Annotated in this window: 97 protein-coding genes and 1 pseudogene (1 of these 98 only partly in view); 59 read left to right on the top strand and 39 right to left on the bottom strand. The window is 72.7% G+C overall.

From position 1 onward, the window contains the following. The 7 genes from ACFYOU_RS12500 to ACFYOU_RS12470 form a co-directional block, all read right to left on the bottom strand. Positions 1-91, bottom strand: partial view of an NAD-dependent epimerase/dehydratase family protein gene (locus tag ACFYOU_RS12500; RefSeq protein WP_391305198.1) — the 5' portion only. It extends 938 nt beyond the left edge of the window; the window shows 91 of its 1,029 coding nt (coding positions 1-91); the start codon lies at positions 89-91; its stop codon lies beyond the left edge, outside the window. 6 nt (positions 92-97) lie between these two features. Beyond that, positions 98-1,054: an ABC transporter permease subunit gene (locus ACFYOU_RS12495; protein WP_391305196.1), complete on the bottom strand. Its 957-nt coding sequence runs from the start codon at positions 1,052-1,054 to the stop codon at positions 98-100. A gap of 2 nt (positions 1,055-1,056) precedes the next feature. After that, on the bottom strand, positions 1,057-1,962 hold the full coding sequence (locus ACFYOU_RS12490) for a carbohydrate ABC transporter permease (RefSeq protein ID WP_389771246.1): 906 nt from the start codon (positions 1,960-1,962) through the stop codon (positions 1,057-1,059). Between the two features lie 144 nt (positions 1,963-2,106). Then, the gene (locus tag ACFYOU_RS12485) at positions 2,107-3,384 is read right to left on the bottom strand and encodes an extracellular solute-binding protein (RefSeq protein ID WP_391305193.1); all 1,278 of its coding nucleotides are present in this window, start codon (positions 3,382-3,384) and stop codon (positions 2,107-2,109) included. A 111-nt stretch (positions 3,385-3,495) separates the two neighbouring features. After that, positions 3,496-4,752, bottom strand: a complete 1,257-nt coding sequence (locus ACFYOU_RS12480; RefSeq protein ID WP_391305192.1) for a Gfo/Idh/MocA family oxidoreductase — start codon at positions 4,750-4,752, stop codon at positions 3,496-3,498. A 54-nt stretch (positions 4,753-4,806) separates the two neighbouring features. Beyond that, positions 4,807-6,951 (bottom strand): peptidase C14, encoded by a 2,145-nt coding sequence (locus ACFYOU_RS12475; RefSeq protein WP_391305189.1) that lies wholly within the window; start codon positions 6,949-6,951, stop codon positions 4,807-4,809. A gap of 477 nt (positions 6,952-7,428) precedes the next feature. Further along, a complete protein-coding gene (locus ACFYOU_RS12470) occupies positions 7,429-8,289 on the bottom strand; it encodes an IclR family transcriptional regulator C-terminal domain-containing protein (RefSeq protein WP_391305187.1) in 861 nt (286 codons plus the stop codon). 284 nt (positions 8,290-8,573) lie between these two features. Here ACFYOU_RS12470 and ACFYOU_RS12465 point away from each other — a divergent pair, with 284 nt between their 5' ends. The 6 genes from ACFYOU_RS12465 (at position 8,574) to ACFYOU_RS12440 (ending at position 14,609) form a co-directional block, all read left to right on the top strand. After that, on the top strand, positions 8,574-9,941 hold the full coding sequence (locus ACFYOU_RS12465; protein ID WP_389771261.1) for an aspartate aminotransferase family protein: 1,368 nt from the start codon (positions 8,574-8,576) through the stop codon (positions 9,939-9,941). Further along, positions 9,941-11,128, top strand: a complete 1,188-nt coding sequence (locus ACFYOU_RS12460; RefSeq protein WP_391305185.1) for an enolase C-terminal domain-like protein — start codon at positions 9,941-9,943, stop codon at positions 11,126-11,128. Before ACFYOU_RS12465 ends, ACFYOU_RS12460 begins: the two co-directional genes overlap by 1 nt. A 58-nt stretch (positions 11,129-11,186) precedes the next feature. Further along, positions 11,187-12,032: an amidohydrolase family protein gene (locus tag ACFYOU_RS12455; protein ID WP_391305183.1), complete on the top strand. Its 846-nt coding sequence runs from the start codon at positions 11,187-11,189 to the stop codon at positions 12,030-12,032. A gap of 135 nt (positions 12,033-12,167) precedes the next feature. Beyond that, positions 12,168-13,019, top strand: coding sequence for an SDR family NAD(P)-dependent oxidoreductase (locus tag ACFYOU_RS12450; RefSeq protein ID WP_389771268.1), 852 nt, complete (start codon positions 12,168-12,170; stop codon positions 13,017-13,019). After that, positions 13,016-13,978, top strand: a complete 963-nt coding sequence (locus ACFYOU_RS12445; RefSeq protein ID WP_391305181.1) for a GNAT family N-acetyltransferase — start codon at positions 13,016-13,018, stop codon at positions 13,976-13,978. The genes ACFYOU_RS12450 and ACFYOU_RS12445 overlap by 4 nt, the downstream gene beginning before the upstream one ends. Positions 13,979-14,111: 133 nt before the next feature. Beyond that, positions 14,112-14,609 (top strand): hypothetical protein, encoded by a 498-nt coding sequence (locus tag ACFYOU_RS12440; protein WP_389771273.1) that lies wholly within the window; start codon positions 14,112-14,114, stop codon positions 14,607-14,609. Between the two features lie 11 nt (positions 14,610-14,620). Here ACFYOU_RS12440 and ACFYOU_RS12435 read toward each other — a convergent pair whose 3' ends face one another. Further along, a complete protein-coding gene (locus ACFYOU_RS12435; RefSeq protein ID WP_391305179.1) occupies positions 14,621-15,340 on the bottom strand; it encodes an SDR family oxidoreductase in 720 nt (239 codons plus the stop codon). A gap of 67 nt (positions 15,341-15,407) precedes the next feature. On the opposite strand from ACFYOU_RS12435, the gene ACFYOU_RS12430 reads away from it, so the two are divergent. Further along, positions 15,408-16,034: a MarR family transcriptional regulator gene (locus ACFYOU_RS12430; protein ID WP_391305177.1), complete on the top strand. Its 627-nt coding sequence runs from the start codon at positions 15,408-15,410 to the stop codon at positions 16,032-16,034. A 41-nt stretch (positions 16,035-16,075) separates the two neighbouring features. On the opposite strand, the gene ACFYOU_RS12425 is transcribed toward ACFYOU_RS12430, so the two are convergent. After that, on the bottom strand, positions 16,076-17,647 hold the full coding sequence (locus ACFYOU_RS12425; RefSeq protein ID WP_391305175.1) for a protein kinase: 1,572 nt from the start codon (positions 17,645-17,647) through the stop codon (positions 16,076-16,078). Between the two features lie 136 nt (positions 17,648-17,783). Between ACFYOU_RS12425 and ACFYOU_RS12420 the strand changes: the two genes are divergently transcribed. Next, positions 17,784-18,329 (top strand): GNAT family N-acetyltransferase, encoded by a 546-nt coding sequence (locus tag ACFYOU_RS12420; protein WP_391305174.1) that lies wholly within the window; start codon positions 17,784-17,786, stop codon positions 18,327-18,329. A 154-nt stretch (positions 18,330-18,483) separates the two neighbouring features. Here ACFYOU_RS12420 and ACFYOU_RS12415 read toward each other — a convergent pair whose 3' ends face one another. Further along, positions 18,484-18,999: a GNAT family N-acetyltransferase gene (locus ACFYOU_RS12415; RefSeq protein ID WP_391305173.1), complete on the bottom strand. Its 516-nt coding sequence runs from the start codon at positions 18,997-18,999 to the stop codon at positions 18,484-18,486. Between the two features lie 54 nt (positions 19,000-19,053). Then, entirely contained in the window at positions 19,054-20,355 is a 1,302-nt protein-coding gene (locus ACFYOU_RS12410; RefSeq protein ID WP_391305171.1) for an MFS transporter, read from the bottom strand. A gap of 628 nt (positions 20,356-20,983) precedes the next feature. Between ACFYOU_RS12410 and ACFYOU_RS12405 the strand changes: the two genes are divergently transcribed. Continuing rightward, complete coding sequence (locus ACFYOU_RS12405) at positions 20,984-23,263, top strand: chitinase C-terminal domain-containing protein (protein ID WP_391305780.1); 2,280 nt, start codon at positions 20,984-20,986, stop codon at positions 23,261-23,263. 126 nt (positions 23,264-23,389) lie between these two features. Here the strand turns inward: ACFYOU_RS12405 and ACFYOU_RS12400 are convergent. The 7 genes and pseudogenes from ACFYOU_RS12400 to ACFYOU_RS12370 form a co-directional block, all read right to left on the bottom strand. Next, positions 23,390-24,301, bottom strand: a pseudogene (locus ACFYOU_RS12400) (GNAT family N-acetyltransferase). A gap of 166 nt (positions 24,302-24,467) precedes the next feature. Further along, a complete protein-coding gene (locus tag ACFYOU_RS12395) occupies positions 24,468-25,304 on the bottom strand; it encodes an ATP-binding cassette domain-containing protein (protein WP_391305169.1) in 837 nt (278 codons plus the stop codon). Continuing rightward, positions 25,301-26,380 (bottom strand): iron chelate uptake ABC transporter family permease subunit, encoded by a 1,080-nt coding sequence (locus ACFYOU_RS12390; RefSeq protein WP_391305167.1) that lies wholly within the window; start codon positions 26,378-26,380, stop codon positions 25,301-25,303. Before ACFYOU_RS12390 ends, ACFYOU_RS12395 begins: the two co-directional genes overlap by 4 nt. A 106-nt stretch (positions 26,381-26,486) precedes the next feature. Beyond that, complete coding sequence (locus ACFYOU_RS12385; RefSeq protein WP_385755599.1) at positions 26,487-27,521, bottom strand: FecCD family ABC transporter permease; 1,035 nt, start codon at positions 27,519-27,521, stop codon at positions 26,487-26,489. A 12-nt stretch (positions 27,522-27,533) separates the two neighbouring features. After that, positions 27,534-28,577, bottom strand: coding sequence for an ABC transporter substrate-binding protein (locus ACFYOU_RS12380; protein ID WP_391305166.1), 1,044 nt, complete (start codon positions 28,575-28,577; stop codon positions 27,534-27,536). 347 nt (positions 28,578-28,924) lie between these two features. Beyond that, positions 28,925-31,219, bottom strand: a complete 2,295-nt coding sequence (secD, locus tag ACFYOU_RS12375) for a protein translocase subunit SecD (protein ID WP_391305164.1) — start codon at positions 31,217-31,219, stop codon at positions 28,925-28,927. A 148-nt stretch (positions 31,220-31,367) separates the two neighbouring features. Beyond that, the gene (locus tag ACFYOU_RS12370) at positions 31,368-31,871 is read right to left on the bottom strand and encodes a hypothetical protein (RefSeq protein WP_391305162.1); all 504 of its coding nucleotides are present in this window, start codon (positions 31,869-31,871) and stop codon (positions 31,368-31,370) included. 214 nt (positions 31,872-32,085) lie between these two features. Here ACFYOU_RS12370 and ACFYOU_RS12365 point away from each other — a divergent pair, with 214 nt between their 5' ends. Beyond that, complete coding sequence (locus tag ACFYOU_RS12365) at positions 32,086-32,217, top strand: hypothetical protein (RefSeq protein WP_391305160.1); 132 nt, start codon at positions 32,086-32,088, stop codon at positions 32,215-32,217. Between the two features lie 81 nt (positions 32,218-32,298). Here the strand turns inward: ACFYOU_RS12365 and ACFYOU_RS12360 are convergent, their stop codons facing one another. From ACFYOU_RS12360 to ACFYOU_RS12350, 3 genes are all read right to left on the bottom strand, one after another. Beyond that, positions 32,299-32,883, bottom strand: coding sequence for a hypothetical protein (locus tag ACFYOU_RS12360; RefSeq protein WP_391305158.1), 585 nt, complete (start codon positions 32,881-32,883; stop codon positions 32,299-32,301). Between the two features lie 101 nt (positions 32,884-32,984). After that, positions 32,985-34,568 (bottom strand): FAD-dependent monooxygenase, encoded by a 1,584-nt coding sequence (locus ACFYOU_RS12355; RefSeq protein WP_391305156.1) that lies wholly within the window; start codon positions 34,566-34,568, stop codon positions 32,985-32,987. After that, complete coding sequence (locus tag ACFYOU_RS12350; RefSeq protein ID WP_391305155.1) at positions 34,565-35,449, bottom strand: NAD(P)-binding domain-containing protein; 885 nt, start codon at positions 35,447-35,449, stop codon at positions 34,565-34,567. The genes ACFYOU_RS12355 and ACFYOU_RS12350 overlap by 4 nt, the downstream gene beginning before the upstream one ends. Positions 35,450-35,881: 432 nt before the next feature. On the opposite strand from ACFYOU_RS12350, the gene ACFYOU_RS12345 reads away from it, so the two are divergent. From ACFYOU_RS12345 to ACFYOU_RS12335, 3 genes are read left to right on the top strand one after another with little or no spacing between them, the layout of a single operon-like run. After that, positions 35,882-39,160 (top strand): ferritin-like domain-containing protein, encoded by a 3,279-nt coding sequence (locus tag ACFYOU_RS12345; protein ID WP_391305153.1) that lies wholly within the window; start codon positions 35,882-35,884, stop codon positions 39,158-39,160. Between the two features lie 59 nt (positions 39,161-39,219). Beyond that, on the top strand, positions 39,220-39,471 hold the full coding sequence (locus ACFYOU_RS12340; protein ID WP_391305151.1) for a hypothetical protein: 252 nt from the start codon (positions 39,220-39,222) through the stop codon (positions 39,469-39,471). A 13-nt stretch (positions 39,472-39,484) separates the two neighbouring features. Continuing rightward, a complete protein-coding gene (locus ACFYOU_RS12335) occupies positions 39,485-39,742 on the top strand; it encodes a hypothetical protein (protein WP_391305150.1) in 258 nt (85 codons plus the stop codon). Between the two features lie 45 nt (positions 39,743-39,787). On the opposite strand, the gene ACFYOU_RS12330 is transcribed toward ACFYOU_RS12335, so the two are convergent. The 3 genes from ACFYOU_RS12330 to ACFYOU_RS12320 all read right to left on the bottom strand — a co-directional run bounded on the left by ACFYOU_RS12330 (position 39,788) and on the right by ACFYOU_RS12320 (position 42,271). After that, positions 39,788-41,008 (bottom strand): CU044_5270 family protein, encoded by a 1,221-nt coding sequence (locus ACFYOU_RS12330; protein WP_391305148.1) that lies wholly within the window; start codon positions 41,006-41,008, stop codon positions 39,788-39,790. Next, positions 41,005-41,562: an RNA polymerase sigma factor gene (locus ACFYOU_RS12325; RefSeq protein ID WP_389771325.1), complete on the bottom strand. Its 558-nt coding sequence runs from the start codon at positions 41,560-41,562 to the stop codon at positions 41,005-41,007. Before ACFYOU_RS12325 ends, ACFYOU_RS12330 begins: the two co-directional genes overlap by 4 nt. A 100-nt stretch (positions 41,563-41,662) precedes the next feature. After that, positions 41,663-42,271, bottom strand: a complete 609-nt coding sequence (locus ACFYOU_RS12320) for a hypothetical protein (protein ID WP_391305145.1) — start codon at positions 42,269-42,271, stop codon at positions 41,663-41,665. 134 nt (positions 42,272-42,405) lie between these two features. Between ACFYOU_RS12320 and ACFYOU_RS12315 the strand changes: the two genes are divergently transcribed. The 8 genes from ACFYOU_RS12315 to ACFYOU_RS12280 all read left to right on the top strand — a co-directional run bounded on the left by ACFYOU_RS12315 (position 42,406) and on the right by ACFYOU_RS12280 (position 51,628). Next, positions 42,406-44,196: a histidine kinase gene (locus tag ACFYOU_RS12315; protein WP_391305144.1), complete on the top strand. Its 1,791-nt coding sequence runs from the start codon at positions 42,406-42,408 to the stop codon at positions 44,194-44,196. A 41-nt stretch (positions 44,197-44,237) separates the two neighbouring features. Next, positions 44,238-44,903, top strand: a complete 666-nt coding sequence (locus tag ACFYOU_RS12310; protein WP_391305143.1) for a response regulator — start codon at positions 44,238-44,240, stop codon at positions 44,901-44,903. Positions 44,904-45,168: 265 nt separating this feature from the next. Beyond that, complete coding sequence (locus tag ACFYOU_RS12305; RefSeq protein WP_391305142.1) at positions 45,169-46,236, top strand: Clp protease N-terminal domain-containing protein; 1,068 nt, start codon at positions 45,169-45,171, stop codon at positions 46,234-46,236. Between the two features lie 227 nt (positions 46,237-46,463). After that, entirely contained in the window at positions 46,464-46,697 is a 234-nt protein-coding gene (locus ACFYOU_RS12300) for a hypothetical protein (RefSeq protein WP_391305140.1), read from the top strand. Positions 46,698-46,833: 136 nt separating this feature from the next. Next, the gene (locus ACFYOU_RS12295; RefSeq protein WP_391305139.1) at positions 46,834-47,937 is read left to right on the top strand and encodes a saccharopine dehydrogenase; all 1,104 of its coding nucleotides are present in this window, start codon (positions 46,834-46,836) and stop codon (positions 47,935-47,937) included. After that, entirely contained in the window at positions 47,934-48,551 is a 618-nt protein-coding gene (locus ACFYOU_RS12290; protein WP_391305137.1) for a TetR family transcriptional regulator, read from the top strand. The genes ACFYOU_RS12295 and ACFYOU_RS12290 overlap by 4 nt, the downstream gene beginning before the upstream one ends. Before the next feature lie 364 nt (positions 48,552-48,915). Continuing rightward, a complete protein-coding gene (locus ACFYOU_RS12285) occupies positions 48,916-50,862 on the top strand; it encodes a hypothetical protein (RefSeq protein ID WP_391305136.1) in 1,947 nt (648 codons plus the stop codon). A gap of 103 nt (positions 50,863-50,965) precedes the next feature. Then, a complete protein-coding gene (locus ACFYOU_RS12280) occupies positions 50,966-51,628 on the top strand; it encodes a 1-acyl-sn-glycerol-3-phosphate acyltransferase (RefSeq protein ID WP_391305134.1) in 663 nt (220 codons plus the stop codon). Positions 51,629-51,698: 70 nt separating this feature from the next. Here the strand turns inward: ACFYOU_RS12280 and ACFYOU_RS12275 are convergent, their stop codons facing one another. Beyond that, positions 51,699-52,364 (bottom strand): methyltransferase domain-containing protein, encoded by a 666-nt coding sequence (locus ACFYOU_RS12275; protein WP_391305132.1) that lies wholly within the window; start codon positions 52,362-52,364, stop codon positions 51,699-51,701. Between the two features lie 181 nt (positions 52,365-52,545). Beyond that, on the bottom strand, positions 52,546-53,304 hold the full coding sequence (locus ACFYOU_RS12270) for a cupin domain-containing protein (RefSeq protein ID WP_391305130.1): 759 nt from the start codon (positions 53,302-53,304) through the stop codon (positions 52,546-52,548). Positions 53,305-53,650: 346 nt separating this feature from the next. Here ACFYOU_RS12270 and ACFYOU_RS12265 point away from each other — a divergent pair, with 346 nt between their 5' ends. The 10 genes from ACFYOU_RS12265 to ACFYOU_RS12220 all read left to right on the top strand — a co-directional run bounded on the left by ACFYOU_RS12265 (position 53,651) and on the right by ACFYOU_RS12220 (position 67,032). Next, positions 53,651-55,156 (top strand): ABC transporter substrate-binding protein, encoded by a 1,506-nt coding sequence (locus ACFYOU_RS12265; protein ID WP_391305129.1) that lies wholly within the window; start codon positions 53,651-53,653, stop codon positions 55,154-55,156. A 319-nt stretch (positions 55,157-55,475) separates the two neighbouring features. Further along, on the top strand, positions 55,476-57,170 hold the full coding sequence (locus ACFYOU_RS12260) for an amidohydrolase (RefSeq protein WP_389771360.1): 1,695 nt from the start codon (positions 55,476-55,478) through the stop codon (positions 57,168-57,170). Further along, positions 57,163-58,569 (top strand): amidohydrolase family protein, encoded by a 1,407-nt coding sequence (locus ACFYOU_RS12255; RefSeq protein ID WP_389771362.1) that lies wholly within the window; start codon positions 57,163-57,165, stop codon positions 58,567-58,569. The genes ACFYOU_RS12260 and ACFYOU_RS12255 overlap by 8 nt, the downstream gene beginning before the upstream one ends. Then, a complete protein-coding gene (locus tag ACFYOU_RS12250; protein WP_387008535.1) occupies positions 58,566-59,510 on the top strand; it encodes an ABC transporter permease in 945 nt (314 codons plus the stop codon). Before ACFYOU_RS12255 ends, ACFYOU_RS12250 begins: the two co-directional genes overlap by 4 nt. After that, complete coding sequence (locus tag ACFYOU_RS12245; RefSeq protein WP_391305126.1) at positions 59,507-61,537, top strand: oligopeptide/dipeptide ABC transporter ATP-binding protein; 2,031 nt, start codon at positions 59,507-59,509, stop codon at positions 61,535-61,537. Before ACFYOU_RS12250 ends, ACFYOU_RS12245 begins: the two co-directional genes overlap by 4 nt. Beyond that, a complete protein-coding gene (locus ACFYOU_RS12240; RefSeq protein ID WP_389771368.1) occupies positions 61,534-62,577 on the top strand; it encodes an ABC transporter ATP-binding protein in 1,044 nt (347 codons plus the stop codon). The genes ACFYOU_RS12245 and ACFYOU_RS12240 overlap by 4 nt, the downstream gene beginning before the upstream one ends. A gap of 41 nt (positions 62,578-62,618) precedes the next feature. Then, positions 62,619-63,890: a M24 family metallopeptidase gene (locus ACFYOU_RS12235; RefSeq protein WP_387008541.1), complete on the top strand. Its 1,272-nt coding sequence runs from the start codon at positions 62,619-62,621 to the stop codon at positions 63,888-63,890. A 61-nt stretch (positions 63,891-63,951) separates the two neighbouring features. Further along, positions 63,952-65,022, top strand: coding sequence for a thiamine pyrophosphate-dependent dehydrogenase E1 component subunit alpha (locus ACFYOU_RS12230; RefSeq protein ID WP_389771371.1), 1,071 nt, complete (start codon positions 63,952-63,954; stop codon positions 65,020-65,022). Then, the gene (locus ACFYOU_RS12225; protein WP_385496384.1) at positions 65,019-66,008 is read left to right on the top strand and encodes an alpha-ketoacid dehydrogenase subunit beta; all 990 of its coding nucleotides are present in this window, start codon (positions 65,019-65,021) and stop codon (positions 66,006-66,008) included. Before ACFYOU_RS12230 ends, ACFYOU_RS12225 begins: the two co-directional genes overlap by 4 nt. Before the next feature lie 124 nt (positions 66,009-66,132). Further along, complete coding sequence (locus ACFYOU_RS12220) at positions 66,133-67,032, top strand: NAD(P)-binding domain-containing protein (RefSeq protein ID WP_391305124.1); 900 nt, start codon at positions 66,133-66,135, stop codon at positions 67,030-67,032. Positions 67,033-67,296: 264 nt separating this feature from the next. On the opposite strand, the gene ACFYOU_RS12215 is transcribed toward ACFYOU_RS12220, so the two are convergent. Next, on the bottom strand, positions 67,297-68,751 hold the full coding sequence (locus ACFYOU_RS12215; RefSeq protein WP_389766894.1) for an NAD-dependent succinate-semialdehyde dehydrogenase: 1,455 nt from the start codon (positions 68,749-68,751) through the stop codon (positions 67,297-67,299). 467 nt (positions 68,752-69,218) lie between these two features. After that, complete coding sequence (locus ACFYOU_RS12210) at positions 69,219-70,001, bottom strand: SAM-dependent methyltransferase (protein WP_391305778.1); 783 nt, start codon at positions 69,999-70,001, stop codon at positions 69,219-69,221. A 532-nt stretch (positions 70,002-70,533) separates the two neighbouring features. Here ACFYOU_RS12210 and ACFYOU_RS12205 point away from each other — a divergent pair. From ACFYOU_RS12205 to ACFYOU_RS12185, 5 genes are all read left to right on the top strand, one after another. Beyond that, the gene (locus ACFYOU_RS12205) at positions 70,534-71,103 is read left to right on the top strand and encodes an RNA polymerase sigma factor (protein WP_389766892.1); all 570 of its coding nucleotides are present in this window, start codon (positions 70,534-70,536) and stop codon (positions 71,101-71,103) included. Further along, entirely contained in the window at positions 71,100-71,888 is a 789-nt protein-coding gene (locus ACFYOU_RS12200) for a glycoprotein (protein WP_391305122.1), read from the top strand. The genes ACFYOU_RS12205 and ACFYOU_RS12200 overlap by 4 nt, the downstream gene beginning before the upstream one ends. Before the next feature lie 64 nt (positions 71,889-71,952). Then, on the top strand, positions 71,953-72,195 hold the full coding sequence (locus ACFYOU_RS12195) for a YlcI/YnfO family protein (RefSeq protein WP_385495028.1): 243 nt from the start codon (positions 71,953-71,955) through the stop codon (positions 72,193-72,195). Positions 72,196-72,197: 2 nt separating this feature from the next. Then, entirely contained in the window at positions 72,198-72,569 is a 372-nt protein-coding gene (locus tag ACFYOU_RS12190; RefSeq protein ID WP_391305120.1) for a toxin Doc, read from the top strand. A gap of 101 nt (positions 72,570-72,670) precedes the next feature. After that, positions 72,671-73,657 (top strand): aldo/keto reductase, encoded by a 987-nt coding sequence (locus ACFYOU_RS12185; RefSeq protein WP_391305119.1) that lies wholly within the window; start codon positions 72,671-72,673, stop codon positions 73,655-73,657. Positions 73,658-73,703: 46 nt separating this feature from the next. Here the strand turns inward: ACFYOU_RS12185 and ACFYOU_RS12180 are convergent, their stop codons facing one another. The 3 genes from ACFYOU_RS12180 to sigK form a co-directional block, all read right to left on the bottom strand. Next, positions 73,704-74,294: a DoxX family protein gene (locus ACFYOU_RS12180; protein WP_389766883.1), complete on the bottom strand. Its 591-nt coding sequence runs from the start codon at positions 74,292-74,294 to the stop codon at positions 73,704-73,706. A gap of 742 nt (positions 74,295-75,036) precedes the next feature. After that, positions 75,037-75,795 (bottom strand): anti-sigma factor domain-containing protein, encoded by a 759-nt coding sequence (locus ACFYOU_RS12175; RefSeq protein ID WP_391305117.1) that lies wholly within the window; start codon positions 75,793-75,795, stop codon positions 75,037-75,039. Next, positions 75,792-76,376, bottom strand: coding sequence for an ECF RNA polymerase sigma factor SigK (gene sigK / locus ACFYOU_RS12170; protein WP_391305776.1), 585 nt, complete (start codon positions 76,374-76,376; stop codon positions 75,792-75,794). Before sigK ends, ACFYOU_RS12175 begins: the two co-directional genes overlap by 4 nt. 1,105 nt (positions 76,377-77,481) lie before the next feature. On the opposite strand from sigK, the gene ACFYOU_RS12165 reads away from it, so the two are divergent. The 7 genes from ACFYOU_RS12165 to ACFYOU_RS12135 all read left to right on the top strand — a co-directional run bounded on the left by ACFYOU_RS12165 (position 77,482) and on the right by ACFYOU_RS12135 (position 87,077). Continuing rightward, the gene (locus tag ACFYOU_RS12165; protein WP_389766877.1) at positions 77,482-78,279 is read left to right on the top strand and encodes a phytanoyl-CoA dioxygenase family protein; all 798 of its coding nucleotides are present in this window, start codon (positions 77,482-77,484) and stop codon (positions 78,277-78,279) included. 10 nt (positions 78,280-78,289) lie between these two features. Continuing rightward, positions 78,290-78,874 carry a DUF6309 family protein gene (locus ACFYOU_RS12160; RefSeq protein ID WP_389766875.1) on the top strand — a complete coding sequence of 195 codons (585 nt, stop codon included), beginning with the start codon at positions 78,290-78,292 and terminating at the stop codon, positions 78,872-78,874. Continuing rightward, complete coding sequence (locus tag ACFYOU_RS12155) at positions 78,871-83,142, top strand: amino acid adenylation domain-containing protein (protein WP_391305115.1); 4,272 nt, start codon at positions 78,871-78,873, stop codon at positions 83,140-83,142. Before ACFYOU_RS12160 ends, ACFYOU_RS12155 begins: the two co-directional genes overlap by 4 nt. Before the next feature lie 63 nt (positions 83,143-83,205). Next, a complete protein-coding gene (locus tag ACFYOU_RS12150; RefSeq protein ID WP_391305114.1) occupies positions 83,206-84,477 on the top strand; it encodes an aminotransferase class III-fold pyridoxal phosphate-dependent enzyme in 1,272 nt (423 codons plus the stop codon). 39 nt (positions 84,478-84,516) lie between these two features. Next, a complete protein-coding gene (locus ACFYOU_RS12145) occupies positions 84,517-85,404 on the top strand; it encodes a TauD/TfdA family dioxygenase (RefSeq protein ID WP_391305113.1) in 888 nt (295 codons plus the stop codon). Continuing rightward, complete coding sequence (locus tag ACFYOU_RS12140) at positions 85,401-86,168, top strand: SDR family NAD(P)-dependent oxidoreductase (RefSeq protein WP_391305111.1); 768 nt, start codon at positions 85,401-85,403, stop codon at positions 86,166-86,168. The genes ACFYOU_RS12145 and ACFYOU_RS12140 overlap by 4 nt, the downstream gene beginning before the upstream one ends. Positions 86,169-86,171: 3 nt before the next feature. Further along, entirely contained in the window at positions 86,172-87,077 is a 906-nt protein-coding gene (locus ACFYOU_RS12135; protein WP_391305110.1) for a hypothetical protein, read from the top strand. Positions 87,078-87,323: 246 nt separating this feature from the next. Here the strand turns inward: ACFYOU_RS12135 and ACFYOU_RS12130 are convergent, their stop codons facing one another. Both ACFYOU_RS12130 and ACFYOU_RS12125 read right to left on the bottom strand, forming a co-directional pair. Beyond that, positions 87,324-87,746, bottom strand: a complete 423-nt coding sequence (locus tag ACFYOU_RS12130; RefSeq protein ID WP_391305109.1) for a MerR family transcriptional regulator — start codon at positions 87,744-87,746, stop codon at positions 87,324-87,326. Between the two features lie 23 nt (positions 87,747-87,769). Further along, the gene (locus ACFYOU_RS12125; RefSeq protein WP_391305107.1) at positions 87,770-88,780 is read right to left on the bottom strand and encodes a zinc-binding dehydrogenase; all 1,011 of its coding nucleotides are present in this window, start codon (positions 88,778-88,780) and stop codon (positions 87,770-87,772) included. A 266-nt stretch (positions 88,781-89,046) separates the two neighbouring features. Between ACFYOU_RS12125 and ACFYOU_RS12120 the strand changes: the two genes are divergently transcribed. After that, on the top strand, positions 89,047-89,853 hold the full coding sequence (locus ACFYOU_RS12120) for an SDR family NAD(P)-dependent oxidoreductase (protein ID WP_391305105.1): 807 nt from the start codon (positions 89,047-89,049) through the stop codon (positions 89,851-89,853). 141 nt (positions 89,854-89,994) lie between these two features. Here the strand turns inward: ACFYOU_RS12120 and ACFYOU_RS12115 are convergent, their stop codons facing one another. Continuing rightward, positions 89,995-90,756 (bottom strand): phosphotransferase, encoded by a 762-nt coding sequence (locus ACFYOU_RS12115; RefSeq protein ID WP_391305103.1) that lies wholly within the window; start codon positions 90,754-90,756, stop codon positions 89,995-89,997. Between the two features lie 106 nt (positions 90,757-90,862). On the opposite strand from ACFYOU_RS12115, the gene ACFYOU_RS12110 reads away from it, so the two are divergent. Next, positions 90,863-91,309, top strand: a complete 447-nt coding sequence (locus ACFYOU_RS12110; protein WP_391305102.1) for a hypothetical protein — start codon at positions 90,863-90,865, stop codon at positions 91,307-91,309. Between the two features lie 52 nt (positions 91,310-91,361). Here the strand turns inward: ACFYOU_RS12110 and ACFYOU_RS12105 are convergent, their stop codons facing one another. Next, positions 91,362-92,510 (bottom strand): abortive phage infection protein, encoded by a 1,149-nt coding sequence (locus tag ACFYOU_RS12105; protein WP_391305101.1) that lies wholly within the window; start codon positions 92,508-92,510, stop codon positions 91,362-91,364. 340 nt (positions 92,511-92,850) lie between these two features. On the opposite strand from ACFYOU_RS12105, the gene ACFYOU_RS12100 reads away from it, so the two are divergent. The 3 genes from ACFYOU_RS12100 (at position 92,851) to ACFYOU_RS12090 (ending at position 94,705) form a co-directional block, all read left to right on the top strand. After that, positions 92,851-93,720 carry a metalloregulator ArsR/SmtB family transcription factor gene (locus tag ACFYOU_RS12100; protein ID WP_391305100.1) on the top strand — a complete coding sequence of 290 codons (870 nt, stop codon included), beginning with the start codon at positions 92,851-92,853 and terminating at the stop codon, positions 93,718-93,720. After that, the gene (locus tag ACFYOU_RS12095; protein WP_391305098.1) at positions 93,717-94,316 is read left to right on the top strand and encodes a dihydrofolate reductase family protein; all 600 of its coding nucleotides are present in this window, start codon (positions 93,717-93,719) and stop codon (positions 94,314-94,316) included. The genes ACFYOU_RS12100 and ACFYOU_RS12095 overlap by 4 nt, the downstream gene beginning before the upstream one ends. Before the next feature lie 137 nt (positions 94,317-94,453). Next, positions 94,454-94,705 (top strand): DUF4190 domain-containing protein, encoded by a 252-nt coding sequence (locus ACFYOU_RS12090; RefSeq protein ID WP_391305096.1) that lies wholly within the window; start codon positions 94,454-94,456, stop codon positions 94,703-94,705. Here ACFYOU_RS12090 and ACFYOU_RS12085 read toward each other — a convergent pair. Continuing rightward, positions 94,675-95,445, bottom strand: a complete 771-nt coding sequence (locus ACFYOU_RS12085; RefSeq protein ID WP_391305094.1) for a DUF2071 domain-containing protein — start codon at positions 95,443-95,445, stop codon at positions 94,675-94,677. The two genes, ACFYOU_RS12090 and ACFYOU_RS12085, sit on opposite strands and share 31 nt — an antisense overlap. Positions 95,446-95,722: 277 nt before the next feature. Continuing rightward, the gene (locus ACFYOU_RS12080) at positions 95,723-96,142 is read right to left on the bottom strand and encodes a hypothetical protein (protein ID WP_391305093.1); all 420 of its coding nucleotides are present in this window, start codon (positions 96,140-96,142) and stop codon (positions 95,723-95,725) included. A gap of 283 nt (positions 96,143-96,425) precedes the next feature. Between ACFYOU_RS12080 and ACFYOU_RS12075 the strand changes: the two genes are divergently transcribed. From ACFYOU_RS12075 to ACFYOU_RS12025, 11 genes are all read left to right on the top strand, one after another. Beyond that, positions 96,426-97,361 (top strand): pentapeptide repeat-containing protein, encoded by a 936-nt coding sequence (locus ACFYOU_RS12075; protein WP_391305091.1) that lies wholly within the window; start codon positions 96,426-96,428, stop codon positions 97,359-97,361. A gap of 362 nt (positions 97,362-97,723) precedes the next feature. Then, positions 97,724-100,711 carry an aminotransferase gene (locus ACFYOU_RS12070; protein WP_391305090.1) on the top strand — a complete coding sequence of 996 codons (2,988 nt, stop codon included), beginning with the start codon at positions 97,724-97,726 and terminating at the stop codon, positions 100,709-100,711. Positions 100,712-100,713: 2 nt separating this feature from the next. Beyond that, positions 100,714-101,766 carry a substrate-binding domain-containing protein gene (locus tag ACFYOU_RS12065; RefSeq protein WP_391305088.1) on the top strand — a complete coding sequence of 351 codons (1,053 nt, stop codon included), beginning with the start codon at positions 100,714-100,716 and terminating at the stop codon, positions 101,764-101,766. 217 nt (positions 101,767-101,983) lie between these two features. Continuing rightward, positions 101,984-103,603, top strand: coding sequence for an ABC transporter substrate-binding protein (locus ACFYOU_RS12060; RefSeq protein WP_391305087.1), 1,620 nt, complete (start codon positions 101,984-101,986; stop codon positions 103,601-103,603). Between the two features lie 6 nt (positions 103,604-103,609). Continuing rightward, positions 103,610-104,572 (top strand): ABC transporter permease subunit, encoded by a 963-nt coding sequence (locus ACFYOU_RS12055; RefSeq protein ID WP_391305085.1) that lies wholly within the window; start codon positions 103,610-103,612, stop codon positions 104,570-104,572. Continuing rightward, a complete protein-coding gene (locus ACFYOU_RS12050) occupies positions 104,569-105,519 on the top strand; it encodes an ABC transporter permease subunit (RefSeq protein ID WP_391305084.1) in 951 nt (316 codons plus the stop codon). Before ACFYOU_RS12055 ends, ACFYOU_RS12050 begins: the two co-directional genes overlap by 4 nt. Beyond that, positions 105,516-106,541 (top strand): oligopeptide/dipeptide ABC transporter ATP-binding protein, encoded by a 1,026-nt coding sequence (locus ACFYOU_RS12045; RefSeq protein WP_391305083.1) that lies wholly within the window; start codon positions 105,516-105,518, stop codon positions 106,539-106,541. The genes ACFYOU_RS12050 and ACFYOU_RS12045 overlap by 4 nt, the downstream gene beginning before the upstream one ends. Next, positions 106,538-107,314, top strand: coding sequence for an ATP-binding cassette domain-containing protein (locus ACFYOU_RS12040; RefSeq protein WP_391305081.1), 777 nt, complete (start codon positions 106,538-106,540; stop codon positions 107,312-107,314). The genes ACFYOU_RS12045 and ACFYOU_RS12040 overlap by 4 nt, the downstream gene beginning before the upstream one ends. Next, positions 107,311-108,357 (top strand): P1 family peptidase, encoded by a 1,047-nt coding sequence (locus ACFYOU_RS12035; protein WP_391305079.1) that lies wholly within the window; start codon positions 107,311-107,313, stop codon positions 108,355-108,357. The genes ACFYOU_RS12040 and ACFYOU_RS12035 overlap by 4 nt, the downstream gene beginning before the upstream one ends. Continuing rightward, positions 108,354-109,496, top strand: coding sequence for a C45 family autoproteolytic acyltransferase/hydolase (locus ACFYOU_RS12030; RefSeq protein WP_391305077.1), 1,143 nt, complete (start codon positions 108,354-108,356; stop codon positions 109,494-109,496). The genes ACFYOU_RS12035 and ACFYOU_RS12030 overlap by 4 nt, the downstream gene beginning before the upstream one ends. Further along, positions 109,493-111,349 (top strand): MOSC domain-containing protein, encoded by a 1,857-nt coding sequence (locus ACFYOU_RS12025; RefSeq protein WP_391305074.1) that lies wholly within the window; start codon positions 109,493-109,495, stop codon positions 111,347-111,349. The genes ACFYOU_RS12030 and ACFYOU_RS12025 overlap by 4 nt, the downstream gene beginning before the upstream one ends. Before the next feature lie 25 nt (positions 111,350-111,374). Here ACFYOU_RS12025 and ACFYOU_RS12020 read toward each other — a convergent pair whose 3' ends face one another. Then, positions 111,375-112,220 (bottom strand): SDR family NAD(P)-dependent oxidoreductase, encoded by an 846-nt coding sequence (locus ACFYOU_RS12020; protein WP_391305072.1) that lies wholly within the window; start codon positions 112,218-112,220, stop codon positions 111,375-111,377. Positions 112,221-112,442: 222 nt separating this feature from the next. Beyond that, positions 112,443-115,283 (bottom strand): AAA family ATPase, encoded by a 2,841-nt coding sequence (locus ACFYOU_RS12015; RefSeq protein ID WP_391305070.1) that lies wholly within the window; start codon positions 115,281-115,283, stop codon positions 112,443-112,445. Between the last annotated feature and the right edge of the window lie 60 nt (positions 115,284-115,343).

Raw genomic sequence — 115,343 nt, 5'->3', positions numbered from 1 at the left:
GCAGATCGCCGTCCAGTCGGGCGAGATCCGCGACGAGGGCGGGAGAAGGGGTGGCGAGGCGCTCTTCGAGCGCCGCCTCGTCGGTGAACATGGAGTGCTATCCCTTGATTCCGGACGCCGTGACGCCCTCGGTGAAGTAGCGCTGGCCCACCAGATAGGCGGCGAAGATGGGCACGAACGCGATGACGGAGCCGGACAGGACCACGTTGAGCGGCACGTTCTGCTGCTGGAGCGAGGCGATGCCGACGGTGAGGGTCCGCATGTCGGTGGACTGGCCGATGACCAGGGGCCACAGGAAGTCGTTCCAGTGCCACAGGAAGACGAAGACGCCGAGCGTGGCGAGGATCGGTTTGAGCAGCGGCAACACGATCCGCCGGAAGATCTGCCACTCGTTGCAGCCGTCCAGGCGCGCCGCCTCGAACAGTTCGTCGGGCAGCCCCTTGATGAACTGCCGCATCAGGAAGACCGCCTGTGCGTTGGCGAGGGTCGGCACGATCAGACCCCAGTACGTGTCGACCCCGCCCAGCTTCGCGATCATCGCGAAGGTGGGGATCATCGTCACGTGGTACGGGACCATCACCATCGACAGGAACGACCAGAACATGGCCTCCCGCCCGGGGAACCGCTTCTTCGCGAAGGCGTATCCCGCGAGCGAGGCCAGCAGCAGGGTGCCGACGACCGACACCAGGGAGTAGACGAGGGTGTTGAAGACCCAACGCGGCACGTCCTGCGCACGGAACACGCTGTCGTACGCCTCGCCGGTCAACGGCCAGGGCAGCAGACTGCCGGGGAACTCGACGGCGGCGGACGGCTTCAGGGACAGCACGACCATCGCGTAGAACGGGAAGACGGTGACGAGCGCCGCGAGTCCCAGCAGGACCGCCCGCCCGATCCGCCCGCCCCGCGTTCCGCGCATCGCGTGCGGAACCGCGTCGCGCTCGGCCTCCCGGCGCAGCCGGCGTTCCCCGCGGCGGTCGGGCTTCGCCCCGCTGCTCCCGGTCGGCCCTCCGGCCCCGGTGGAGGGGGACTTGACCGGTGTGGTGGTCGTGGTCATGGTCACTGGTCCTTCCCGATCACGAGCCGCTGCACGAACGCGACCACCAGGGTCAGCACGAACAGCGCGACACCGATGGTGGCCGCGTAGCCCAGGTCGAAGTACTTGAAGCCCGCGTCGTAGAGCTGGAAGACGAGGGTGTAGCTGGCGTTCGCCGGGCCGCCGCCCGTCATGGTGTAGACGGCGTCGAACACCTGGAACGACGCGGTCGTCTCGATCACCGCGAGGAAGAACAGGGTCGGCTTCAGCTGGGGCAGCACGATGTACCGGAACCGCTGCCAGGGCCCCGCGCCGTCGGTGAGGGCGGCCTCCTCCAACTCCCGGGGGACGTCCTGCATCCGGGCCAGCAGGATGAGCATCCCGTAGCCGAAGCGGGACCAGACGCCGACGAGCGCCAGGGCCGGGATGACGAGGACGTCGTCCGACAGCCAGGAGCCCTCGGAGAGGCCCAGCCATCCCATGAGCGTCGACCACGGGCCACCGGTGGAGAAGATCCACACGAACACGGTCGCGGCGAGCACCAGGGAGGTGACCACCGGGAGGAAGAACACCGACCGGAAGACCTTGGACCCGCGGAAGGCCCGCCGGGTCAGCAGCGACAGCGCCACCGAGATCAGCAGCGTGCCGGGCACCGCGATGGCCGTGTACATGACCGTCACCTGGAGGGCCTGCCAGAACAGCGGGTCGTCCCACAGCCGGGAGAAGTTGTCGAGGCCGATGAACTGGCCGCCGCCGGTCAGGGAGTAGTCGGTGAAGCTCATCAGCACGCCGGCGACACCCGGACCGAACCGGAAGGCCAGGAAGAGCAGGAAGCAGGGGAGGACGAACAGCAGGCCGATCCGGGCCTCGCGGCGCGCCAGCGGCCCGCTGAGACGGCCCCGACGGGCGCGTTCCGCGACGACTGCCACGGTGATTCTCCTTGCGGTGCGGGGGAGGGAGGTCTGAGGACGGGGCCGGGCGGCCCGCGGGTACGGGGCCCGGCCGGTAGGGACTCAGGAGAGGCGGGGCGGGGGCGGCGGCTCGCGCCCCCGGCCGCCCCGCTCGGGCGGACGTCAGCGGGCGAGCATCGCGTCCGCCGCCTTGGCCGCCGCGTCCAGCGCGTCCCGGGGGCTCTTCTTGCCGAGCAGGGCCGCCTGGATCTCCGGCGCCAACACGCCCATCACCTCACGGGACTTGTCGTGCAGCGGTCCCGCCGTCATGGTCGGCAGGGTGTCGCCCACCGCCTTCTGGAGCGCGTCGCCCGGGTACAGGTCGCCGCCCGACTTCCGGGCCGGGAAGTACCCGGACTCCTTCTCCAGACCGGCCGCGTTCTTCGCCTCGGCCACGAAGGAGATCCAGTCGCCGGCGACCTCCTCGTTGGCGCCCTTCAGCATCGACAGGGCACCGACCGTGCCGTAACCGACGGACTCGGCGTCCTTGAGCGGCGGTCGGACGACGATGTTCTCCTTGCCCCAGAAGGGCTCCACGTCGGCCGCCACGTTCTGCCAGGTGCAGGCCACCTTGCCCTTGGCGACGGGCGTCTGCTCCAGCTTCGGCGTGGTCGTCACCAGGTCCTTGTCGGTGTGGCCGCCGTCCACCAGGCCCTTGAGGTACGTCAGCGCCTTGACCCCGGCGTCCTCGTTGAACGCGGTCTTCTTGCCGTCCTCGGTGAACACGTCGCCGCCGGCCTGCCACAGCAGCGGGTAGAACGTCATGTTGAGGGTCTGCTGGGTGTCGCCGCTGTAACTGGTGGCGTAGTAGCCCTTCTCCTTCGGCTTCGGTGCCAGGCCCTCCAGATCGGCCCAGGTCTGCGGGTACGCGCTCTCCCCGATCGCCTCGAACACCCGCTTGTCGCAGATCAGCGGGTTGGCGCTGGTCAGCACCGGGGTGCCGAGCGCCTTGCCGTCCACGGTCACGGAGGTGAGGGCGAAGTCCGTGTAGTCGGACGTGGCGTCGGCCGGCATGTACGCGTCGGCCGGGACGATGCTCTTGGCGTACTTCGGCAGCTGGTCGGGGACCAGGTACACCACGTCCGGGCCCTTGCCGGAGGCGATGGCGGTGGCGAGCGCGGTGTCCCGGTTGGCCCACGGGAAGGTCTCCACCTTCACCGAGACGCCGGAGTTCGCCTTCTCGAACTCCTTGACCAGACCGTCCCAGTACGCCTTGTTCTTGGCCTCGTCGAAGATCACCGGGTACGTCCACATCGTGACGGACTTGTCGCCGCTGCCGCCGCTCCCCCCGCCGCAGGCGGTGAGCAGGGCGGTGGCCAGGGCGGTGGACACCACCGGCACGGCGGCGGTCCGGAGTCTGCCACGACGGGCGGAGGTGCGGACGGTAGAGGAACGTGACATGAGGGTGCCTCCGAAGGCTGCTGTTCGTCGGTGTGGAGCGGGGAGGTTTCCGGGAAGGGGCGTCGGGGGGTGTCGGACGAAGCGGGGGAGCGAGGGGGCGCGGGGGTCCGGTCAGCCCGCCGGCACGGTCTGCACGGTCCGCGAGTGCCGGGCCCGTTCCGCGGCGAAGGCCGCGAGGTGACTGCCGAGCGAGGCCGTCGTCCCCGAACGGACGGCACCCGGATCGCCGGTGGCCACGGCCCGGACGAACGCCTCGACCAGCGCCGGATCACCGCCCCCGTGCCCGTCCGCCGCGTTCGAGCCGCTGCCGCCCAGCTCGTGCGTCACCGTGTCGCCGGTCCTGAAGTCCTGGACGGTCACCCGCTCGCCGTCCCCCCGCAACCAGCCGTGCGAACCGAAGATCCTGGTCTGCCGGTGCGTCTGTTCGGTGAACGCCACCATCTGGAAGGTGGCCGTCACCCCGCCCGACAGCCGCATGGCCAGCACCTGGTGGTCGACCACGTCGTTGTCCGACCGGTACGCGCACACCCCGTACGGGCCCTCGCGCAGGGCCCGGAGCAGCCCCGCCTCGTCGGTCGCCTCCGTCACATGGGTGACCGGCCACACCGCGCCCTTCTCGCGCAGCGTCGGCAGGTACAGCTTCAACGCGCTGTACGGGCAACCGGCTTCCACCGCGCAGTCGAGGCACCGCTCGGCCGATCCGGCCGGTGCGTTCTGCGGCCGGAAGTGCGCGAGCCCCCCGAAACTCGCCACCTCCTCGATCCGGCCGCCCAGGACGTAACTGATCCAGTCGAGGTCGTGGCAGGACTTGGCGAGCAGCATCGGCGAGGAGTGCTTCTCGCTGCGCCAGGGGCCACGTACGTAGCTGTGCGCGTAGTGCCACCAGCCGACCGGCTCCAGGTGGTCCAGGGACACCAACTGACCGAGCACCCCGGAGTCCACGACCCGCTTCACCAGGTCCGTGTACGGCTGGTAGCGCATCACATGACAGACGGCGAACAACACCCCCGCCTCCCGCACCCCCTCGACCAGGGTCCGGGTCTCCTCCTCGGTCGGCGCCAGGGGCTTCTCGGCGAGGACCGCGTACCCGGCCCGGGCCAACGCGAGCACCGGCTCGACGTGGGCGCGGTCCTGGGTGGCGACGATCACGGCGTCCGCGATCCGCTGTTCCGCCAGCGGGCGCCAGTCGTCGAACTCGACCGGCGCGTCGGCCGCGGCGCGTGCCGCCGGACGGGGGTCGGCGACCGCGACGAGCTGCGCCCGCTCGGGGTTCGCCTTGATCCACTCGGTGTAGGTGAGGCCGCGGTTCCCGGCGCCCACGAGGGCGACGCGCACCGGTCGGTCGGTGATCGGGGTATGCGTGGGCACAGGAGTTCCCTGGTTCGGTGGGGCGGTGGGCGGGCGCCGGGCGGGCCGCGGGGTTCAGGGGCGCAGATTGCCCGTGCCGTGGGACACCGCGGGGCCCTCGTCGGGCAGCGCGGTGCGTTCCGTGCCGTCCTCGACGCACCCGGTGTGCAGCAGGTGGCCGCCGTCGCCGAAGGCGCCCGGGCGCAGTTCGAGCCGTCCACCGGTGAAGGCGCAGCCGTGCGCGCGGTACCGGTTGACCCCGTCGGTGAGCTGGACGTGGGCGGTGCCGTCCGGGGCGGTGGACTCGACGCCGCCGAGCCGCCAGGTGACGGTGCGGTCGGCGCCCGCGCGGGACAACAACGCGCCGTCCTTGGTGGTGCCGGTCAGCCGGGCGCCGTCGATCCGTAGCGTCTGGTCCCCGGCTCCGGTCAACCGGATCCCGGTGTCGGTGAGGCGTCCGCCCTCGACGTGCACCTCGGAGTGCGCGTACGTGGCGGGTGCGGCGTCCGGTGCGCCGGTCAGCTCGCAGTGGTCCAGGGTGAGCCGTCCGGTGCCCTTGAACGCGGCGCCGCCGACCCCGGTGAGGGTCACCCGCTCCAGCGTCAGGGGCGTCGTCACCTCGGCCCGGGTGACCTCGGCGCCCGGGCCGAGGGCGAAGGACGAGTCCGCGATGACGTTCGGCCGCGCGGACCGCCGGGACGCCTGGGAGACGATCAGCGGACCGCTGGCGGTGCACCCGCGCAGTTGCACGCCGTCCGCGTTCACCCACAGCATCCCCGAACCGGCCAGGGACTTCTTGCCGATGACGGTCACGTCCTCCAGGGTCAGGTCGGTGACCTTGACCCGGGCCACGAACCAGGAGCAGGAGTGGCGCCGTACGGTGATCCGCTTGGCCGCTCCGCCCCAGGCCGCCCCGGAGTTGGCGAAGGTCATCAACCCCGAGTTGCCGGTGTAGACGAGATCGTGCTCGTACTGGCCGTGGGTGACGAACGGCCCCTGGTCGTCGCCGTCGCCGTGACAGTTGGTGACGTAGCAGTAGGCCGAGGCCGTGAAGTCGTTGAGGTGGCGCGCGTTGGACACGTGGCAGTCCGTCACGTGCCCGTACAGGCAGTAGATCTGCTGGGTCAGGTATCCGGCGCCGCCGTACGTGACCGACTTGGGATTGGTGAGCGAACAGCGCTCGGTGCGGAAGTGGGTGCACCAGCGGCGCATCACGACCGGCCAGAAGGTGCCCGTCGCCTCGATCCCGGAGACGTCGCAGCGCACCGCGTACTCGTAGGAGACGGGGTGGGTGCCGGTGTACTGGTCGTCGCCCGCGCCTTCGAAGACCAGGTTGCGGACGTGGGCGCGGTCCACCGGTTCGATGCGGGTCCAACTGAGGGTGCGCCCCGCCGCGAGGTCCCAGCCGATCTGGTAGTTCACCCGGATGCGGGAACCGTCGACGATCTGCGTCACCTGCACCAGCCGCTGGACTTCGCGCTCCCACCGTCCGGCGAGGGCGTTGACCTCGACGGCCCACCACTGTCCGACGGCGAAGCGGCCGGAGTCGCCGACCTCGAAGACGTCGGAGAGGTCGGGCATCGCGGCGGTCAGTCGGTGGCCGTGGGTGTCGTCGGTGGTCCGGCCGCGGAAGGCGAGGGTGGCGCCGAAGGGGTTGTCGTGGGTGTTCTTCTCGGTGCCCCGGGTGTGCAGGCGGTTGCCGTGGAAGTCCAGTTCGATGTGGGAGCGGGTGAAGGTGTGCCGCCGCTGGAGGAGGAGCGGGGTGTGGGCCTCGACGCGGTGGACGGTGGGGTCCTCGACCATGGCGTCGAGCGCGTCGTCGGCCGGCTCGTCGGCGTCGAAGTGGCCGAAGGTGCGGAAGTCGAGGACGCCGGTGTGGAGTTGTAGCCAGCGACCGGCGCCGGGGCGCCTGGTGGCGGGGGCGATGACGGTGCCGCCGTTGTGGGGAGCGGTCGACCCGTCGTCCCAGCGGGCCGCGAAGGTCCCTCCGTCGCCCGCCCGGTGGTACCCCGCGACGACCACCACGGCGTCGGCGCGCAGGGACCTGGGGAACAGGGCGCGGAGTTCCGCGACGGTGGCGACGTGCAGGGTGGCGTCCTTGGCGGACTTGGCGTGGGCCGGTGCGGTGGCGGCTGCCGTGCCCGCGACGGCCAGACCGGCGATGCCGGAGGCGCGCAGCAGGTTGCGGCGTGCGGTGTTCGGGTGGTGCGGAACGCTCATCGCGGACTTCGCCTTCCGGGGAATGCCGGGGAACCGGACGGAAAGGGAGCGTTCCTGCGGGTGGACTGCCGATACGGCGGATGGCTCGAAGAGAGCGCCCTCTGAAGGACGAACAGAGGGGTTCCCGGACGGAAGGGCAGGGCCCGGGAGGGGATTCGTGCGCAGATGCGGGGCCGGTGACGGGAACGTCCCGGCGGATGGCAGGAACGTACGTGCCGGTTCGACGGGAGGTCAAGGGGTCGTTCGCGACGACTTTCCGCCCGGGTGACCTCGGTGGGGGCGCAGCGGTACCGGGGCGGAACGGTCGTGCAGGGCGCGGCGCGGACGCCCCCGCGTTGGCCGGCGCGGCCGATCGCGCGGCCGGGGCAGCGTGCCGTGGGGGCCTGGGGGCCTGGGGGCCTGGGGGCGTGGGGGCGTGAGGGGGCGAGGGGGTGGAGTGTGCGCGGGTCGGCCCGGTGTGCGGCCGGTTCGGTCAGGTCAGGGGTGCACGGGCGGGTCGGCCGGCCGGTCCGCCCGGCCCGTGTCGTCGTCCTGGTCCGGCGCGGCCCAGCCCAGTGCCGTACTGATCTGCTCGGCGGCGTCCCGCACCTGCCCGCCCAGCTCCTGGTAGCGCCACGCGGGCAGTCCGAGCTTCAGCCCCGTGATGCTGATCGCCCCCACGCACGTGCCGTGGTCGTCGCGGACGGGTGCGCCGATGCAGAGGATGCCCTCGGCGTCCTCCTCGTCGTCGAGCGCGTAGCCGACCCGTGCGATGTCCCGCAGGTGCGCGAGGAACGTCGCGGGGTCCGTGATGGTGCGGGGGGTGCGGCGGGGCAGTCCGTGACGTTCGATCACGGCGGCGGCCTCGGCCGCGGGCACCGCGGACAGCAGGGCCTTGCCGAGGCCGGTGCAGTGGGGGAGCTCGCGCTGCCCCATCCGCAGGTCCAGCCGGACCCGGTGGTCCAGCTCGACCTGGTCGACCACCACCGCGTGTCCGTCCTCCGGCACGGCGAGTCGGGAGGCCATGCCGGTCAGCCGGGTCAACTCCCGCAGCACGGGGTGGGCGACCCCTCGGAGGGAGACCTGGGCGCGGGCCCGGTCGCCGAGGCGGGCGAGTCCCATGCCGAGCCGGTACCGCCGGTTCATGCCCTCGCCGTCGTCGGAGACGAGGCCGTACGCGCGCAGGGTCTGGAGGGTGCCGAAGGCCGCGCTCTTGGAGATGCCGCAGATCTGCGCCACCTCCGTGACGCTCAGCCCGTTGCCGGGTGCGGGGGTGGCGAGGACTTCCAGGAGATCGGCGGCCCTGGCGACGCTCTTCACCCAGTACTTCGGCTCGTCCGGACCAGCTCTGTTCGTCATGACCGAACAGCTTAGCCGTAGTGGAGGGGGTCATGGGGGCGAAAGGGGTTGACCGAGGGGAGTGGCGGTCGTAACCTTCAGGAACTGTTCTGCATCACAGAACGGTGTTCTGAAAATTCACCGCACCATCTCATCCGATCTGCACGGCAAGCCGTACAGATCGCACAGCTCCACCGAACGAACCGACCCACTTCCTGCGGCGACTGCCGGGCGGATGGCGCCGGGGTGCGAAGGCCGGGCAGGGCCTCCGCACCCGACGACTCTCGACGCAAGGAGCAAGCACCATGAGTTCAGGCCCGGACACCACCTCCGGAGCCCGGATCGCCGAGCGCGCCCGCAAGGTCGTGCCCGGCGGCGTGAACAGCGGCCAGCGCAGCGTTCCCGGACTCGCCGACCTCGTCGTCACCGCGACCTCGGGCGCCCGGTTCCGGGACGCCGACGGCCGCGAGTACACCGACTTCCACGCCGCCTTCGGTCCCCCGCTGCTCGGCCACAACGACCCCGACGTGGCCCGCGCCACCGCCGAGGCCGGCGCCCGCATCGGCCATCTGGGCGTCGGGGTGACGGAGGGCGAGGTCCAACTCGCCGAACAACTCACCGAGCTGATCCCCTCCGTGGAGAAGGTCCTCCTCACCAGCACCGGCAGCGAGGCCACCTTCCACGCGCTACGGGTCTCCCGCGCCGCCACCGGACGCCGCCTGATCGTCAAGTTCCAGGGCTGTTACCACGGGTGGCACGACTCGGTCAGTCTCAACGTCATCTCCGCACCCGAGAAGGTCGGCCGTCACGATCCGATCTCCACCGGCATCCTCCCCGAGGTGCTGGACGCCACCCTGGTGCTGCCGTTCAACGACAGCGAGGCCGTCCGCCGCACCTTCGCCGAACACGGCCACGACATCGCCGCGGTCATCGTCGAACCCGTTCCGCACAACGTCGGCACCCTCCTGCCGTACCCGGAGTTCCTGAGCACCCTGCGCGAGGAGACCACCAGGGCGGGCAGCGTCCTCGTCTTCGACGAGGTGATCACCGGCTTCCGCCACGCGCTCGGCGGCTGGCAGTCGATCAGCGGGGTCACCCCCGACCTCACCACCCTCGGCAAGGCCATCGCCAACGGCGCCCCGGTCGGCGCCATCGGGGGACGCGCCGACCTCATGGACCTGTTCTCCACCCGCCCCGGTGCCCCCGCCTTCTTCGCCGGCACCTACAACGGCCACCCCTCCGTGGTCGCCGCGGCCCTCGCCACCGTGCACAAGCTCCGCACGGAACCCGTCCACGACCACGTCCACCGCCTCGGCGAGCGGGTCCGCACCGGGCTGAGGGAGGTGTACCAGCGGCTCGGCGTGCCCGTCGTCGTCACCGGCCACGGCTCCGTGTTCGTCACCTACTTCATGCCGGGCGACGCCCCGCGCACCTACGACGACCTCCTCGCCAACGACGCGACCCTCTTCGTCGGCTACCGCCGCCGCCTTCTCGACCACGGACTGTTCGAACTCCCGCTCAACCTCAAGCGCAGCCACCTCAGCTACGCACACACCGATGCGGACGTCGACCGGCTGCTCGAAGGCACCGAGGCCGCCGTACGGGCCGTCCTCGCCGACGGGGGCGCCCGCGACCTGGAGAACGCCTCCACCATGGGCGGGGCGGTCCGCTGATGCTCACCGTCAACACCTCCCGCCCCGCCGGCCCCGCCGGACGGATCAGCCGCGTCGAGACCCTGATGCTCGGTACCGCCTGGCGCGACTTCGGCTACGTCCGCGTCCACACCGACGAGGGACTGTCGGGCATCGGCGAGATCACCCACCCGTACCGGGGCGCCGAGGTCTGCGCCCTCACCGAATCCCTCGCCCGCCGCCATCTGATCGGCGCCGACCCCTTCGACGTCGAGGAGGTCTGGCTCCGGCTCTACCAGGGCGACTTCCTGCGCGGCGGAGACATGGGCGGCATCGCCCTGTCCGGCCTCGACCAGGCCATGTACGACCTGATGGGCAAGGCCCTCGGGGTGCCCGCCTACCGGCTCACCGGGGGCGCCTGCCGGGACCGGGTCCGGGTCTACGCCAACGGCTGGTACAACGGCGAACGCGACCCGGACGTCTTCGCCGCCAAGGCCCGGGCCACCGTCGCCAAGGGCTTCACCGCCCTCAAGTTCGACCCCTTCGGCCCCGGCCTGCACGAACTGGAACGCGCCGAACTGCGCCGCTCCCTCGACCTCGTCGCCGCCGTGCGCGAGGCGATCGGCCCGGAGGTCGACCTCTTCGTCGAGGGCCACGCCCGCTTCGCCATGCCCACCGCGAGCCGACTGGTCCACGCCCTCGAACCCTTCGACATCGGCTGGTTCGAGGAGCCGATGCCGTGGACCCACATCGAGCGGTACGCGGAACTGCGGCAGCGGGCCGCCTTCCCGATCTCCGGCGGCGAGCACTTCCACAACCGCTACGAGTACAAACAGCTCTTCGCCACCGCGGCCGTCGACATCGTCCAGCCCGACCTGTCGATGGCGGGCGGGTTCACCGAGGTCCGCAAGATCGCCGCCATCGCCGACGCCCACGGCATGCTCGTCGCCCCGCACAACTCCAACTCGCCGCTGTGCACCACCGCGTCCGTCCATGCGGCCCTCGGCATCCCCAACCTCAAGATCCTGGAGACCTTCGACGGTCTGCTGGAGGACCACGTCTTCCACGCCCTCAAGGGCACCCTCCCCCTCGTGGACGGGCACATCGGCCTGCCGACCGCGCCCGGCCTCGGCGTCGAGCTCGTGGACGAGGTCTTCGCGGAACACCCGCCGACCCACCGGTTCTGGAACATGTTCGAAGACGGCTGGGAGAAGAGGAACCGCACATGACGGAACCCGCAGCGCACGGCCCCGTCGGGCCGCGGCCGTCGACGCGGAGGCGGCCGTCATGATCACCGACGTCCACTCCCACCTGTTCCGGCACCACCACGACATCGGCGACCCCTTCGCCTCCGACTCCGCGCGGGCGCACGCCGGCGAGGTGGACCTGACGGTCGACTGGGAGGCGTACGCCGCCACCGCCCCCGAGGGCACCCGCACCGTCGTCGTCGGCGGCAAGGCCCGCCGCAGCGGCCTGTGGGTGGACGACGCGGCCGTCGCCGCCTACACCGCCGCCCACCCCGACCGGCTCATCGGCTACCTCTCGATCGACCCCACCCAACCCGGATGGCAGGACGAACTCCGGTACGGGCACCAGGAACTCGGACTGCGCGGCATCAAACTCATGCCGATGTACGCCGGGTTCGACCCCGCCGACCCGGCCTACGACGAGCTCTACGCCTACGCGCAGCGGCACGCGCTGCCGCTGCTCGTCCACACGGGGACCACCTTCGTGTCGGCGGCGCCCCTGGAGTACGCGATGCCGCGCCACCTCGACGCGGTCGCCATCCGCCACCCCGAACTCCGCATGGTCCTCGCCCACCTCGGCCACCCCTTCGAGGGCGAGTGCATCGCGGTCATCCGCAAGCACCCGCACGTCTACGCGGACGTCAGCGCGCTGCACTACCGCCCCTTCCAGCTCTGGCACAGCCTGCGGCTCGTCCAGGACTACGGGGTCTGGGACAAGCTGCTGTTCGGCAGCGACTACCCGTTCACCACCGTGGACGACTCCGTCGCCGGGCTCCGGGCCGTGGCGGACGTCCCCGGCATCCCCGGTCTGCCGCCCCTCGACCGGGACGAGGTGGAGAAGCTGATCCACCGCGATGCGCTGCCCCTGCTCGGCCTCACCGGCTGACCGCGGCACCGGTTCCCCTCGCGCACCCGCAGGGAACCGACCGCGCGACCGCCCGGGGGCGCGCACCCCGCGCCCCCGGGCCCGCTCCGGACTCCCGCCCGCCCGGGCGTCCCCCTCCCACCGAGGAACGAACCCATGCACCGATTCAGCCTCGCGGGCCGTACCGCCCTGGTCACCGGGGCCGCCCGGGGTCTGGGCCGCGCCTTCGCCGTCGGACTCGCCGAAGCGGGCGCCGACCTCGTCCTGGTCGACCTGCCGGGCGCCCCGGGCCTCGCGGAGACCGAGGCGGCGGTCCACGCCCTCGGCCGCCGTAGCCACACCTACGCCCAGGACCTCGCCCGCACCGAAGAACTGCCCGCGCTCGCCGACCGCATCCGCTCCGACCTCGACCGCGCCCCGGACGTCCTCGTCAACAACGCGGGAACCGCCGCCCTCGAACGCTTCAACACCATCACCCCCGCGTCCTGGCAACAGATCATGCGGGTCAACGTCGACGCCGTGTTCTTCCTGTCCCAGCGGATCGCCGAGCACATGATCGCGGACGGCGTGCGGGGCCGCATCATCACCGTCACCTCCAAGAACGCGCTGGTCGCCGAGGCCGGGCTCGCCCACTACAACGCCTCCAAGGCCGCCGCCCAACTCCTCACCGAGACCCTCGCCGTGGAACTCGCCCCGCACGGCATCACCGCCAACACGCTCGCCCCCGGCATGGTCGACACCCCCATCGACGGGGAGTTCCCGTTCGACCGGGAAGCGTTCGAGTCCGCGTACCGCGAGCGCATCCCCCTCGGCCGTTACGCCGACCCCGAGGAGTGCGTCGGCGCGCTCCTCCTGCTCGCCTCCGACGCGGGCGCCTACCTCACCGGCACCCGGCTCGTCGTCGACGGCGGCGTCCTCGCCGACCAGATGCCCCGCACCCGCTTCCTGCCGCCCTACCGGACCACCCTCCCCCCGGGCGACGCCCGCTCCGAGGACGTCCGCCCGTGATCCGCACCGCCCGCCCCGGCGACGGGGCGGCCCTGCACGCCCTGTGGGCCCTCTGCTTCCCCACCGCCCGTCACCTCCCCGCGCTGCACGCCCTCGACCCGGGCCGCCACCACCGCACCTTCGTCGCCGCACGCACCGACGGCACCCTCGACGCGGTCGTCGTGTACGTCCCCCGCACCCTGCGCGACGCGACCGGCGCACCCCGACGCGTCGGCGGCATCGGCTCCGTCGCCACCCGCCCCGAGGCCCGGGGACGGGGACTGGTCGGGGAACTGCTGGCCCGGGCGGTCGACACCATGACGGCGGAGGGCTGCGCCTGGTCCCTGCTGTTCACCGGCACGCCCGGGGTCTACCGGGGCTCCGGCTGGCGGGAGTTCCACCGCCCCCGCACCGAGGGCGCGCTCCCGGCACGGAACGGGCGAACCAGCGAGGGCAGCGGGCGGTACCGGGTGCGCCCCGTGCTCCCCGCCGACGCCCCGGCGGTGGTCCGGCTCCAGTCGGCCCACAACGCGGCCCGGCCGCTGAGCACCGTCCGCGACGCCGACGACTGGCGGGTACGGGTGCCCGCCTGGTACGGGCCCCACTGCTGGTCGCTGCTCGCCGAGCCCCGTCGGGGCGGTCCACCGCGCGGTTGGCTCGTCGCCCGTCCGACGGGCCCGGACCGGGTGGACGTCCTGGAGACGGCGCACGAACCCGCAGCGCCAGGGGTGCTCGACGACCTGTACGCGCACCTCGCGGCCCGGGCCCGGGCCCGGACCGCCGGGCGCACCGGGGTCCGGCTCCTGACGCCGCCGTGCGCCGCGTCCCGGCGGGCCGCGCCGCTCCTGATCGCCGCCGGCACCGCCGTCGAGGCCGTGGACCCCACCGGCATGGCCCGCCCGCTCACCGAAGCCCCGGACCGCGTCGAGCGCACCCTCGCCGCGCCGGGCGCCGTCCACTGGTACGGCGACTCGTTCTGATCGGGCCGCTCGGCCGGACGCACCCCGCGACGCGCACCCGTGGCCACCCGTTCGGCGGCCCGGAGGTGCGGATCGCCCCGACGGCCCCTTGACTGGCCGGGGCGGGGAGCGATCACGGCACGGGAGGCAGCAGGTGAACGGGCACTTCGGACGGGGCGTGGCGGGCGTCGTTCTGGTGGCGGGGCTCGCCGCCACCGGCACCGGCTGCTCCGAGGGCGGGGGTTCGCCGTCGGGCACGGTCTCCAAGGCGGCCTCGGCCGCGGCCTCCGCGGGAGCCGGCCTCGCCTCCCAGGCCGCCGAGGCCGCTGCCTCGGCCTCCGCAGCAGCCGAACGGAAGATCGACGAGGTCACCGACGGCGTCGACGCCCGGGACGAGGTGAAGCTCTCCGGCCAGGCCACCGACGGGGACGGCCGCACCACGGTCGAGGTCACCGCCCGCAACACCGCCGACAGCACCAAGTCCTTCGTCGTCCAGGTCACGTTCAAGGACTCCGCAGGGAACCTCGTCGACACCGTCGCCGTGACCGTGTCCGACGTGCCCGCCGCAGGGACCGAGAAGGCGGTGGCGCGGAGCACCCACCAACTGTCCGGAACCATCCGCACCGAGGTCGACCGGGCCCTGCGCTACTGACCCACCGCGGCTCACAGCGGGGTGTACGCACCTCCGTTCACCTGGAGCACCTGCCCGGTGACGTGCCGCGCGGCGGTCGAGGCGAGGAAGAGCACCGCGCCGGCGATGTCCTCCGGAGTGCCCGCCCGACCGGTGGACGTCGCGGCGACCAGGGCGTCCTGACGTTCTCCGGTGAGGCGGTCGCGGAAGAACTCGGTGGTGGCGACGTAACCCGGTGCGACGACGTTGGCGGTGACGCCCCGCCGGCCCAGCCCCTTCGCCAGGTCGAGGTTCCAGGCGATGAGTCCGGCCTTGGCCGCCCCGTAGGAGCCGGCGCCCTGACCCGCTGCGATCGACCCGATCTGGATGACGCTGCCGCTTGCGACGAGCCGCTCCTCCAGGGCCTTCGTGGTCAGCGCGGCGCTGACGAGGTTGGCGTCCAGATTGGCCCGGAAGTCACGGGCGTACGCGGCGAGCCCGCCGGCCCCGTCCGCGTCGAAGTCCGTGTTGCCGCCGGCGTTGTTGACCAGTACGTCAACGGTGCCGGGGAGCAGGCCCACCAGGTGTTCGACCGCCGCGGGGTCGGTGTGGTCGCAGACCAGCGCCCGCGCCCCGGTCTCCTCGGCCAGTGCCCGGATCGGCCCCGCACGGCGACCGGTGACGACCACGTCGTCCCCCAGGGCGGCGAACTGGCGGGCGATCGCTCGTCCGATGCCCGTGCCACCGCCGGTGACCAGGACGGTGCGTGCCATATGCTGTCCCTCCACTGTTCGTTCAGGTCTAAATTCAGGTCTAAATATAAGACGGGGGAGGGGCGCTGTGGCAAGCGAGGGCACCGGAGCCGAACGGGACGCACGAGGGACCGCAGACCGTGCGGACCGGGACGCGCACCCGAACGGGGCCGCGGAGCGGGGCCGGGGCGCCGCCACCGTCGAGGAGATCTCCGCCGCCTGGGCCCGCGAACTGCCCGGCGTGCCGGTCGCGCCGATCGGGATCGTCACCCCGGTGTGGCAGCTCGCCAAGCTGTTCGGGGACGACCGCCGCCGGATCCTCGCCCGCGCCGAGGTGGACGCCGCCACGCTCGACCTGCTCAGCGTCCTGCGCCGGGGCGGCCCGCCCTACACCCTGAGCACCCGCGAACTGGCCCGCCGCTCCCTGGTCACCGCCGGAGCCGTCTCCCAGCGGGTGGCCCGCGCGGAACGCGAGGGACTGGTCACCCGGCGGTCGGGTGCCGGCCGACCCCGGACCGTCGACGTCACCCTGACCGAAGCCGGCCACCGGGTCGTCGAAGCGGCCGTCGGCCATGTGCTGCACCGCGAGGCCGAACTCGTCGGCGGCCTCACCACGGACCAGCAGGAACAACTGGCGCAGCTGCTCGGTGCCCTGCTCCGCACGGTGCAGCGGGACCTCGGCGACGACCGGATCAGCCAGGTCGGACTGGACTGACCCGCCGCCCACCCGCCCGCCGGGTGGTTGCTGCGGTCCGGTCAGTCGCGGGTGCAACGGCTGCCGGGCTGCACGCCCCGCGCCGTCGGATAACACTGGAGGACGAAGTCCGCGGCATCGTCGCTGACGTACCGTCCGACGCAGGCGTTCCGGGTCACCAGCCCCTTGCTCCGGCAGTACTCCACCGCCGCCCGCCCGGTCGCGAAGTCCGGCACGTAGAACACCCAGTACCCCGGGCGCAGGGCGGCGAACCGGTCGCTGGACAGCACCCGGACACCGGACAGCCCCCGGGCCCGCAGCGCCGCCGCCTGCCGCGCGCGGGCCGTGTGGCCGAGCGACCTCTCGACGGACGCGAGCTGCGCGATCCAGGTACCGGCCGGCCCGGCGTCCGGCGGGGCGGCCGCGCTCCGCGACGGGTCGGTCCGCCCCGGGACGCCCGACGCGGACGCCCCGGCCGAGGGCGACCCCGAAGGAGGACGGGAGGGGCGCGGGGAAGGCCCGCCGGAACCAGCGGACGGGGCAGCGGCGCCGACGGCCGGACGTGCGCGGTCCCCCGTCGCCCGCGGTCCGTCGCCGCCGCCCTCGCTGAGGGCCAGCAGCAGTGCGGTGCTCGTGATCACCGCCACGACGACGGCGACCACGGCCACCACGAGCGCCGCGCGGGACCGGCCCGCTGCTGCCGGACCCGCCCCGGCACGCGGCTCCGGAGCACCCTGAACCGGCGCTGTGGGATCGGGCGCCGTCACGGTGGCCGCCGCCCACTGCGGTGTCCGGCCGTTCTCCACCGCGGCGAGCAGGGCGTCCAACTGGTCGGGACCGGGCCGCTCCCGCGGCTCGCGCACCAACAGCGCGGACAGCACCGGGGCCAGCGGCCCGGACCGTGCTGCCGGTGGCACCGGGTCCTCCAGGACGGCGGTCAACGTCCCGAAGGTCGTGCTCCGGCGCAGCGGGCTCACCCCTTGCACGGCCACGTACAGGACCAGGCCCAGGGACCAGAGGTCGGAGGCGGGGTCGTCGTCGGAGCCCCGGACCCGCTCGGGAGCCATGTACTCGGGCGAGCCGATCAGCTGTCCGGTGACGGTCAGCGTTCCCGCGTCCCGCAGCGTGGCGATGCCGAAGTCGGTGAGGACCGCCGAACCGTCCTCGCGCAACATGATGTTGGCCGGCTTGACGTCCCGGTGGTGGACCCCGGCCGCGTGCGCGGCGCGCAGTGCGGACAGCACCTGACGGCCGAGCCGGGCGGTCGCCACCGGGTCGAGCGGCGACTCGGCCGTCAGGTCGTCCAGGGTGCGGCCGGGCAGCAGTTCCATCACCAGCCAGGGCTGCGGCACCTCGCCCGTGTCGGGGTCCGGAGGCAACTGCACGACCTGGTGGATCGTCACCACATGGGGGTGGTGGATGCGTCCCAGGGCGCGGGCCTCCCGCAGGACGCGCTCGCGCAACACTTCGCGGTCCCGGTCGGAGAGCCCCGGACGGGACGCCCTCATCTCCTTGAGCGCCACCTCACGGCCGAGCACCGCGTCCCGGGCCCGCCACACGGTGCCCATGCCCCCGCTGCCCAGCCGTTCGAGCAACTCGAACCGTCCGTCGATGATGTCGCCGGGCGCGCCCAACGTTCCCCCTCCGCGCCGCTGATGTCCCTGGGCCAGGGTAGAGGGGCCGCGGGCGCTCCGCTAACCGGCGCGGGGTCCCGTGGGCGACGGGACCCCCGGGCTCGCCCGCCCGCCCCGCACCCCGGATGATCAGGCCATGTCTCCACGCGCCGCCTTCGCCGTCCGTTCGGTCCGCACCGAGGAACTGCCCCGTCTCCAGGAGGTCGAGCGGGCCGCCGGGCGCGCCTTCGCGGACATCGGGATGCCCGAGATCGCCGAGGACGATCCGCCGCCGCTGGACGAACTCGCCCGCTTCGCCGCCCTGGACGCCTGTTGGGTCGCGGTCTCCCGCGGAACGGGGACGGTCGTGGCCTACCTCCTCGCCGAGCCGGTCGACGGCGGCCTCCACGTCGAGCAGGTGTCGGTGCACCCGGAGGCGGCACGCAGGGGCGTCGGCCGGACGCTGCTCGACCACGCGGCGGCCCGTGCGGGTGCCGTCGGCGCCGCGGCGTTGACCCTGACCACCTTCACCGAGGTCCCCTGGAACGCGCCCTACTACGTCCGGATCGGCTTCCGCGTCCTCGACGAGAACGAACTGACCCCGGGGTTGCGGGAGATCCGACAGCGGGAGGCTGCGCATGGCCTGGACCGCTGGCCGCGCGCCGTGTTGTGGCGTCCGGTCGGCGCCGGGCCGTCCGCGTGAGGCCCCGGTCCCGGTCCCGGTGCGGGTGCGGGTGCGTACGAGGACCGGCCGGCGTCCGGGACGTGGGGACGCCTCGCGTGCGCCCGGGTGCTCGTCGTCGCCGCACTCCACTTCTTCTGGGCGCTGGGACTGCTGCTCGCGGGGCCGCTCGTCCCTAGATCCCGAAGGGCGCCGCGTACCGTACCGTCCCGCCGGGCAACGGGTGCTCCGGATCGAGGGCGAGCGCCATCAGGGCGTCGTCGGGGACGTCGAGCGGAACGTCGATCCCGTGGGCCGAGGCGGGTGCGAAGCCGAACCTCGGGTAGTACGCGGGATGCCCGAGGACCACGACGGACTGCTCTCCCCGCTGCGCCGCGGCGGCCAGTGCGGCGCGGACCACCGCGGAGCCGGCCCCGGTCCGTTGGTGGGAGGGACGCACCGCCACGGGGGCCAGGCACAGGGCGGGCACCGCCCCGATGTGGCAGCGGGTCAGCAGGGCGTACCCGACCGGGTCGCCGTCGGCGTCGACCGCCACCAGCGACAGTCCGTCGATCCATGCCGGGTCGAGGCGCAGCGCGTCCACGAGGTCCGCTTCCGCCGGGGTGTCGAAGGCTGCGAGGTTGATCCCCCGAACGGCGGTGACGTCCGCGTCGGTCTCGACGCGGGTGGTCCAGGTGGAGTGTGCGTTCATGGGGGTGCGGTCCACTCTCCCTCGGGCGTACGGGTGGGCTTCGAGCGCATGGTCTCACTCCTGCGGGGTCGGTGCCTCCTTCGCCGCGGGGTGAGCCGGGGAACCGCCGGGGGCCGCCGCCGGACGGGACCGCACCCGCCGGGGTCCGCGCAGTTCCGGCGTGGTGACACCCACCGCGATGACGGCACCGAGGCAGAGCAGACCACCGCTGACCAGGGCCGTCGCTCCCGAGGTGGCATCGGCGACGAGCCCGGCGCGTAGATTGCCGAGGTCGGGTCCGGCCTGGCCGACGATCTGCTCGCCGGCGGCGACCCGGCCGAGCAACTCCGTCGGGGTGTGCAACTGGACCACCGTCCCCCGGGCCACCACGGACACCGTGTCGGCGGCTCCGGCCAGGGCGAGGAAGGCCAGCCCGACCCAGGGGTCGGACGCCGCCCCGAACAGCGAGAGCGCCACCCCCCAGACGGCGGACGAGACCAGCATGACGACACCGGGCCGGGGGAGCCGGGTGAAGGTGCCGGACAGCACGGAGGCGGCGACCCCGCCGACGGCCAGGGCGGTGAGGAACAGACCGAGGGTGCGCGGGTCGCCGCCGAAGTGTTCCGCGTTGGCCAGGGGGAAGAGGCTGACGGGCATCGCCAGCAGGGTCGCGGCGAGGTCGGTGAGCAGGGCGCCGCGGATCACGGGTGTGCGGGTGAGGAAGGCCAACCCGTCCAACACGCCGCGCACCCCGGGGCGGGCCGCCGCGCCCCCCGGCTCCATGCCCGGCAGCCGGAACACGGCGTAGAGCGCGGCGGTGAAGGTCAGTGCGTCGATCGTGTAGCAGGCGCCCACCCCGAGCGTTCCCGCGACCACTCCGCCCAGCGCGGGGCCCAGGAGGAGGGCTCCCTGGAAGGCGATGCGGCTCAGTGCGAGTCCCGCGGCCAGTTGGTGCGGGGGCAGCAGCAGGGGGAGGAAGGAACGGGTCGCCGGGCCGTTGCCGGCCACGAAGCAGGACTGGACCGCGACGAGCACGAGCAGTCCGGCGGGCGGTAGGGGGGCGAGGAACCCCTGGAGGGCGAGCAGCAGCGAGCACACCACCTGCCCCGCGGTCATGAGGAGGGAGAACTTCCGGCGGTCCACGCGGTCGACGACCGCACCGGCGAAGAGCCCGAGGACGACGAGGGGGAGCGCTTGGGCCAGCCCGACCGCTCCCGACCAGACGGGGCTCTGCGTTTCCTGCCACACCTGGAACATCACGGCGACCAGGCTCATCTGACCGCCCAGCCCGGAGAGCGTGCGCCCGATCCACAGCCGCCGGAACGGCGCGTTGCTCCGCAACGGGGTCACGTCGAGCAGTGTGGTGCTGAGCTTCACGGGTCTCCCTGCACCGACGGCGCACCGTAACGACGGGTGAACCGGAGGCTTGCCCTCACCCGGCTCGAAGAGGCAACCTAGTGCGCCTCGGCCCGAGGCGCCAATGACGTCCCGGGCTGCGGACTTGCACGTCTTCGGGTGGTCCGGGCGGACCGGCGGCCCGACCGTTCGGCCCCCGCCACCGGGCGGGCGGGCACGGCGATGAGACTTCTCTCAGGTGGGGCCCGGTTCCCACCCGGTCGGACTATCGTCACCGGGGTCAAACCGTCCCGTGTCGTGACGAGAGGGGAGTGCGGTGCCGTGGGCTGCGGGCCGGTCCCTCCGGACGTCGGGCCGGTACGTGCTCTGAGCAAAACCATCGTAAAGGTCCAGACCTATTGACCCCCCTGGTCTAGTCCTCTTAAGGTCTGGCCACTGCGTCACCCCAGCTTCCACCGACGCACTCCCTCCGTTTCTCTTCGGCTCCCTGACATCCAGTCACGGGGCCAACGCGTCAACCCCAGACGCGTCTTGCGCACGAACCGCGACTCCTGTCGTCGCGGACCCCCACCAGGAGGATCTGAACGTGCTGTCTTCCAAGCGGGCCAAACCGGCGTTGTTCGCCGCCGGTGCGGTCGCGATCGGCGCCATGCTGGCCGGAACCCTCACTTCCGGTGTCTCGCAGGCCGCCTCCCAGGAGAACTGTCGCCCCGAGGGGCTTTACTCGACGCCCGGCGTAGACGTCCCCTACTGCTCGGTGTACGACACCGAGGGCCGCGAGAAGATGGGCGCGGACCACCAGCGCCGCATCATCGGCTACTTCGCCAACTGGCGTACCGGCAAGGACGGCAGGCCCGCCTTCCTCGCCAACCAGATTCCGTGGGACAAGATCACCCACATCAACTACGCCTTCGCGAGCATCGATTCCGCCAACAAGATCAGCGTGGGCGCCGACGGGCCGGAGAACGCCAACACGGGGATGACCTGGCCGGGCGTCGCCGGTGCCGAGATGGACCCGGCGCTGCCTTACAAGGGTCACTTCAACCTGCTGAACAAGTACAAGAAGCAGCACCCCGATGTGAAGACGCTGATCTCTGTCGGTGGTTGGACCGACACGGGCGGCTTCTACAAGACGGCCACCAACGCCGACGGTTCGGTCAACGAGGCGGGCATCAACACCTTCGCCGACTCGGCCGTCGACTTCATCAAGAAGTACGGGTTCAACGGCGTCGACATCGACTACGAGTACCCGACCTCGATGAAGGACGCGGGCAACCCGAGCGACTGGCCCGAGGCCAACGCCCGGCGCGCCGGGCTCATGAAGGGCTACGCCGTCCTCATGAAGGTCCTGCGCGAGAAGCTCGACCGCGCGGGCGCGGCGGACGGCAAGCACTACCTGCTGACCGTGGCGGCCCCGTCCTCCGGTTACCTGCTGCGCGGCATGGAGACCTTCCAGGTCCAGAAGTACCTGGACTACCTGAACATCATGTCGTACGACCTGCACGGCACCTGGAACGAGCACGTCGGTCCCCAGGCCGCCCTGTACGACGACGGCAAGGACTCCGAGCTCGCCGGCGCCAACATCTACGGCACCGCCCAGTACGGCGGGATCGGTTACCTCAACACCGACTGGGCGTACCACTACTTCCGCGGCTCGATGCCGGCCGGCCGGATCAACATCGGTCTGCCCTACTACACCCGCGGCTGGAAGAACGTGCAGGGCGGCACCGACGGACTGTGGGGCAAGGCGGCCGCCACCTCCTGCCCGCCCGGTTCCGGTCTGACCAAGTGCGGTGAGGGCGCCGTCGGCGTCGACAACGTCTGGCACGACAAGGACACCAACGGCAAGGAGTCCCCGGCCGGGTTCAACCCGATGTGGCACGCCAAGAACCTGGAGAAGGGCATCGTCCCGGACTACCTGCCCAAGTTCGGGCTCGCGCCGGACACCAAGCTCCAGGGCCAGTACGTCCGCAAGTACGACTCGACGCTCGTCGCGCCGTGGCTGTGGAACGCCGAGAAGAAGGTCTTCATCTCCACCGAGGACGAGCAGTCCATCGGAACGAAGGCCGACTACGTGGTCGACAAGGGCCTCGGCGGCACGATGATCTGGGAGCTGGCGGGCGACTACGACTGGAACGCCACCAAGAACCAGTACGAGCCCGGCAGCACGCTGACCACCCTGCTCTACAACAAGTTCAAGGCCGCCAAGGCCTACGGCGCCAAGAAGTCGAACATCGCGATGCCCACCGAGGCCGTCAAGGTGGACGTGGACTTCGGCGGGTTCAAGCTCGGCGACCAGAACTACCCCATCAGCCCCAAGCTGAAGATCACCAACAACACCGCGGCGACCCTCCCGGGCGGCACGGAGTTCCAGTTCGACTACGCGACCTCGGCGCCGAACAACGCCAAGGACCAGTCCGGATTCAACGCGTCGATCATCCGCAGCGACCACACGGGTCCGAACGTCGGTGGCCTCAAGGGCGACTTCCACCGGGTCTCCATGAAGATCCCGGCCTGGCAGTCCATCGCGCCGGGAGCCTCGATGGAGATGGACTTCACGTACTACCTGCCCGTCTCCACCCCGTCCAACTGGACGGTCACCATCGCTGGCAAGACCTACGGTCTCGCCGGTGAGCTGGCCCGCGGCACCACCGTCGTGGAGCCCGGTGGCGGCACGTCCGGCGGCACCAACGGCACGACGTCCGGCACCACCTCCGGCACGACGTCCGGGACCACGTCCGGGACGACGTCGGGCACCACCTCCGGTGGCACCTGCACCGCTCCCCCGTGGAGCGCCGGCGGCGAGTACGGCGGCGGCCAGACGGTGAGCCACAAGGGCAAGCAGTGGAAGTCCAAGTGGTGGACGAAGGGCGACGAGCCCGGCACCACCGGTGAGTGGGGCGTGTGGCAGGACCTCGGTCCCTGCTGATCTGACCTCCGACTGACCATTCGCTGACCGGACCCGGCGGCGCGGGATCATCCCGCGCCGCCGGGTCTTCGCCGTGCGGCCCGCTCAACCCGTCGTCTGATCGGCCCCGCCGACGCCCCCGGGTGCCTAACCGGGCGCCACGGCGATCGGCTTGCGGTAGCGGACGTACTCGTTCCGGGGCCGGAACCCCACGCTCCGGTAGAGGTCGTAGGACCTGTGCGCATTCGCCGCGCCGGTCGACAACCGGGCCGTTACGGCTCCGTGTCGCCGCAGACAGCGCAACCCGTCCAGCAAGAGCGCCCGACCGAGTCACCGACGCCGTGACTGCGCCCGGACGCTCAGTTCTTCGACCTCGCCCACCGCGGGGTCGTGCCGACGGACGGAGCACAGCGCGACCCCGGCCGGGTGCTCCCCGTCCCAAACGGCCCGCCAACAGGTCGGATCGGCTGTGGCGAGGAAGCTCTCGAACGTCCACCGTCGGGTGAAATCAGCATCCGCGTACGCGTCGGTGACCGTCTTCCAGGCCGCTCGGTAGTCGCGCGGGCCGATCGCGCCGATGCGCAGGCCGACGGGCAGCCGCTTGCCGTCGGGGAGTTGTCGCAGGTCGGCCATCTCCCACTCCACCAGGCTGAAGACGCGCTGGTAACCGTTGGCGAGCAGCAGTGCCGTCGACTCCTCCTCGGAGGTCGTGGCGTTCGCGCCGATCACCGCCGCCCGGACGGTTCCGTGCTGCTGCACGAGCCGGCGGATACGGCGTTCCGCCCGGTAGAGCAGGGCTGATCCGACGCCCCGGCCCCGGTGTGCCGGGAGCAGGTACCCACGGTGCAGGTACAGCCACGTCCCGTCCCGCTCCTGCCACCACCGGATCGTCGCGTAGCCGACCACGTCACCGTCGTGCTCCACCACGAGCTGGTTCCCGCAGGGGTCGTCCAACTCGGCGCAGGACGCGGCGATCTCGGCCGCCGTCGGGACCCCCTCCACCACCGACCGGGCGTCGACCCGGTCCCACCGCGCACAGCCCTGCCGCACCCCGGCCATCGCGTCGTGGTCGTCCCGCCCCCGGTACCGCCGGAAGACGTAGCCGGGCGCCCGCTCCCGCGCCGTGGGGCTGCTGTTGTCGGTCCCGGCCGCACCAAGACCTCCGTTGCTCCGGCTGCGCGGCGTCCTCGACCACAAAAGCGTAGGTCGTGCCGATCGGCCGGCGCTAGTCGTCCGTGCGCCGCTGCGGACGCGGGATCAGGTGCGGGGCGCCGGTCTGGGGGTGGGGGATGACGTCGCAGGTCAGCCCGAAGACCTCCGCCACCAGGTCCGCCGTCAGGGTCTCGACGGGGGCGCCCTGCGCCACCACCGCACCCTCCTGGAGCACGATCAGGTGCGTCGCGTAGTGCGCCGCCTGGTTGAGGTCGTGCAGCACCGCCGTGATCGCCCTGCCCCGCCGGTGCAGTTGGGCACAGAGTTCGAGCAGGTCGTACTGGTGGGCCACGTCCAGGTACGTGGTGGGTTCGTCCAGCAGGACGTGCCGGGTGTCCTGGGCCAGGATCATCGCGATCCACGCCCGCTGCCGCTGGCCGCCGGACAACGCCGAAACGGGGGTGTCCGCCAGCTCGGTCAGCCCCGTGTGGTGCAGCGCCCCCTCGATGTGCCGGTCGTCGTCGGGCGTCCACTGGCGCAGCAGCGTGTGGTGCGGGTGACGACCTCGCTGGACGAGGGCCCGTACCGTGATCCCGGCCGGTGTCTGCGGGTTCTGCGGCAACAGGGCCACCTGCCGGGCGAACTGCTTGCCGCGCAGGGAGTGGATGTCCGTCCCGCCGAGCGTGAGCGTCCCGGAGGCCGGCTTGAGGACCCGGGCGAACGCCTTCAACAAGGTGGACTTCCCGGAACCGTTGGGTCCGATGATCGCGGTCAGACCGTCCGTCGGCAGGTCCACGCTGACCCCGCGGACGACGGGCCGCCCGTCGTACGAGAGCGTGACGTCCCGGGCGGACAACCCGGCGGCGGATCGGTCCCGTTCGACGGCGGACACAGCGGGCTTCGCGGTCACAGGGTGCCCTTCTTCCATTCGCGGACGAGCAGGTAGCCGAGGTAGATGCCGCCGATGCCCATCGTGTAGATGCCGACGGGCAGGTCGTCGGTGAGCGGCATGTGCTGGGCCGCCAGATCGGCCAGGACCAGCAGCACCGCTCCGGTCACGGCGGACACCATGATCCGGGGGCCGGGAGCGGGCGCCAGCCGGCGCGCGATCTGCGGGGCGGTCAACGCGATGAACGCGATGGGTCCGGCGACGGTCACCGCGCCCGCTGCCAGTGCGGTGGACAGCACCACGGCGGCGGTGCGGGTGCGCTGCGGGTCGGTGCCGAGGGCGGTGGACAACTCGTCGCCCATCTCGCCGATCGTCAACCCGCGGGAGAGCAACAGCGTCAACGGCACGGCGACCAGCAGCAGCGTCCAGATGGTGGAGACGTCGGTCCAGCTCCGGGTGGCGAGACTGCCGTTGAGGTACGAGGTCAGCACCGTCGCCTGGTCGCGCTCCACCGCGTACACCACGTACTGGGTCACGGCCGCCGCCAGTGCGGCCACGCCGATGCCGGCCACCACGAGCCGGCCCGGGTCACGAAAACCCGTCCCGGTCGCCGCGTACACCACGCCCATCGCGCCCACGGCACCCATCAACGCGCCCACCGACACCGGGAACCCCGGTGCGAGCAGGGCGACCAGGGCGGCCCCCGCACCGGCGCCGCCGCTCAACCCGATGACGTCGGGGCTCCCCAGCGGGTTGCGCGTCACGGACTGGAACAGGGCGCCCGCCACGGCGAACGCGGCGCCCGCCCCGATGCCGGTCACCAGGCGTGGGCCGCGGAGCCGGTTGACGATCAGCTTGTCCATGCCCTCGGCGCCACCGGTGACCGCCGACGGCAGGTCCGCCAGGGCGATGCCCAGCCGCCCCAGGGTGAGGGTGGCCGCGGACGCCACCGCGAGCAGCACCAGCAGACCGGCCGAGACGAACAGCGCCCGGCCGTCCACGGGCAGGGCCACCACCCGCCCGAGCCGCAGCCGTGCCGGTGGGCGCGACGGTGTCACGGACCCCGCGGGGGAGTCCGGCACGGTACGGGTCTTCATCGTCCACCCCTCGTCGGCTGTGTGCGGAGCCCGGCGACCTGCGCCGTACCCCGCGGTCCCGTCGCCGCGCACCTGTGCGGCACGTGCGTCCTTCCTCCGGTCCCGCTCACAGCGAGTGCTTCATCCGACGCAACGTGATCAGCAGCGCGGGCGCGCCCACGAAGGCGGTGACGACGCCGACCATCAGTTCCTGGGGCCGCAGCAACACCCGGCCGATGACGTCCGCGGCCAACAGCAGCACCGGTCCCACCAGCGCGGCCAGCGCGATCTGCCACCGGTGGTCCGTTCCGACCAGACCGCGCACCACGTGCGGCACGGCGAGCCCCACGAAGGCGATCGGGCCGGCCGCCGCGGTCGCCGCGGCGGCGAGCAGCACGGCCGCGCCCCAGCCGAGGGCCCGGGTCACCGCCGGGTTCGCCCCCAGCGAGGTCGCCGACTCGTCGCCCAGGGCCAGGGCGTTGAGCGCGGGCGCGACCAGGACGGCGATCAGCAGCCCCGTCGCCGCGAACGGCAACACGGACCACAGCACGTCGAAGTCCCGCCCGCCGAGGGCCCCGACGACCCAGTAGCGGTAGTTGTCGAAGGTCTGCGGACGGCTCAGCGTGACGGCCTGGATGTAGGCCATCAGCACCGCCGTCAGCACCGCGCCGGCGAGCACCAGCCGCACCGGACTGGAGGAGGCCCCGCTGAAACCGATCAGATGGACCAGGGCGCCTGCCACCAGGGCACCGGGCAGTGCCCACCACATCGCGGACGAGGAACCCGTGGCACCGAGGAACGCCGTGGCGGTGACCACGCCCGCCGCCGCACCGGTGTTGACGCCGAGCAGTCCTGGCTCCGCCAGCGGATTGCGGGTGATGCCCTGCATCAGCGTTCCGCACACCGCGAGGCACGCCCCGGCGAGGACGCCGAGCAGGGTCCGTGGGTAGCGGCTCTCGACGACGGTCGTCAGATGCGCGTCGGCGTCACCGGACAGCACGTCCAGGACGTCGCCCGCGCTCGTGCTCATGCTGCCGAACATCACACTGGCGAGGGCCGCCGCCACCAACAGCAGCGCGGCCCCCACCAGACAGAGCACCAGCCGTGGAACGCCCGCGCGCGACGCGGTCCTGCGCGCGGGCGGGCTCACCGGGATCGTCATCCGTAGCCGGTCCTACTTGCCGGACTTCTCGATGGCCTCGTCGATCAGCGGCAGGTACCGCTCGATGCTCCACGGCACGGTCAGCGGGTTGATCATCGAGGAGGCGGTGACGAACGGGTTCTCGGCACCCGCGACGACCGCGCCCTTCTCGATCGCGGGGATCGCCTTGTACAGCTTCTGCGACTCGATCTCCTTGCGGTTCTTCTCGTCCGAGTAGAACGTGAAGATCAGGTCGCTCTTGGCGAGCTTGTTGCCGTTCTCCAGGCCGATCAGCGAGGAGTCGGTGCCCTCGACCTCCTTGAAGGTGTCCGCGACCGGGTCGGCCTTCAGACCGAGCGAGGACACCACGGCGACGCGCTGCTCCTCGGTGCGGAACACCCCGAGCGTGCCGGGGCCGGTGTTGTAGATGTACGAGAAGGTGTGCTTCTTGTACTCGGGACGGCTCGCGGCGGCGTCCGCGAACGTCTTCTCGATCTCCTTGACGAGCACCTTGCTCTGCTGCGGCTTGCCGAGCGCCTTGGAGACGATCTCGATCTGCTCGTCCCAGTTGGTGCTCCACGCCTTGCCGGGGTAGGCGACCGTCGGCGCGATGTCCGTGAGCACGTCGTACTGCTTCTGCGTCACGCCCGACCAGGGCGCCAGGATGACGTCGGGCTTCAACTCCGCGATGGCCTCGATGTCCAGGTTCTCGCCACCGGTGAACTGCTTGGGGAGCTCGTCGCCCTTCTTCGTCACCGCCTCGTGGATCCACGGCATGTAACCGGTCTTGTCGCTGCCCCACTCGTAGCGCTCCATGCCGACCGGCGTGTAGCCCAACGCGATGGCGGTCTCCGTCGAGCCGTGCCCGAGGGTGACGACCCGCTTGGGCTGCTCCGTGATCTTGGCGGTGCCCAGCGCGTTCTTGATGCTGATCGGGAAGGCGCCCTTGCTCTCGGCCCCGCCGGAGGACTTCTTGTCCTCCTCCTCGGTGGAGCAGCCCGTGAGGACGAGGACGAGGGCGGCGGCCGGGACGACGGCGAGCGCCCGCAGGCCCGGACGGGTGGAGGTGAAGAGCATGAGGGTTCCTCTTGTCGGATGGCCCGGCGTGACGAGGGGCATGCCACGGAGGCCACGGTGGAGTGGCGGGACGCGGGCGTGCCCGGGCGAGACCGGTGAACTAAGGGGACCCTAAGTCTTTTGTAGGGTGAACATCAAATCAGGCCAGCCGGGACGGAATCCGGCCGCTGTCCCGCCGGCCGCTGCCCCGCCGGCCGGACAGCGGGCGGCCGGACAGCGGGCGGGACAGCGGCCGGCGGGCGGCAGGACCCAGCAGGCCACGGCAGTGCACCGCAGGGCACGGCGGGCCAGGGGGACGGGGCCGCCGGGTCCGGGGCGTCGGACCCGGACCCGGCGGCGCGGTCCGATCAGACCACCGCACCCGACTTGTCGCGCTGCTGCGGACGCGCCCGGGGCTCACGCCGTCGCTCCGGCCGCCGGGACTGGAGGATCACGGCGAGCGGGAGCGCGGTGAACACCGTGGACCCGATGCCCAACAGCACCCCGGCCAGCAGCGCCACGGAGAAGTCGGCCAGCGAGTCCCCACCGAGCACGGCCAGTGCCACCAGCACGAACAACGCCCCCATGCCCGTGTTCACCGTCCGGGGCAGGGTCTGCGCGACGGCCTGGTCCGCGAGGTCGGGCCACGCACCGCGGGGCGCACCCCGCCGCAACTCCCGCAGCCGGTCCAGGACGACGACGGTGTCGTTGACGGAGTACCCGACCACCGTCAGGAGCGCGGCCAGGAACACGCTGTCGACCGGCTTGCCGAGCCAGGCGAACAGACCGATCACCAACAGCACGTCCTGCACCATCGAAGCGACCGCGGCCACCGCGAACGTCCAGCGGAACCGGACGGCGAGATAGGCGAGTTGCGCCGCCACCGCGACGGCCAGCGCGATCAGTGCGTGGGTGCGCAACTCATTGCCGAGGCTCGGCCCGATCCGGTCGTCACGCACCACGCTCGCCCCGCCGCCGACCTCGGCCAGCGCCTCCTTCACGCTCTGCTGCTCGTCGTCGGTGAGGTCCGTGATCCGTACGGTGATGTCGCTGTCACCGGACGACTGCACCACGGCGCGCGGGAACCCCGCATCGGCGACCGCCTGCCGTGCCGTGTCCGCGTCGACGGTCTGCTCGGTGGTGTACTGCACGAGTCGGCCACCGGTGAACTCGACGCCGAACTCCAGACCGCGCACCCCGATCCCGGCGAGCGCCACCAACAGCAGACCGCCGCAGATCCCCAACCAGCGCCGCCGCCGGTGCATCAGCCGAGGCGGACGGTTCTCCAACCGGGTCCGCACCCGGCCCTTCATCGTCATGCCCGTCCATCCGGGGCGACGCCGGACCGCTCCCCGCTTCAGGGCCCACTCGGCGAACAGCCGGGTGATGAGCATCGCCGACACCAGCGACGCCAACACACCGATGGCGAGGGTCACCCCGAACCCCTTCACCGGCCCGCTCGCGAAGACGAACAACAACCCGGCCGCGAGCAGCGTCGTGACGTGCGAGTCGGCCACCGCGCTCCACGCCTTGCTGAACCCGACCCGCAGCGGGCGACGCAGATCGGCGGTGCGGGCCGTGGGCCGCAGGTACTCCTCCCGGGCCCGCTCGAAGACCAGGACGTTCGCGTCCACGGCGATGCCGATCGCCAGCACGAAACCGGCGAGCCCCGGCAGGGTCAGCGTCGCGCCGAGCGTGACCACCGCCGCGTAGGAGATGAGGCCGTACAGCCCGAGCGCCAGCGTCGCCAGCAGTCCCAGCAGCCGGTAGACGACCGTGATGAACACACCGGTGCACACCAGACCGATCACCGCGGCCAGCGCACTCGCCCGGATCGCGTCCGCGCCGAGCGTCGGACCGACCGTGCTCTGTTCCACCGTGGTCACCGGCACCGGGAGCGCCCCGCCCTTGACCAGCGCCGCCAGATCGCGTGCCTCGTCCGCCGTGAAGCCACCGGTGATCTGCGCCGAACCGCCGGTGATCCCGGTGTTGCAGGGCACCGACTGCTCCATGCCCGGTGCCGACACGACCTTGTCGTCCAGCACGATCGCGACCCGCCGCGCCGGGTCGCCCGGCGCCTGGCACGCGGCCTCTCCGGTGATCCGGGCCCAGTTCTTGCCCGCGTCGTCGTGGAAGGACAACGACACCGACCAGCCCCGGGCGCCCTGGGTGTCGAAGGACGTGTCGGCGTCCTTGACGCCCGCCCCGGTGAGCGCCGGCGGCCCGAGTCGCAGGAAGCTGCCCGGTGCGTCCGGGTCGGGCAACGTCCGGGAACCGTCCGCGCCGGGCGCGTCCGCCGCCCGGTCCGCCACGCCCTCCACCGAGTGGAAGGTGAGTTGCGCGGTGCGGCCGATGACCTCGGCGGCTTCCCGGGGGTCCTGGACCCCCGGGAGTTCGACGACGATGCGTCGTTCGCCGGAACGTGCCAGGGAGGGTTCGGCGACCCCCAGCGCGTCCACCCGCTGGCGCAGCACTTCCAGCGCGCGGTCGGTCGCGGCGGCGTCCGCCTTGACGGTGGGGGAGTCCCGGGTCTCCAACACGATCCGGGTACCGCCCCGCAGGTCCAGCCCGAGCCGGGGCTCGGTGGTCAGGGCGGCCAACAGGGACAGGGCGACCACGGCGAACGCGGCCAGTGCGCGCCAAAGAGGGGCACGAGATTTCATGAAGGCTCCACGGAGCGTCACACGGGCACGGTGGCGCCCGCGGACATGCAGGACGCGCGGGGTGCGAACCGCACCGCACGCGGGGACGGGAGGACGTCGTCCCCGACTCCGGGCGGGCCGGAGGGCGGGGCGGTGGACGTCTCGGGCGTCAACTGCTCCGGAAGACCGGCGGTGCGCGGGTGCTGCGCGGACCGGACGAGGGCTCGGGCGGTCCGCGCTCCCGCCAGGCGGCGACGACCGTGCCGCGGGGTGCGGGGGCGGCGTGGACCGCGGTGACCGGACCCGCGGGCGCGGGCGGATGGAGGGCCGGCCGGCCGCTGTGCTCCCCGGCCACCGTCATCTGCACGGCGGTCACGGGCGCCGACAAGGGTTCGGCACGGAACGCGGCCGGACCGCTCGACGGCTCGGCCGGCCGGGGCGCCGGCCCGGTACGCGCCCACGGCTGCGGGTCCGCGTCCGCCCCCACCGGGTCCGCGCTCCCGGGAGCGCGGTCGGATCCGCCGGCGACCGCGGCGGGTCCACACGTGGGGGACAGGGACACGAGGGCACTGCCGGCCGCCACCGAGGGGAAAGCGGCCACGAGGAGCAGCAGCACGCCCCACACGAAGGCGGGGACGACTCCCCGTGCCGTCGGCCGGGTCCGCTGTCGCACGCTGTCCTCCCCTCGGTCACCGGACGTCCGTCCGACCGCCCCGCTGCTGCGTCGTCCACCGCGCGGGAACGAACCCGGTGCGGTGCGGCACCAGCGTAGGCGAACCGGCGACCGCCCGGGGCCCGGAGCGGACCGTCACCGCCGGTCTTGTTCCGCGCCCGTGCCGATGGCACCCTTCCGACAAGTGACCGGCACCATGCCCACAGGGGGAAGCATGACCTTCGCACGAGCCGTGACCATCGTCTCCGCCGCCCTCGCCGCGGCGCTCCTCGTCGCCGGTGCCGCCGCGAGCGCGCACGCGAGCGCGGGGGACAAGAAGGTCGAGGTGATCAAGGCCGCCGAGTAGGCCCGGACCCCCGCCGCCGGGCCCCGGGGCGAGCGCGACGAGGTCCGGACGGCTGGCCGTCCGGACCTGGTGGCGCGGCGCTCAGGCGGCCACGGAACCGCCGCCCTCCCGCGCCCGGTGCGCGGCGGGGCGGCAGCGGCGCGCGGCGTAGGCGTAGGTCAGTGCCAGGAGGAGCGGACCCCACAGCATCCCGGGGGCGATGCAGAGGCGGGCCAGTACCTGCCAGCCGCCACTGGTGAAGCCGGCGACCTCGCCGAAGCCGAACCAGCCCAGCAGCCCGTACCCCCAGAAGGCCGTCGTGGCCAGACCGCCGAGGGCGGCGGGGACGATCACCGCGAGGGGAGGGATCCGCTTCCCTCCGACGAACGGCAGCCAGGCGGGCGCGACCTCCCCCCAACCCCGTACCAGTGCGAAGGACAGCAGCGCCAGCGCCTCCGTGATCAAGCTCAGCCCGAAGACGTAGGGGACGGACACCCACCAGGACGACGGCATCGATCCTTCGCCGTCCAGCCCCATCTCGAAACCGAAGGCGAACGGCAGCCGCCACAGGCACTGGGGGAGCAGGAGCAAGGGGATCGCATGGGCGAGGGCGGAGGCCCACGGGGGGACCGGGCGTCGGGTGCCGTGGGCGGTGGTGGTCGGGTGGGAGCCGGTGAGCGCTGTCATGGCACCAGCCTCGCCGGACCCGCGGCGCCCGGTCGTCATGCCGGAGCGGTAGTCACCTCCGCCGGGAGGAGGGGCAGGCATCAGTCTGCGGAGCTACCGGGTCACGTCTCCTCGCCCGAGGTGTCCCGGGGGCACGACCAGCGCTCCAGATAGGCCGCCACGGCCTTCAGGTCGCCCACCCCGGTGCGCAGCCCGACATGACCGTCGGGCCGCACCAGCAGCAGCGTGCCGTCCGGCAGCGCCCGCCGCTGCTCGGCCGCCGGTCGGACCGTCAGGTGCGCCAGCGGTAGGGCGTACCGCCGGGTGAGCGCGCGCAGGGCCGCGGCACCCGCGGCGGCTCCGCCGTCCGCGCCGATCCGTAGCAGCGTCCACCGGCGGTACGACAACAGGTCGTGCAGTCGACGGTCGCCCTCGCCGGTGGTCACCGGCAGATCGGGGAGCCGGTCCCCGGGACCCGGGCCGCCCCCGAAGCCCCGGCGGCCCGCGGACAGCCCACTGGCCCGGTGGTCGCGGGCGAAGTCGCTGAGCCGGTCGGCCCCGCGCCGCACGATCCGGTCACTGCTCATCATCAGGGGCAGCAACCACCGGATCGCGGTGAAGGTGGCACGGTTCGGCGGCAGCTCCACGACATTGCGGCGCATGGCACGCATCACCGAGCGGGCCGTGCGCCGCTGTTCGTCGTCATAGGTGTCGAGCAGTCCGTCCGGGGCCCAGCCGTAGTGGACGGCGGCGAGCTTCCAACCGAGGTTGTGGGCACCCAGCAGACCGGTGTTGAGGCCCCGGCCGCCGATCGGCGCCCACACATGGGCGCTGTCCCCGACCAACAGGGCCCGGCCCTCACGCAGCCGCCCGGCGATCCGGTCGTGGAACCGTGCACGATTGGCCCACCGCGGTTCCGACGGCTCCAGCCCGACCACCGGTTCTCCCGTCGCCGCCGCCACGACGGCCTCCATCTCCGGAACGCTCGGCGGCTCCCACCGGTCGGGATCGGGATCGGGGAGGAACGCGTAGAACCTGGTCGCGCCGCCGGGGACCGGCCCCGCGACCAGGGTGACCCGGTGGTTGATGAAGATCTGCGTCACGTCCGTCCGGTACGGCTGGCCCCACCGGGGACGGGCGTTGAGCTGTACGCACTGCAAGTCGGCGCGGCGCTCGCCGTCGAAGGGGATGCCGAGCGTCCTGCGGACCAGGCTCCGCGAACCCTCACAGCTCACCACCCAGTGCGCGCCGACCGTGCCGACCCGGCCGTCGGGGCCCCGCAGGTCGACCTGCGCGCCCTCGGCGCCCACCTGGACACCGATGCCCTCGGTGGACCACCTCACCTCCGTCCCCAACTCCAGGAGACGGTCCCGCATCAGCGCTTCGACGGCGTCCTGCTCGATGGCCAGGGGCCCCGGGAAGCCGGTGTGCTCCATCTCCATCTCCTGGATCCCGGCGACGCGCCCCCGCACCCGGAACTCCCCCTGGCGCAGGCGCAGTCCACGGGCCACGATCGCCTCCGCGCAGCCGAGGTCCCGCAGGGTCTCCTGGGCCCGCTGCCAGATGACGCTGGCCCGGGGCTCGTGTTTGGTGTCGGCGCTCTTCTCCACGACGAGGACGTCCAGGCCGTACATGCGCAGCGCGATCGCCAGGGCCAGGCCGGTCGGCCCGGCCCCGATCACCACCACGTCCCGGGTGCTGCTCACACCGGGCTGCCCGCGCGGATGAACTCGACCAGACGGGCGTAGCTGTCGCCGCCGTGTCCGGCCTCGACCGCACGCCGTGCCAGCCCCTCGAAGACTTCGGGCAGACCCGATCTGACCCCGCGCAACTCGCTGGCGTGGGACAGGACTTCCATGGTGCGCAGATGGAGGTTGAGGTCGAACTCCTCCCCCGGATAGCGCCCGGCGTCGATGTGCGGGGCGTACGCGTTCATGAACGCCCGGACCGACCCCGTCCAACGGTCCGCGATCTCGGTGTACGCCTGTGCGCTGACCCCGCCGCCGGGGCCGTCCGCACCGATCAGCGCCACCGCGTGCAACCAGCCCGTCAGGGTGCCCCAGAGCTGGCTCAGCAGGGCGGTGTCGTACACGGAGGGCAGTGCGGGATCGGTGCCCACGTGCAGGGGGTCGCCCAGCGCGGAGACCGTCTCGCGGTGCGCGGCGAAGGAGTCGGCGGGGCCGCCGTACAACAGCATCGAGGTGGAGACGCCCACGCCCGCCGGGGTCGTGAGGATCACCCCGTCGAGGTAGTCGGCGGCCGACCGCTCCACCAGCGCCGCCACCTCGCGGGCCTGCACCGGGGAACCGGAACTCAGATTGACCACCGTCCTCCCGCGCAACTGCGGCACCAGCGGGGTCAGCACCTCCTCGACGGCGTCGTACGAGGCCAAGCACACCACCACGACCGGACTCGCCATGACGGCCGCCGCCGCCGTGGGCTCCTCCCGCGCACCGTCCTCGACCAGGGCCGCGCCCCGCCCCGGAGAGCGGTTCCACACCGTCGTCGGATGACCGGCCGCCAGGAACGCGCCCGCCAACGCCACCCCCATCGGTCCCAGCCCGAGGACCGTCACCTTCGCCCGCATCGCTTCGCCTCCTCAGTCTTCACCGCAGTCCTCACCGCGGGGCCTTCCCACCGCGTCGCACCCAGCCGCAGCTCAGCCGGAAGCGCCTCAGCCGGACACGCCTCAACCGGCCGCGGCGTACCGGGCCGGCGTGCATGAATCGCTACTGAACGTAACGGGACGGCCGGCTCCGTCGTGCCCCGGCAACCGTCTTATAGCTCGAAAGAAGTATTTATGATGCTTGCTGACGAACCGCGGGCAGGCTCCGGACGTGACTGACGATCTTGGGCTCGGCACAGGGGCGTTGACGCCCGGACATCCCTACTCCACGGCCCCCCGCGGGAGTTCCGTGCGCGTGCCGTTCCCCCGTGCCCCGCGGCCCGCTCCCGTCCACCACGACGTGCGCCAGCTCAGCGGACCGCGTCCCGGTCCGCGCAGGTCGGAGGCCACCGGATGAGCGTCTTCGACCTCCCCCGACTCCACTTCGCGGGCACCGCCACGACGCGGCTGCCGACCGGACTGCGCTGCGGCCTGGTGGACCTCGCGACCCACCGCGTCCACGACGACGACGGCCCCGTCCCCCCGGACCGCCCGACCACCGAGTACCGGGACTTCCTGCGCCGGCGCGGCCCCCGCCACACCGCCGCCGGACGCCCGGACCCGGACGGCGGGTTCAGCGCCGCCGAAGGCTGGGACTTCGGCGGCAACGGCCACTTCTGGATGGACGCCCGGGTCGTCGGCGTCGAGACGGCCCCGCGCGACCCGGGCCCCCCGGGAACCGGACCCGCCGTCGAGCGGGACGACCCCGTCGTGGGCACCCACGTCGACGTGTGGGGCCACTACAACCCGTACCTCCAGACCACCGTCAACCGGGCGCGGATCTTCGACCTCGACCCCGCCTCCCGGTGGACGGCGGCCCTCATGGTCGGTCGCTTCGGCGTCGGCCGCCAGGGCCGGTCGCACGACGACGGCTACCTGCTGACGGGCGGGGTCGACGGGTACGCGCCGCCGCGCTGGGTGGGCTTCCAACGCGTCCGGGACGTGGGCGAGGACCTGCTCGCGCACCTCGCCCCGGAGCTCCGCTACAGCGCCGTGCACCAGTTCGCCGTGGCGTGCGACGCGCTCGACTGGCTCCCCGGCGCGGACGCCTCGCCGGCGGTCGCCGCGCTGCGCGGCGCGCTGGGGGACGCCGACGGTCTCGTCGTCCAACTCGCCCTCGACTGCGCGCTCCCGCCCCGTTCGCCCGGCACCTTCCCCACCTGGCGGGTGCGGGGCACGATCGCCCCCCGGTACGCCCACGAACCCCGGACGCACCCCGCAGGACGACAACTCGTCCCCGTGCCCGCCGGACCGCTACGGCACCTCGCGGCCGAGGTGGCCCGCGGCCGCGCCGCACTCAACCTGGTCACCGCCGTACCCCTCGCCTCGCGCACCGAACACCGGGACGGTCCCCGGCGCCCCGGGCCCCCGGTCGACCTCGGCGACCTCGAACTGCGCACCGCGGTCACCGGACGGCTCGTCGCCCGGTTCCCCGCCGCCACCTATCTCAGGGACACCACCCACGGCATCGTCTCCGTGCCCGCCGCCCCCGACTGGCCCGCGGCCGAGGACGAGGCGCTCCACCTGGTCCGCGTCACCGAGCGGGGCACCGAGGTCCTGCTCGTCGAGCGGGAGACCACCGTCCACGCCGACGACCCCCTCCTGGTGCTGCACCACCGGGACCGCGCCCGGCACCGCGACCACCAGGTGGTCGTCCCGCTGCGCACCTACCACCGCGGACGGCCCGCCGGCGCCACCGTCCACGTCCGCCAGTACCACAACCCCCGTGCCCTGCCCGGCGATCCCGTGGCCGGATCGCCCCGGGCGCGCTGCGGCGACGCCGTGCTCCTCGGCACCCGGGGCACCGACGACTACGGCCCCGGGTGCACCGTCACCACGGGCCCCGACGGACGAGGGCACCTCACCCTGCGCGGCGAGCACGCCGGCACCTGCCGCGTCCTGCTCACCACCCGACCCGAGGACGCACCGCCCACCGATCCCACGGCGCCCGGATCCGCCTGGGCCGCCTACGACGACGAGGACGCCCTGGAGTACTGGGCCGGCGCCGACCACCTCGCCGTGCGGGTGCTCCCCGACGACTGGCACCTCGACGAGATCCCCCGTGAGCAGGTCGACTTCGCGTTGCTCCACCGGGAAGTGCTGGCCCTCTACGAGCACGTGTCCTCCTTCATGCGCACCGAGGTGTTCTCCCTCAGCGACCGCTGCAAGGTCGAGACGTACGCCCAGCTCGCCTGGCAGATGTGCGACCCCGCCAACCGCTCCAAGACGTACTACATGCCCCCCACCCGCGACCTCTCCGACCCGAAGGCCCGACTGTTCCTCGCCTTCCTGCGCAACCAGCAGGCCCGCGTCACGCCCCCGCTCACCGCCCCCGCACCCCTGCCCACCGAACCGGCCATCACCACCCGCAGCGCCCTGCGGACCGCGCTCACCCAGGCCGCCGCGTTGGAACTCTCCGTCATGCTCCAGTACCTGTACGCCGCCTACTCGGTCCCCACCCACGGCGCGGGCCTCGCCCTCGTCCGCCGCGGCGACTGGACCGAACGGCAACTCGCCCTGGCCTGCGGCTCCGGGGGAGAAGGACTGCACGACGGGGTCCGCGGCACGCTGCTCAACGTCGCCCGCGAGGAAATGATCCACTTCCTGCTGGTGAACAACGTCATCATGGCGATCGGCGAACCCTTCCAGGTCCCCGTCATCGACTTCACCACCATCAGCGCCGAGCTCCCGATCCGGCTCGACTTCGCCCTGGAGCCCCTGAACCTCGGCAGCGTGCAGCGCTTCATCGCCATCGAACAGCCCTCGGCACTCACCCCACGGGTCACGCCCGCCGCCGCGGCGATTCCCCCCGACCGGTTCACCTGGGGCTCGATCAGCGAACTGTACGCGGGCATCCGCGAGGGACTCACCCGCGTCCCGGACGCCTTCCTGGTCGACCGGGGACGCGGCGGCGGTGAACACCACCTGTTCCTGAGGGAGTCCGTCAACACCGTCCACCCCGACTACCAGTTGGAAGTCGACGACCTCAGCAGCGCCCTCTTCGCGATCGACATCATCACCGAGCAGGGCGAGGGCGCCGTCGACGACGGCCGGGCGTCCGCCGCCCAGGGATCCGAAGAGCCCTCCCACTTCGAGGCGTTCCTCCGCATCGAGGACGCCCTGACCTCGGAACGCGTCCCCGGCCCCCTCGGAAGGCCGGTTCCCTGGAACCCCGCCCATCCCGTGCTGCGCAACCCGAGCCTGCGCCCCGGCGACGGCATCCGCACCGAGATCACCGACCCCACCGCGCGGTCCGTCGCGACCCTGTTCAACCGTTCCTACCACCTCGCGCTCCAGCTGATGGCCCAGCACTTCGCCCAGAGCCCCGACGCCAGCCTGCGGCGCTCCAAGCTGATGAACGCCTCGATCGACGTCATGACCGGGATGATGCGTCCCCTCGGTGAACTCCTCGTCACCCTCGACTCCGGCCGGCACGGCAGAACCGCCGGCCCCACCTTCGAACTCGACGCCCCACCGGTCGCTCCACCGCGTCCCGACGTCGCCCACCGGGCGCTCGCCCTCCGGTTCGCGCACCTGGCCGCCGCGGCCCGCAGTTGCCCGCCCGTTCCCGACAAGGTCGCCGAACTCATGGAGTTCTACGCGGACTTCTTCCGTCGCCTCGGCACCGGCTGAGCCCTGGTCGACGGGGCGCAGGGGGCCGCACCGACGGTCCCGCCCCGTAGGGTCCGACCATGAGGACCGGGCAGACGCAGCGGACGGCCACCGCCTGGCAACGACTGACCGCATGGCTGCGGCGGCACGCCCCCACCTCCTACGCCTCGATCCTGCCCCCGGCCACCGAAGCCGAGATCGAGGAGGCGGAGGACCACCTCGGACGACGCTGCGGGTACGGATTCCCGCCCGAGCCGGTCACCCTCTGGTCACTGGCCGACCGACACCGGTCTGTACCTGTCGGCTGCCGGTCCCGGCAGGTGGCAGAGTGACGAGGGGTTCTTCATGGAGGAGCCGATCCAGCCGTCGATCGCCGCCTGTCTGGAAGCCGTCCACCGCACGCTCGTCGAGGGCCCGGCCGATCTGACGGGCCGCGACGAGCCCGGCATCGTGTACGGCTGCCTCATCTGGCAGGACCCGCAGTGCCCGAGCCCGGACGCGACCTTCGCCGACTGGCGGCCCGTGCACGGGGACGTCAGCGACCCCACCCCGACCCCGCCCGCGGTGGTCGCGGGGACCCACCGGGCGGGGGCGGGCCGCTGACGGCACCGTGGCCGTCAGCGGGGGTCACCCCGGTGGACTGCGGGGTCAGCCGACCGGCGACGCAGCCGGCGCCGTGACCTCGGGCCGGCCCGGGCCCCCGGTCGGGGAGGGGGCCCGGTCGATCCAGTCCTCGTCGAACGGCGGCGCCGTGTCCGTCCAGCGCTGTGCGACGGACGTCGTGTACCGCACCACCGCACCCTTCGCCCAGCCGTCGTGGGCCCGGGCGGCCACCGTCAGCGTGCCCAGCGGCGCACCGGTCTTCGCGTCGAACACGATCCGGAGTTCGGTCGCGCCGCCGGGCTCGGGCACGGCCACCCCCCGCCCCGGACGACCCGAGCGGTCCTCCACCGCCCCGAGGGACCGGACGCCGGGGGTCTCGGCCAACGCCCGGTACGCGGCGGCCCGCAGCTCCGTGCCGCTCGGCAGGTGGACCGCCAGGTTCACCAGCGTCGTCGTCACGATCGACGACGCCACGTCGTCGGGCGTGCGGTACTTCTGCTTCGTCGCCTCCCGCACCCGCTCGCGCAACGCAGCCGTCTGGGTGGGGAGGTCCCGCAGGTCGTCGGGGCCCAGCGCGCCGACCGGCTCCACGTCCCAGCCGTCGCCCGGGGCGTCACGTTGTAGGAGGCCGCCCGCGCGGTGGCGCAGCGCACCGCCGCCCGGGACCTTCCAGGTCCGCGGTGAGCCCGCCGCCCGCCACGCCCGCGTGTCCTTCGCCGTGGCGGGCCGGGTGCCCAGGTCCGTCTGCTCCGACCAGTGGTCCTCCGTCGTGCGGGCCACCCAACGGCGGGTGGTGGTCCGCTCGTCCACGACGTAGGCGGTGTCACCCGCCCCGGTCACCCGGTGCAGCTCCCCCCGCGACTCCTCCTGGAACCAGTAGGCGCCCCGCTGCTGGCCGCCGGTGCGTTCCCACGCCGTCGCCGCGGCCAGCAGCACGTCGTTGCCGGCCGGTGCGCCGTCCGCGGCCCCGCGGCCCGCACCGGGCCGCGCCTGCGAGCCCGTGCCGGCACCGGAGCCGTCGGACGGGAGCACCGCCACGGCGACCGCCGTCGCCACGGCCGCGGACACCAGCCCGGCCGCCCAGCCACGCCGCCCCCGGCGCGGCGCGTTCGACGTCACCTCGACGCCCCGGTGGTCGGACGTCCGGCGCAGGGCCCGGTCCAACTCCCGTCGGCGCACCCCCGGCTCGGGGGCGGCGTCGCCCGCCAACTCCGCTGGCCGGGCCGCCGTCAGCCTGGCCATCACCTTCTGCTCGCGCTGCCTCATCCGCTGGCTTCCTCTCGTACGAACCGGCCCGTCAGGGCGGGGGAGGGCGAGGTGACCGTCGTGGTCCCGACCGCCCGGGTCAGACGTCGGCGCGCCCGGTGCAGCCGCACCCGCATCGCCGCCGCGGAACAACCGACCACCCGTGCGGCCTGCGCGGGCGTCAGGCCCTGCCACGCCGCGAGCACCAGGACTTCGCGGTCCTCGTCCGCCAGGGCGGCCAGGGCGGCCAGCAAGGCGCTGCGGTCCGCCACGTCCTCGGCGATGTCGCCCGTGCCCTGCTGGCCGGAGCGTGCCGCCCAGTCCTGGAGCTCGGCCGCCAACGAGGCCCGCCGGACCTCTGCGCGCACGGTGTCGCGCAGGACGTTGCGCGCCACCCCCAACAGCCACGGCAGCGGATCGGGCGGTACGTCCTCCCAGCGCCGCCAGGCGATCGTGAAGGTCTCGCTCACCACCTCGTCCGCGATCTGTCGGCCCGCCCTGGTCACGACATAGGCCCACACCCGCCCGCGACAGGCGTCGTACATTGCGGTGAAGCGGTCCGCATCATCGGCCACCGCCCGCACCTCCGTCCCTCCGGGTCTCTCTCACACCGGGAAGTGGTGCGGGCGGGCCGATCGTTACCGCCGATCGCCGGACCCCCGGCCGTGACCTGCGTCACCCCGTACCGGTTCCGTCTGCGTCGGTCGGGCGGAGGGCCTCGGTCACGGCCTCACCGCGGGCCGACAGCCGGTAGCCGACGTCCAGGCTCTCCGTGAGGCCCAGCTCCTTCAGCGTGCGCACGTCCCGTTTGAACGCGGGCCGGTCGCGCCCCAGCCGCTCGGCGAGCACCGCGGCGGGGGTGCCCGGCTCGTCCCGGACCAACCGGAGGACGTCACCCGTCCACGGCCCCCGTCGGGCGGCGGTGTCGATGCGCGCCAACCGGTCCCGTACCGCGTCGAGCTCGTCGTCCGTGAGGTCGGCGCGTTCACGCAGGGCCACCCGGGGGTCGGCACCGGCGTACCGGAGCCCGATCCGGTGCAGCGCGCCCCCGGGGTGGCGGGCGAGCTGCGCCCAGAACGCCTCCGTCGAGCGGTGGCCGGCCCGCCGGACGTCGTCCGCGGTGACCTCCGCGTCCGTGATGGGCGTGACCTCCCCGATCTCGACCAGGCCGACGGCCGTGCGCAGCCGGGTGCCGGGCCGCACGGCCACCCGTTTCCACCTGCGGAAGGCGAGGGTGACGCTGCCGTCCCGGATGCCCTCCAACGTCTGCTTCGTGAACAGCACGCGGACCTCCTCCTGGTGATGGACGCGGCCGGGCGGACCGCGCGGGTCATTCTCACCACGACGAGACGTTCGTCGAAGCGGACGGGGACGAAAGTGGGCGGTGACCGTCGCACGCGCCCGCCTAGGGTGCTGTCGTGAACGTCGTACGAAGGACCCGGCCCCTGGCCCGCGCCGTGCGGGGCTGGCTGACCGCGCCCGAACCCGGACTGACGGCGCCGGGCGCCCTGCCGGTGGCCGGGCGGGGACCGGCCAGGGAACTCCTCGTCGCCCTGGCGATGGCCCTGCTCGCCGCCGGCACCGAGGAACTGCTCGACGCCAGTGCGCTCTCCATGGCCGCGACCGCGGCCGGTGCCTTCGTGCTGTGGCTGCTCAGGCGGCGGTTGCCCGCCACCGTGCTGGTCGTCATGGGCGTGTTGGGCGCGCTCTTCGGCGGATTCGCGGTCATGGAGTCGTTCATCGCCTGGTCGGCGGGGCGGCGCATCGCCGTCGCGGGTCGCGCCCTGGCCGCGTTCGGACTCTCGTACGTGCTCTACATCGCCGTCGGGATCGCCGACCTGGGCCTGTGGTCCTTGCGGTCCCCCGTCGCGCTCCTGATGCTGGGCACCCTCGCCTACGTCGCGACGGTCGTCGTCCCCGGGCTCGCCGGACGTTACTGGAGCCAGCGCCGCACCCTGCTGCACGCCCTCCACGACCGCAATGCGCAGCTCCTGTGGGAACGCGAGATGATCGCCGGCCAGGCACGGCTGCTCGAACGCCAACGCATCGCCCAGGACATGCACGACAGCCTCGGTCACCAACTGGCGCTGATCTCCGTGCACACCGGAGCCCTGGAGGTCGACCCCGGTCTCACCCCGCGCCAGCGGGAGGCGGTCGGCGTGCTGCGCAACGCATCCGTGACCGCGATGCACGAGCTGCGCGAGGTCGTGGGCATCCTGCGGGACGGCATCGCGGGCCCCCCGGTGGACGGAGCGGGGCCCGCGGCCCGCGGGATCGCCGGCCTGGACGCCCTGGTGGCGGACGCCCAGCGGGCCGGCAGCACCGTCCGGTTGAGGCGGGCCGGCGAGGAGCGACCGGTGGCCGCCGCCGTCGGGCACGCCGCCTACCGCATCGTGCAGGAGGCCCTCACCAACGCGTTCAAGCACGCGCCGGGCGCCACGATCGACGTGGCACTGCGCTACGAACCGGACTCCCTGGTCGTCGAGGTCGTCAGCGACCGCGCCGCCCAGCAGCCCGCCGACGAGGTCGTCAGCGGTGGACAGGGCCTGACCGGGCTGCGGGAGCGGGCCCGGCTGGTCGGCGGCATCGTGCACGCCGGCCCCGCCGACGCCGGGGGGTTCCGGGTCGCCGGGGTCTTGCCCTACGGCACCGCGGAGACCGGTGGACCGGCCCCCGCGCCGACCGGCGTCCCCCTCGGCGGCCCTCCGCCCCCCGGTGTCCAGGGCCCCGCAGCGGGACCCTTCGGCCCGCCGTCCGGTCGCCCGGCCGCGCCGTGGCCGGGCGGCGGCGGGCCCCCGGCGGGTGCCCCCGGGGGCTGGTCGCCGCAGCCGGTGCGCCGGGTCAGCGGGTTCGGGCTGGGCTGCGGCATCTCCGTCGCCGTCGTGGTCGCCGGGTTGGCCGTGGTCGTCGTGGGGGGAATCCTCCTCTTCCGGTCGGCCACCGAGGAGATGGTCGACCGGTCGACCTACGAGGCGATGCGGATCGGGACGTCGGAGCACACCGTGCGCGACCGGCTTCCCCGTGGGGACGGATTCCTCCACACGGGCCTGGACGGCAAGAAGGAGGCGCCCGCCGAACCCGCGGGGGCCACCTGCCTCACCCTCGTGTCATCGGAAACGAGCAGCAGCTGGAACACCGAGGCGGTTTTCCGGTTCTGCTTCAAAGACGGCAGACTGATCGAGAAGAAGTCGTTCGAGGTCACGTTGTAGCCGAGCCCGGAACCGGGGTGTCGGCAGGGTGGAGTGGGTACATGGCGGGGCCAGGGGTCAGGGTCGTCATCGCGGACGACGAGCCGCTCATCAGGGCGGGCATCCGGCTGATCCTCACCTCCGACCCGGAGATCGAGGTGGTGGCGGAGGCGGCGAACGGCCGTGAGGCCGTGGCCCTGGCCCTGTCCCACGCCCCGGACGTGGTGCTCCTCGACATCCAGATGCCGGTCATGGACGGACTCGCCGCCCTCGGTGAACTCCGCAGGGCCGCGCCGGCGGTACGGGCGATCATCCTGACCACCTTCGGGGAACGCGACAACGTGCTGCGCGCCCTGGAGTCCGGCGGCGCCGGCTTCCTGCTCAAGGACACCGCCCCCGCCGAACTGATCGGCGCGGTACGGGCGGCGGCGGCCGGCGATGCCTACCTGTCCCCGGCGGCCACCCGGCACGTGGTCGACCAACTCGCCTCGGACCGGACGGCGGCCCGCGGCGGCGCGGCACGCGCACGGGTCGCCCAGCTCAGCGACCGGGAGCGGGACGTCCTCGCACTGCTCGGGGAGGGGCTCTCCAACGCCGACACCGGGCGCCGCCTCCACATGAGCGAGGCCACCGTGAAGACCTATGTGAGCCGTATCCTCGCCAAGTTGGAGTGCGACAACCGGGTGCAGGCGGCGCTCCTCGCCCGGGACGCCGGTCTCGGCACCTGAACTCCCGACCCCTGCCGCCGGGCCGTCGACCTTCGGTGCGGTGCCCGTCGACTTTCGTCGGCCGGTGCGGTGCGGTGCGGTGCGGTGCGGTGCGGTGCGGTGCGGTGCGGTGCGGTGCGGTGCGGTGCGGTGCGGTTCCGCGTCCGCAGCCCGGCGCCACCGCCGTGCACCGGGCCGCGGCGCCGGCCCGGGCGAGCGGAACGTCGCGCCGGACAACGACGAACGGAGGACGCGCCGGCACCCCTGCGATCGGCAGGATCGCCCCATGACCAGTGACGAAGGAACGAAGCCGCAGACGCAGACGCAGACGGGGGCGAACTGGCGGGTCGCCGGAGTGCTGGGGGCCGCGTGGGGATCGCTGCCGGACGGCGCCGAGGGCGCGGACGTCATCGGGACGGAGAACCTGCTGGCCGCCCTGGCCACGGGCCGGGGCGCGACCCACAAGGCCCTCTCCCTCGCCGGCGTCACCGTCACCGCCACGATGGCCGTCCTGCGCGACCACCACGACGGCGCCGCCGTCTGGACGAGCACGGACGACGTCGAACACGCCGTGGGTTCGGTGGACCTGCTCGGCTCCGACGGGGACCGGCGCCGCAGACTGTCGGGCGCCGCCGCCCGCGCCTTCACCCACGCGATGGACCTGGCCCGTGACGAGGGCGCCGACGAGTACTCCCAGGAACACCTGTTGCGCGGGGTCCTCACCGACCGGGGCAACCGTGCCACGGAAATGCTCACGACCTGCGGCGCCACCGTCGACGACGTCATCCGCCGGCTCGACGAACGGGACACCGCGCCGGCCGACGACGGGCTCCACCACCATCTGTGGCCCACCCGCGACACCCTTCTCGGCCGCTGCTCCCCGGACGCCAACTCCCTGTGGCGGCGCCTGCTGCTGCGCCTCGCCAAGGGGGCCAACCTCGCCGAGGCGCCGATCAGTTGGACCAGGATCGACGCCGCGCGCCTGGCCCGTTCGTCGGGCGGTGCGGTGGGCACCGAGCACCTGCTGCTGGCCGTCCTCGCCACCTACGAGGTGGCGCAGCGCTATCCGCACCTCGCACTCGCCGGGCCCGGGCGTCCGGCCTCCGGCGCCCCGACCGCGCCGGCCGACCGGTTCGCCGGTGGCGCCCGACTGCACGCGCTGGGCGCCGATTACCTCATGGTGCGTCGTGGGGTCGAGCAGTACGGCCATGAACTCGGCACGGACGACCGGGACGTCGACACCTACGCCGACGCGCTCGCCCCCGGGGACGGCACCGGCCCCCTCGCCGAGGCCTTGCTGCGGGGGGAGAACCGGGCCCGCCGGCTCCTGCTGACCCTGGGGCTGTCCGTGTAACCAGCACGTGCCGGCGGCCCCGCCCGGGTCCGGTCGGACCGGAACGGGACGTTCGCTCGGCCGGGTCGCTCGCCCACCTGGTAAAACCCTGCTGGTCCAGACCTCTTGTGCGGTGTCGGGGGTGGGGCTACGTTGCTCCCTGGCCGCCGGGGGAAGCAGGGGGTGGGGCTTCTCCCGTGGTCTCTGATGGCACATCACTTCTGTTGTGAGACAAGGGAGTTGTGTTAATGCTGAGACGTCTGAGTGTGCTCGCCGGAGCCGCTGTCGCCGCTGCGGGGCTGCTGTTCGCCACGGCGCCGCCCGCCTCCGCGGACCCCTTCTTCCAGCCGCGCAGCCACCACTCCTCGTACGCGGAGTGCGATGAGGCGGGGAAGGCGGGCAAGAACCTGTGGGGCCTGCTGTACCAGTGCAAGCAGTTCCCGACCAGGCCCGACGTCTACGTGCTGTGGGTGCGCATCTGACCCTCGCGGGTAGCCCTTGCGCGGGGTCGTTCTCCGAAGTCGATCGGAGGGCGGCCCCGCGCCGTGCGTTCGCCCCGGTCGGGTGGCGGAGCCGGTCACCCGAAGGTTTTAGGTCATGTGACCTATAGTGGGTTCCATGAACGAGCGACCCCAGGACGAACTGACCCATGACCCCGAGGGCCCGGTCCTCCTCGTCGGCGGCTACGGCACCGTCGGCGCGGAGCTGGCCCGCATGACGGCAGCCCGCTGGCCCCTGCTGCTGGCCGGGCGGACCGTGACGCGCGGGGAGGAACTGGCCCGGGAGACCGGCGCCCGACTCGTCCGCTGGGACCTCACCGCACCGCAGCCCCTCACCGCCCGCGTCCGGGCGGTGGTCACGGTCGTCAACGACCCCGACGACCGCGTGCTGCGGGCCGCCGTCCGCGCGGGCGTGCCCTACGTGGACCTCGCCCGTTGGACCGCTCGGGTCCAACGGGCGGCCACCGTCGCCGCGCTGCTGGGGCCCACCTCGCCGGTGCTCCTGTCCTCGGCGTGGATGGGCGGGGTCACCAGCCTCGCGGTCGCCGACCTCGCCGGGTCCCTCGGCGGCGCCGACACCGTGGAGGTGGCCATCCGCTGGGACCAGCAGGACCGGGCCGGCGTCGACTCGGTCGCGTTCATGGACCGGCTCGGACTCGACTTCGAGGTGGTCGAGGACGGGCGCCGCCGCACCGTGATGCCGCTGGCCGACACCCGCACCGCCCGGGTGGGCGCGGACGTCCTGCGGGTCGCCCGGATCGACACCCCCGAACAGTTCACCCTGCCGTTGACGCTCGGCACGACCACCGCGGTCACCCGCATCGGCTTCAGCTCCGCCGCTTCCACCTCCGCGCTGCTCGCCGCGAAGCGGCTCGGCTTCTTCCGCTGGGGGCGCGGCGAACGCTTCACCGCCGTGCGCCGCTCCCTGCTCTACGCGCCCGGCGACGGCGGCACCGCGGCCTTCAGCGTCCAGGTCGCCCACGGGGGCCGCACCCTGACCGCGACGGTGACCGACCCCGCGGGCCAGGCCCACCTCACGGCCGTCGGCGGTGCCCTGGGGCTCGCCCGGGTCCTCGGCACCGACGGCGCCCCCGCCCGGGCCGGGGTCACCTTCCCCGAACAGACCCCGCTCCCGCACTCCCTGGCCGAACGGCTCGCCGAGTACGGTGTCCGTCTGGAGACGACCACCGCGGCGGGCGCGGGAGAGGAACGAGCGGCATGACGGACGGCCCGGCCCCGCGCCCCACCAACACCGGCAAGGGCGCACGCAGGCGCAACGAACTCCTCGACGCGGCCGAGCGGGTCCTGCTCGCCTCCGGTTACGCGGAACTCTCCGTGCGGGCCGTCGCCACCGGGGCCGGGGTCCGGCTCGGACACCTCCAGTACTACTTCCCCACCCGCTCCGACCTGGTGGCCGCCGTCCTCGACCGGGTCCTCGGCCGTTCCCTGGAGCGGCTGGGGCCCCTGTTGGACGGGTCGCCGGACCCGGCCGGGCCGGAACCGGCGAGCCTGGTCCGGGCCCTGCTGGCGGACCAGGACGACCCCGCCCTGGTCCGGCTGTTCACCGAACTCTGGGCCCTGGCGGCCGTCGACACCACCGTCGCCGACGCCGTCCGGGCGTTCTACACCGCCTACCGCGACCAGGTCGCCGCCCACCTGCGGCGTCGCCACCCGGCCCTGGCCGAAGCGGAGTGCCGGGCCCGCGCCGAGGTCTTCGTGATGCTCATCGAGGGTGCGGCCCTGTTCCGCTCGGGAGTGGCCGCCCACCGGACCCCGCAGACGGACGACCGCCTCGTCAGCACGGCCGTCGCCCTGCTCACGGCCGGCGAGGGCTGACGACCCGAGCGCCCGGCGCGGCTGCGTTCTCCCGTCCCACCTGCGATGTCAGGTTCTCCGCAGGTGGTGCGCACGGCCCGCACGGCATGGCCTGCGGTGTCGTCACGGGGCACTCGCCCCGCGACCCGCCGTCACCGACCTTCCACCGAGAGCCGCCGTCGGCTGAGGCAGTGCGTCGCGGGCCCCGCGGCCCGGACGATCGCGCACCACCGGGCGGGTTCCGGAGCCAACGGCGACGCCTGCGCCCGCCGGAGTGCGTCACGCGCTCCGGCGGGCCGGGGCGTGCCACCGGCTCCGGCGCTCCGCACGGCCGTGGACGAGGGCCGCTGCCGGGACCGAAGGGACGGCGCACGATAATGCGGACGTGAGCGATCTTCCCCTTCTCCTGCCGCCGGACCGCGTACCGGAGGGTGCCCGCAGCTGGCACACGGCCGACACCGCGCGCTGGTCGGCCGCCGTCCCCGCCCGCTGGTCGCATCCGCTGTGGGCCGTGGCCGCGCTCGTCGCGGGCATCGTCTGGTCGATCGCCGCCGCCCCGGACGAGGTGTGCACCGCGGACCAGCCGTGCGGCACGTCCTGGACGTCCGTGGCGCTCGCCGTCCTCGGACTGCTGACGCTGTACTGGATCTGGCGTCAGCCCCGGCTCGCCGTCCCGGGTCTCCTGCTGACCGTGGCCGGAGCCGTCGCCGACACCGGGTTCACGGCGCTCGTGGAGGGCCCCGAAGACCTGTTCCTGCTCGCGGCCGCCGCCTTCGCGGTCACCGGCCTCGTCCACCGGCTCGCCGCCGCCCGTCGCCAGCGGACCCTCGCGGAGGAAGCCGCCGGATACCTGCGGCACCCCCTGCCCCCCGAGGCCGGGGACTTCCGGAGGGGCAGGTTCTCCTTCGCGCTCGCCTCCGTCCTGCTCGCCGTCGCCGGGTTCGCGTTCTGGAGCGCCGAACAGGTCGTCGGCGCGTACGAGGACCGGGCCGCGAACGCCACCCGGGTGGCCGCGGAGGTCACCCGGGCCGACGTCGCCGACGAGGACGTCTCCGAGCTGACCGTGACCCTCCCCGACGGGGCCACCCGTACCGTCGACACGGTCTTCCCCGAGGACTACCCCGTCGGCAGCACCGTCGTCCTGGCGGTCGACGGCGACTGGACCCGCCTGGTGGCCGAACCGTACGACGTCTTCGGCTGGGAGGTGCTGCTCCTGGTCACCGCCGTCCTGGGAAGCGCGTTCCTCGCCAACGGGATGGCCGGCCACCGGCGCCAGCGCCGCCTCGACACCACACGGCTCCCGGTCCTCAGGGTCCTCGTGCGCGAGGGCGACGAGGACGGGCGCACCTGGGTCTACGCCGCCGACGACCTGACGGCCGCACAGCCGGTCCTGAGCTTCACCTCCCTGTTCACCTCCGACTCGGACGACGATCCCGACGAGCACGGGGCGCCGGACGGCGAACACCTCCACCTGACCGAGGAGGAGGAAGCCGCTGCGCGGCAGAAGTGGGAGGAACAGACGAAGGAGATGGTCGCGGCCTTCCGCGGCGTCTGCCCGCCGTCCGCACTGCGCGAAGCCGTGCTCTACGGCGCCCCCTACGCGGGCGGCGAGATCGCCTTCCTGGCGCCCTGTGACGGGGACGACGGGGAAGTGGAGGCGGAGCGCAGCGTGACGCCCGTCAAACCGGCGGTTCCCGGACTCTTCCCGCCGCCCCGGGGCCGGGGTCCCGGTGCCGGCAAGGCCCGTCGCAGCAGCGCGGACCCCGCGGCCCGGTCCCGTGCCGTGGCCGCACTCTCCCTCGCGCCCGGGTCGCAGCCCCTCACCTGGTCCGCCGACCGGGGCTCGCGCGGCCTCGGGCTGTTCCTGCTCGTCTTCCAGGGCGGCGGCATGTGGGCCCTCCTCGACGGCGGCTTCTCCTGGCAGTGGATCTTCCTGTTGCTCGGTGTGCCCTGGCTCGTCCACTCGGTGTCCACCGCGCTCAACTGGCGCGTCACCGCCGACCGGGACGGCGTCTGGGTCTGCGGGCCCTGGCGGGTGCGACACCTGCCGTGGACGGAGGTCACCGACGTGCACCAGCGCGCCGACGCCCTGACCGTCGAGTCGAAGGGGGGCTCCGAGATCGAGCTGTCCCCGGTGGGCCTCGGGATGCTCCAGGGCCGGCGCGGCGGCCCCTCGGCCGCGAGGAGGGCGGCCGACTCGCTGCGGGCCCTCCTCGACCACCCGGAGCTGCGGCCCACGGAGGTCGCCGACGCCCGGGAACAGGGCATGCCGCTGGGGCCCGTCGTCGTGACGCTGGCCGTGTTGTGGGGAGCCGCCGTCCTGATGCTGTGACCCCGGGGGCGGGGGAGGGGGCGGATCTGAGTACCGCTACTCACGTGGGCCGGCCCGGCGCCCGGCGATGATGTGGCCCACGCACCAGGGGAGGGACCCGTTCATGCTCAGCCACATCGCCGCCGTCGCCGTCCCGGCCTTCGCCCGTCTGACGGTCACCGCGGACCCGGACGCCGTGTTGCGACCGGGCAGCATCATCGTCGCCAACCACACCTCGCTGAGCGACCCGGCCGTCGTCCTCGCGGCCCTGCACCGCCTAGGTGTCCGGCCCGCGGTCCTCGCCACCGCCGGTCTGTGGCGGATACCGGTGCTGGGCGCGGCCCTGACCCGGGAGGGCTTCGTCCCCGTGCACCGGGGCGGCCCCCGGGCCGCCCAGGCGCTCGACGGGGCCGCGGCGGCCCTCGCCGACGGCCGACTGGTGCTGATCTACCCGGAGGGCGGCCTTCCGGTGCGGCGGGACCCCGGGGAGGTCGGGCCCGGCCCGTTCCGCAGCGGGCTGTGGCGGCTCGCCCGCAGCACCGGGGCGCCCGTCGTGCCGCTGGGCCAGGCCGGGGCCCGCCGGCTGGTGTCGGGCGGCCCGGTGAAACAGATCGCGGGCCTGCTCACTGCGCCGGTCCGCCGCCCGGCCCTGCACGTCCACCTCGGTGCGCCGCTGAGCCTGGCGGACGACCGGGTGACGGCCACCGAGCACGCCCACCGGGCCGTCACGGCGGCCTGGCGCACCGCGGCGGCGCGCATCGGCGAACCGTCCCCGGTCGCCGTCTGATCCCGGTCGCCGTCCGTCGGGCGGCCCGTGTCGACGCGCGGCGCGGTGCGGTCGGGGCGCGGGCGAGGCTTCAGCGTTCGGGGCGGTCGCGCCAGACCAAGGTGTAGCGCCAGAACAGGCGACGGCGCAGCCGGGCGCCGGTCAGCTCACGACGGGCGTGCCGGGCGATCTCGTCGAACGTCATCGACGCGGGCCGCGTGCCCGCGGTCATCGCCACGGGTCGGTCCACCCGGCGGCCCCGGTTCTTGAGCAGGGCCATCACCACGTTCGCCGCAGTGGCGGCGGCCCCGAGCAGGTGGTCGACGGGGGAGTGCGGTCGGGCGAGCCCCACCACGACCAGCGTTCCGCCCGGCGCCAGCAGCCCGCGCAACCGCGCGAGGGCGTCGCCGAACGGCAGGTGGTGGATCACCGCGACACAGGTGATCACGTCGAACGGGCCGGCGGCCGGCTCCACCATGGCGTCCCCGGCGGTGAAGGTCACGCGGGAGTCCGGCGCGGTGAGCTGCCGGGCCTGTTCCACGATGGCCGGGTCGGCGTCGACCCCCAGCACGGACCGCGCCCGCGACGCCAACAGCCGGGCCAGGTCGCCGCTGCCGGCGCCGAGGTCCAGGGCGGACCCGTAGCGGGCGGGCAGTTGACGCAGGATCCACGGGTGGTAGTGGGCGTTGTGGTCCCAGGGGCGCGCGGCGTGGAACCGGTCGAGGGCGGTCAGGACGTTCGCGAGCAGGCGCATCATGCCCCCAGTCCACCATTGCGCCCCGTCGTCGGTCGAACGGCCCCACCACCCCGTGCGGGGAAGGGAGTTGAGGGCCGGTGCGTCCCCCCGGGCCCGCACGCCCCGGGGGACGCACCGGTGCGACGGCTCGTGGGCCGTCGCCGTCACGGTCCGGCCCGGGGCGGGCGGGACCGCCGGTGGTTCAGGCGGTGTGGTGGATGACGACCGAGATGACCCGGACCTCTTCGTCGGTCATGTTGCGGTACTGGTGCGGGGTCGCCGAGTCGAAGGCGAGCGAGTCGCCCGCCTCCAGCACGTACGTCTCGAAGCCGATGTCGGCGTGCAGGGTCCCGTGCAGGACGAGTTGGTACTCGCGCCCGTCGTGCCGGATGGAGGCGTGGGTGTCGGTGGAGCGACCGAAGGGCTGGTAGACGACCTCCAGGAAGTCCACCCGGGCGTCCTGTTGCGGGGTGAGGCGCTCCCAGCGGACCCCGCTCGCCAGGTCGATGGTGCGGCGGCGGCCCCGACGCTGCACCACCGGCTCGTCGGGCAGGACCGAGAGCGCCTCGTCGCCGTGGTCGCCGGCGCCGGCCGGCGCGGGAACCCGACCGCCGGCCCCCTCGGCGGTGTCCAGGGCGGGGGCCGCCCGCTGGCCCGCCGCGGCGAACCACGGCACCGCGTGTTCCGGTGTCACGCTCCGTTGCTCTTCGGCGCGGCGGGCGGCGGTGGAGGCCGTACTGTCCTCGCCGACACCGAACAGGTAGTCGAGGGAGATGTCGAGCGCGTTCGCGATCCCGTAGATCACGCCCGCCGAGGGGGCCGTCTGCCCCCGCTCGACCTGGGAGATGAGGCTGGCCGAACACCCCGCCAGCCTGCCCAGCTCGCGCAGGGACAGACCGCGTTCCGAGCGGACCTTCCTCAGTCGCGCTCCGAGTCCTGGACTTCCCCCCGCTGGCTTCATGGCGGCTCCTGCTGTCGTGGGGGCGATCGGTCGGCCGCGCCCGAATCGTCGTGTACATGCAGGCCCTAAGGCGTGTGCACCGATGTACAGCATGCGTGACAGGCTGCACGGTTGTCACCTGTTCTCCGGGAGAAACCCGGCAGAGAACCCGATCTCCACCGAGTTTGGTTTAACCCTTGACAAGCTCACTGCACGAGGCGTGCACTATAGCGCACAAGCCCTGCTGTGAACGGGCACACAGACCTGTGTGGAGGTTCTCGCTGTGAACGACAACGGACAGTCCACCCCCGGGGGGCGGGCTCCCCGCTCCGGAGCAAGAACCAGGGGCGCTCGGCTCGGTGGCACCGTGCTGACCATCGCCCTCGCCGTCACCCTCACCGCCTGCTCGGGCGGAACCGGTTCCACCACCGGCACCAGCACCCCGAAGAAGTCGGGCGACGGACCGAGCGGCACCCTGCGCATCGGCACCAACCAGCAGTTCGACGACTGGGACACGGTCAACAAGCAGAACAGCACGTTCAGTTCGCTGGTCTACGAACCGCTGATCAGCGTGGCCGCCGACGGCTACACCCTGAAGCCCCAGTTGGCCACCGAGTGGAAGGAGTCGCAGCTCCGCATCGACTTCACCCTCCGCTCCGGGGTCGTCTTCCACGACGGCACGCCCTTCGACGCCGCCGCCGTCGTCAAGAACCTGGAGCGCATCCAGAACTCCCCGAGCCAGTACCGCAGTCAGCTCGTCGCCATCAAGAAGATCACCGCCGTGGACGCCACCCACGTCCGGATCGACCTGAAGGAACCGGCCCCCAGCCTGGTCAACAACCTCGCCAGGCTCGGGATGTTCATGGTCTCGCCCAAGGCGCTGGCCGACGGCACCTGGAAGACCAAGGCGGCCGGCACCGGTCCCTGGGTCTTCGACCCCAAGTCGTCCACGAAGGGGCTGCGCACCGTCGCCACCGCCTTCGACAAGTACTACGACAAGAAGTCCGTGGGCCCCGCCCGCGTCGAGATCACCCAGATCAACGACCCGGACAGCCTCTACAACGCCCTGCGCGCGGGCCAACTCGACGTCGTGTGGACCACGCCCCCGCTCGCCGCCCGCGCGGACAAGGAGGGACTCAAGTCCACCTGGTTCCCGTCCGTGCTCTGGCACCTCCAGATGTACGACGTCGACGGCGTCTTCAAGGACAAGAAGTTCCGCCAGGCCATCTGCCACGCCTCGAACCCGCAGGACTACATCGACGCGGCACTCGGCGGCAAGGGCAAGACCCACCTCCAGCGCTTCCCGGAGGGCCAGCCCGGCCACGACCCGTCGCTGAAGGGCTACCCCTTCGACCTGGACAAGGCGAAGCAGCTGATGTCCGAGGTCGACGACGCGAAGAAGTCGTTCACCCTGATCAGCTATGACACCCAGCGCACCATCGCCGAACTCTTCCGCAGCCAGATGTCCAAGATCGGTGTGGACGTCAAGCTGGAACTGCCCAACTTCCCGCAGTTCCTGAGCACCTACCAGAACGGCAAGTACCCGGCCGCGATCCTCTCCGACGGATCCCGCTCGGGCGCGTACGACTACTACAACCGCAAGTTCGCCCCCGACGCCCCGGGCAACCCGCTGAAGGTCGAGTACCCCGAACTCACCGCCGCGGCCGAGGAGGGACTCGCCGCGAAGACGCCCGAGGAGCAGGACGCGGCCTGGAAGAAGATGTCCAGGATCGTGAACGACGAGGCACTGGACTGCGGTTACTTCGACTACTCGGGCTTCTGGGCGTACAACCCCAAGAAGGTCGACAACATCGTCTCCACCACGAACGACGTAGCGGTGTTCCGCTACAAGGAGGCCCAGGTCGTGGGCTGACGCCCACCCCGCAGCCCTGCGCCCCACCCGCGCCGGACCACGGCACCCGCAACCACGGGAGCGCCGTCCACCGGAGCGGTACGCCAGGACCGTGTGCGCCCGCAGCCCACCGGTCCGCCTCCGAGCCCCGCGGCCTCCACCGCGTCCGCTCCGCCCCACCCGCACCACCGCCGGGAGCACGCTCTCCCCCCACCCCGGTCCCGCCTCCCCACGGCCGTCGTCGCCCGAGGCACCGGAGCCCCACGCCACCCCCCTGCGCACTCCGTCGTACGTGGCGTCCCGCCACACCCTCCGTACACCCCGGATGGAGAAACCACCCATGAGCAGCACACCGACTTCCACGGCGCACCCCGATCTGGTGCTGCTGAACGGACGCGTGACCACCATGTCCGCGGACGACCACAGCGCCGAGGTGGAAGCCGTCGCCGTCACCGGCGAGCGGATCTCGGCGATCGGCACCACACGGGAGATCAAGGACCTCGTGGGACCCACCACCACCGTGGTGGACCTCGCAGGCCGCCGCGTCGTCCCCGGGCTCATCGACTCCCACGTCCACATCGTGCGCGCCGGACGCACCTGGCGCGACGAGGTCCGCTGGGAGGACGAGCACTCCCTGGCCAGCGGCCTCAACGCCCTCACCCGCCGCGTGGGCGAGCGCCCCGAAGGAAGCTGGATCCGCGTGATCGGCGGCTGGCACCCCGCCCAGTTCCCCGAGAACCGCGGCCCCAGCCGCGCCGAGCTCGACGCCGCAGCGCCCGACAACCCGGTCTACGTCCAGTTCCTCTACGACTGGGCCGTCCTCAACACCGCGGCGATGCGGGCCCTGGGCGTCGACCACGACCTCGTGCGGCAACTCGGCGAGGAGGGCTTCGACCCGGCCGCCTTCGAGACCGACGCCGACGGCGCACTGACCGGCAAGGTCAACGGCACCCCGCTGATGGAGTGGTTCTACCGGCGCATGCCGAGCCCCGACCTGGAGGAGCAGATCGCCTCCACCGCCGAGATGTCCCGCGAGCTGAACCGCCTCGGCATCACCGGAGCCATCGACGGCGGCGGCTTCAACAGCGGACCCGACGCCTACCCCGCCATCCGCGAGACCTGGCGCCGCGGCCTGCTGACCGTGCGCAGCCGACTCGCCGTGCACGCCTCGCGCGCCGGCACCGAGCAGGAAGAACTCGCCGGGTACCTGCGCTTCACCCCGCTCGACGTCGGCGACGGCATGCTCCGGGTGATCGGCTCCGGCGAGGTCGCCCTGTACCGCACCGTCGACAAGATCGCCCACCCCGTGGTCATCGACGACGACGTCCGGCGCCAACTGCGGGAGATGTTCACCGACCTCGCCCGCAACCGGTGGACCGTCCACACCCACGCCCACCACCACGAGACCATCGACGCCGTCCTCAGCGCCTGGGAGGACGTGCACGCCGCCCACGACATCAGCGCACTGCGCTGGTCCCTCGTGCACGCCGAGCCCCTGCGCCCCGTCGACGTCGACCGGATCGCCGCCCTCGGCGCCGGCGTCCTCGCCCAGGGCCTGTTCCGCTTCCAGGGCGACGAGGCCCTGACCGCCTGGGGCGCCGACACCGTCGCCGAGGCGCCCCCGCTGCGCACCCTGCTGGAACGCGGCATCCCCCTCGGACTCGGTTCGGACGCGATGCGCGTCGCCTCCTACAACCCGTTCGCCACCCTCGCCTGGTTCCTCAACGGCCGCACCGTCACCGGCAACGCCACCCTCGACGCCCGGCACCTGCTCACCCGCGAGGAAGCGCTGCGCGGCTACACCGCGGCCGGCACCTGGTTCAGCTTCGAGGAGGACGAACGGGGCCGCCTGGAACCCGGTCTCCTCGCCGACCTCGCCGTCCTCACCGACGACTACTTCACCGTCGACGAGGACGTCATCCCCCGCATCGAGTCCGTCCTCACCCTCGTCGGCGGCCGGATCGTGCACACCGCCGGGCCCTTCGCCGAACTGCCCGTCGCCGCCCCCGTCACGCAGGGAGTCAGCCGTGCCTGAGACCACCGACACCCGCACCACCGCCGAGCGCACCCTGCTGATCAAGGGCGCCACCGTCCTCACCATGGACCCCGAGCTCGGCGACCTCACCACCGGCGACATCCTCGTCACCGGTGACCGCATCACCGCCGTCGGACCCGACCTCGACGACCGGGTGAGCGCCGACACCGAGGTCGTCCAGGCCCGCGGCATGATCGCCGTCCCCGGCCTCATCGACACCCACATGCACGCCTGGCAGACCCCCCTCAAGGGCCTCTACGCGCACGGCTGGACCGGCGACGACTACCAGTCCCAGGTCTTCTACCTCCGCGAGCACTTCCGCCCCGAGGACATCTACGACGCCACCTTCTCGGGCACCGTCCAGATGCTCGACGCCGGGGTCACCGGTGTCCTCGACTTCTGCCACAACGTCATGTCACCCGAGGGGGCCGAAGCCGGACTGCGCGCCCACCGCGCCACCGGTCAGCGGGCCCTGTTCGCCTACGGCATGTTGGGCAGCTTCGGCGCCCCGCCCGAGGACCACGCCTGGCGCCTCGACCACGTCCGCCGCCTCCACGAGGAGGTGAACACCGGCGGCGACGGCCTCCTCCGGGTCGGCATGGCCCTCGGCTCCATCGAGTACGGGTCCATGGACCGCATCACCAAGGAGGTCGCCCTCGCCCGCGAGCTCGGCCTGCGGATGAGCGTCCACCAGAACCCGCCCGGCCAGATCCGCGCCCTCCACGAGGCCGGACTCCTCGACTCCGACATCGTCCCCGCACACGCCAACAGCGCCGACGACGGAGAACTGGCGCTCCTCGCGCGCTGCGGCGGCGGCATCTCCTTCACCCCCGAAGGGGAGTTCGGCGGCGGACGGTCCATGACCATCCTCAACCGCGCCCACCGCGCCGGCGCCAGCCCCAGCCTCGGCATCGACACCCACGCCCGGGTCTCCATCGACCTGTTCGCCGCCATGCGCCTCACCTACCTGCTGATGCGCAACGTCGACGCCACCACCGAACGCGAGGCGGGCCGCTGGCCGCTGGAGCGCCACCCCGGCGTCCCCCTCGTCCAGCCCCGCGACATCCTGGCGTACGCCACCGTCAACGCCGCCGCCGCGCTCGGCCTCGGCGACGACCTGGGACGCCTCACCCCCGGACGGCTCGCCGACATCGTGCTCATCGACACCGAGCCGTACGGCGTCGCCCTCGGCGACCCCGCCGCGCACGTGGTCCTCCAGACCACCCCGCGCGACGTGGACACCGTCGTCGTCGGCGGTCGCATCCGCAAGCGCGACGGCCGCCTCACCGACCTGGACCCCACCGAAGCGGGAGCGGCGACCCGCCGGGTCCGCGAGCGGGTCTTCGCCGAGGCCGCCGCGCACGGCGGGCCAGTGCCGGACCTGGGACCGGTCCGGTGAGCAAGTTCATCCTGCGCCGGCTGCTGTCCGCGCTCCCCACGCTGCTGCTGGTGTCGGCCTTCGTCTTCACCCTGGTCCACCTGACGCCCACCGACCCGGTGGCGCAGATCCTCGGCGAGGGCGCCCCGGCCGCCGACAAGGCCGCCATGACCGCGCAACTCGGCCTGGACCGCCCCCTGTTCGAACAGTACGCGGACTGGCTCGGCGGCGCGCTCGGCGGCGACCTCGGCGCCTCGCTGTACACCAGCGTCCCGGTCTCCGAATCGATCGGCGCAGGCATCGGCATCACCCTGTCGCTGGCCGTCGCGGGCATGGTCATCGCCCTCGCCGTCGGCGTCCCCCTCGGAGTGCTCGGCGCGCTGCGCCCCGGCACCGTCGCCGACCGGCTGCTGACCACCGTCGTCGCCCTCGGCCTCGCCATCCCCAGCTTCTGGCTCGCCATGCTGCTGGTCCTGGTGTTCGCGGTGAACCTCGGCTGGCTCCCGGTCGTCGGGTACACCGCACTCACCGACGACCCGGTCGCCTGGGCCCAGGGCATGATCCTGCCCGCCCTCGCCCTCGGCTCGCACACCGCGGCCGTCATCGCCCGCCAGACCCGCAGCGCCATGATCGAGTCCCTGGAGTCCCCGTACGTCCAGACGCTGTTGGCCCGGGGCATCCGCCGCCGCACCATCATCCTGCGGTACGCCACCAAGAACGCCATGGTCCCGGTCCTCGCGGTCATCGCCATCCAGATGTCCGTCCTGGTCGCCGCGAGCTTCGTCATCGAACGCATCTTCGCGGTACCGGGCCTCGGCACCCTGCTCATCGACAGCGTCGTACGCGCCGACTACCCGGTGCTCCAGGGCTCCATCGTCCTGGTCGCGGTCATCGTCCTGCTCGTCAACCTGGGCGCGGACGTCCTGTACGGCGTGATCAACCCGAAGGTGAGGCCCCAATGAGCACCCACCAGGCCCGGGCCGGAACCCTTCAGCGCCTGCTCCGCCAGCCCGTCACCCTGATCTGCCTGGCCTTCCTCGGCCTCCAGATCGCCATCGCCCTCGCCGCACCCCTCATCGCCCCGTACGGCCCCAACGAACTGAGCGTCGCCGACAAGCTCCAGGGCCCGAGCGCCGATCACCTGCTCGGCACCGACGACCTCGGCCGCGACAGCCTCTCCCGGCTGATCTACGGGACCCGCACCGCGCTCCTGGCCTCCGGCGAGTCCGTCGCCATCGGCCTCGTCCTCGGCGTCGGCCTCGGCATCTTCGTCGGCTACCGCGGCGGCTGGTGGGACCGGATCGGCATGCGCATCGCCGACGTCATGCAGTCCATCCCGGCCCTGCTCCTCGCCCTCGCCCTGGTCGCGGTGCTCGGCAACGGCCTCACCAACGCGATGCTCGCCGTCGGCCTGATCTTCGCCGTCAGCTTCATGCGCATCACCCGGGCGGTCGTCCTCGCCGAACGGGAGAAGCTGTACGTGGACGCCGCCCGCGTCCTCGGACTGCGCCCCGCCTCGGTGATGTTCCGCCAGATCCTGCCGAACGTGTCACCCCCGCTGATCGTGCAGGCGTCCATCGCACTGGGCACGGCGCTGCTCATCGAAGCCACGCTCAGCTTCCTCGGCGTCGGCGTCGACACCACCGCCGTGAGCTGGGGCGCCATGCTCGACGCCTCCCGCCAGCACGTCGCCGAGCACCCGCTGCTCGCGATCCTGCCCGGCGCCGCGATCACCCTGAGCGTGCTGGTCTTCAACCTGCTGGGAGACGGCCTGCGGGACGCCGGATCGCCCCGGTCGGCGGGGGCGGCCCGGCCGCACCAGCCCGCGACGGCCCCCGCCGAGCCCACCGCGACGGGCCCCGGCGACCCCACCGGCCCCGCCGTGGTGGCCGACCTCGTCGCGGACCCGGCACGCCCCGCGGCCGACGCCCCGAGCGCCCCGGCCCCCGACACCGCCGCCCCGTCCGTTCCGCTCACCAAGGCTCCCGTACGCCTCGTCGCCCCGGGGCCGGAGCCCGCCCCCGCCGATGCCCTGCTGCGGATCGACGGGCTCACCGTCACCGACCCCGGCGGCGCCCAACTCGTCTCCGACGTCTCCTTCCACATCAACCGCGGGGAGACCTTCGGCCTGGTCGGCGAATCCGGGTGCGGCAAGTCCATCACCGCCTCGGCGATCCTGGGACTGCTGCCCAGGGGCGTCACGGTCGCCGACGGCTCCATCCGGCTCCAGGACACCGAACTCGCCGGACTCGGCGGCGAGAAGCTGCGCCGGGTGCGCGGCGGACGGATCGGCATGGTCTTCCAGGACCCCGGCTCCGCGCTCTCCCCGGTGCACACCGTCGGACGCCAGCTCACGGACGCCATCCGCGCCCACAGCGACCTGACCCGCGCCCAGGCCACCGAACGGGCCGCGGAACTCCTCAACCTGGTCGGGGTCCCGGCCCCCCGGGAACGACTCAAGGACTACCCGCACCAGTTCTCCGGAGGCATGGCGCAACGCGTCGTCATCGCCGGAGCCCTCGCCTGCGACCCGGAACTGCTCATCGCGGACGAGCCCACCACCGCCCTCGACGTCACCATCCAGGCCCAGGTCCTCGACCTGCTCGTCTCCCTGCGCGAACGCCTGTCCATGTCCCTGCTCCTGATCACCCACGACCTCGGTGTCGTCGCCGACAGCTGCGACCGCATCGCCGTCATGTACGCCGGACAGATCGCCGAACAGCGCACCGTGCGCGACGCGTTCACCCAGCCCCGGCACCCCTACACCGAGGCGCTACTGGCCGCCGTGCCGCACCACGGGGCGGGCGACGAGCCGCTCGCCACCATCCCCGGCCGGGTCCCCCCGGCCTGGGACTGGCCCCGGGGCTGCCGCTTCAACCCGCGCTGCTCCTACGCCACCGACAGCTGCCGCACCACGCCCGTCCCGATCGACATCGACGGGGTGCGCTGTCTGCGGGCCTCCGAACTCCACCTGGCAGGTGCCCGATGAACGACCGGACCCCCGCCCCCGCCACGCCGGCCGCGGCCCCGCCGCTGCTCAGCGTCGAACACCTCACCGTGCGCTACCAGCTCGGTCGGGGACTCACCGGACGCCCCACCCTGCTCACCGCCGTACGGGACGTCAGCTTCACCATCGGCGCCGGCAGGACGCTCGGCCTGGTGGGGGAGTCCGGCTCCGGCAAGAGCAGCATCGGCCGGGCCATCCTGCGCCTCGCCCCGGTCTCCGAGGGACGGATCGTCTTCGACGGACAGGACACGGCCGCGTTCGGCCGCCGCACCCCGCCGTCCTTCAACCGGGACGTCCAGGTGGTGTTCCAGGACCCGCTGTCCTCGCTGAACCCCCGCCAGACCATCGCCGTCACCCTCGGGCAGGCCCTCACCCGGCACCGGCGACTGACGGCCGTCGAACGCAACCGGGAGATCGCCGGCTCCCTCGACCGGGTCGGACTCTCCGGCTACCACGCCCAGCGCTACCCGCACGAACTCTCCGGCGGACAGCGCCAACGGGTCGCCATCGCCCGGGCCCTGGCCACCCGACCGCGGCTGATCGTCTGCGACGAACCCGTCAGCGCCCTGGACGTCTCCACCCAGAGCCAGGTCATCAACCTGCTCAAGGAACTCCAACGCGACCTGGGCGTCAGCTATCTGTTCATCGCCCACGACCTGGAGGTCGTGCGGCACATGAGCGACGAGATCGGGGTGCTCTACCTGGGGCGCCTCGCCGAGTCGGGGCCCGCCGAGCAGGTGTACCGGACCCCGACGCACCCCTACACCCAGACCCTCCTGGCGTCCACCCTCCTCGCGGACCCGGAACGACAGCGGGCCCGATCGGCCCGCCGCCGCGAACTCGCCACCGATGCCGAACTGCCCAGCCCCCTCGCACCACCCCCGGGCTGCGCCTTCCACCCCCGCTGCCCGCGCGCCGACGACCTGTGCCGCACCGAGCAGCCCGAACTGCTACAGCTCACCGGCACCGCGTCCCTGGCGGCCTGTCACCACGCCGAACCGGTGCGCGTGGCGGCCCCCTGACCACCGTGCCCCCCCCTCGTCACCCCGACCTTGGAGACCACATGAGCACCGCCCCCGCCCTCCCGCCGACCCCGGCCCTCCCCATCGCCCCCGCCCACGGTCACTCCCTCGTGGACTTCGAGGAGCGGATCAACTTCGAGCGGCTGCGCTCCTACCGGCTGTCCCGCATCCAGCAGGCCCTGGAGGCCAGCGAGCTCGGCGCGGTCCTGGTGTTCGACAACAACAACATCCGCTACCTCACCGGCATCTCGATCGGCGAGTGGACCCGGGAGAAGCTCTCCCGGTACGCCCTCTACACCCGTACCGGCGAACTGATCCTGTGGGACTTCGGCTCGGCGGCCGTCCACAACCGGATGTACGCGCCCTGGATGAAGCCGGAGAACTGCCTGTCGTCCTGGACGACCATGCGGGGCGCGGTTCCGCCGGACGCCGACCTGATGGCCCGCGCGGTCGCCGAGATCAAGGACCGGCTCGCCGCCGCCGGAGTCGCCGGGATGCCCATCGGCGTCGACCTGCTCGACCTGCCGATGCACACCGAGCTCACCCGCCAGGGCCTCGACGTCCGCGACGGCCAGCAGACCATGCTGGACGCCCGGCAGATCAAGAACCGCGACGAGATCACCCTGCTGTCGATGGCCGCCGCCATGGTCGACGGCGTCTACCACGACATCACCGAGGCGCTGAAGCCCGGGGTGCGCGAGAACGAGATCGTCGCCCTCGCCAACAAGCGCCTGTACGAGATGGGTTCCGACGACGTCGAGTCCATCAACGCGGTGTCCGGCGAGCGCTGCAACCCGCACCCGCACAACTTCTCCGACCGCATCATCCGCCCGGGCGACCAGGCGTTCTTCGACATCATGCACTCCTACAACGGCTACCGGACCTGCTACTACCGCACGTTCAACGTGGGCCGGGCCACCACCGTCCAGCGCGACGCCTACACCCGGGCGCGCGAGTGGATGGACGTCGCCATCGACGCGATCAAGCCCGGGGTGTCCACCGCGGACGTCGCCCGGCTGTGGCCCACCGCCGAGGAGATCGGCGTCCAGGACGAGAAGACCGCCTTCGGCCTGCTCTTCGGCCACGGCCTCGGGCTCGCCCTGCACGAGCGGCCCATCATCAGCCGCCTCACCTCGTTGGAGAGCCCGATGCTCATCGAGGAGGGCATGGTCTTCGCCCTGGAGACCTACTGCCCGGCCACGGACGGCGTCTCGGCCGCCCGGATCGAGGAGGAGGTCGTCGTCACCGCGAACGGCGTCGAGATCCTCACCCGGTTCCCCGCCGACGAACTGTTCATCGCCAACCAGTACTGAGCCGACGGCGCCGGGGCCGCCGCGTGCGGCCCCGGCGACCGCCGGGAGAAAGGTGCGGACCATGTCCGTCGATACCCACTCCGCGCACCCGCCGGTCACGGGACCCGTGACCGGCGAGGTCCCCGAGGACACCTCCCTCGACCTGTACCGGATCATGTCCACCGCCCGGAAGTTCGAGAAGCGGGCGTACGACCTGTTCCTCCAGAACCTGGTCAAGGGCACCACCCACCTGGGCATCGGTCAGGAGGCCGTCGCCGCCGGCGTCGCCGCCGCGATGCGCACCGACGACTACTCCTTCATCACCTACCGCGGCCACAACCACCTGGTGGCCCGCGGCACCCCGCTCGCCCCGCTGATGGCCGAACTCCTGGGCCGGGACAACGGCCTGATGCACGGCAAGGGCGGATCGATGCACCTCATCGACGCCGAGCGCGGCATCCTCGGCTCGTACGCCATCATCGGCGCCCAACTCGTCATCGCCAACGGCGCCGCCTGGTCGGCCCAGTACCGGGGCAGCGACCAGGTCACCGTCTGCTTCTTCGGTGACGGCGCCACCAACATCGGCGCGTTCCACGAGGCCCTGAACTTCGCCGCCATCTGGAACCTGCCGATCGTCTTCGTGTGCGAGAACAACCTGTACATGGAGTACACCCGCATCGACAGCGTCACCGCCGTCGACAACCCGGCGGCCGACCGGGCACCCGCGTACGGACTGCCGTCCGTCGTCATCGACGGCAACGACCCCGACGAGGTCCACCTCACCGCGCGCGCCGCGATCGAACGGGCCCGCGCGGGGGGCGGACCCGCACTGATCGAGGCCGTCACCTACCGGCACGGCGGCCACTCCCGGGCCGATCCCGCGAAGTACCGCGACCCCGGCGAGGTCCGTGCCTGGCTGGACAAGGACCCGCTGGTCACCTACCGGGAGCGGCTCACCGGCCGGGGCATCGACCCGGCCGTCCTCGACGCCATCGACGCCGAGGCCCTGGCACAGGTCGACGCGGCCACCGAAGAGGCCAAGGGCGGTGCCTGGCCGGACCTGTCCCGGCTGTACACCAACGTCTGGAGCGACGGGGGCCACGCGTGGCGCACCCCGTCGCCCACCGAGCACGGAGGGGGTCTGGTCCCGTGACCGTACTGACCTATCGCAAGGCCGTCGCCCACGGCATCGCCCAGGAGATGCGCCGCGACGAGCGGGTGGTGTTCCTCGGTGAGGACGTCGCCGCCGCGGGCGGCGTGTTCAAGACGACGGCGGGGCTCCTGGAGGAGTTCGGTCCGCTGCGGGTGCGCGACACCCCGATCAGCGAACAGGCCATCCTGGGCGCCGCCATGGGCGCCGCGATGACCGGGCTGCGCCCCATCGCCGAGATCATGTACAGCGACTTCTTCGCGGTCTGCTGGGACCTGGTCGCCAACGAGATCTCCAAGTCCCGCTACATGTCCGACGGGCAGGTCTCCTTCCCGCTGGTGATCCAGTGCGGCAACGGGGCCGGACTGCGCTTCGGCGCCCAGCACTCCCAGTCCATCGAGAACTGGGCGATGGCGATCCCCGGTCTGAAGGTCGTCGCCCCGGCCACCGCCCGCGACGTCGTCGGACTGATGGCCGCGGCCGTCCGCGACGACGACCCGGTGATCTTCTTCAACCACAAGGCGCTGTACTCCATGAAGGAGGAGGTCCCCGACCTCGACGACGGTGAGATCGTCGAGGAACTGGGCCGGGCCGTCGTCCGGCGCGAGGGGACCGACGCCACCATCGTCGCGCTCGCCGCGATGGTGCCCAAGGCACTCGCCGCCGCCGAACGCCTGCACGCCGAACGCGGCCTCGACTGTGCCGTCATCGACGTCCGCAGCCTCGTCCCGCTGGACACCCCGACCATCCTCGGCCACGCCTCCCGCACCGGGCGGCTGTTCACCGTCGAGGAGAACCCCCGGCTGTGCGGCTGGGGAGCGGAGATCGTGTCGCTGGCGACCGAGGAGTGCTGGGACGCCCTCACCGGAGCGCCCGTGCGGATCACCACCCCGCACATCCCGCTCCCGTCGGCGGACGCCCTGGAGGACCTGGCGATTCCCTCGGTGGAGCGGATCGTCACCACCATCGGCGCGGCCATGGGCGCCTGAACCCGCCCGCCCCCGAAGATCCGGACGGCACCCGGAGTCCCCGGTGCGCACCCGGAGCGAGCCCCGACCCACCCCACAAAGACCCCAGAACCTTCTGCAACCCTCCAGAAAGGCGACAACAACCATGAGTGCACCCCGTAGCGAGCGGCTCGGCTGGCTCGGCACCGGTCGGATGGGCGCCGTCATGTCGGAGAGCCTCCTCGCGGGCGGCGCCGACCTCACCGTGTGGAACCGCACCGCGGCCAAGACCGGGCCGCTGGTGGCCAAGGGCGCCAAGGCGGTCGGCACCATCACCGAACTCGCCGACGTCGACGTGGTGTTCGTGATGGTGTCCGCCAGTCAGGACCTCATCGACGTGGTGACCGGCGAGGGCGGGCTGCTGCGGGCCGAGCGCGCGCCCTCCGTGATCGTGGACTGCTCGACGGTCTCCGCGGAGGCGTCCGCCGAGGTCCGGGCCGCCTGCGAGGCCGCGGGCACCGCCTTCCTCGCCTCGCCGATCAGCGGCAACCCGCACATGGTCGCCGACCGCATGGGCGCCATCGTCGCCTCCGGCCCCCGGGAGACCTACGACCGGGTGCTGCCGTACCTGGAGCTGATCGCGCCGACCGTCGTGCACGCCGGGCCCGCCGAGCAGAGCCGGCTGGTGAAGCTCTGTCACAACCTGATGCTCGGCATGATCACCCAGGCCCTGGTGGAGGTCACCACCCTCGCCGAGAAGGGCGGGGTGCCGCGCGACGCCTTCATCGACTTCCTCAACGGGTCGGTACTCGGCTCCACCTTCATCCGCCACAAGGGCCGCGCGCTGGTGGAGCGCGACTACACGCCCACGTTCAACAACAAGATGCTGCGCAAGGACTTCGACCTCGGGCTCGGTGCCGCGCGGGAGCTGGAGGTGCCGATGCCGGTCAGCAGCATGGTCCACCAGCTGATCCAGACCGCGATCGGCCACGGCTTCGCCGAGGAGGACTACGCGGCGCTGTTCGAGGTCGAGGCCAGGGCCGCCGGGATGCGCTCCGCGGACTGACCCGCCCCCGTTCGCCCGACGGGCCGCGGGGTGCCCCAGCCCCGTACGACCCCCTCGGGCGGGGTCCGGGCCGGGCCGAGTCCACCTCGGCCCGGACCCCTTCGACCCGCCGTGCGCGTGCCGACGCCCTGTCCTGCAACGGCCCGCGCACGGCGGTTCCCTGCTGCCCGCACGACCCCGGTGACGGACGCCCGGTCCGCGGCGCAACGAGGCCGGGGCCCGTCGCACCCACAGGTGCGACGGGCCCCGGCCGTGCTCGTCGGCTCACCAGTCGGTGGCGATGTACTTCGCCTCCGTGTACTCCAGGATGCCCTCATGGCCGCCTTCGCGACCGAGCCCGCTCTGCTTCATTCCCCCGAACGGGGCCGCCGGGTCCGAGACGATGCCCCGGTTGAGGCCCACCATGCCGGACTCCAACGCGCCCGAGACGGCCAGTCCACGGCGCAGATCACGGGTGTAGACGTACGAGACGAGCCCGTACTCGGTCGCATTGGCCAGGCGAACGGCCTCCGCCTCGTCACGGAACCTGACGATCGGGGCGACCGGCCCGAAGATCTCCTCCGTCAGGACCGCCGAACCGGGCGCCACCTCGTCCAGCACCGTGGGCTCGTAGTAGTAGCCGGTCCGCTCCGGGGCGCGCCCCCCGGTCCGGACCCGGGCGCCGCGGGTCACGGCGTCCGCGACCAGTTCCGCCACCTTGTCGCGGGTGTCGGCGTTGACCAGCGGTCCCACCTCGGTGTCCGCCTCCAGCCCCGGCCCGACCTTCAGGGAGGCCATGGCGGCGGCGAGCCGGGACGCGAAGTCCTCGGCCACGGACTCGTGGACGTAGAAGCGGTTGGCGGCGGTGCACGCCTCCCCGCCGTTGCGCATCTTCGCGAGCATCGCGCCGCGCACGGCCGCGTCCAGGTCGGCGTCCGCGAGCACGAGGAAGGGCGCGTTGCCGCCCAACTCCATCGAGGTGCTGAGCACCCGGTCCGCCGCGCTGTGCAGCAGCCGTCGCCCGACCTCCGTCGAACCGGTGAAGGAGAGCTTGCGCACGGCCGGGTGGGCGAGCATCGCGCCGACCACCGCCCCGGACCGGTCGGCGGGCACCACGTTGACCACCCCGGCCGGCGCGCCCGCCTCCGCCATCAGCGCGCCGACCGCGAGCGCGGTGAGCGGGGTGTCGCTGGCGGGCTTGAGCACCACCGAGCACCCCGCGGCGAGCGCGGGCCCGATCTTGCGGGTGGCCATGGCGGCGGGGTAGTTCCAGGGGGTGACGAGCACGGCGACGCCGATCGGCACCCGGTCCACCAGGATGCGGTAGCCGCCCGCGGGAGCGTGCTGCACCGTTCCGGCGAGCCGTACGGCCTCCTCGGCGTACCAGCGGAAGAACTCGGCGGCGTAGGCGACCTCGGCCCGCGCGTCGGGCAGCGCCTTGCCGTTCTCGGCGCTGATCAGCGTCGCGAAGTAGTCGGTCCGCTCGGTCATCAACGCGTAGGCCCGGCGCAGGACGGTGGAGCGCTCCCGGGCCGGGGTGGCGGCCCAGCCCGGCAGGGCGCGCTCCGCGGCGTCGACCGCTGCCAGCCCGTCGGCCTCGCCGCCGGAGGCCACCGTGGCGATCACCTCGGTGGTGGCGGGGTCGTGCACGTCGATCCGACGCCCGTCGGCGGCGGGGCGCCAGTCGCCGTCGACGAACAGGTCGGTCGGGCACTGGTCGAGGGCTTCGGTGAGTTTCATATGAGGGCTCCGGGCTGCGTCGGTGGGCGCCGTGCAGCGGATCGACCGTCCGACCCGCTACGGCTAAGTGGCTAAGCCAATTACCTCAATATAGGGCCGCGCGGCGGGACGGTCGAGAGGTCTCGTGCCGAAGAAACGGCAGGTATGGGGGTGCGTTCTGCTGCGGGAGGAGCGGCGGGCGTGTGTGTTAGTGGCCAGGCCGCTGTGGGGTCGAAGGAGGAAGGGCCGTCGCCTCTGACGCCGGGCGCGCGCCGGGTGTCCGCGGCGCGTGCGCGGGGCGCGGGCGCCCGGGTCGACGTGGTGGTCATCGAGGACCGACCTGTCGTCTGCGCGCCGGCGCACTCCGGGGCGGTCCGTTCCGTTGACGGTCACCCCCCGGGGTGCGCGACCAGGGCACGCGGGCCCGCACAGCCCGCGCGGGCCGGGGTGCTGTGCGGGCCGGGGTGCTGTGCCGGGCGGGGAGTCGCTCAGGGCTTGCGCGCGATGGCCCCGTAGCAGGAGGCGTCGGCGTCGGTGAGGGTGAGCAGGGTGTCGTTCGGGTCCGGGTGCCACCGGTGGGTGGGCACGACGCCCGGGTCGAGCAGGTCCCAGCCGGTGAAGAACCGGCTGATCTCGTCACGGGTGCGGGCCTTGACCCGGGTTCCGGCCGCCGCGTAGGTCTGGGTGACCCGGGCGATGCCCTCGGGGTCGAAGTCCGGAGTGGCGTGACTGATGGCCAACGTGCTGCCGGAGGGCAGGGCCTTCTTGAGGTGCTCCACGACCGCGTGGGCGTCGTCCTCGTCGGGAACGAAGTGCAGGAGGGCGATCAGGCTCAGTGCTATGGGCTCCGTGAGGTCCAGGTGTGCGCCCAGCGTCGGGTGGTCCAGGATCGCCTGCGGGTCCCGCGCGTCGGCCTCCACGTAGGCCGTAGCCCCCTCGGGGTGGCTGAGCAGCAGCGCGCGCGCGTGCGCGAGGACGATCGGGTCGTTGTCCGTGTAGACCACCCGTGAGGACGGAATGACCTCCTGGGCCACCTCGTGCAGATTGGGCGAGGTGGGGATGCCCGTGCCGATGTCGAGGAATTGCCGCAGGCCCAGCGTGGTCGCCACGTGACGCGTGGAACGGTGCATGAAACGCCGGTTGAGACGCGCCGCGATCGGGGCCGAGGGGAACACCGTCAGTGTCCTGGCGGCGGCCTCGCGGTCCGCCGGGAAGTTGGTGATGCCACCCAGGTAGTAGTCGTACATCCGGGCCGAGTGCGCCTGGTCCATCCTCAGATCCACCGTGCCGTCGCTCACGCCGTCTCCGTTCTCTCCTCGTTCCGGGGCCGCGTAGCGGAGCCCCTGCGGTCGGGAAGTCGGGCCGGCCGCTGTTCGGTGCGGCGGCCCGCCCGGGGTCAGTCCACCCGCTCGGCCCGCCGCCGGCAACCCCTTCGCGCCATCGCGCCGGCCCGGGTGGCCACGGCCGCGAACCGCCCTGAGGGAACGTCAACTGCCCTTGTTTAATCATACTTTCACTGGATGCGAAGAAGTTCGAAGGGCGGACTGCACGGACGGCCCGTTCGTCCGGTTGGCTGGCAAGTGGGAGTACGTTCCCGACCGACACCGGCCCTGTGACGACCGGTTCGGTTCCCCGGACCACCCTCAAAGGACCACCTGTGCCAACGGACACCACCCACTGCGTGCCGCCCCGGGAACCCCGGGTCCGCGCGGCCGGCGCGGTCACCACCGAACACGCCGGAGCGCACCGCGCCGCACGCCCTCGGCCCCGTCGTCCCGCCGCACCCCCCGGGGGAGCGCGCCCGTGACCTACCCGCGCCCACCCGCCACCCGGGCCGCCACCCAACGGGCCCGGACCGTCACCTTCCATGCGTTCCACGCCTACCACCGCAAGCTCTGGATGCGGTACGCCCACATCCAGGTCGGCGGCCGGGCCGCGGAGGCCGTCGTGCAGAACGCCTTTGGTCGCCTACGCCAGACGTGGGACCACGCACTCAGGCAGGAGTCAGTGCCCCGCTACGCCTGGACCCTCCTCAAGGAGGAGGTCGACGACTGGTTGGCCGCCCGTGACCGCACCCCCCAACTCGTCGGGACCGCGGCCTTCGAGCAGGCCATCCGACGCCTCCTCCTCCAGGAGATGCTCGATGAATTCGCCGTGCTGAGCGAGGAGATCGGCCTCTACAGCGCCATAGCCGAGCTTCCCGAACGCCAGCAGGACGTGATCGTCCTGCGCTTCGTCCTCGCCTGCACGGAGGAGGACACCGCCGCCTTCCTCGGCATCCGCACCGGAACCGTTCGGTCCCACATCCGTTACGCCCGCCGTAGGCTCGCGACAGCGCTCCACATGCGCTACGAGGACGAGGACACCAAGTGACCGTGCCCGCCACCCCCACCCACATCGACGCCGCCCTGCGCGACGCACAGGTACTGGCCCACGAGTACGACACCTACGACACCGACGCCGCCCTGGACCGGCTCGGCCCCGACGCGGTCCCCGGGGCAGCACCGCGGACCACGCTCACCCGGACGGAACAGGCCGTCCGTGACCTCGACCTGGCCGCGACCCTGATCGTCGACGCACCCGGCGCCGCCACCAGCCTGGGGCGGCTCCTCGACCACGACCGCATCGACCCCGGCGGGGCGGTCGTCTTCGCCGCGCTGCTCCACCTCGCCGGACATCCCGAAGGCGCCCAGTTCTGGTGGCAGTTCGCGGCCGGCAGCGGCAACGCCAACGCCGCCTTCTGCCTCTTCCTCCTCCACGAACAACGGGCCGACTTCCGCGACGCACGGTACTGGCGCGCCCAGAGCGCGGCGCTGAGCGCACCGGGCACGCCCCGGAGGAGCACCGGGCTGTGGTGCCTGCGGAGATGGAGCGGACCGCCGCAGACCGCGGCATCGGTGCCGCACCACCTGCTGCCCGACAGCATCCGCCACGACCTGCTCAGCCGCTGCCGCCAGGGCGACCGACCCACGCTGCCGAACCGGGTCCAGGCCCTCATCCACAGCCTTCCCGTGGAACGCGACGACGACCTCTTCGGGGAGATCCCCCAGCCGGACCGCAGCCTCAGCGCGCTCCAGCAACAGTCGGCCCCGCGGCCGTGGAGGTCGGCGGGCACGGCCGGGCGCGGATACCGGACCGTGGGCGGACGGTACTCGTGACCGCCCCCGCATCCACCGCCGTGGGGACCTGTGGGTGCTGTACGCCGTGCTGTACGGTCGGGGCATGTCGAAGCCAGTGACGATCAGGGTCCCCGACGAACTGCACGCCCTGCTCCAGGAGCGGGCCGAGGCCGAGGGGACCACGGTGACCGCGCTCATCACCCGGGCCGCCCACGCCGCGGTCCGCGATCCGCGGCTCGAAGGCGCCGCCGAGGTCTTCCGCTCCTTCGTCAGCGACCACGCGGACGCCTTCGACCAGGCGTTCCCCGATGACGCCCGAGCGGACGCGTCGGGACGGGCAGCCTGACCATGGAACTCTCCATCGACATCCGATGGCTCCTGGAGCGCCAGACGGAGGTCATGCCCAAGCAGCCCGCGGTCCACGACTTCTCCGCCCTCGTCGCCGCCGTCGGTCGCCACCGCGTCAACACCCCCCGGGTCGGCGCCACGGTCGACAACGCCTGGCGCGCCGCCGTGCTGATGCACACCATCGTCCGACTGCGTCCGCTCCCCGCCCGCAACGCCCTATTCGGGGCGGGCATCGCCGTGGCGTACATGCACGCCGCGGGCGAGGGCATCGACGCCCCCTACGGTGCGCTGATAGACCTGGCCCGCGATCTGGACCACGGCAGCGCGGACTCCTACGACGCCGCCGACCGCATCCGCTCCTGGCGCATCTGACGTCCTGCCGCCGGCCGTCCTTGACTTGGAGCGCACTCCAGCCGGGAGGGTCTTCCCCAACGCCCCGTGCACCCGCCGGGGCCCGGAACCCGGGGAGACCTGTGAAGTACCGTCAGATCGGCACCGACCCCGCCACCCGTCGCCAGGTGAGCGTCCTGAGTCTGGGAGCGATGCTGTTCGGCACGCGCACCGACGAGAAGACGTCCTTCGCGATCCTCGACCGGTACGTCGAGGCCGGCGGCACGTTCATCGACACGTCCAACAACTACGCCTACTGGATCAACGACGGCCAGGGCGGCGAGAGCGAGCGCGTCCTCGGCCGCTGGCGGGCCAGTCGCGGCATCGGTGACGAGATCACCATCGCGACGAAGATGGGTGCCCGCCCCCTGGCGCCCGGCACCGGGTACGTCGAGAACGGTGAGGGACTCTCGCCCGAAGCGATCAGGGTCGCCGCGGAACAGAGCCGCGAACGGCTCGGCATGGACCGCCTCCCGCTGCTGTACGCCCACGTCGAGGACCCGTCCACGCCCCTCGCGAGAACGGTCGAGGGATTCGCCTCCCTCGTCGCCGAGGGCACCGTGGGCCTCCTCGGCGTCAGCAACCACTGGGCGTGGAAGGTCGAACGGGCCCGGGCCATCGCCGCGGCGGCGGGCTTGCCCCGGTACGAGGTGCTCCAGTACAGCCACAGCTATCTGCGTCGCCGCACCGACCAGCCCGACGCCCTTTCGCCGGACGGCGCCTACGGCATCGTGGACGGCAACCTGCTGAGCTACGTGCGGGACGACCCCTCGCTCGCCCTGGTCGCCTACACCCCGCTGCTCAGCGGCGCGTACGTCCGTGACGACAAGCCGTTCGGCCGGGACCTCGACCACGCGGGAACGCCGGTGCGGCTGGCGGCGCTGGCGGAGGTGGTCGCCCAGACGGGTGCGACGGCCAACCAGGTGGTGCTGTCCTGGCTGATCGGCGGCGAGACACCCGTGGTGCCGCTGGTCGGTGCCTCCTCCGTCGCCCAACTCGACGAGAGCCTGGCCGCCGTGGACCTGGAACTGACCCCCGCCCAGCGGGCCAGGCTCGACGGGGCGCACTGAACGACAGTCCGTGCGGCCCCGGGACGCGGGGCCGCACGGACGTGCCTCAGCGGTCGGTGAGCCCGTGGGCCATCCGGACCCGGTAGGCCGTGCGACGGTTCCACTCGTCGGCCGCGACGATGAGACAGGCGGCGACCAGGACGACGTTCTTGAGGATGTACTGACCCTCCATCGTCGGGATCGGCAGACCGTCCCGCCACATCTCGTCGTGCAGGAGGAAGAGCGCCGAGAAGACCCCGGCCATGTGCCCGAAGAACACGACGAGCGTCAGACGGAGCAGCAGCCCCGTGACGAGGCCGATCCCGATCGCCGTCTCCAGCAGGGCGAGCAGGGGGACGATGAAGTCCTGGGGGAGGAGCCCGAAGGTCAGTTTGGTGGTGGCTCTGACGGCGACCCCTTCGGCCGGGCTGGTGTTGGGGAAGAGTTTGAGGGCGCCGAACCACAGGAAGACCACGCCCACGGAGATCCGGAGCAGTAAAGGTCCGCGGACCGTGATCCGCACGGCCATGTTGTCGGCGGCGCTGCTGAGTGGGCGGCGCTGGGCCCGCGGACGCACATGGGCCCCCGTGGTGCGCCGGGTGAGCACCCGCTGTCCCGAAGCGGAGACGCGGCTCTCGCTGGTGTTTCCTACCGTCATTGCGAACTCTCCTGCCCATTCGGTGTGTGGAAGGTGTCGCCGCCCGTCCGTCACGGACGGTGGGAGGGGTCGCCGCCGGACGCCGGACCACGGGTGCTCCTACGGAACCCGCGCCGGACCCGCTGACCCACGGCGGCAGGAGGCCGGCGCGGACGCGGGGGCGGGGGTGTGGTGGGAACGTCGTGGTGACGGGTGGACCCGGGGCGGCTCCGGCCCCGGGCAGCGGCGGCGACGGCCGCGGCGGTCAGCGCGTGTTCACGCCCGAGCGCGCCGGCCGGACTCGCTGAGTCCGGCCGGTGGTGGAGAGGGGGACGAGACGTCCGGGGGTGCCGACCGTTCGGGTCGGCGTGTCCGCGACCAGGAGAGGGATGAGGTCCGCACGGGCGGCGGCCGTCCTCTGGGTACCCGGCATGGCAACTCCTTTGCGTGGGGGGGCGCACGTCACCGCTCAGGTCACGCCGGAGCGTGCCACGGTGACGGTGCGGGTGGGCCTGACGGCAGTCCGGTGGTGGGGGACCAGCTGCCGACGGTCATGAGGCGCACCCGCGCACATGCTTGGTCTAGACCATACTCCTTGACGGTTTCCGGTCAAGAGGGAACACCACGTCAGGTCCCATTTCTGCTGCGCCGTTGAGGAGATCCCGCCGGTGCGGCGATCGCGTTGCCCGGCCCCCTCGGCTCGCCCCCGCAACGCTCCGCCCCCGGCACGGTCGAGTGCCGGGGGCGGAGTGCCGGGGGCGGTTCAGACGGGCAGGGACAACAGCAGCAGGGGCGCAGTGGTGGGCCGGGGCGAGCCGCCGGCGGGTTCGAGGGTGAGGCCCAGCGCCCGGGCGCCACCGGTGGCGCCCTCGACGAGGACGGTGCCGTCGCGGTCGATGAACCCGGCCGGTCGCATCGCGCCGTCACGGTTCAGCCAGAGTTGGTACGTCCTGCCGGTCCCCGCAGCGGGCAGACCGGCGGCGGTGAAGACGGCCCGCTCCTGTCGGGGCGACACGGCGACGAGGGCGTGCGCGCCGTTGCTGGCCCGTCCGCGGACCGTGCGGGTGTCGGGAGCGGCGAGCACCACGCCGATGTCGTGCAGCTGCTGGCGGGCCTGCTCGGCGCGTTGAGCGGCCCGCTCCCCCTCCCGGTGCTGCTGGACGACGAGCCCGGCGAGCGCGGCGGCGACGGCCAGCGAGGCGGCGACCACCAGCCGCGGGAGCCGGCGGCCGGCCCCCGTGCGCAGCCGCGCCGGGACGGTGCCGGAGACCTGCGGGGGCAGTTGGCGCACGCCATCCACCGCACCCAGCACCTGCTGCTTCATCGAGGCGGGCGGGGCCTGCGCCGCGGCCGAGGCGAGCCGGGCGGCGGTCGCCGCGAACTCCGCGGTCTCCCGCCGGCACGCCGCACAGCGCGCCAGGTGCGCCGCGAAGACGTCCCGCTCGTCGGCGTCCAGGGCGTCGAGCGCATGGGCGGCGGTGAGCGCGTGCGGGTCGGGCAGGACCTCGTGTCGCTGTTTCATACGGTCACCCCCATGCAGTCGCGCAGCCGGACCAGTCCGTCGCGCATGCGTGTCTTGACGGTCGGAAGGGGCGTGCGGAGCGTCTGCGCCACCTCGCGGTAGGTCAGCCCACGGTAGTAGGCCAGGGTGACGGACTCGCGTTGGAGTTCGGTGAGCCCGCTCAGGCACCGGCGGACCTGTTCGCTCTCCAACCGGGTCTCGACCTGTTCCGCCACCTCGTCGAAGGGGGCCTGGTGCTCGCGGGCGGCCCGGGCCTGCTCACGATCGGTGGCGGCCTGCGCGGCGCGGACCCGGTCCACCGCCCTGCGGTGCGCGATCGTCGCCGCCCAGGTGGTCACGCTGCCGACGGCGGATCGGTAGCGGGCGGCCTGCCGCCACAGGTCGATCATCACTTCCTGGGTGACCTCCTCCGACTGGGCCCGGTCCCGCACCACCTTGAGCACGATGCCGAAGACCAACGGCGCGAGCGCGTCGTACAGACCCGAGAACGCCTGGCGGTCACCGCGGGCGACCTCCGCCATCAGCTCGGCCAGGTCGGCGCGCGAGGTACCGCCGGTGCCGAGCGGCAAGGGACGGCTCACTGCCCGGACCCCCGCTGTGGGGACCGGTGCGCACAAGGGCCGGTGGGAGTCGATCGGTTCGGGGGCGTCCATCGCATGGGAGTCCTTCGGCGTCGCGGTGGCGGCCGCCCTGGGCACGCGCGGTGCGGAGCAGCTCATGGGGTGTTCGTAGCGGAGGTGCCCCCGGATGGGTGGCACCTTCCGGCCGGTCCGCGCCGCGCCCCGGCGAGCGTGCCCGGGCCCTCCGGCCGGCGCCGCGACCGCCGTCCGGGCGAGCACGGTCGCCGACCGACCGAAGGACGCAGCAATCCGTCGGCCCCGCGCGGCCGCATGGCCGACGTGGGCAACTCGTGGTGCGCCAGGAGCCGCCCCCCCCCAGGAACTGCGGAAGGGCTCTTTCCGGACCATCCGGACGCGCCAGGTCACCACCAGCGGCTCCGGAACCTCCCACCGGGCCAACGGCACGGCCGACCTGGTCCGCGGCAACGTCCGGACGGCCAACGCCCGCGGGCACCGCATCGACACGGCCACTCCTGCCGAAGCAGCGCCCGCACGGTCAGGAAGCCCACCGCGGCACGACCGCACGGCGGCACCTCCTCGTCACCGGTTCCCGACCGAGCCGCAGACACCCCCGGTCCCTCCGCCACCTGCAACGACGCCGGGCCCCGGCCGCCCCCACACGGTGACCGGCGCCCCACCGCCTTCCCCCGCCCCGACGGGCCGGCGCCCCACCGCGCCGCGCCCCCGCACCCACCGGCCCCGACCCCGCACCGGCCCACCCCGTGAAGCGGCCCGCGCCCCACCCCTGGTGAGGCCGGGACCCACGGGGTCAGTGGGGGGCGAGTCGACTCGTGGCCGGTGTTGAACGGCACGGCGGCGGGAAGGCGCCGGACGATGGATCGTGGTCTTGTCGCGAACGAGAACGGCGGGCCATACTCCCAACCGCAGACTACCTTGCGTGATCAGTGGCTGGCTCTTCGTGGTGATCGCGCCTCGGTCGCGGAGCTGACGGATGGCGACGCCGCCCGAAGTCTGGATGACCTCATGTGCCAGCTCGAACCCGTTGCTGCTCGATGCGTTCCGTTCGGCTGCGCGTCGCGTCGTTCGAAAGGGGTGGAAAGGTTCGGTGCCGCCGTCTTCCGGAGGGTGTGAAGCCCTCGATGCCGCGCAACGACGTCAGTTCTCCGAAGCCGGATACCTGGTACTGCCCGGGCTGCTCCCGGAATCGCTCCGGACCAGACTCGTCCCCGAAGTCGACCGCTGGGTGGACGAGGGCCTGCGCGCCCGGTCGATAGCCTCCTGCACCGACCCCGTCACGAACGGACCGCCCCCGCTCCTCGAACTGGAGCTGACGGCGCACGGCGAACTCCTCACCCACGTGCCGCTGTTACGGACCCTGTCCCGTCTCATGGGGCCGTCGTTCGTCTTCCACCACCTGCACAGCGACCGGCAGGCCCCGGACATCGGCGGCAAGTCCTGGCACCACGACTGCGAGCCCAACGACCGGTCCGACCCCTCGCTGCTGATGGTGCACGCACTCCACTACCTCGGCGGACTCGACGAAGAGGTCGGCAGCCTCGCGGTCCTCCCCGGATCGCACCGCCGCTCGGTCGGCAAGGCCGCCCTCGCCCACCACGGCACCTCCGAACTCACCGGCGAGGTGGTCATCGACCGGCTGCCGCCCGGCACGACCGTGCTGCTCAACTCGGCCCTGTTCCACACCCGTAGACCCGCTCCGGACGGCCCCGGCAGAGCCCGCTACTTCATCGACGCGTCCTACTGCCAGGTCGGGGCGCGATGGCGGCCGGTCAAGCCCCACTGGCGGCAGATGCTCGCCCGGGCCCGCGAACTGGGCCTGGCCGACGGCCAGTGGCCGGAGCTGTTCGCCGAGCGACACTTCACCGAGTACACCAGAGCCGTTTGAGGAGCATCGCTTGGACATCGTCACCCCCGTCAGCTTCGCCGAGGTCCTCGCCGCCTATCTGCGGGACCACCCGGTGGAGCGCACGCACGAGGCGAACAGCAACCCGGAAGGGGTCGAGAGCCTGGAACGCGCCGATCAGCTCAAGGGCGGCTGGTGGCACGTACGGCTCTCGCGCGCCGACGTGCTCGGCGTCGTCCTGCCCTGGCACCTCAGCGAGGGCGGCGCCCGCGAACTGGTGCCGCGGACCGGACTGACCGTCGCCGAAGCGGCGGGGCGCATCCGCTCCGACGGACCCCCGTGGTACCGCGCCAACCCGGTCTGCGCGGCGAAGCTCGCCCTGCTGGAGTGGGCACCGTTCACCCCCGTCTTCCTGAGCACCAGCCCGATGGACCACTCCGACTACTCCGACCTCCTGGTCCGGGAAGGACTGATCCACATCGACGGCCTGCACCGCATGATCTCGTGGGAGCTGGTCGGACGGTTGCCCGAGGGAGCGGAGCTGGACGCGTTCGTCTCGGGCACCCTCCCCGACACCCCGCCGCCCGACCCGCGACGACACCGCCCCCGGGCCGGAACGGGGGACGAGCGGGCGTGACCTCAGCGCTGCGACAGACGTGGTCGACTCGGTCCACCGGTTCGCTGCCCGAGCTGCTGTCGTCCGTCGCGAGGGCCCACCCGCACCGTCCGGCCCTCACCGACGGCACCCGCGCCTTCGACTACGCGACGTTGGACGCCGTGGCCAACCGGGTCGCGGTCCGGTTGGCCGAACACGGCATCGGTCCGCACGACCGGGTGGCCCTCGTCGGGCCCAGGGACGCCCGGATGCTCGCCCTGCTCCACGGAGTCCTCCGTTCGGGAGCCGCGGCCGTGCTCGCCGACCCCGAGTGGTCCGCCCACGACCTGGGCCGGCGCCTCGACACCGCTCGGGTCCGTCGCGTGCTCAGCACCGACGCACCGCCCCCCGGTGCGCACCCCTGCCCCACGGAGCGGCTGGACATCGACGGATGGGCCGCCGCCGGACCCGCGGGCGCGCCGGCGCCCCGCGCCCCGGGCGCGGCCACCGACCTGGCCTACCTCTCCTTCACCTCCGGCTCGGGCGGACAGCCGAAGGCCGTGGCCGTCACCCACGCCAACGCGGTCCACTACGCACGGGCGTTGGCGAACCGCCTGGGCTACACCGCCACCGACCCGCCGCGGATCGCGCACGTCACCACGCTCGCCGCCGACCTGGGCCACACCGCCTGGCTGCTCGCCCTCGCGGTCGGGGGCTCCGCACACGTCGTCTCCGACCGGGAGGTCCGCGACCCGACCGCCTTCTGGGCAGCGCTGCACCACGCCGGAGCGAACGCGCTGAAGACGACGCCTTCGCACCTCGCCGCGCTGCTGGAGTGCCGGCCGCCCACCAGCCCGCCGCTGCACACGGTGCTCCTGGGCGGTGAGCCGCTGTCCCGCTCGTTCGCCGCCACCCTGTTGGACACGGGCGTCACGGCCCGCGTGGTCAACCACTACGGCCCCACCGAGACGACCGTCGGCGCCACCTGCTTCCTCGCCTCGACGGCCCGCCAACTCCCCGCCGACGAAGCGACCGTCCCCATCGGAACGGGCATCGGCGAGGTCGCCCTGAGGATCGTGGACGGCGACGGACGGCCGGTCGTCGACGGCGCCGTCGGGGAACTGCACATCGCGGGGAAGGGCGTCAGCGCCGGCTACTACGGTCGCCCCGCCGAGACCGCACGGAGCTTCGCCCACCTCGACGGACGGACGACCTACCGCACCGGAGACCTCTGTCGTCGCCGCCCGGACGGGAACCTCGTCTTCGTCGGCCGCTCGGACCGGCAGGTCAAGGTCCGGGGCTTCAGGGTCGACCTCGCCGAAGTCGAGCGCGTCATGCAGGAGTTCGCCGGCGTCCACCAGAGCGCCGTGCTGCTGCGCGACACCGGGGTCGGCCGGCAACTCGTGGCCGCGGTACGCCTGGTCGCCGGCGCCGGTGCGGCGATCGAGGAGCTCAGCTCCCACCTGCACGACCGGCTGCCCGGCTACTCCGTCCCCCAACCGATCGTGGCCCTACCGGAGTTCCCGATCGGCCCCAACGGAAAACTGGACCGCGAGCGTCTGGGCGCCCTGCTGACCGGAGCCGTTGAAGCCCGGGCCGGGCGGGCGGCCCCGGGACGGGGCGCGCCCCTGAACCGCCGACTCGACGGGCTCGCCCGGGCGATCACCGACTTCTGGGCCGGCGCACTGGGCCTGCCCGCGGTCGGGACGCACGCCGACGTGCTCGACCTGGGCGGCGACTCGATCCTCGTCATGCGCACCATCGCGTTCCTGCGCAGGTCCGGACTGCACCTGGCGTACGAGGACTTCTACCGTCGTCCGACCGCGGCCGAACTGGCCGCGACCGCCGTCCCGCTGCACACGGACGCCCCGGGGAACGCCGCCGCCCGGACCGACGGCGGAGGCCGGACCCTGGCCCCCGCGCAACGCTGGCTGTTCGGGCAGTCGATCGAGGACCCCCGGCACTGGAACCAGTCGGTGGTCCTCAGATGCCGGTTGCCCGTCGACCCCGCGGCCCTCTCGGCGGCCCTCACGGCCGTGCTGGAGCGGCACCCCGCACTGCGGCGACCGATCACCCGGGACGGCTACGGCGCGGCCCGGCCGGCTCGGGAGGTGGAGGCGCTGTCCTTCTCCCGGCTGCACCCGGGGGCGGGCCCGCTCGCACGGACCGTCGAGGGCGTCTGCACCGCACTCCACCGCAGCCTCGACCCCGCCGCGGGCCGACTGGTGCGCGCCCACCTGTTCACGGGGCCGCCCGGCACCGACGACCGACTCGCCCTGATCGTCCACCACCTGGTCGTCGACGGCCTGTCCTGGCGCATCCTGTTGGACGACCTCGCCCACGCCTACCGGGCGGCCCTCGACGACGAACCGGTCGACCTCCCGCCGGCCCCGGACTTCTACCGGTGGGCCGAACAGGCACCACCGGCACCCGCCCCGTCCACCCCCACGCTCCCGGCGCCCGTCCCCGGGCCGGCCGCCGGTACCGAACCGGCCGCCCTCGTCTGGACGCTCGGTGCACGCGGCACGGCCCGTCTGATCGAACGGTACGGCGCGGGCCCGGACCTCGAAGCGTTCCTGCTCGCCGCGTTCGCCGATGCGACCGCCCGCGGAACGGGCCGCCCCCGACTCGCGGTCGAAGTCGAGACGCACGGTCGCGACGGCGCGGGCGGCACCGGCGACTACCTGGACACGGTCGGCTGGTTCACCGCGGTCAAGCGGATCGTGGTCGAACCCCCCGCTCGCCCCGATCCCCCCGGCCCCTCCGCCGGCGACACCGCAACGGGACCCGCGGCGCCGCACGCCCGGGCACGGGCCGTCGGACGCCGCCTGCGGGACGTACCGGTCCTCCCGATGGACGTGGCGGGCCCCCGCCCCGAAACGGGGTTCAACTTCCTGGGGACCTTCCGGCTGCCCGACGAGCCGGCACTGGACTGGACCGTCGCCGACGAACAGGCCGGAGCGGCCAGGTGCCCCGGGGGAGACCCGCTCTACGCCCTGCGCCTGACCGCCCGCGTGGTCGAGGACCGACTGGTGGCCGACCTGGTGTACGCCTCCCCCCGCACCAGCCGCTCGACCGCGGAACGCATCGCCGGTGCCTTCGCCCGGACCGTGGCGACCGAGACCGGAACCGCGGTCGTCCCGCCCGCCCCGACACGGCTGTCGACCTCCGGCCAACTGCTCTACCCCGGCCCCAGGGCATCGGTGGCCGTACCGGGTCGTCTGACGGTCAGCGAACCCGCCCGGGTCCTGCTCACCGGCGCCACCGGCTATCTGGGCGGCCACCTGCTGACCGCGCTCACCGGTCGCGGCGCACGGGTCGTCTGTCTGGTGCGCGCCGAGGACGACACCGCCGCGGCCCGGCGGCTCGGCGCGCAGGACGACCGGGTGGAGGTCGTCGCCGGGGACATCGACCGGGAAGGGCTGGGCCTCACCCCGGGCGCACTCGACCGGGCCCGCACGGCCCGGATCGTCGTGCACGCCGCCGCCGACGTCCGACTGGTCGCCTCACCCGTCGACTTGGCACGCACCAACCACACGGCCGTACGGCGGCTCCTCGGCTGGGTCGACGCGCACACGCCCACGGCCCGGTTCCACCACGTGTCGACGCTCGCCGTCTCGGGCGGCGTCCACGGGCCCGCCCGACGGTTCAGCGAGGCCGACCTGTGGATCGGCCAGCACTTCCGGACCCCGTACGAACGCACCAAGTTCGACGCGGAGGAGACCGTCCGGGCCTGGGCGGCGACCGGCCGACCGTGCTTCGTCCACCGCAGCGGCCACATCGCGGCGCACAGCCGCAGCGGCGCCTTCCAACCCAACATCGGGGACAACCGGATCTACCAACTCATCCGCGGCTACCTGCTCGCCGGCGCCGCGCCGCGCCGACCACGGACCGCCTTCGCGTTCTCCCACGTCGACACGGTGGCCGCCGGGATCGCGGCGCTCGCGCTGGACCCGCTGTCGGCGCCCGGCACCTACCACGTCGAGACGCCGCACGAAACGCCGCACGACGAACTCGTCGGGTGGCTCGCCGCCCACGGCCACCCGATCGCCCTCACCGACGACGCGACGTTCACCGCGGCCATCACCCGGGCCGAACGCAGCCATCCGACCGCGGCCGGACTGACCGTGGCCTGGTCCGCGCAGGAGGAGCGCAACGTCACCGTCGACAGCTCCTACACCACGTCCGTACTGGACCGGCTGGGCGTCCGGTTCACCCCCGCCACCCCGCAGTGGTGGTCGGCCGCGCTGCACTGGGCGTCCGACGTCGGGTTCCTCCCGCCCGGCGGGCCCGTCGACCGCACCGCCTGACCGGGGCCGCCGCACGGCCGCCCACGCGCACCCCGCCCCACCGACACACAGAAGGCAGGCCCCGTGTCCCAGCTGTCCCCGGTGCTCAAACAAGCCACCTCCGTCGTCGCCACCCGGGGCGAGGGCGTCCACCTCTTCGACGCCGCAGGCCGCCGCTACCTCGACTTCACCGCGGGCGTCGGCGTGACCAGTACCGGACACTGCCACCCGCGGGTGGTGGAGGCGGTGCGCGAGCAGGCGGGCCGGCTGATCCACGGCCAGTACACCACCGTGCTGCACGACCCCCTGCTCCAGCTCACCGAACGGCTCGGCGAGGTCCTGCCCCCCGGCCTCGACTCGCTGTTCTTCGCCACCGCGGGCACCGAGGCGGTGGAGGCGGCCCTCCGGCTCGCCCGGCACGCCACCGGCCGGGCGAACGTGATCGTGTTCGAGGGTTCGTTCCACGGCCGCACCATGGGGGCCGCGGCACTCACCACCGCCGGCACCCGCTTCCGCGCCGGCATCGGGCCCGTGATGCCCGGCGTCGCCGTCGCACCCTACCCGTCCGCGTTCCGCCTCGGTCTGAGCGAACCGGAAGCGGTCGACCACGCCCTGCGCGGACTCGACCGGGTCCTCGCCACGGTCAGCGCCCCCGCCGACACCGCCGCGATGTTCGTCGAACCGGTGCTGGGCGAGGGCGGCTACGTGCCCGCCCCGGCCGGGTTCCTGGCCGCCCTGCGCGAACGTGCCGACCGCCACGGCATCCTGCTGGTCGTCGACGAGATCCAGACCGGTTTCGGCCGCACCGGCAGGTTCTGGGCCCACCAGCACCACGGGGCGGTCGTCCCGGACGTCCTGATCACCGCCAAGGGCCTGGCCAGCGGCTTCCCCCTCTCCGCGATCGCCGCGCCGACCGAGCTGATGCGGCGCGCCTGGCCGGGGTCCCAGGGCGGAACCTACGGCGGCAACCCGGTGGCGTGCGCCGCCGCGCTGGCGACGCTCGACGTCATCCGCGACGAACGACTGGTGGAGAACGCGGCCGAGCAGGGGGCCCGGCTGCTCGACGGAGCGCGGGCGGTGGCCGCCGGGGTGCCGGCCCTCGCGGACGTCCGCGGCCTGGGACTGATGGGCGGCAACGAGTTCCGCCACCCGGACGGCTCTCCGGACCCGGACACCGCCCGGTACGCCCAACAGGCTGCTGCCGAGTCGGGTCTGCTCCTGCTGACCTGCGGCATCGACCTCAATGTGGTCAGGATGGTCCCGGCGCTGGTGGTCTCCGCCGAGCAGATCGACGAGGCACTGGCCCTGTGGTCGAAGGCCGTGGACCTGGCGACCGCCCGGACGAACCCTCAGTAGGCCCCGAAGAGCGCGCCCGACGACGAGAGGAAGTGGCACGTGACGCGTGATGACACCGTGTCGGAGATCGGCTGGAGCAGCACGGAACTGGCGCACCGCAGCGCACTGTGGTCGCTGCCGCTCGACCCGGACGAACGACGGCTGCTCTGGGCCGACGCCCGGGCCGGCCACTGGGACCGTGCGGCGCCGGTCCGCAGCCGCCTGCGTGACTTCGTACGGCGCAGCACCGATGCCGTCGGCATCGCCCACGTCAGCGGGTTGGGGGACCCTGCGGCGCCGGAGGACGACCTGGTGCCGGCGCTGTCGTTCCTGCTGCGGGACTTCGGCGAGATCGTCGCCCAGAACGCGGAGGGCGACCTCAGCCGGGTGCTCCGCGACCAGGACGGGGACGGGGCCACCGAGTTGGGGTTCCACTGCGACACCTGCGACCTGCTCGTCCTGTTCTGTCTGCGACCCGCGGCACGGGGCGGTGGGCTCACCAAACTGGCGAGCGCGCGCCATGTGCGGGACATCATCCAGCGGGAGCGGCCCGATGTGCTCGTCACGCTCGGCGAGGACTGGACCTTCGACCGCACCGGTCGGGCCGGGCCCCAGGTCATCGTTTCCCCGATCCTGTTCACCCAACGGGACGGCACCGTCGGCTGCTACTACCAGACCCGTACGGTGCGGTCGTCGCCCGAACGGGGCGGCCCGCCGCTGACGGCCCGTCAGTGGGAAGCCCTCGACGTCCTCGACGAGGTCCTGTACCGGCCCGAGATCGCCTTCGGCCTGCCGATGGCCGCGGGCGACCTGCTGATCATCCGCAACAGCCGCGTCCTGCATGGACGTTCCCCGTACGTCGACGAACCCGGCCCACGGGCCCGGCGGATGCTCAGGATCTGGATGAACACGGGGACGAACACGGGGACGAAGACGGAGGACGCATGACCACCAGCACACCGGTCGACGGTCGGATCGCCCTGGTGACCGGAGGCGGCAGCGGACTCGGCAGGGCCAGCGCCTTGGCGCTGCTCGACGCCGGCTGGTCCGTCGTCGTCGCCGGCCGGCGCAAGGAAGCCCTGGAAGAGACCCTCACCCTGGCGGCCACGGATCCCTCGCGCACGCTCGCCGTCCCCACCGACATCAGGAACCCCGACGAGGTCGCCGCACTGTTCGACACTGCTCGCCGCCGGTTCGGCCGGCTGGACCTGCTGTTCAACAACGCCGGCGCCGCCGCCCCGCGACGGCCCATCACGGACACCCCGTTCGACGACTGGAACCGGGTGATGGACACCATCGTCACCGGTGGCTTCCTCTGCGCACGCGAGGCGTTCCGGGTGATGAGCACCCAGTCCCCGGCGGGGGGACGCATCATCAACAACGGAGCGCCGTCCGCCCACGTGCCACGACCGAACTCCGTGGCCTACACCGCCGCCAAGCACGCCGTCCTCGGGCTCACCCGGGTCCTGTCCCTGGACGGCCGGCGGCACGGCATCGCCTGCGGACAGATCGACGTCGGCAACGTCGCCCCGTTGGACGGCGGTCCGCAGCCGGCCGCGCTCCAGGCGGACGGCACGACGGCGGTGGAGGCCGTCATCCCGGTGGAACGCTTCACCGAGGCGGTCCTGCTGATGGCGTCCATGCCGCTGGACACCAACATCCAGTCCCTGACCGTCCTGCCGACCACCATGCCGTTCGTGGGGCGTGGGTGAACCGTGCTGGTCAGTGCCCGCTCCTTCGACGAGTACCGTGCGATGTTCACGCTCACCGAACACGACCTCACCCTGCGCATCCTCGACTGCCCCGGCGGGGCCGCGGGCTTCGTCGCCGAAGCCGGGCGGCTCGGGGTCGACGCCCGGGCCGTCGACCCCGCGTACGCGCACGACCGGCGCCGACTCGGCGAACTGGCCCTGCGGGAGGTCCAGTACAAGCACACCGCCCTGGTGGCCGAGGCGTCGAAGTACGTGTGGACCTGGTTCGGCGACCCCGAGCGCTACACCACGATCCGGACCGGGGCGGCCCGTGCCTTCCTCGCCGACGTCACCGCCCGGCCGGACCGCTACACCGCGGGTTCGCTGCCCCGACTGCCCTTCCAGCAGGACGCGTTCGACCTCGTCCTCAGCTCCCACCTGTTGTTCTCCTACGGCGCGCGCCTCGACGAGGCGTTCCACCTCGGCGCGCTGCTCGACCTGGCCCGGGTGGCCCGGTGGGAGGTGCGCCTGTTCCCGGTACTGCTGCACACCAGCGACCTCCGGTACGGCGCACTGGACCGTCTGCGGGGGGAGCTGGCGGACCGGGGCGTCCCGAGCCGACTGGAGCGGGTCGCCTACGCGTTCCAACCGGGCGGCGACGAGATGTTGGTCCTGTCGTGCACGGACTACCGACCGCCCCCGGGGCCCACGTCGAGCGCCGAAGAGCTCGTCGTCGGCGCGGCCGATCCGGTGCGTTGGCGTCACCGGGAGACGCCCCCCGCCGAAGGGCCCCGTCACCTGCGGGGGGCGACGGGGAACGGCTCCGCCCCGTCAGCCGAAGGACTTCCGGAACGTCTCCTCGAAGGCGGCCCGCACGATGTCCCCCACGGCCTCCCAGCGCAGGCCGCGCTCCTCGACCGCACCCGTTAGCTCCTCCTTGAGCTCGTCCCAATGCCACGTGCACCAGAAGTCGACGTCATGGGCGACGGCTTCCCAACCCCCCGATTCCCGGTACGCGAAGTCGCCGGCCCGCCCTTCGGCCTCTTCCCGTGCCGCGCTCACCAGCTCTGCTACGGCCGTCGCCTCGGCGCTCGAATCGCCCACCGGGTGCCCTCCCCTGAATCCACGCTGATCGCGCAGGTCGTACGTCGTTCCGCGGAAGCTAGCAGGAATCGCTCAGCGGGACGCCCGCGACGACGTGCCGCCCGTGGCGGACCGTTCCGCGAAGAGGTCACCGAAGCGGTCGGTGAGTTGCGCGGCGAGCCGGGCCCGCACCAGGGAGAGCCGCTCGATGCGCCGGTCCAGTTCCCGCAGCCGCTGATGGCTCACCTCCGCGACCGCGCAGTGACCGGGCTCCCCGTCCCCGGCCCCGTCGTCGCCTGCGGCGCCGTCCAGGAGATGGGCGAAACTCCGCACGTCGGCGACGGTCAGGCCCGCGCGGAGCAGTTCACTGATGGTGCGCAACTGCTCCAGGTGCGCGGCCGTGTAGAGCCGGTGGCCGCGGGAGGTGCGCCCCGGGCGGAGCAAGCCCTGCTGTTCGTAGTGGCGCAGCGCCCGAGGGGTGAGCCCCGTGGCGTGCGCCGCCTCGCCGATGCGCATGTCGTCTCCTCGGGGTGGCGCCGTCAGAGCTCGATCAGTACCGCACCGACGTGGCGCCCGTCGAGCAGGTCGCACAGGGCCCGCGGAGCACGCGCGATTCCGCGCAGCAAGGTGTGCGGGACGGTGAGGGAGCCCTCGCGCAGCCCCCGGCCGAACTCCTCGGCCCACTGCGGGAGCGCGTCGAGGTGAGCGAAGCCCGGGACTCCGCGCACGGTGATCCCCCGGTTCAGCAGCGTGGCCGTGTCGATCCCGGTCGTGGCGGTGCCCGTCAACTGGCTGGCCAGGCTCCCGACCAGCGCGATCCGCGCGCCCTGCCGGGCGTGGGCCAGCGCGGCCCGCACCTGGTCCCCGCCGACCACGTCGACGACGGCGTCCAGTCCGTCCGGGGCGACCGAGCGCAGTTGCGCATCGAGGGGACCCGCCGAACGGACGACGGCCGCGTCGTAGCCGAGCCGGCCGGTCAACACCTCGGCCTCCTCCCGGGTGCTCGTGCTGCCGATCACCTTGGCCGCGCCGCGCAGCCGGGCGAACTGGCCGGCCATCGAACCGACTCCGCCCGCGCCACCGGTGACGAGGACGGTGTCCCCGGGGCGGACCTCCGCGCCGCGCACCACCCCGAGCCACGCCACGAACCCCTGGGAGAGGTGGGCGGCGGGATCGGGGAGCACGTCCAGGTCCAACGGTTGCAGCCCGTCCGCTCCCACCACCGCGTACTCCCGCCATCCCGCACCGTGCTCGACCAGGTCTCCCGGGGTCAGCGAACCGGGCGGAGCGGTGATCACCTCGCCGACGGCCGGCCCCGACAGGACGGCACCCGGGGTGTAGCCGGGCATGGGGAGGTCACCGTCCCCCTCCATCAGGGTGCGCATCACCGCGGTGACGCTCATCAGCCGGTTGCGCAGCAGCACTTGTCCCGGCGCGGGCACGGGGAGGGGCGCTTCCACCAACCGGAAGTGCCCTGTGGTGAGCGGGCCTTCGGGTCGGCCGACCAGATGGACCTCACGATGGGTGGCGGGGAGCGGGGCCTCGTTCACGGTGGTCTCTTCTCGACACGGGGACGGCGAGCCGCGGAATGCGGCCGCGACGACGACGCTAGGACTTGACGCACGCGTCAAGTGCAAGTCGCCGCCCTAGCGGCCGTCCTGCCGGCGCGGGGGCCTTGAACGCGATGTCGGAATGGCGCCAGTACGGGGTGGGGGGACGGACCAGCATGTTCCTCGAACCCGTTCGGAACAGCGCGGGGCCCGGTCAGGGCCCGGTGCCGAACGGGAAAGCAACTGGTGTCAAGAGAAGGACAATCATGGATCTTCAGCTTCTGGACCGGGTCGCCCTCGTCACCGGCGCCTCCAAGGGCATCGGGCTGGCCGTCACCCGCTCCCTGCGGCAAGAGGGCGCCAAGGTGGTGGCGGTCTCCCGCCGGACGACGCCGGAACTGGAGGACCTCCGCGGAGCCGGCCTCCTCCACGTGTCGGCTGATTTGATGGACCCGGACGCACCGGGTCGCGTCGTGGACCGCGCGATCGAGTACTTCGGTGGGCTGGACGTCCTGGTCAACAACGCGGGCGGCCCGCCGCCCGGCATCACCATGCCGCGCTCCGGGTTCCTCGGCGGTGACGACGCCGCGTGGCAGGCCATCTTCGAGTTCAACCTGTTCTCGGCCGTGCGCATGACCCGGGCCGCGATCCCCCGCATGATCGAGCGCGGCGGCGGCTCCGTCATCAACGTGTCCACCGGTCTGGCCCGCCAGCCCGCGAGCGTCAACATCGAGTACGGAGCCGCCAAGGCCGGGCTCTCCAACCTCACCAAGGCACTGTCCGAGGAGTTCGGGCCCCGGGGGATCCGGGTCAACACGGTCTCCCCGGGCGCGGTGCGCACCGCGTGGTGGACCGAGGAAGGGGGAGCCGCGGACGTCATCGCCGCGATGGCCGGCGCGGATCGGGACACCGTCCTGGAGACCCTGGCCCCCCAGATGATGGGCCAGGTGACGGGCCGTCTGATCGACCCCCAGGAGGTCGCTGACACGATCCTGCTCCTGGCCTCACCGCGATCGGCCAGCACGATCGGCGCCGACTTCGCCGTCGACGCCGGGTTCCACAAGAGCTTCTGACGCGGGAGGTCGTTCGGCTGCCCGCACCTCGACGGGCCGCCCGTTCTCCAGGGGGCGGCGAAGGGCGGGCGGCCCGTCGAGGCGCGGTCCGCTCCCGTCCTGCCCGAGCACGGCGGTCACCCGCCCGCGGCCCCCTCACCCTCAACCGGCGGCGAACTCGCCCTCGATCCACTGGGCATCCGTCAGGTAGCGGCGGTCGTGCCCCTCCGCCACGTGTCGGCTGAACGCCGGGTGACCCGCCGCGGCCTGCTGCCGCATCCACGCGACGAGCGCCCTCAGCCGCTGCGCCGCCGTGGCGGGCAGCCGGGCCCGTTCCGTGCGGGACAGGCCGTAGGCGTCGGCGAACAGGGCGAGGCGGCGCCGCGCTTCCGGAATCGGCAGGGTGTGCTCCACCTCGTCGGGGGCGTACAGCGGAACGAAGCGGTAGGCCGTGTAGGCGGCGTCCCACAGCCGGGGGCCCGGATGAGCCGTGTCGAAGTCGATGAAGGCCACCGGAAGTCGGTTGCGGAACACCGTGTTGTACGTGGCCGCGTCACCGTGGCAGATCACTTCCACCGGTTCGCGCGGGGGCAGCTGCCAGACGTCGCCCCGCTCCCGGACGAAGCCGACGGACGCGTCATGGAGACCGCGCAACAGGTGCCCCGCGGCCATCAGCGACGCATCGCTGCGCACGTCGGACGCGGCGAAGTCGTGCCCGACCCCTCCGGGCAGGTACTCGACCAGTTCCTCGCCCCCGTCCTCGCTGAAGCCGTACGGACGGGGCGCGCCGGTGAAGCCCGCGTCACGGAGCTGGGCGAGCAGACGCTGGACCGTGACGCTCCAGGGACCGGCCGGGCGTCGGACCAGGCCGCCTTCCCGGACGACCCGGTTCACCCCGCCGACGAGCACCTCTCGATCTTCCATCAGGCAAGGCTAGCGAGGGGGGAACCCGTCGGCAGCCGAGTTCCGGAGGGCCGGGGGAGCGACCCGTGCCGCGGCGTTGTCAGTCCCGGGTGCGAGGATCTCCCGCATGGTGACGTGCACGTACTTCTCCGCTCCCGACGACGGGTCGGCCCTGGGAGTCCTCGACGCGTTCGGTGGCCCGGACCGCACGACGTTCGACGTGGTGTCCCTCAAGGGCATCGACCCGGTTGTGGTGATCGCCCAGTTGGAAGCGGTCCTGACCGCCTGCACGTACGAGGAGGCGCGCGGGCGCCCCCGCTCCGGGCAGCTGCTCTCCTCTCCCGAGGCCGAGGACGCCTTCGTCATCAGCGTCTCCGACACCTTGCAGGAAGCACTGGCCTCGGCGGCTCCCTCCTCCTTGAGCGAGGCTGCCGGACCGTGGTGCGCGTCGGACGAGCTCCAGGAGCTCGGGACCACCCCTGAGGAGGCCATCGAGGTACTGGAGAGCCTTGCGGGTCTGGCCGGCCGCGCACGCGCAGCGGGGTCCCGTCTCTACTGCTGGTGGGCCGTGTGACGTGGGGTGACGCCCGCGCGGGACCGGCCGGTCCGGGCGAGGGGCGGGAGGATCAGCGCCCGCGCGCCGCGCGGTTGTGCCGTGCCACCGCGAAGAAGGAGCGTTTGGGTTCCCAGTGGTACGGCGACGCGGGGTCCTCGTGGTCGCGCCTGATCACCTTCACCACAGAGAACGACGCCATGTCCAGGTCGTACCGGGGCTGGGGGGAGTGCGGGCTGTCCCGGGCGATGAAGCCGTAGAGCCACGCCCCGTGGAACCCCTCCCGTTCGAAGACCTCGAGCATGTTCGTGATGTGCTCGGCCTGTTCCTGCTCGTCCCGCTGGAGGTCCCCCTTGACCTCGGGCACCGGCTTGTCCCAGTCCACCACCGACCAGCCGTCGCCGCCCCGTTCGGCCGCTCCGCGGAAGGTGCAGCAGCCGAACTCCAGGATCGTGACGGGCTTGTTCCAGCGCCGGAAGGGGGCGAGCTCCCTGGTGTAGTCACGGGGGTCGCGGTGGAACGCGTAGTAGTTCACCCCCACGATGTCGAAGAGGCTCCAGTCGATCTCCTCCAGGCCGGCGGCGGCGCCGTAGGTGATGCGGCCGTGGAAGTGCGCGCGGGCCACGGCGACGGCCTCGCGGACGAAGTCGTTCAGCCGCCGCATGATGGCGGGGTAGTCGAACTGTCCCTCGATGAGGTGCTGCATGCGGTCGAAGAAGGTCGCCCCCGGCACGATTCCCGGAGCGAAGAGGACGTACTCGCAGCCGACGGCGAGCACCACCTCGGGCCCGTGCGAGGTCCGCAGCTGTTCCGCCAGCCGGGCCGTCCGGGCCAGATGGGCGAGGATCTCCGCCTGCGGATGGTCGAACAACCGCGGCTGGAGCGTCACTTGGAGTCCACGACGCAGCGCCTCGCGGGAACTCAGTTCGAGCCGGTCGAGATCCGATCCGCAGACCATGACCGCGTTGCAGTGCAGCCCGCGGTCGATCGCCCGCAGGTCGGTCCGCATCAGGGAAGCCGTCCACAGCTCGGGAGGCAGGTGACCCGGTCCGTGGGAGGTGCCGGTGTCGTAGACGACGCCCCGGTACGTGAGCCCCTGCCCGGCGCGTCCGGGTACGCCCCGGCCGCCCACGGCAGCGGCCGCCCCGGGCGCGACCGCCGACCCGGCCACGGCGAGCAGGCCGAGCGCGGCCGCCCGTCGGAGGAAGGCAGCGCGATGCATCGTGCCTGGCTGTGTCACAGCGTCTCCCGGCTGTAGGTCCTGCCCTTGTCCATGTCCCCCAGCGTGGTCCGTACGGGGCGGCGGGATCATCCGTCCTGAGTCCCTGCACGGCTGACGTAAGTCGCTCGTACGGCGCGTCCGGTCAGCCTTCCGTCGTTCCTCCTCACGACTCCTGACGGCCCCCACCCGTGCCCCGCAGCAGACCCGGAGGTCCGCCCCCCGCTGCACCGCCTCTCCGATCAAGTGCCGGAGACGGAAACGGGGTTGGCGTCCGTTGCGCACCCCCACGACCCAAGACATTCCTTGACAAGAATATTCGTCACCAAGAATACTTTGAGGCATGGAAGCGCTCCTCGCCGCTCTGGCCGACCCCGCCCGCTGGCGCCTCGTGAACCTCTTGGCCGAACGCCCCCGCCCGGTCGGTGTCCTCGCCCAACTCGCCGGGGCGCGCCAACCCCAGACGACCAAGCACCTGCAGATCCTCGAACGCGCCGGCGTCGTCACCTCGCAACGCACCGGCCAGCGCCGGATCTATGCGCTCCGGCCCGGTCCGCTGCACGACTTGGCCGCCGAGTTCGATCGGCTCGCCGGCACCGCGGACCAGATCGGTGGCGCACGGGCGACCTATGAGCGGTACGGGCTCAGCCTCCAGGCGGAGCGGGGCGCCGCGGAGGGGGCGGGGTGGGCGGACGGCCGCACCTTCAGGTTCCTCCAGCCGCTGGCGGGCCCTCCCGAAGCGGTCTGGCGTCATCTGACCCAACACCCGCTGCTCACCCGGTGGTGGACCCCCGACGACCTCCGCGTCTCCGAACTGCTCTTCGAGGCACGACCCGGCGGGCGGATCGTCCAGGAGTACCGCGACTCCGAGGACGTCAACGCCTCGGACCGGGTCGCCGGGCGCGCGGAAGGCGTCGTCGACGACGTGCTCCCCGGCGAGCGCCTGACCTACCGGCTCTCCCCGCTGCTCCCCGACGGCAGCCCCGCCTTCACCGCCCACGTCGACATGAGCCTCGGCCCCACCGACCTGGGCACCGACCTCCACGTCCACTGGCGGATCACCGACAGCACGGTCGATGCCGCGGACTTCATCGCGGGCATCGAGATCGGCTTCGGCCAGAGCCTGGACAGGCTCGCGGCGAACCTCGCCGCCGAGTCCCCCGACACCGCCCCCACCGATACGACCGACACCGATGCGGGGAGTGCGCGATGACCGACTCGACCGACCGTAGGGTGACCGCGAACCTGAGCCTCAGCCTCGACGGGCGCTACCACGGCCCCGCCGGGCCCGACGACTTCTCGATGTTCGCCCCGTACGTGACGACCGAGGTCGCGCGCAACCACCTCACCCGCATCTGGGAGGGTGCGACGGTGGCCCTGCTCGGTCGGATCAACGCCGAAGGGTTCCTGTCGTACTGGCCGTCGGTCGCCGCGGACGAGAACGCCGATCCGCGTGATCGCGGATACGCGAAGTGGTTGGTCGACACGGAGAAGGTGGTCCTCTCGACCACCTTGACCGAAGCCCCGTGGGCACGCACCCGGCTGGCGAACGCGCCGGCCGCGGACGTCGTCGCCGAACTCAAGGCCACCGGCGAGGGCGACATCCTCGTCAACAGCAGCCCCAGCGTCATCAAGGCACTCCTCTCGGCCGATCTGATCGACCGGCTCCACCTCATGTTCTTCCCCGAGATCGCCGGCGGCGGACGGCGGCTGTTCGACGACGGCCTGCCTGCTTCGCGCTGGACGCTGACCCACCAGGAGGTCGGCACACGGGGAGAGATCGCCATGGTCTACGACCGGGCGCGCTGAACCGGCCCGTTCGGCGTGCCACGGGTCGAAGGAACTCCGTGCCCGCCGTCGGTGACATGCGATGGCATGCGGTGGCCGGGGCGGGGTACCCGCATCACCGGAAGCAAGCACCGCAGATCGATGACAGGAGTCAGATCGTGCACGCCTCCAAGAGCCTTTCAGCCCTTCGCGCCCCGTCCTCCGCTCCGGCGCTCGCCCTGGTCAGCGTCGTCTCCGGGGTCCTCGGATTCATCACCCTGAGCCTGCTGCTCGGCCCGCTCGCCGTGCTCACCGGCTACCTCGCCCTGACCCAGGACGGCACCTCCGGTAGGGCCCTGGCGAAGACGGGCATCCTCCTCGGCATCACGGTCCTCGTCCTCTACGCCGTCCTGCTGGCGGCCCGGCCCTGACGGCACGGTCGGCCGAGACGGACGGGGACCCCGGGTGAGTACAGCACGCTGACCGGCTCGCCCCGCAGCTGGGGCAGTCCGGCCGCCACTGTCAGCCCTTGCCGGCATTCGACGAGGTCCGCGCGGTACAGCGGCCAGCGCGGGTGGTCGTTGGGCAGGTAGGCGACCCCGGTGGGGAAGGTGTTGTGCAGGCCCCACCGGGCGGTCAGGAAGTGCTCCAGTTCCGTCGGCTCCTCGACGCGTTCGCCCTTCCGTATCGTGAGGTGGCTGCTGATGCCGCGGGGACCGGGCCAGCGACGACGGCTGGTGTAGGCGAGGGTGTCGCCCGCGGAGCGCACGGACATGCGGGACCAGACGTACGGGAGCCGGAACCCCGCCCGCCCCATGATCACCGGTACCAGCCGGGAGGCGTCCATCGAGCGGAACACCACGCCGCGCCGTCCGTCGGCATCGACGGAGTACAGGCGTACGTTGGTCTCCGGAAAGGCGCCGAAGTAGGGGATGCCGGGCAGCCGGAACCAGCCGACCCGGTGCATCCGGAAGGCGACCAGACCGACGTACGTCGTCCCCCCGAGGGTGTCGGGCACCGTCCCGGCCGGTAGCAACCGGGCCACGAGCTCCGGTTCCACGGCCCAGTGGACGAAGGCGAGGTCCAACCACCACTGGGTGAGCAGCGGGCTCGCTATCGCCGCGGGGGCGTCCGGGGTGACGGGGTCCGGGAGGTGCGGTGCGGTGGGCATGGTGTCAGCATCACAGACCGACCGGAACCCGAGGGGGCGGCGGTGTCGTGAGGCCGTTCCAGGGGCAAGGGCCAACGGGGCCACGTCCACCCCGTGTTGGCGCCGGACCGCCCCTGCCCGCGATGTGCGCGAGGTCACCGCAGGTCCTCCCGCAACGGGGCACGGCCGTGTCCCGCCGTGGCCTCACAGGGCACTCGGGCCAGTTCCACGGGGGTGGAGGACATCGACCAGTGACCGGTGCCGAGCTCGCGACGGTGGCTGTGATCAGCACCCGTCGCTACAGCTCGTAGTCCTGGGCCAGTTCCTCCCAGTCGATGCCGCGCAGAGCAAGGTCGGCGTCCTCGCCCGCGGGTATCTCGGGCACTGGCTGGAACCACGCGACGACGAGGACGGAACCGTCCATGGACGGATCGAGCGCCGCGGAGTGGAAGACGCCGACGCACGCCACTGCGGGCAGCACCTCAACGGGACCGAAGGCGCCGGCGGTCTCGGCCGGGTACTCGCGGGAGGGCGGAACGAGATGGACCGGCCTGGAGGAGGATGCACGCTCGGCCTGTCGCTTGAGCGAAGCGACCTTGAAGTCGTTGATGCGCTTGCACGGATAACCCTCCAGCATCCCCTCGTAGGTCGAAGACATCCGTAGCTCGGAGAGCCCGATCGAACGACCGGACAGGAGGACGGTGTGACCAAGTGACATGCCGGCACCCTATGCGCACGATTCACCTCCGACACACGGCCTAGCGAGGGGTGAACGGGGGCAGCGCCAGCGGAGGGCCGCCGGGAAGCGGTCGGAAGGGCTGCGCTGGAGCGGACGATGAGGGTCGAATACCCGTATGCCTCCTTCACCGCACCGCCGCCCGCGCTTACGCCGATCTCCACGGCCCACCCGGCCCACCCGATCAACCGTTCGCGCCGGTTCGCGGGGCGACGCCGATTCCGTGAGGGGGAGCGGCGACCTCGACTGGGCCCGTCGGATCGAGTTGGTCTCCGTCCTGGCGGCCTCCATCGCGGCGATCGGCGGGCTCTGGTACTCCAACGTCCAGGCTCACCATGCCAATGAGCAGGCGCGGGAAGAGAGGATGCTGCACAAGGAAGGGCAGGTCACGGACCGGTACACAGCCGCGGTGGACAATCTTGGTGAGAACAAGGTCGATGTGCGGCTGGGCGGTGTCTACGCCCTCCAGCGGATCATGCAGGATTCTCCTCGCGACCAACCCACCGTCGCCAACATCCTGGCCACGTACGTGCGGACCCACGCCACTGCCCCGCCTCCGAAGGGGCAGGACCTACCCGCTGATGTCCTCGCCGCATTCATCGCTCTGACGGCCCGTGACGTCTCCTACGATCAGGGCTTCCTCCCGAACCTCCGTGGCGCCAGGCTCCCCCGGGTGGATCTCACCTCCAGTGCGCGGGGTGCGAAGGCCGCTCTGGGCGAGACCGACCTCCGCGGCGCGGACCTGCGCCACGCGTTTCTGTCTGATGCGGACCTGTCCGGGGCGAATCTGGACAAGGCAAACCTAAGGCGAGCCGCGTTGGATGGAGCCGATCTCCGTGAGGCCGGTTTGGCGAAAGCAGACCTGCGTGACGCCAACCTCTACGGCGCGCTCCTGAACGGTGCGGGCCTGCCGCACTCGGACCTGCGCCGTGCCAACTTCAGGGAAGCGAGGATGATGGCTGCCTCTCTGTACCGGTCCGACCTGTCCGGTGCCTATCTGAGTGACGCGGACCTGCGCCGGGCGCAGTTGGTGGGAGCGGATCTGCGTGGGGCGGACCTCACTCGTGCGGACCTCCGCAAGGCCGACCTCACCGGTGCGGACCTGCGTGGGGCGGACCTGCGGAACGCGACCGTCACGAAGAAGCAGATAGACACCGCCCGCACGGATGACACCACGAAGCCGCCGCCCGCCCTCACCTGAGGGTGCACGGTGCGCTCACGGAGCGTCGGTCCTGCACGGGCGAACGGGGCGCCGGCAGGAGCCCGCCGTGCCGGGCCGAGTGCTCCCGGAGAGCCGCTGTTGCTGGACACGGAGCGCGTTCGTGTCCAACGCCGCTGGTGAGGCGGCGGACGATGGAACTCCCCGAGCAGGGACGCACGGTGGACGCACAACGGGCGCGCGGCACGATCGGATGTCCGTTCGCCGGATTCCTGTCAGATCCGTTGACACGTTCCGCGGGCCCTCCCTATCTTCACCCTCACCCATGCCGGATCGTTCCGGCAGCCCATGCGGCACCGCCGCTCGCCCCCGGGCGGTCCTCGGACGCCGCTGATCGGAGTGCTATGGCCATCCCGTCCGCAGACTGGTTGACACCGCCGATGGTCGCCGTCGGCGCGGAGACCCTGACCGCCGTGTTGGAGGAGAGGTTCGGAGTGCGCGGCACGCTCCAGGACCTGGGCAGCCAACAGGACCTGAACCACCGGGTGCGGACCGAGAGCGGCGGCGACCACGTCCTGAAGATCGCCAACCCGACCACGCGACCCGCCGCCCTGGACCGTCAGGTCCGGGCGGTCGAAGCGCTCACCGCCGCTGCACCGGACCTCCGGCTGCCGCGGGCCCGCCCCGGCACCGACGGCGCGTTCGTGCAACGGATCACCGTGAACGGCGTCGACCTGTGCGCCCGACTGCTCGACCACGTACCCGGCGAGCCGATCATGGACAGCCGCTACCTCGCCCCCGAAGTGGTCGCCCGCCTCGGTGAACTGTCCGGACGGGTCGCCGCCGGACTCGCCGCGGTCGACGTGCCGGAGCAGGACGACGCCCGGCTGTGGGACCTGCGCAACGGGCTGGCCGTGGTGGAGGCACTCGCCCCGCAGCTGACCGACCGCGCGGCGGCCACCCGGGTGCTCGCCGCCGCCCGGGCGGCCCACGCGCACCTCGCACCGCTCGCCCATCGGCTCCCCGTCCAGACCATCCACGGTGACGTCACCGACAACAACGTGGTCTGCGAGACGGGGCCCCAGGGCCGCCCACGGCCCGTCGGGGTGATCGACTTCGGTGACCTCGGACCTGGTTGGGGCGTCGCCGAACTCGCCGTGACCTGCGCCTCCGTCCTCCACCACCACGGTTGCGGGCCGGCGTCCGTGCTGCCCGCCGTGCGCGCCTTCCACGCCGTGCGTCCGCTGGAGGCCGACGAGATCGACGCGCTGTGGCCGCTGATCGTGCTGCGCTGCGCCGTCCTGGTGGCCAGCGGCCGGTTCGACGCGCTCCAGGATCCCGACAACGCCTACGCCGCCGCGGCGCTCGACCGCGAGTGGGCGATGCTGGAGGCGGCCCTGTCCGTCCCCGCCGAGGTGATGGGCGCCCACTTCCGTGCGGCGACCGGCCACCCCGCACCGTCGGGTCCGCCCACCGCACCGCACCCGCTGCTGGTCGAACCGGGCGGCTCCGTCACGTTCCTGGACCTGTCCGTCCTCAGCGACGACCTGCACGGCGGCGCCTGGCTGGCCCCGGACGCGGAGGCGGCGTCGGCGGCGCGGGCGTTCGCCGCCGGAGCGGCGGTGGTGCTCACCCGGCACGGTGAACACCGGATCACCCGGTCCCGTCCCGAGGACCCGGCGGCGGCGACACTGGCGCTCGGCGTGGAACTGCGCACGGCCGGGCCGGTGACCCTGACGGCGCCGTGGGCCGGAACCCTGGTCCACCACGGGCCGCACGGGGTGACCCTGACGGCGGACGGTTGGCGCCTGATCATCGAAGGCATCGAAGGCATCGGTGACATCGACGCAGGCCGGGGTGGCGAGGGCCCGGGACGTACCCCGACCGTCCGTGCCGGGGACCCGATCGGGACGTTCGCCCCCCGCGACGGCGGCCCGCCGGCCCATGTCCTGCTCACCCGGCTCGCGGACGACGCACCGCCGCGGTTCGCCGCCCCGGGCCTGGCCCCCGGCTGGCTCGCGTCGTGCCCGGACCCCACCGCCCTGATCCTTCCGGCCGGTGCCCTCGAACCGGCCCCCACCCCGCCGGCGGGCGACGCGGCCGACGCCTCACCCGCCGAACTGCTGGCCCGCCGTGACCGTTCCTTCGCCGCGGTGCAGGAGCACTACTACGAGGCGCCGCCCCGGGTGGAACGCGGCTGGCGCGAGTACCTCCTCGACACCGAGGGCCGCTGCTACCTGGACGTGCTCAACAACGTCACGATCCTCGGCCACGGCCACCCCCGGCTCGCTGGGGCCGTGCACCGACAGTGGCAGCGCCTCAACACCAACTCCCGGTTCCACTACGCCTCCGTGGTGGAGCTGTCGGAACGCCTCGCGGAACTCCTCCCGGCCCCGCTCGACCAGGTCTTCCTGGTCAACAGCGGATCCGAAGCCGTGGACCTCGCGCTCCGCCTCGCCTGGGCGGCCACCGGACGGCAGGACACCGTCGCGATCGGCGAGGCGTACCACGGCTGGACCTACGCCAGTGACGCCGTGTCCACCTCGATCGCCGACAACCCCGGTGCGCTCGCCTCCCGTCCCGACTGGGTGCACGCCCTCCCCGCGCCCAACGCCTACCGGGGCGTCCACCGGGGAACCGGAGCCGGGCGGTACGCGCCCGAGGCCGTCGCGGCGATCGAGGCGCTGACCGCGTCGGGGCGCCCCCCGGGTGCGTTCATCTGCGAGCCGTACTACGGGAACGCCGGCGGGATGGCCCTGCCCGAGGGCTATCTGGAGCAGGTGTACACGGCGGTCCGCGCGGCCGGCGGACTGTGCGTCGCCGACGAGGTCCAGGTCGGCTACGGCCGGCTCGGTCACCACTTCTGGGGCTTCGAACAGCAGGGCGTCGTACCGGACGTCGTCACCGTCGCCAAGGCGATGGGCAACGGTCATCCGCTGGGCGCGGTCATCACCACCCGTGAGATCGCCGCGGCCTACCGGACCCAGGGGTACTTCTTCTCCTCCGCGGGCGGCAGCCCGGTGAGTTCGGTCGTCGGACTCACCGTCCTGGACGTGCTGAGGGACGAGAAGCTCCAGGACAACGCCCGCACCGTCGGCGACCGGCTGCGCGCCGGGCTCCAGGAACTGGCGGAGCGCCACCCGCTGATCGGCGCCGTGCACGGCAGCGGGCTCTACCTCGGGGTGGAGTTCGTCCGGGACCGCAGCACCCGCGAACCCGCGACCGAGGAGACGGCCGCGATCTGCGAGCGGCTCCGTGAACTGGGCGTGATCGTCCAACCCACCTCGGACCGACAGTGCGTCCTCAAGATCAAACCCCCGCTGTGCCTGACCCCCGACAGCGCGGACCGCTTCGTGTCCGCGCTGGACGACACCCTGACCCACGGATGGTGAACATGCAGTACGGCCCCCGGGCGGCGCCGGACACCCGCGAACCCCGGGCCGGCACCCCCGCCGCCCCGACCATCGCGGACGTGGCCCGCCTGGCCGTGGTCTCCAGGACCACTGCCTCCGACGCGCTGCGCGGACGCGGGCGGGTGTCCGAGGCGACCCGGGACGTGGTGGTGGCCGCGGCACGGCAGTTGGGGTACTCGCCCAACCGCAACGCCCGGTCGCTGCGCACCTCGGTGACGGAGACGATCGGGCTGCACATTCCGGAGTTCCTGACCAGCGCCGAGTACTACATGTCCTTCGTGTTCGGGGTGATCGAGGAGGCGACCCGAGCCAGTCTCAACGTCACCCTGATCTCCGCGGGGCACCTGGGGCACGGGCCCGGCGCCCCGCAGGTCGACGGTCTGGTGCTGTGCGATCCGATGGCCGGTGACCCGGTGGTGGACCAGTTGATGAGTTCCGGTCTGCCCGTCGTGACGGCGGAACGGTACGTCGGGGACAAGGAACCCACCGGGGTCGTCGTCTCCGACCACCGCACCCACCTGGCGGAACTCCTGGACCACCTCGGGGAACGAGGGGCCCGTCGCGTCGCGTTCCTGGCCTCGGACACCACCGCGGAATGGGCCACCACCCTGTGCGCCACCTACAGCGGGTGGTGCGCCGAGCGGGGAGCGCCCGACCTCACCCACCGGGCCCCGTTCGGCTCCGCCCCCGAGGCGTTGCAGGCGGAAGTCCGTCGGATGTTCGTCCGCTGCCCCGAGATCGACGCGATCGTCTGCGCCGCCGACGGGGCCGCGGCCGCTATCCTGCCGGAGTTGCGTGCGGCCGGGCGCACGGTGGGGGAGGACCTGCTGCTGGCCTCCTGCGTGGACAGCTCGGCGATGCGGTTGGCGGACCCCCCGATCACCTCCATCGAACTGCGTCCCCGCTCGGTCGGCGCGGAATGCGCCCGCCTGCTGTGCGAGATCCTCGCCCGAAAGGAACCGGAGGGCACCGTCCGTTCGGTTCCCATAGAGCTCAACATACGGACTTCCACTCGGTCCCTCCGGATTCGATAAGAAGCCTCTTTCCGATACCGCCGTCTTTTTCTGCACGGGTCTTTCGCGAACAGCCGACCGGGCTGTTCGCGAAAGACCCGTGCTCGTTTTGGTGAATTCAATAAGCCCTTCGGTTCGTCAGATCTTTTCTTGTGCGTGACATTGACACCGGCTTGTGGCGGACATAGTTTTCCGGCACGCCGGAACGATCCGGCTTCGTTTGGCAAGGAGCTGACCCGTGCGAAGATCCTCCTCCGTCATAGCCTGTTCCGCCGTCCTGTCGACGGCCCTCACCGCCTGTACGGCCGCCCCGGACCCCGACGCCCCGGCCGGCGACGGCAAGCGCCCCGGGTATCTCGCCGTCGCCGACAAGAGCGTCAAGGGCCGCGGCCCGCTCACCGTCCAGGTCGACTACGACTCGGTCGAGGCCGGCGGGCTCGACCCCCAACTCGCCGGCAGCGCCCGTTCCTGGTCCCTCGGCTCCCTGGTCTACGAACCGCTGGTCACCGTGGGCGCCCGCTTCGAGATCAAGCCGCTGCTCGCCAAGTCCTGGACCCAACCCGACCCCACGACCTACGTGTTCACCCTCCGCGACGGGGCCAGGTTCTCCAACGGGCGCGCGGTCACCACCGCCGACGTGGTGGGCAGCCTCAAACGCCTCGCCGCCGCCAAGGCCCCGTACGCCGCCCAACTCGGCCCCGTCAAGACGGTCCGGGCCACCGGCCCCGCCGAAGTCACGGTCGAACTGAAGAAGCCGTACGGCGCATTCCTCTCCGCGCTGTCGAACACACCCGCGGCCGTGCTCCCCATGAAGGAAATCGAGAACGGCTCGCTCGACATCAAGAAGCAGATGCTCGGCACCGGTCCCTTCACCGTCCGCGAGCACAAACAGGACCGGCACTGGACGTTCGCAGCCAATCCGAAGTACCGCTTCGCCGACAAGGTCGGCGTCTCCGAACTGCGGGTCGAGATCGTCCCGCAGGAATCCGCCCGACTCGCCGCCGTCCGCAGCGGAAACGCCGGACTCGCGTTCTTCAACAACGTCGACTCCATGGACCAGCTGACCGGAACGCCGCACACGAAGGTGGTCAACCAGCGGTACAGCGACTTCTACTACCTGATCCAGAACTCCCAGAACCCGACATCGCCGCTCGCCGACCAGAAGGTCAGGTTCGCCCTCAACAGCGCACTCGACCGGCAGCAGATCGCCGACAACGCGCTCGGCGGTCAGTCCCGGCCGACCGGGGTCGCCCCGTCCGCGCTGCCCGGCGGCTGCGAGCCCGGCGCGCTGCCCGGCGCCAAGGCCGGCGCGGGCAGCGCCGAGGCGGCCCTGAAGGCCGCCGGCGCCGAGGACACCACCCTGCGCATCGCCGTCTACACCTCCGAGCCCGCACTCGCCCAGATCGCCCAGGTCGTCCAGCAGCAGTACGCCGCCGTCGGGGTCAAGGTGAAGATCGAGAAGTTCGACGACGCGACGTACGGCGAACGGGTCTTCGGCGCGGAACCCGACTTCGACCTCGCCATCGGCTGGTTCGCCGGATACGCCGACGCCTCGATGGTGTCCCGCTGGTGGAACCCGTCGGTCGCCGGCTTCTCCAGCGTCTTCCTCAAGAACGACACCGAGCTGAACGCCCTGATCGACACCGCGTCCGCCCAGGCCCCGGGCGCCGAACGGAACTCCGCACTGCGCGCGGTGTGCGAGAAGGTCGACACCAACGCCGAGATGCTGCCGCTGGTCTCCCGGCCCGGTGTCGTCGGCTACCGCACCGACAAGGTCAGCCCCACCCTCCACGCCCGCGAGGGATACGGGAACCTGCTGCGGAACATCACCGAGTTCACGATCCCCGGCGCCAAGTAGCCCGGCATGACCTACTTCCGCTGGGCCCTGGGACGCATCGGCGTCGCCGCCCTCACCCTCACCGGTGTCTCCATCCTGATCTTCGGGGCGGTCCGCGCGATGCCCGGCCGCTACTCCGACCTGGTGCTCGGCCCGCTGGCCAGCAGGGCCGAGAAGGACGCCGCGGCCGAACGGTACGGCCTCGACGGCTCCCTCCCCGAGCAGTACGTGCACTGGTTGCTCCACGCGGTACGGGGCGACTTCGGGATCTCGATGGCGAGCCAGACCCCGGTGGCCTCGGAGTTCGCCGAACGGCTCCCCGCGACCGTCACCCTCACCGCCCTCGCCCTGTGCGTGACCGTCGTCATCGGCGTCCCGCTCGGCGTCCTCACCGGAATCCGCGGCTCGGGCGGCGGACGGACGGGCCGGCTCCTGGGCAGCCTCGGACTGAGCCTGCCCGAATTCGTCCTCGGCAGCATCGTGGTCTTCGCGTTCACCCGGTACGGACTCGGCCTGACCGTCGGGGCCTACGTCCCCTGGGACCAGGGCCTCCTACGCTCCGTGCAGTCCCTCGCCCTGCCCGCCGCGGTGCTCGCCGTGTTCTGCACGGCGGCCGTCGCCCGCACCACACGGGACAGCGTCCTCGGGGTCCTCGTCGAGCCGCACATCGCCGCCGCGCTCGCCCGGGGCGAGTCGACCGCCCACATCGTGCGCCACCACGTGCTGCGCAACGCGTCCATCCCCGTCCTCACCCTGCTCGCCACGCTCACCGCCTACCTCCTGGGCGGCGCCGTCATCGTGGAGCGGCTCTTCAACACCCCGGGACTCGGCTCGTTCCTCGTGGACGGCCTCGACCGCCGCGACTACGCGATCGTGCAGGCGGGAGTGCTGCTTGCGGCGACCGTGTTCATCGTCGTCAACGTCCTCGTCGACATCGTCTGCGGAATCATCGACCCGCGGATCAGCAACCAGGCCGGGAGCACCGCATGAGCGCCACCACCGGGCAGGGCCACGAGCCCACCGCCTCCGCACACCCGCCCCCCGCCCCGACCGTCGAGAGCGCCCCCGCACCCCGGGCACGGCGGATCCTCACCCGACTGCGATCGGTGCTCGCCCCGCGCTCCTTCGACGGACTGTTCCGCGTGGCCCTGTGGACGCTGCTCCTCCTCGTCGTCGCGACCCTGCTGAGCCGTCTGTTCGGCCTCGGCGGCGACCCCGGAACCACCGTCGGACGGCGACTCACCCCGCCCGGCGCCGAAGCGCCCCTCGGCACGGACAGCCTCGGCCGTTCCCTGCTCCCGCGACTCCTCCAGGGCATCGGAACGACCCTGCTGCTGTCCTCGCTCGCCGTGCTCACCGCAGCGACCATCAGCACCGCACTCGGCATCCTCGCCGGCTACCGGGGCGGACGGACCGCGGAAACCGTCTCCCGACTCGCCGACGTCCTGTACGCCTTCCCGTCCATCGTGCTCGCCGTCCTCGTCTCGGCGGTGCTCGGCCCCGGCCGGTCCGCAGCCCTCGCCAGCACCGTCCTGGTCACCGTCCCGCTGATGACCCGCATGGTCGCCACCGCCGCCCGGTCCGTCGCCCGCCGGGACTTCGTCGTCGCGGCCCGCATCAGCGGCGTGCCCCCGCTCACCCTCATGCGCCGCCACATCCTCACCAACGTGTCCGGCACCATCGCCGTCCAGGGCACCTACGCCCTGTCGATCGGCATCCTCGTCGAGGGCGGCCTCGGCTTCCTCGGCTACGGAGTCCAACTGCCCGACGCCTCCCTCGGACTCCTCATCCAGGAAGGCAGCCTCTACCTGGTCAACGCCCCCTGGCTGATCATCGCCCCCGGCACGGTCCTGGTCGCCGCCATCGTCTCCGTCAACCTCATCGGGGACAGCCTGCGCGACCACTTCGAACCCAGAGAAACGAGGGCGCTGATATGACCCCCATCGTCCTGATCGACGACGTCATCGCCGAGTACCGAACCGCCCAGGGCACCGTACGGGCCCTGGACGGCGTGAGCCTCGCCGTCGAACCCGGGGGGCACGTCGGGATCGTCGGCGAGTCCGGATCCGGGAAGTCGACCCTCGGGCTCCTGATCGGCAGACTGTTGCCCACCACCACGCAGTTCCCCCGCGGCAGGGTCCTCGTGGACGGCCGGTCCGTGCTCGACCTGCCGCGCGACGAGCTCGCCCGACTCCGCCGCGAACGCCTCGGCTTCATCCCCCAGGACCCCGTCGGCGCACTCGACCCGACCCTGCGCATCGGACGGCAACTCGCCCTCGCCCTGCGCACCGACGGCCGCCACCGCGCGCCGCGCGCCGACCGCAAGAACCGCGCCGACCTCGTCCGACGGCTGGAACAAGTACGCATCAAGGACCCCGAACGCGTGCTGACGCTCTACCCCCACGAGATCTCCGGCGGCATGGCCCAACGCGTCATCATCGCCATGGCCATGGCACGCAACCCGGCCGTGCTCATCGCCGACGAACCCACCGCCGCCCTCGACGCACAGGTCCGCCAGGACGTACTGCGCCTGCTGTTCACCCTCGCCGACGCACACGGCACCACCCTCGTCTGGCTCAGCCACGACCTCGGCGGCGTCGCCCGCTGGTGCGACCGGATCGCCGTCATGTACGGCGGCCGCATCGTCGAGGACGGCCCCACCGCGGACGTGCTCGGCGCGCCCCGCCACCCCTACGCCGCCGCGCTCGCCGCCGCCGACCCGGCACGCGCCGTCGACGGCGACCGACTGCGGTCCATCATCGGAGCCCCGCCCGTCCTCTCCGGCGCGGCCACCGGCTGCGCCTTCGCCCCGCGCTGCCCGTCGGCCACCGAGCGGTGCCGCGTCGAACGGCCCGCGCCGGTCACCCACGGCGACCGCACGGTCCTGTGCCACCACGTCCTCGACGAGGACCGCACCCCGGCCGCCCACCCGTCCGAGCACCTGGAGACGGCCCCGTGAACGACACGCCCCCGCCCCCCGCACCGGGCGGCCCCGTCCTCGAACTCGACGCCGTCTGCGTCGTCTTCGCCGCCCGCCACCGGGGCGGCACCCCCGTCACCGCGATGGACCGGGTCGGCTTCACGATCGCCGCGGGACAGACCCTGGGACTGGTCGGGGAGTCCGGCTCCGGCAAGTCCACCACCGGCGCGATCGCCCTGGGACTGCTGCGCCCCACCTCCGGAACCGTCAGGTTCCTCGGCGCGCCCCACGGCCGCCGGGGCCGGGCCGGACCCATCCAAGCCGTGCTCCAGAACCCGCACTGGTCCCTCAACCCCCGGCTCACCGTCCGCGACAGCGTCGCCGAACCCCTCGCAGCCGCCACCCGCACCCGACTGCGCGCGCACCACCGCGCCGTGGCCGACCTCCTCGACCAGGTCGGCCTCCCCGAACGGTTCGCCGACCGCCTCCCGCACGAACTGTCCGGCGGCCAACGCCAACGGGTCGCCATCGCCCGGTCACTGATCACCCGACCCCGGTTCATCGTCTTCGACGAGGCCGTCAGCGCCCTCGACGTGTCCGTGCAGGCCCAGACCCTCAACCTGATCCGCGACCTCCAACACGAACACGGCTTCGGAGCCCTGTTCATCTCCCACGACCTCGCAGCCGTCCGCTACGCCGCCGACCGCATCGCCGTGATGCACAGCGGCCGGATCGTCGAACTCGCGGACACCGCCCGCTTCTGGAACACGCCCGAACACCCCTACTCCCGCACCCTCCTGGAGAACCTGTGAACGCCGCGCCCCACACCCCCGAGCCCGAGCACCACCTGACGGGCGTCCCCGCCTTCGGCCCCTGCCGGGGCAACGACGACGTCCACCCCGTACCGCGCCCCAGCCGCGGCGAGCGGACGGTGACCTACGACTTCCCCGGCGTCGAGGTCGGCACCGCCGAGTACAGCGAAGGCCCCACCGGGGTCACCGTCGTCCACGTCCCGGCCGGTGCCCGGATGTCCATCGACGCCCGCGGCGGCGCCATCGGCCTCACCTACGGCGCCGACTCCTTCGCCCACGCCGTCTGCCTGGCCGGCGGCTCCCTGTACGGCCTCGGCGCCGCCCCCGGAGTCGCGGGCGAACTCCTCACCCGGGTCGGCAACGACGTCAACTGGGACCAGCTCAAGTGCGTGGCCGGGGCGATCATCTACGACTACAGCGCCCGCGACAACGCCGTCACCCCGGACGCCGCCCTGGGCCGGGCCGCGATGCGCGCCGCCCGACACGGCGAGTTCCCCGTCGGCCGCTGCGGGGCCGGGGCCAGCGCCTCCGTCGGGAAGGTCGAGTACTCCCGTACCGAATTCGCCGGCCAGGGCGCGGCGTTCCGCCAGATCGGAGACATCCGCATCCTCGCCGCGACCGTGATCAACGCGGTGGGCGTCATCGTCGACCGCGACGGCACCGTGCTCCGCGGCAACTACGACGCCGCGACCGGCACCCGGAACCTGCCGCAACTCGACTACGCGGAGGCGTTCGCGAAGGACCCGACCAGCGCCCCCACCACCATGCCGGGCAACACCACGATCTCCGTCGTCGTCACCAACGTCCGCCTCGACGACCGCGAACTCGCCTACTTCGGCCGCCAGGTCCACAGCTCCATGCACCGGGGCATCCAGCCGTTCCACACCAACCTGGACGGGGACACCCTCTTCACGCTCACCACCGACGAGGTCGACCTCCCGCGCAACCCGCAGCGCACCGGACAGGACACGATGACCTCCGTCGCCCTGGGCGCGGTCGCCTCCGAGGTCATGTGGGACGCGATCCTGAGCAGCGTCCGATGACCCGTGCCGCAGTCCCTCCCGCCGGCGGCCCCCCGCCCGGCCCCGGCCACCCGACCTCCGCAGCGACCCTGCCGACGTTCCACAGCGACGACCCGGACCCCGCCCGCCGGGGCCGCGCCTTCGGCCGGACGCACGGGCACCGCATCCGGGCCGCCGCCGTCGCCTACCGCGAACTGTTCACCGCCGTCCGGGTCGCCCCGCACGACCTGCGACCGCACGGCGAACGAGCCAGCGAGGAGATCGCCCGCTGGGCCCCCGAACTGCACGCCGAACTCGCCGCGACCGCCGAGGGCGCGGGGCTGCCGCTGTGGGAACTGGCCATGCTCAACGCCCGCACCGAAATCCTCGCCACGGTCGGTGCGACCGCGGAAGGAGAGTGTTCCACCGCCGTCCACACCGGCGGACCGGGAGCCCCGCACACCATCCAGACCTGGGACTGGCACGACGAGATGGCGTTCGCCCGGACCCTCACCCAGCACCGCCCCGGCGCACCGGGCCCCACCGTGCGGACCTTCACCGAGGCCGGCGCCCTCGCCAAGATCGGCGTCAACGACGCCGGACTGGGCCTCCACTTCAACATCCTCAGCCACCGCGAGGACGGCGACGGCATCGGCGTCCCCGTCCATGTCGTCGCCCGCCGGATCCTGGAGCGGGCGACCACCGTCGCCGAGGCCGTCGACATCGCCCGCTCCGCACGGGTCACCGCATCGACCGTCCTCACCGTCGTCACCTACGACGGGCGGCACGCCGACGCAGCGAGCATCGAGGTCTGCCCGGCCGGCGTCGCCGTCGTCCGCCCGGACGCCGACGGCTACCTCCTCCACACCAACCACTTCCTCGACCCCGCCCTGGCCCTCGGCGAGAACACCCCACCCGGCGCCAGCACCCACGCCCGCTACGCCCATCTGCACGCCCACCGCACCCTGCTGGCCGACCCCGATCCGCAACGCTGGGTGGACCTCCTGACGGCCCACGACAGCGACGGCGCCCCCGTGTGCTGCCACCCCCAGGACGGCCTGCCCTTCCAACTCCAGTGGCGCACCCTGCTCACGGTCAGCATCGACGTCGCGTCCGCCCGTCTGCGGCTCCACCCCGGCGGACCCTGCACCGCGAAACCCGACACCTGGATCCACCTGTGACCGCACCCCCGACCCCGCCGCCGGGCCCACCCGCCCCGTACCGGGGACCCACGGCACGCCTGGCCGGCATCGTCCGCTACCCCGTGAAGGCCATGGCCGGCCGTCCCCTGCCCCGGGTGCTCCTCGCCCCGGGGCAGGGGCTGCCCCTGGACCGCGTGGTCGGCCTGCGCAACGGCACCCTCACGGTACGCAGACACTCCGGCTGGACCGACAGCACCGCCTTCCTCCGCCTCCTCAAGAACGCCTCCCTCGCCCGCTACGCCCTGACCCTCACCGAAGGCAGCGGAGGCACCTGCGTGCTGCGCATCACCGCACCCTCCGGCGACGGCATCACCCTCCGGCTCCACGACGGGCTACCCCGGCCCGACGACATCGAGCGGGCCGACGCGACCCTGCGCACCTGGTTCCCCGACGGCCCGAACGGCCCGGTCGCCACCGACGCCCCGGGAGTCTCGCTGTGGGACTGGCCGTCAGCGGCGATCTCCATCATCAACCTGGACACCGTCCGTGCCCTCAGCGCATCGGCCGGTGTCCCGGTCGACCACCGTAGGTTCCGGGCCAACCTCTACCTCGAAGGGCTCGGCCCCTGGCAGGAGTTCGCCCTCGTGGGACGACGCGTCGCCCTGGGCGGAGCGGAACTGGAGATCACCCAGGCGACCGACCGCTGCCGTGCCACCACCGTCAACCCGGACACCGGCGTACGCGACCTCAACGTTCCGGTGCTGCTGGCCTCCCGCTTCGGACACCTGTACTGCGGGGTCTACGCACGGGTCGTCAAGGGCGGCCCGGTCGCCGAGGACGACCGCCTCACCGTGCTCGACGTCCCCGCCGACCCCCGTACCCTGCCCGCCCCCCAACCCGACTGGCCCCGCTACGCCACCGTGACCGAGCTCCGGCCGGAAAGCCCGACGGTCACCACCGTGCGGCTGCACGACCCCGCCGGTCTGGGGGCCGCCCCCGGCCAGCACCTGCGCCTCCACCTCGCGGACGAACGGGGCCCGGCCTGGCGCAGCTACACCCTCACCGGCACCGACCCGGGCGCCCCCGCCATCAGCGTGAAGCGCGTGCCCGACGGCCGCGTCTCCCCGCTCGTCCACACCCTCCGGGTCGGCGCGCCCCTGCGGATCTCCGGACCGTACGGCTCCCCGCTGGTGTCGACGGACCCGTCCAGACCGCTGTTCCTGGGGGTGGCGGGCGTGGGCGTGACCCCCGTGCCGTCGATCCTGCGCTGGCTGGCGCAGACCGCTCCCGACCGGCCGGTCACCGTGCTCAACGTGGTCCGAACGGCCGATGACGCACCCCTGTGGGCGGAGGTGCGCGCCCTCCTCGGCGGATTGACCCGCGGCACCGGACGGCTCCACGTCACCGCCCACGGCCCGTTGCCGCCGGACGCCCGACTCGGCCGCCCCACCGAGGACGACTACGCGGAACTCGCCACCGACCCCGAAGGGGAGGCGTACCTGTGCGGACCCGCCGCGTTCGTGGCGGCGGCCCGTGCGGGACTGCGCGCCGCGGGGCTCGCGGCCGGTGCCATCACCGACGAGCACTTCTTCTCCCCGGTCGACGTACCGCTGACCGACCGACCACCCCCGAAGCCCGGGCCGTTCACCGTCCGCTTCACCGCGAGCGGGGTGGAGTCGACCTGGACGGCCGACGACGGCACCCTCCTGGACCTGGGGGAGTCCGCCGGAATCCGTCTTCCCGCCGCCTGCCGGGCCGGAGCCTGCGGCACCTGCCTGCAACCCGTCGACGGCGAGCACGCCCATCTCATCACCCCGGGACTGCCGGTCCCCCCTGGCCACGCCCTGCTCTGCTGCACGGTCCCCACGGGCCCGCTCACGGTGGACGCCTGACCGGGCAGCCGAGGGGGACCGGCACTCACCGCCCCTTGAGCAGTTCCTCGGTGACCCCGACGAGTCGGGACGCGTCGCCCTTGTCGAACGTCTTGAGGCCGAGGTCCACCGGCTCGCCCCGGTCGTCCACGGTGAGGCGCTCGGCCGGGGGGTTCTCGATCCACTGGATCATCGGCGCGGCCGAGTCGGCGACCGACTTGGCGCCCACCCTGGCGTACGCCTTCACCAGCGCGCGCAGGGGCTGGTTGAACTGGTTGATCGCATCGGTCCGGGTGAAACCCGGGTGGTAGAGCACGTACTTGGCCCTGCTCGAAGGGTTCTCCGCGAACGCCACCGCGAGGAGGTCGTTGGCCCGCCCTGCCTGGAGCTGGGCACGCAGGGTGCTGTACCTGCCGCGGAGCTGGATGTCGTCCCACGCGACCGAACCCGCCTTGATGCCGGGACCGGCCACGTTGATGATCACCGGGTCCGCCGCGGCGTCGAACCGCCCGGCGAACCCGTGGCCGAGCAGATAGCGGCTCAGGTAGTACAGGGAGAAGGTGGACTCGATGCCCTCGGCGGACTCCGCGCGCTTGAGGTTCTGACGGTTCGCCGTGAGCACCAGGGCGTCGATGACGGGGTGTGCCTCGGAGACGTACCGGACCACCTCGCGCACCGCGGCGATCGAACTGAGGTCGGCCCGGACGAACGCGAAGCGGTCCGACGCCCCGAGCCGTTCCGCGAGTTCGGCGAGCCCGGCGCCCTTCTCGGCGCTGCGGCCGATCACCACGACGGTGTCGCCGCGCTCAAGTCGGGCCACCGCGGTGGCCCGCCCCATTCCGTCGGTCCCGCCCGCCACCACGACGGTCCGGGAAGAATCACTCCGCTGCATGAAAGGGACTCCCAAGAAGGCCTCGAACGACAACTCCGGAGGCCGAACCTAGCCTCCGCTGAAGGGCGCGAACGAAACCTCGCCCCCCTCAACGGACCCCTCATGCAGCCCCGTCGCCAGGGGTGCCACCGCACCGCGTAGGGGGTCCACCTGACTCCTTCCGTGAGAGCGGGCAGCGCGCCCGGTGCCGAGGAGATCCCGTACGGCACGAGCACGGTCGGATCAGAGCGAGGGGACCTGACCCACCCCGTTCTCCACGGCGAGCGTCTCCAACGCGTCGGGGAGGTCCGCCCGGCGCTGCACCTGGAGCTTTCGGTACACCCTGGTCAGGTGTTGTTCCACCGTGCTCACCGTGATCGACAGCTTGTGGGCGATCTCCTGGTTCTTGTCCCCCCGTGAGGCCAACGTCGCCACCCGTTGCTCGGCCTCACTGAGCACGAAGGCGGAATCTGCGCCCGCATCATCGGCTGGCGCCGTCCGCGCGCCCTCGCCCCCGTGGACCGTCCGACGGTCATCGACCAGCGTCGCGTGGCACCTGGCGGCCAACTGCCGGGCCCGGCGCCCGGTGAGCCGAGCCCGTTCCCCCTCGCCCAGCCGATGCAGCACCTTGCTCAAGTCGGCCAGCGCATGGGCCTGTTCGAGCATCCCCGGGCAACGCTGCAACTGCTCGACGGCCTCCTTGAGCAGCCGGGGCCGCTCGCTCAACTCGGCGGTGTGCGCCAGGAGCCGCAGGGACACCCCGCGCACCCGGGCGTGGTTGCGGTGCGACCGGTCGAGCTGTTCGCGCATCAGGACCCCGGCCCGGTCGGTGTGGCCGGCGTGCAGCAGGGCGTGCGCCGTTCCCGTGCGCCACGGCAGCACCGCCGGGAGGTCGATCTGCCAGGCCACCGCGAGTTCGCCGCACGCCCGGAGGGTGGTGATCGCGGAAGGCGACCGGTTCGTCGTCACGTAGTACAGGCCCTTCGCCTGCCAGTACCGGAGGCCGGCCGTCGTCTGGAAGCTGACCTCGGGGACCGGCTGCATCAGCAGCCTCGCCACCTGGTCGTACTGTCCCATCGCCGTGTGCGCCTGCACCTGCGTCACCAACGGCCCCGTCAGGAACGGTCCCCGGTCCTCAACGGCCAACGCCGTCAGGGCACGTCGTGCGTACGCGACCGCGGCCGGAAAGTCGGCCGTCCGCAGCGCCACTGCCGCGCGGACGTCCAGCAGCACGGCGCACCACGCCGGGGCGTTGCGGCGCTCCGCCTCGGCCAGCAGTGTTTCGCACCACGGCAACGCGGCTGCCGCACGGTCCATGTCGACCAGCACCGACAGCATGGTGAACAGCACGTCCGCGGTGCCGTCATCGAGGCCGTGGTTCTGCACCACGTGCTCGGCGTGCGCGGCGGCCTCGTCCGGGTCGCCGCCCCCCAGCACCACTTCCAGCGCACGGACCGCCTGGAGCTGCGGCGACATGCCGATCTCACACCCCGGCCCGTTCGTGTCGAGGTCCGCGTCGAGGACGTCGAGCACCTCGGGCGCCAGCCGGCCGAGCAGTCCGGGGGCCCGGTACGCCAAGCTCAGCCGGAGCAGCCTCAACTCCACCCGGGTGCGCAGGGGGACTTCACGGTCCGGGGCGGCCACCCGGGTCAGCAGCATCTCGGCGTCGGCGAACCGTTCGTGCCACAGCAGGTAGGAGACGACCGGGGAGACGTCGCCGGCGAAGCAGCCCTCACGGGCGGCGTCGAGCAACCGGTCGACGTGGCGTCCGCACCCGCCCGGCCGGAGCCGCCAGTGGGCGGAGAACAGCAGGTGGAGCGCGGACACCCGGTCCTGCGGCTCGGTCGCGATGCGGTGGGCCAGCTCCAGGCACTCCACGACCCGGTCGATCCTGCCGTCCCGCAGGGCCAGGGTCCCCGCCTCCCGCAACAGGGCGCCGCTCCACGCGGGCAGGTCGTCCTCGCCCGCCGCCAGCAGGACGTCCGCCACCGCGGCCGGTGCGGCACCCGCGTAGTACAACCGCTCCGCGGCACGACGGTGCAGCCGCGCGGACGTCTCCCGGGTGAGCAGGGCGAGTACGGCCGCCCGCCCGGCCGCATGGGTGAACCGCCCGTCGGCCAGCACCCCCGCCGCATCGAGGGCGCGGATCCACGGGAGGACCGCCCCGGGCGCCGTGCCCATCAGGTCCGCGACCAACTCGACCGTCACGTGGTCGCCCAGCACCGCCGTGGTCACCGCGACCTCCGCCACCTCGGGGCCGCAGCGGTGCAGGCACGCCGACATCGCCTCGGCGAACGACGGCCCGACGACCGGCTCCCGACTCCGCCGATCGGCGCCCGCCGCCGTCGGGTAGTCCTCCAGGAGGGCCTTGAGGAGGAGGGGGTTGCCCCGGCTGACGTCGTACCAGGCGTGCGCCCCCGTGTCGTCGCCGAACCTGCGCGTCAGCGTCCGTGCCACGTCCTCGACGGACATCGGCGTGAGTCTGATCTCCTGCCACGAGGGCTGTCGCAGCACTTCGCCCTGGAGGAACCCGCTGGTCCGCCGCGTCCCGGTCTGGGCGGTGACGACGACCATGACGCGCGCCGACCGGATCCGCCGCGCGATGAACGCCAGCGCCCGCAGCGAGAACGCGTCGGCACGGTCGACGTCATCGATGACGATCACGAGGGGCCGTCGGACACTGAGGTCGAGCAGGGCCCGCCACAGCTGGTGCACGACCGGTGGGTAGAGCCGCTCCACCCGCTCCGTCGGATCCCCGGTGCCGTGGGTCAGGAAGCTCAAGCAGTCCCGGTCCGGGACGGTCTCGCGCAGGCCCCGCAACTGCTCCGGCCGGAGCGGCGCTTGGTGGAACGCCTGGGCGATGGTGCTGAAGGGCGTCGACCCCTCGGTCTCGGAGCACGCCGCGCTGAGCACCACGGCGCCGCCGTCCGCGGCTCCTTCGGCGAAGGCGTGGAGCAATGCGCTCTTCCCGCATCCCACCGGGCCGCTGACGAGTGCGCTTCCGCCCCGGCCCAGGACTGTTCGCGCGAGCATCCCCCGCAGCACCTCGGCCTCGGCCTCACGACCACGTCGGCCCAGATCCATCCGTCCCGGCCCCCGTCCGCGTCGCGTCCGCCTGACGTCCACCGACAGCGGTGGGGGCCG

It is taken from the genome of Streptomyces sp. NPDC005955 (assembly GCF_042871255.1).
In the GTDB taxonomy this organism is placed as follows: Bacteria; Actinomycetota; Actinomycetes; order Streptomycetales; family Streptomycetaceae; genus Streptomyces.
Note: the sequence above shows the minus strand (reverse complement) of the source record. Positions and strands in the feature narration are given on the sequence as shown.

Excerpts from the sequence above, each read along its gene's own strand:
- ACFYOU_RS12085 (WP_391305094.1), bottom strand. The coding sequence starts at position 95,445 with ATGCCCACCGCACCGCACCTCCCGGACCCCGTCACCCCGGACGCCCCC.
- ACFYOU_RS12365 (WP_391305160.1), top strand. The coding sequence starts at position 32,086 with ATGACCTTCGCACGAGCCGTGACCATCGTCTCCGCCGCCCTCGCCGCG.
- ACFYOU_RS12240 (WP_389771368.1), top strand. The coding sequence starts at position 61,534 with ATGAACGACCGGACCCCCGCCCCCGCCACGCCGGCCGCGGCCCCGCCG.
- ACFYOU_RS12100 (WP_391305100.1), top strand. The coding sequence starts at position 92,851 with ATGGAAGCGCTCCTCGCCGCTCTGGCCGACCCCGCCCGCTGGCGCCTC.
- ACFYOU_RS12380 (WP_391305166.1), bottom strand. The coding sequence starts at position 28,577 with ATGCTCTTCACCTCCACCCGTCCGGGCCTGCGGGCGCTCGCCGTCGTC.
- ACFYOU_RS12275 (WP_391305132.1), bottom strand. The coding sequence starts at position 52,364 with ATGATGCGCCTGCTCGCGAACGTCCTGACCGCCCTCGACCGGTTCCAC.
- ACFYOU_RS12300 (WP_391305140.1), top strand. The coding sequence starts at position 46,464 with ATGCTGAGACGTCTGAGTGTGCTCGCCGGAGCCGCTGTCGCCGCTGCG.
- ACFYOU_RS12050 (WP_391305084.1), top strand. The coding sequence starts at position 104,569 with ATGAGCGCCACCACCGGGCAGGGCCACGAGCCCACCGCCTCCGCACAC.
- ACFYOU_RS12455 (WP_391305183.1), top strand. The coding sequence starts at position 11,187 with ATGATCACCGACGTCCACTCCCACCTGTTCCGGCACCACCACGACATC.
- ACFYOU_RS12390 (WP_391305167.1), bottom strand. The coding sequence starts at position 26,380 with ATGAAGACCCGTACCGTGCCGGACTCCCCCGCGGGGTCCGTGACACCG.
- ACFYOU_RS12045 (WP_391305083.1), top strand. The coding sequence starts at position 105,516 with ATGACCCCCATCGTCCTGATCGACGACGTCATCGCCGAGTACCGAACC.
- ACFYOU_RS12015 (WP_391305070.1), bottom strand. The coding sequence starts at position 115,283 with ATGGATCTGGGCCGACGTGGTCGTGAGGCCGAGGCCGAGGTGCTGCGG.
- ACFYOU_RS12475 (WP_391305189.1), bottom strand. The coding sequence starts at position 6,951 with ATGAGCGTTCCGCACCACCCGAACACCGCACGCCGCAACCTGCTGCGC.
- ACFYOU_RS12115 (WP_391305103.1), bottom strand. The coding sequence starts at position 90,756 with ATGGAAGATCGAGAGGTGCTCGTCGGCGGGGTGAACCGGGTCGTCCGG.
- ACFYOU_RS12190 (WP_391305120.1), top strand. The coding sequence starts at position 72,198 with ATGGAACTCTCCATCGACATCCGATGGCTCCTGGAGCGCCAGACGGAG.
- ACFYOU_RS12110 (WP_391305102.1), top strand. The coding sequence starts at position 90,863 with ATGGTGACGTGCACGTACTTCTCCGCTCCCGACGACGGGTCGGCCCTG.
- ACFYOU_RS12140 (WP_391305111.1), top strand. The coding sequence starts at position 85,401 with ATGACCACCAGCACACCGGTCGACGGTCGGATCGCCCTGGTGACCGGA.
- ACFYOU_RS12335 (WP_391305150.1), top strand. The coding sequence starts at position 39,485 with ATGGAGGAGCCGATCCAGCCGTCGATCGCCGCCTGTCTGGAAGCCGTC.
- ACFYOU_RS12415 (WP_391305173.1), bottom strand. The coding sequence starts at position 18,999 with ATGAACGCACACTCCACCTGGACCACCCGCGTCGAGACCGACGCGGAC.
- ACFYOU_RS12220 (WP_391305124.1), top strand. The coding sequence starts at position 66,133 with ATGAGTGCACCCCGTAGCGAGCGGCTCGGCTGGCTCGGCACCGGTCGG.
- ACFYOU_RS12230 (WP_389771371.1), top strand. The coding sequence starts at position 63,952 with ATGTCCGTCGATACCCACTCCGCGCACCCGCCGGTCACGGGACCCGTG.
- ACFYOU_RS12260 (WP_389771360.1), top strand. The coding sequence starts at position 55,476 with ATGAGCAGCACACCGACTTCCACGGCGCACCCCGATCTGGTGCTGCTG.
- ACFYOU_RS12385 (WP_385755599.1), bottom strand. The coding sequence starts at position 27,521 with ATGACGATCCCGGTGAGCCCGCCCGCGCGCAGGACCGCGTCGCGCGCG.
- ACFYOU_RS12175 (WP_391305117.1), bottom strand. The coding sequence starts at position 75,795 with ATGAAACAGCGACACGAGGTCCTGCCCGACCCGCACGCGCTCACCGCC.
- ACFYOU_RS12070 (WP_391305090.1), top strand. The coding sequence starts at position 97,724 with ATGGCCATCCCGTCCGCAGACTGGTTGACACCGCCGATGGTCGCCGTC.
- ACFYOU_RS12485 (WP_391305193.1), bottom strand. The coding sequence starts at position 3,384 with ATGTCACGTTCCTCTACCGTCCGCACCTCCGCCCGTCGTGGCAGACTC.
- ACFYOU_RS12330 (WP_391305148.1), bottom strand. The coding sequence starts at position 41,008 with ATGAGGCAGCGCGAGCAGAAGGTGATGGCCAGGCTGACGGCGGCCCGG.
- ACFYOU_RS12420 (WP_391305174.1), top strand. The coding sequence starts at position 17,784 with ATGTCTCCACGCGCCGCCTTCGCCGTCCGTTCGGTCCGCACCGAGGAA.
- ACFYOU_RS12295 (WP_391305139.1), top strand. The coding sequence starts at position 46,834 with ATGAACGAGCGACCCCAGGACGAACTGACCCATGACCCCGAGGGCCCG.
- ACFYOU_RS12095 (WP_391305098.1), top strand. The coding sequence starts at position 93,717 with ATGACCGACTCGACCGACCGTAGGGTGACCGCGAACCTGAGCCTCAGC.
- ACFYOU_RS12105 (WP_391305101.1), bottom strand. The coding sequence starts at position 92,510 with ATGCATCGCGCTGCCTTCCTCCGACGGGCGGCCGCGCTCGGCCTGCTC.
- ACFYOU_RS12340 (WP_391305151.1), top strand. The coding sequence starts at position 39,220 with ATGAGGACCGGGCAGACGCAGCGGACGGCCACCGCCTGGCAACGACTG.
- ACFYOU_RS12310 (WP_391305143.1), top strand. The coding sequence starts at position 44,238 with ATGGCGGGGCCAGGGGTCAGGGTCGTCATCGCGGACGACGAGCCGCTC.
- secD (WP_391305164.1), bottom strand. The coding sequence starts at position 31,219 with ATGAAATCTCGTGCCCCTCTTTGGCGCGCACTGGCCGCGTTCGCCGTG.
- ACFYOU_RS12450 (WP_389771268.1), top strand. The coding sequence starts at position 12,168 with ATGCACCGATTCAGCCTCGCGGGCCGTACCGCCCTGGTCACCGGGGCC.
- ACFYOU_RS12305 (WP_391305142.1), top strand. The coding sequence starts at position 45,169 with ATGACCAGTGACGAAGGAACGAAGCCGCAGACGCAGACGCAGACGGGG.
- ACFYOU_RS12215 (WP_389766894.1), bottom strand. The coding sequence starts at position 68,751 with ATGAAACTCACCGAAGCCCTCGACCAGTGCCCGACCGACCTGTTCGTC.
- ACFYOU_RS12495 (WP_391305196.1), bottom strand. The coding sequence starts at position 1,054 with ATGACCACGACCACCACACCGGTCAAGTCCCCCTCCACCGGGGCCGGA.
- ACFYOU_RS12280 (WP_391305134.1), top strand. The coding sequence starts at position 50,966 with ATGCTCAGCCACATCGCCGCCGTCGCCGTCCCGGCCTTCGCCCGTCTG.
- ACFYOU_RS12270 (WP_391305130.1), bottom strand. The coding sequence starts at position 53,304 with ATGAAGCCAGCGGGGGGAAGTCCAGGACTCGGAGCGCGACTGAGGAAG.
- ACFYOU_RS12460 (WP_391305185.1), top strand. The coding sequence starts at position 9,941 with ATGCTCACCGTCAACACCTCCCGCCCCGCCGGCCCCGCCGGACGGATC.
- ACFYOU_RS12130 (WP_391305109.1), bottom strand. The coding sequence starts at position 87,746 with ATGCGCATCGGCGAGGCGGCGCACGCCACGGGGCTCACCCCTCGGGCG.
- ACFYOU_RS12030 (WP_391305077.1), top strand. The coding sequence starts at position 108,354 with ATGACCCGTGCCGCAGTCCCTCCCGCCGGCGGCCCCCCGCCCGGCCCC.
- ACFYOU_RS12360 (WP_391305158.1), bottom strand. The coding sequence starts at position 32,883 with ATGACAGCGCTCACCGGCTCCCACCCGACCACCACCGCCCACGGCACC.
- ACFYOU_RS12210 (WP_391305778.1), bottom strand. The coding sequence starts at position 70,001 with ATGGACCAGGCGCACTCGGCCCGGATGTACGACTACTACCTGGGTGGC.
- ACFYOU_RS12345 (WP_391305153.1), top strand. The coding sequence starts at position 35,882 with ATGAGCGTCTTCGACCTCCCCCGACTCCACTTCGCGGGCACCGCCACG.
- ACFYOU_RS12055 (WP_391305085.1), top strand. The coding sequence starts at position 103,610 with ATGACCTACTTCCGCTGGGCCCTGGGACGCATCGGCGTCGCCGCCCTC.
- ACFYOU_RS12405 (WP_391305780.1), top strand. The coding sequence starts at position 20,984 with ATGCTGGCCGGAACCCTCACTTCCGGTGTCTCGCAGGCCGCCTCCCAG.
- ACFYOU_RS12470 (WP_391305187.1), bottom strand. The coding sequence starts at position 8,289 with ATGACGAACAGAGCTGGTCCGGACGAGCCGAAGTACTGGGTGAAGAGC.
- ACFYOU_RS12080 (WP_391305093.1), bottom strand. The coding sequence starts at position 96,142 with ATGTCACTTGGTCACACCGTCCTCCTGTCCGGTCGTTCGATCGGGCTC.
- ACFYOU_RS12290 (WP_391305137.1), top strand. The coding sequence starts at position 47,934 with ATGACGGACGGCCCGGCCCCGCGCCCCACCAACACCGGCAAGGGCGCA.
- ACFYOU_RS12235 (WP_387008541.1), top strand. The coding sequence starts at position 62,619 with ATGAGCACCGCCCCCGCCCTCCCGCCGACCCCGGCCCTCCCCATCGCC.
- ACFYOU_RS12435 (WP_391305179.1), bottom strand. The coding sequence starts at position 15,340 with ATGGCACGCACCGTCCTGGTCACCGGCGGTGGCACGGGCATCGGACGA.
- ACFYOU_RS12020 (WP_391305072.1), bottom strand. The coding sequence starts at position 112,220 with ATGCAGCGGAGTGATTCTTCCCGGACCGTCGTGGTGGCGGGCGGGACC.
- ACFYOU_RS12120 (WP_391305105.1), top strand. The coding sequence starts at position 89,047 with ATGGATCTTCAGCTTCTGGACCGGGTCGCCCTCGTCACCGGCGCCTCC.
- ACFYOU_RS12180 (WP_389766883.1), bottom strand. The coding sequence starts at position 74,294 with ATGACGGTAGGAAACACCAGCGAGAGCCGCGTCTCCGCTTCGGGACAG.
- ACFYOU_RS12195 (WP_385495028.1), top strand. The coding sequence starts at position 71,953 with ATGTCGAAGCCAGTGACGATCAGGGTCCCCGACGAACTGCACGCCCTG.
- ACFYOU_RS12350 (WP_391305155.1), bottom strand. The coding sequence starts at position 35,449 with ATGCGGGCGAAGGTGACGGTCCTCGGGCTGGGACCGATGGGGGTGGCG.
- ACFYOU_RS12065 (WP_391305088.1), top strand. The coding sequence starts at position 100,714 with ATGCAGTACGGCCCCCGGGCGGCGCCGGACACCCGCGAACCCCGGGCC.
- ACFYOU_RS12245 (WP_391305126.1), top strand. The coding sequence starts at position 59,507 with ATGAGCACCCACCAGGCCCGGGCCGGAACCCTTCAGCGCCTGCTCCGC.
- ACFYOU_RS12465 (WP_389771261.1), top strand. The coding sequence starts at position 8,574 with ATGAGTTCAGGCCCGGACACCACCTCCGGAGCCCGGATCGCCGAGCGC.